Source organism: Pseudarthrobacter sp. 1C304 (assembly GCF_052245515.1).
In the GTDB taxonomy this organism is placed as follows: domain Bacteria; phylum Actinomycetota; class Actinomycetes; order Actinomycetales; family Micrococcaceae; genus Arthrobacter.
In genome coordinates this window covers 221,805-334,444 of the sequence record NZ_JBQQCH010000001.1, presented here as the reverse complement: position 1 = coordinate 334,444, position 112,640 = coordinate 221,805, and the positions used below count along the sequence as shown (strand labels likewise).

The window sequence follows — 112,640 nt, the reverse complement described above, 5'->3', positions numbered from 1 at the left end:
CCTCGTTGTCCAGTGAATTGTTGCTGCAGCAGGGGAAGGGGCATTTGCCGTCCCGCAGCCGGAGCCAGTTCCGCATGGCTTTGGTGACCCTGTAGCTGGTCCGCCCGATTTCCAGTGGTGCCCCGTCCCGCGGGTCAACCAGAACCCGGTGGAACGAATCAGCCCCATTCGCGACCAGATTCCTCGCCATGGACGGTGGGATGGGCCCGAAACCGTCCAGCATGGCGGGTTCGTCGGTGAGGCCCATCAGGGCAAATACCGGCACGGTGACGAGCACCTGCGCCCGCACCGACGAAGACGACCCTGCGTCTGCCCCGTCGCCGGCACTTGCCCCGCCACCGCTACTGGTTCTGCTGGTCAGGATCGCTGAGGCGAAATTGTCGGCCCGGATCTGGGTGAGCGTGCGGGGCTCACCGGGTCCTTGGGCGGCCCGGGAGAGTGCGTTGAGCCGGTTCCAGCCCGCCAGTGCCTGGTCGGCGGGAAGGTAGGCCGAGAGCCAGGCCATGCCGTCCTGGTCCGCCCTGTATTCGACGCGCCTGTCTGCCACGGCCTTGGCGTGGCGTTTCTCGATTGATTCTGCGTGGTGGCGTTCGCGCCAGGTGCGGGCTTTGATTCGAAGCCTGTGCGCGGGCATTTCCCCGATTGCTGCGGCGGTGGCAGGCCTGCGTGTGGCGGGGTCGAGGAAGTGGGCTTCCAGGGCCGCGGCGCCGGCCGGGTCGAGGGTGGCTGCCTCATCCGCCAAGGCCAGGGCATGCTGCCAGGACATCGTTCCGGCCCGCAGGGCGGACAGTGTCAGCGGCAAGATGGTGGTCACCATATGGGATGCGGCCAGGAACGACGCTGCGGCCCGCGGCCCGATGGCCAACACGGCGCCAATCTCGGCGGCGACGCCGGCAGCACGGGAAAGGGTCCGTCACGCCTGAAAACCGGGTGCCGCCTCTTCAGCGACCCCCGGTTTCCGACGCAAGCCCGGACAGCTTATGGACTATCCGCGGAGGCGCTCCATGCCCGGATCGAACAGCGGCTCGGCAGAGACCGTTGCTGCGACGCGCTTCCCGAAGTACTCGATCTCCACCGGGTCGCCCTCGGACACGGACGCCGGCAGCCACGCGTAGGCGATCGGCTTCCGGACGGAGTAGCCGTAAGCGGCGCTCGTGACGTAACCCACCGCGGAGCCGTCCACATACACAGGTTCCTTGCCCAGCACGATGGACGTGCCGTCGTCGACCGTCAGGCACCGCAGCGCCCGGGTGGCCGGCTGCTCCCTGCGCCCAGCCAGGGCCTCGCAACCCACAAAGCCCGTCTTGTCCTTGGCCACCGAGAAGCCCAGGCCGGACTCGTACGGGTGGTGCTCGGAGGTCATATCCGTGCCCCACAGCCGGTAGCCCTTTTCGAGCCGCATGCTGTTGAACGCGCCGCGGCCGGCCGCGATGATGCCGTGCTCCCGACCCGCCTCAAACAGCAGGTCCCACAGCTTCAGCCCGTATTCGGCGGTGGTGTACAGCTCCCAGCCCAGCTCGCCCACGTAGGAGAGCCGCATGGCCGTGACCGGGATGCCCCCAACGGAGATTTCCTTGGTGCGGAAGTACTTCAGGCCGTCGTTGGTCAGGTCGTCGGAGCTGACCTTGCCGATCACCTCGCGCGCCAGCGGGCCCCACAGACCGATGCAGCAGGTGCTGCCGGTGATGTCCGAGACGTGCACCCACTGGGCCGGATCCGCGGCCGACTGCTTCCGGGCTTCCACCCGCAGGTAGTCGAAGTCCACGTTGCTGTTAACTCCCAGCTGAAAGTCTTCCTCCCCCAGCCGTGCCACCGTCACGTCACTGCGGATGCCGCCGTCGTGCTCCAGCAGCAGGCAGTACGTTACGGCGCCAGGCTTCTTGGCAATGTTGCCCGTGCTGAGCCGGTGCAGCAGCGCCTGCGCGCCCGGGCCCACCACGGACAGCCGCTTCAGCGGCGTCATGTCGAAAAGTCCGACGGCGGTGCGCGTCTTCCACGCTTCGGCGGCGGAGATCGGGGAAGAGAACATGGCGGACCATTCGTCCCGTTCCGGCGCCTGCCATTCTGCCGGCAGCTCCTCCAGGAGGCCGCGGTTGGCCTCGAACCAGTGCGGGCGTTCCCAGCCGGCGGACTCCAGGAAGAAGGCCCCGAGTTCCTTCTGCCGGACGTTGAACGGGCTGACGCGCAGGTCCCGCGGGGATTCCCTGGGCTGCAGCGGGTGCATCACGTCGTAGATCTCTACGAAGTTCTGCTGCGACGTCTCGCTGACGTAGGCGTCGGAGGTCTGCACCTTTTCAAAGCGGGTGAGCTCGCAGCCGTGGAGGTCCGTGCGTGACCGGCCTTCCACCAGCAGCTCAGCCATTGCCTTGGCCACACCGGCCGAGTGCGTCACCCACACAGCCTCAGCCACAAAGAGGCCTTGGAGGTCCGGCGCCTCGCCCATGAGCGGTCCGCCGTCCGGGGTAAAGGAGAAGATGCCGTTGAAGCCGTCCTGAATTTCGGAACTGCGCAGCGCCGGCAGCAGGTCCTGGCTGTCCTCCCAAGCGGGCAGGAAGTCTTCCAGGGTGAACTCCAGGCGCGAGGGCATGCGGTGGTCCGACATTTCCTCTGCGGAGACCTTCGGCAGCGCGGACATGTCCACCGGCATGGGGCGGTGGGCGTAGCTGCCGATGCCGATGCGGTCGCCCCATTCGCGGTAGTAGAGGTCCCTGTCCTGGTAGCGCAGAATGGGCTTGCTGGCGCCCTTCGGAAGCTCGTTGTCGCCTTCGAGTTCGGGCAGCGGGGTGCTGATGGCGTACTGGTGGGCCAGCGGCAGCAGCGGGACTTCCAGGCCCACCATCTTGCCGAGTTCACGGCCCCAGAAACCTGCGCAGGACACCACGATGTCCGCCGGGATCAGTCCGTTGTCGGTCTCGACGCCGGTCACCTTGCCGCCCTCCTGGGCGATGCCGGTCACCGCGGTCGAGCCAAGGAAGGTCACGCCACGCTCGCTGGAGCGCTCGATCAGCAGCTGCACCGCACGGGCCGCCAGGGCCAGGCCGTCAGTGGGGATGAGCAGGCCGCCCAGGACTTCGCGGCCGCCGGTGAGCTTGCCGGTGTTCAGGAGAGGGTAGATTTTTTCACACTCGTCGGCGTCGACGATCCTGCTCTCGACGCCCCAGGAGGTCATCACGCCCATCTTGCGCTTGAGGTCGGCGAGGCGCTCGGGGGTGGTTGCCAGCTCCAGGCCGCCCACCTGGTTGAAGCAGGATTCGCCGTCCTTGCTCAGGGCCAGCAGCTTGTTCACCGTGTAGGTGGCGAATTCGGTCATGGTCCGTGACGGGTTGTTCTGGAAGACCAGGCCCGGCGCGTGCGAGGTGGAGCCGCCGGCAAGTTCCAGCGGGCCCTGTTCCACCACCGTGATGTTGGTCCAGCCCCGGGTGGTGAGTTCGTCGGCAAGGTTGGTTCCGACAATGCCGGCGCCGATGATGACAACGCGTGGTGATGCGCTCATGGGTTTGTTTCTCCTGTTGTGCGTGGCGGGCGTTGGCGTTAGCGGAAGACGACGGTGCGGGTGTTGTTGAGCAGGACCCGGTGCTGGCAGTGCCACCTGACTGCGCGGGACAGTGCCTGCGATTCGGCGTCCCTGCCTACAGTGACCAGCGCATTCGGGTCCAGGCTGTGGTCCACCCGGAACACTTCCTGCTCGATGATCGGGCCCTCGTCCAGGTCTGCGGTGACGTAGTGCGCGGTGGCTCCGATGAGCTTCACGCCCCGGTCGTAGGCCTGGTGGTAGGGCTTGGCCCCCTTGAACCCGGGGAGGAAGGAATGGTGGATGTTGATGGCCCGGCCGCGTAGGGTCCTGCTGAGGCTGTCCGAGAGTACCTGCATGTAGCGGGCCAGGACCACCAGGTCTGCCTGGTACTCCTCGACCAGTTCCAGCAGGCGCGCCTCGGCCTGCGGCTTGGTTTCGGCGGTGACCGGGACATGGATGAACGGCAGGCCGGCGGCTTCCGCCATAGGGCGGAGGTCCTCGTGATTGGAGACCACGACGGCGATCTCCGCACCCAGGCTGCCGGCGCGCCAGCGGAAGATGAGGTCATTGAGGCAGTGGCCAAACTTCGAGACCATCACCAGCACGCGCTGGGGGCGGCCGTCGTGGATGGCGAACTCCATGCCGAACTCATCGGCAGTGGCGGCGAACTCTGCGCTGAGGCCTTCCGCGGAGACTTCGTTGTCTCCCGGGGTGAAGGCCGTGCGCAGGTAGAGCTTGCCGCTCATATGGTCATCGAACTGCTGGTGTTCAACAATGTCGAAGCCGCGGTCAGCGAGGAACGCGGTGATCGCCCGGACGATCCCGGGGCGCTCCGGGCACGCAAGCGTGAGGACGTACTGTGCGGTGCCGGTACTGGGGACGCTGGGGACGGCGCCGGCTTCCGCCGTCGCGATGGCGGCGGGGCGGCCTTCGAGGACTGTGGTCATGGTCTACTCCTGATTCTTTGCGGGTGCATGGGTGTCAGCGGGGGATGCCGCGCAGGGGCCGTCATCCGGACAGCGCTGGTCACATTCGTGCTTGGTTACGAGATCGAACTGGACGCCGCCGTGCTGGTCCACGCCGCTGCGAATGGCGCGTTCCACGACGGAGTCCGCCAGCCGGCGCCGGAGTGACAGCGGATCCCGGCGCAGGTCCTTGACCAGGGCGAAGCAGAGCAGCAGCATGACCAGGACGAAGGGCAGGGCCGCCACGATGGTGATGCGCTGCAGGCCGGAAAGCGCCTCGGACGGTTCATCGCCGCCGGCGAGCAGCATGACGGCCGCTACTGCACCTGTGAGGGTGCCCCAGAAGATCACCAGGCCGCGCTTCGGGTCCGAGGATCCGTTGGAGCTCAATGACCCCATGATGATCGACGCCGAGTCGGCTCCCGTAATGAAGAAGATGGCCACCAGGACCATGGCGAGGACGATGACCGCCGCAGTCAGCCAAGCCGGCATGGACATGTTCTTCACCAGGTCGAACAGGGCTCCGTCAAAATCGATGGACGGTGACCCGCTGGCCATGGACACAAGGCCGGCTGTGCCTTCCCTGTCCGCGTCCTCTTGGATCTTGAAGGCCGTTCCGCCGAAGATGCCAAACCAGATGACGCTGACGATGCTGGGTACCAGCAGGACGCCGGTGACGAACTGCCGGATGGTGCGGCCGCGGCTGATCCGGGCGATGAACATGCCCACGAAAGGCGTCCAGGACACCCACCAGGCCCAGTAGAAGATGGTCCAGCCGGACATCCAGGTGCGCAGCGCCTCGTCACCGACGGCCTCGGTGCGGGAAGCCATCTCGGCCAGCCCCCCGGCGTAGTCCCCCACCGCGGCGGGGATGAGGTTGAGGATGAAGAGCGTGGGGCCTGCGATGAAGACGATGAGCGCCAGGACAACGGCCAGGACCATGTTGATATTGGACAGCCACTGAATGCCGCGGCTGATGCCGGACACCGCCGAGGCCACAAAGCAGGCGGTCAGGACGGCGACAATGGCCACGAGCACGGGCGTACCCACCTCACCCATCCAGCCGTTCGAGCTCAGCCCGCTGCCGATCTGCAGGGCGCCGAGGCCCAGGGAAGCCGCCGTGCCGAAAAGCGTAGCGAAAATCGCCAGGATGTTGATGAACTTTCCCAGCGGCCCCTCGACTGTCCTGATGCCGAACAGCGACGTGAACGCTGCCGAGATCAGCTGACGGCGGCCCAGGCGGTATGTGCCGTAGGCCATGGCGATGCCAACGACGGCGTACATCGCCCACGGGTGCAGGGTCCAGTGGAAGATGGAGGTGGCCATGGCCGTCTGGATGGCGGCGGGGGTCCGTCCGTCCACGGTGCCAGGCGGCGGCGAAATGTAGTGGTAGAGCGGTTCGGCAACACCGTAGAACATCAGGCCGATGCCCATCCCGGCCGCGAACATCATGGCAATCCATGAAACGGTGCGGAACTCCGGCTTTTCACCGTCCTTGCCGAGGGGAATATTGCCCCACTTGCCCAGGGCCAGCCAGAGAACGAAAACAACGAACAACGAGGCCAGGACCATAAAGAGCCAGCCGGTGTACTCCATGACCCAGTCCAAAGCGAGTGTTGAGGTAGCGGCCAGGCTGTCCCGGCCCAGGAAGCCCCAGGCCACGAAGGCCAGGGCAAGGACGCCGGTTATGCCGAAGGTGGCCTTGTCGAGGGTGAGCTTGCGGTTCCGCCGTTCAGCCACAGCCTGTTCGGCCTTGGTCTGGCGGAGTTCCTGCATGATCTGTTCGGTGTCCTCCGCGTCCTGTGACTCGTGGGAGAAAGAAGAGTTATCCGATGCAGGAACGGGTGTGGGCTCCTCCAGCTCTAGCGGGGATTGGGCATCCGGGCGAATGTCACTGTTCAAAGCCATGTCAGGTCCTTTGGTAAGAAATTCATGGGCTGGCGCTGCATTCCGGCGTCCCCGGGCCGGTGGAAGATCGGTGCTTCCTGTCTTTCAGTGGTTACAGTCAGCTCTGCTTCGATCGCGGATCAGGGGTCAGGGGTCAGGCATCGATCACCAGATCGGTCTGCGCGATGGAGCAGCAGGGCAGGAACTTGCCCGCCGAGATTTCCCGCGCCCGGATTCCGCCCTGGTGGTTCATCTCGATTTCCCCTGAAAGCTTGACGACCTTGCAGGAGCCGCACATGCCCTCCTTGCAGTTCGCGCCAATCCTGACGCCCGCACGCTGGGCCGCCTCGAGGATTCGCTCGCTGGGGTCGATCCGCACGTTGAGGCCGGTACGCATGAAGGACATGGTGAGGCTGCCTGTTCCCACCGTGTCAAAGGTCGAGGCGTCAGGGGAGCCGGCATCCGGCTCCGTGGCCGGGCCGTCGGCGGAGGGGTCCGGGCCGGGCGCCTCCAGGTCGATGATTTCCAGCGGCAGCCCCGAGGCCTGCAAGGTTCCGTCGGCGTCATAGCCAGGCTCGTAGAGCCCAAACGCGGCAGGCTGGCTTTCATAGTAGTTCTCGGCGGACTCGGCGATCTCCTCGGCAATTTCCTCCGCGACGTCGGCTGCAAGCGCCACCTCCGCCTGGTATTCCAGGAGCGTCTGGCGGTCTCCCGAGAAGAACTCCATATGAATGGAAGTGTCGTCCACCCCGACCTTCTCGAGGAGCTCGGCGGCGGTGTTCAGGTAACCCTCGGGACCGCATGCGTACACCTGGCGGCCGTTGGCGTCGGGGGCCACCTCCTCGAGCATGCCTGCCGTCAGCCTTCCACGGAGCCCGTCCCACCCATCCGGGACGCTGCGGTCACCCAGGGAGTAGTGGACCGTGATGCGCGAGTCCACGGACGCGATATAGGCCAGCTCCCGGTGGAAGGCAAAGCCTCCGGCGTCCGAGCCGTGGTAGAGCATCACAACATCGGCGTGTCCGGGCAGGGAGTGGATTGTCCGGACCATGGACATGATGGGAGTGATGCCTGCGCCGGCTGCAAGCAGGAGGTACCGCGCGCGCCGGTCGGCGTCGGGCAGGTGGAACGCTCCTACCGGCCCCAGCATCTCAAGGACGCTGCCGGGCTTGACGTTCTGGTGCACCCATGGCGAAACCAGTCCCGTGGAGTCGCACTTGACGGTGATGCTGAAGGTCCAGGGCTCGGTGGGCGAGCTGGACAGCGAGTAGCTGCGGTCCACCGGTTCCTGGTCCTCGCCATTCACAGGAAATGCGACGTTCACGTACTGGCCCGCGCGGAACGCCAGGGGCGCACCATCGCAGCGGCGGAACACGAAGGTCATCATGGCGCCGGCCTCGGGAACGGTCTCGACGCATTCGGCCGTGAACTCCTGCGGATGCCATGGGCCCAATGCACGGGCTGCCCGGGCGGGCGTCTCGGCGCTTCCCATCACCCTGTTCCACGGCATCTCAAGTCCGCGAATCCGCTGCGGTTCCTGGATTGCCGTTTCGGTGAGGAGTTCAATCATGCCAAGTGCTCCTGCACGCGCTGCACGTACCAGTTGATGAATGCCTCGACCTGGTATTCGCTCTTCATGTAGGGGCCGGGCTCGTAGGCGGGGCTGCCGGCACCCTGCTGGCACAGCTCCACGAACGCCTTGTCCTGCAGGTTCGTCTGTTTCCAGGTGTAGGTGAGCTTCTCCAAGTCGTAGTCCACGCCCTCCACAGCGTCGTCAGCCACCAGCCACGTGGTGCGGACGAGGCTCTGGTGTTCGTTGATGGGAAAGACACCGAACGTGATGACGTGGTCGCCCAGGAAATGGAACCAGCTGTTGGGCTGCAGGTGCATCGAGCAGCGGCCAAGGCGGAAGTCGCGCAGGTCACCGAGCAGCTTCTTGGAAAGCCTGCGCCCGTCGGCGGAGAATGATTCGCCTTCTCCGTCGAGTGATTCCCGTGAAATGCGGATTCCCGCGATGCGGGTGTCAAGCTCCTCGACAACCTCGTAGGGAAGGCCGTAGCGGCGGCAACGCTCTTCGAGGGAGGACTGGGCCTCCTTGTTGCGGTCCCACACTTCCTCCAGGTGGGGCGGGATCAGGCCCTCGGTCAGGCCCCAGGTGGGGAAGAGGGAGCAGGCGAGCTCAGGGTGTCCGTCGCAGTGGTAGCACTCACGGTTGTTCTCCATGACGAGCTTCCAGTTGCCCTCTTCGATGATGTTCTGCTGGTAGGCGATTTTCGTCTTCGCGAGATCGTGGGGCGCCAGGTACGGCTCAAAGATCTTTGCCGTTTCATCGAAGTCCGTGGGCGGTTCATCCGCAATGCAGACGAAGATGAGTCCGGCAACCTCACGGCCGTGGGCACGCTTGAGGCCGAAGCAGCTCTTGTCGAACTTCGTTTCCCCCGGCGCGGAGGCATGGATCAGGTTGCCCTCCGGGGAATACGTCCAGGAGTGGTAGCCGCAGACCAGGTTCCCGGTTGACCCGGCAGCTTCGGTGAGAACGCGGGCACCGCGGTGGCGGCAGACGTTATGGAGGACGTTCACGCCACCGTCGTCGTTGCGCAGCACGATCAGGGAGTAGGGCCCGTAGTCAACGGTGACGTAGTCGCCGGGCTCCGGCAGTTCAGCGGTGCTGGCGGCATAGATCCAGTGCCGGCCGAAGATGGCCTCCATGTCGATGTTGAAGATGGTGCGATCGGTGTAGAAGGGGGCATCGAGGGAGAAGCCGGTGGGCCGGAACTCAAACAACGCGGAAATTTCTGCCAGCTGCTCGGCAGGCAATGACGCAGCGAGTTTTCCGCGTGAATTAAGGGGCACGTTCACTGAAGCAGTCAAGGGTTTCCTCCCGGGAGGCCTGGGTTGCGGGTTTTGCGGCTGTTGCGGGGTGACCACGGGGCGCGGATGCTAACGGGATGGTCGAAGAGCTTGTAATAGTGAGATTAGGGACACATCCGCTGCAACAAAAGCGCAAAATTCGGGAGATAACCTTGCAGAATTAGTGCATGATCGACGCACGGCTTATCACCCTCCGCGTGTTCGCCCGGTGCGGCACCATCGGCGCAACCGCGGAGCTCACGGGTTTTTCTCCCTCTGCCGTCTCCGCGCAATTGCGGGAACTCCAGCGCCTGCTTGGAATGCAGCTGCTGACAAAGGACGGCCGGGGCGTGCGGCTTACCGCCACGGGCCGCTTCCTCGTGGCGGGATCGGATCCTCTGATCGCCCAGTGGGAGAGCCTCCGCGCCGCAGCCATGAAGGCCGGCGACCAGGTGCAGCCCCGTCTTGGCCTCGGCGGATTTTCCTCTGCAGCCGCCCAGTTGCTCGCGCCGTTGGCCGCCACCCTGCGTTCAACCCGCCCCCAGTTGGAGGTGCAGGTACTTGAGGCTGACCCGGCCCGCTGCTTCGACTTGCTGGTCGCGGAACGAATCGACCTTGCAGTCATCGTCGCCATGCAGTCCGACAGTTATGGCGAGGACGATCCGCGTTTCGAGCAGCGAGTCCTGCTCGACGATCCCCTGGATGTGATCGTTCCCGCTGACCATCCGCTGGCATCACGGGAAACGGCAACGCTCGAAGAGCTGGCATCCGAGCCGTGGATCACCGAGGCCGCCGGTTCCACCTACCATTCCCTCTTCACCGCGGCGTTCACGGCAGTGGGGGTGACGCCGCGGATTGCCCATGAGGCTGTCGAATGGGAAACCCACATCGCGTTCGTGGGTGCGGGGCTGGGCGTTGGCTTCCTGCCCCGGCTGGCGCCTTTGAATGGTGCCGAGAACGTGGTTCGGCTACGCATTACCGGTAAGGCGAAACCCGCGCGCCGCATTGTGGTGGCAGCGCGCAGGGGCAGCCTCGCCTCGCCCCTGATCCAAGAGTCGATCGACATCCTGCAGGCCAACGCCAACCGCATCCTCACCGCCCGGCTTGAAGAGGATTCCTAAACGCCGCCGGGGTGGGGCGCCCTGCCGTTCGGCGTCCCGGGGTTGGGCAAAGTCCCTGGCCCCCACCTTTGCGCGGGGGCCGCCGATTGGCGTGGCTGGCTATTCGAAGGACCGGATGCTCATGCCGGAGAAGTATGCCGGCCCGCCGTCCGAGTAGAAGGAAATCCCAGTGTCTCCGTCCGCGAAATGCACCTGCTGCGAGATCACCGTATGGCCTCCATTGATGAACACTTCGACGCTTTGCGTATCCACGAAGATGCGCAGGTGCACTGAGCGTGCGACGGCGTCGATGGGCGCCGCGGCCCGGGTATATGGGACCAGCGAGTAGCCGGCAAGGTCCGAGGGTGCACGGTCCACGTACAGCTCGCTGCCGTACTTGCCGATGTTTGTGTGCCGGGCACCGTCGGCGGAGCGGCCCACCGAGACCCCGATATTCGCGGCAGCATCCCAGGAGATGTCGAGTTCCAGCTCGTAGGCCCGGCCGCACCAGGGCAGGACAGAGCTGCCGTTCACGGTCCGGTCCGGGAGCGTTGTGGTTGACCTGACGTAGTTCGAGAGCGCTGTGACGGGGCTGCTGAGCAGGCTGTACCAGCCGCCTCCCTGGCGTTCCAGGCGCAGCTCCCGCACGACCGAGTTTTGCCCGTTGTACCCGTCGGAGGGGTCGGTGGGAACGTCCCGGGCTGCGTACTTCCAGTTGTTCATCCAGCCGATCGCGTACCGCCGCGTCGCGGGCGCCTCAGCGGCCGGCCAGGAGACGGCGCCGTACCAGTCCCAGCCCCAGTCCAGCCACTGCGGGTTGGCGACGTCGTCGGCCAGGAACTGCTCCCCGTCCCACGTGCCCATCCAGTAGGCGTAGGTCATGGGCAGCCCAATGCTGTGGGCGTCCATGCTGGCGCCGAGCACCCAGTGGCTGGTGCCGTCGTCGGCCGTCATCTCGAACAGGTCGGGGCACTCGATTCCGCCGAGCGCGGGGTTGGGGAAGTCGAAGTTGCGCTTCAGCTGCCAGTCGCGCAGGTTCGAAGACGTATAGAAGGCCGCGTACCGTGCCCGGCCGATCACGCAGACCCATTCGTTGCGCGCCGCATCCCAGTGGATTTTCGGGTCCCGGAACCATTCGGCGTTGTCGATTTCCGCCTGCGTGACCGCAGCCCTGCCATCGGTGTTCACGATGACCGGCTCGGGCAGCGCGGTGAACGTGTAGCCGCCGTCCGTGGACCAGTAGAGGTACTGCTCCTGGTATTTCCGGATGCCGCCGGTGGGCTGGGTGGCTAGGACAACGACGGCCCCCGCGCCGAAGCCGGCCGTGTTGGCCGTGTCCACCACTGCGGATCCGGACCACACGGGGAAATCGGGCTGCAGCGGCAGCGCATCACCGTGATGGGTGAACGCCACCCCGTCCGCCGTGGTGGCATGGTCCCAGCCGCCCTGGCCGTTGTTTTGCGTGGAATGCAGGTAGTAGAGGTGGTACTTGCCGTCCAGGAACACCGGCCGCTGCGGGTCGCACAGCCACCCCGACGGTGGCGTCATATGGTAGACGGCCCGCTGTGAGGCTTGCGCGGCCCGGGCGGGAGCGGCGGCTGCGCCACCGCCCATGATCAGGGCGAGCGCTCCTGCTCCGGTGCCTTGCAGGACGCGGCGGCGGGAAAAGGCATGTGTCATCGTTGACTTCCTCTCGGGGGCGGCTGCTCCGCCGGGCGCTTGGGGTGATGGAACCTTCGGTGGTTCACACATCCGGATCACCAAGTGCTTAAGCGCTTTAGCAGAAGAAGATACCGAGCGGCAAGGCGGCGGTCAAGCGTTCCAGCGAAACTGACCGCCGACAAAAAGCAGCCAAAGCAACCTTCGAAAACTTATTCTGCTAAAACGCTTGATCACTCACCGTTTTCGCGCTAGCTTCGGGGTGATCAAACGCTTTAGCAGAAACGGACATCACTGACGATGAGCTACCCAGTTTTCTTCCAGCCCGCCGATGCATGGGTCGGAGACCTTATCCCGTTCCAGAAGGACGGGGAGTTCTGGCTCTTCTACCTTCACGAGGTCCGCTCCGACCCGAAGCCCGGCACGGCCTGGAACCTGGTGACCACCAAGGACCTCACCCAGTTCCAGGACCACGGGGTGGCACTCTCCCACGGCACCACAGACGACTTGGACTTCAACTGCTACACGGGCAGCATCATTGTTGACGGCTCAGGCATCCACCACCTGTTCTATACAGGACAGAACCCGAACAACCTGGGAACGGACGGCCTGCCCCTGCAGCTGGTCATGCATGCCACCAGCACGGACGGTATGGGCACCTGGGTCAAGCACCCGGAGCTCACCTTCGGCGCTCCGGACGGGTTCGAGTCCGCGGACTGGCGGGACCCCTTCGTCTTCCGCGACGAGGCGGCCGGACTGTGGCGGATGCTCCTGGCAGCCCGGCACTCCGAGGGCCCCGAACGCCGCCGCGGGGTCATCGCCCAGTGCGTTTCCACGGACTTGATGTCCTGGCAGCACACCGAGCCCTTCTGGGACCCCCGCAGGTACATCACCCATGAATGCCCCGACGTGTTCGAGTGGGGCGGCTGGTGGTACATGGTCTACTCCGAGTTCTCCGAAACGTTCACCACCCGGTACCGGATGGCCAAGAGCCCCAAAGGCCCGTGGACGGTCCCGGACCTGGACAGCGTCGATGGCCGCGCGTTCTACGCCTCCAAGACGGCGGAGCGGGACGGCCGGCGGTTCTTCTTCGGCTGGATTGCCAGCAAGGAAGGCAATCTCGACGACGGTGCCTGGCAGTGGGCGGGCACCATGTCCGTCCTGGAGGCACGGCAGAATGCCGACGGGACGCTGGCGTTCGGCCTCGCGGACGAGCTGGTGGACAGTTTTTGGGACGGGATCCCGCTTGAGCTGGAGCGCCCGCTGCCCCTCCGGCTGGACGCACCGGACTCCTACAGCGCCGCCGTCACAGCGAACGACCTGCCCACGCAGTTCTATGCCAGGGCGGTGCTGGACATCCAGGCCGGCACCACGGAATGCGGGATCCTGCTGCGTTCCAGCCCCGACGGCGACCACTCCTACGTCCTCCGCCTCGAACCGAAGCGGAGCCGCCTGGTGTTCGACCGGTGGCCCCGGAGCATCACCGGCGAGGCCCAATGGCACGTCTCCGGAGACGTGCCCTACGCCATCGAACTGGAACGTCCGTGCGACCTCTCCCCCGGCAGCCACACGCTGGAGGTGGTGGTGGACGGCGACCTCTGCGTCGCCGTCGTGGACCGCCAGGTGGCCCTCAGCACCCGGATCTATGACCTTCCCGCCGGCGGAATAGGCGTGTTCGCCGGCGAGGGCACCGTGACTGTCACGGACTTCGAAGTACGCAAGCGTACCGACAACTGAATACACCCAAACCCCTACCTCCGTTCCAATCAAAGGAGATTGACCCAATGAAGAAAATGTTCCGCGCTGCCGCAGCTGCAGCGGTTACCGCCCTGGCTCTCACCGCTTGCGGGGGCACAAGCTCCACCGATCCGTCCAACGTCAGCCCCACCGGCGAGATCAAGGCCCGCGAGATCTCGTGGCTGCTCTCCCGCCCTGCCGACGGCGCGGTCATCAACATCATGAAGAAGCTGGCCGCGGACTACGCCAAGGAGCACCCGGGCTTTGAGCTCAACCTGATCACCACCCCGGACCGGCCGTCCTATATCCAGAAGCTCGAGACCCTGGCGGCAGCCAACAAGCTGCCCGAACTGTTCGACACGGACGCCACGCCTTTCGCCCAGCAGCTGGCCAAGCAGGGGAAGATGATGGACGCCGAGCAGCTGCTGGAGTCACTGGACATCTACGACAACTACCGTCCTGGCGCCTTGGACTACCAGCGCTTCGACGACGGGTCCCTGTACATGATCCCTTTCCAGTTTGAGCTGGAATTCATCTGGTACAACAAGGCACTCCTGGAGAAAGCAGGCGTGGCGGTACCCACCTCGCTCGATGACATCCCGGCCATGTGCACCGCCCTGCGCAGCGCCGGCATCACCCCCATCGCCATCGACGGCCAGGACCAGTGGCCGCTGGAGCGCTACATCGCCTACCAGCCGTTCCGCGAAGCAGGCCCCGAGTTCGTCCAGAAACTGAAGAAGGGCGAAGCGAAGTTCAGCGATCCGGCTGGCCAGAAGACCGTGAACTGGATGGCGGAACTGGGCAAGGCCAAGTGCTTCCAGGACGGATTCTCCGCCCAGGGCTACTCGGACGCGCAGAACCAGTTCACGTCCGGCCAGGCTGCCATGTACAACATCGGCACCTGGGAGCTGCCCAGCCTGGCCACGGACAAGCTGAATCCCTCAGTCCGCAACGACATCGACTTTTTCACACTTCCCACCACCGCAGGATCCGTGACGGGCGCCAACGAGTTCGTGTCCCCATCCGGCATCGGCATGGCCGTCAACGCCAAGACCTACGATCCCTTGGTGAGCGACTTCCTGAAGTTCGCCCTGGAAAAGTACCCCGCTGAATACGCCGCCACCGGCGCACTGTCCCCCACCACCGACGTCGAAACGGTTGTCCCGGCCAACGCCACGCCGCTGTACCAAAAGGCGCTGGACCAGGCCAACAGCCTCGGTTCCAAGCAGGCCATGCCGTGGGACACGCAACTGGACCCGACCACCAACGGCCGGTTGCAGCAGGAGCTGGTGCTGCTGGTGCAGGGCAACATCACGCCAGAGCAGTTCACCGAAACCATGGACAAGACCATCGCGCAGAACGCCCCGAAGTTCTTCAAGTAGGCACCGCTTCTTCACACCGGCACTGCTTCGTCACGTAACCGACGCGGCGGGGGAACTCAGAGGCAAAAGAGCTTCCCCCGCCCGCAAGGCCCCGAAAGGCCCCGCCATGCAACCCAACCGGATGCTGCCCAACAGGTCACGGACCTCGGTCCTGGTCTTCCTGCTTCCGCCGCTGCTGCTCTACGCCGCAGCAGTCCTCTTTCCCATCCTCCAGTCCCTGTTCCTAAGCTTCTTTTCCTGGAACGGCATCAGCGATATGGAGTTCGTAGGCCTGGACAACTATGTCCGCATGTTTGTTGCCGACGATATCTTCTGGCGGGCGTTCCTGAACGCCCTTATCTACCTGGCCATCTGCCTGGTCCTGCAGCTCGGCGGTGCCTTGGTGGTGGCCAGCCTCCTCACCTCGCTCAGCCGCGGACGCGAGCTGATCAAGACCCTCTACCTGCTGCCGGCCGTCATCTCAACGGTGGCCATCGCCTTCCTTTTCGTGCGGATCTACTCCCTGGAACCCGTGGGACTGCTCAACCAGCTGTTCCACTGGGTTGGCCTGGACAACCTGGAGCGGCCCTGGCTCTCGGACGTCAACACGGTCCTGGCAGCCGTGTCCGCACCGGAGGGCTGGCGTTTCACCGGTCTGTACATGCTCATCATCTACGCGGCCCTGCTCGCGGTGCCCAAGGAGCTTGAGGAAGCCGCAGTTTTGGATGGTGCCTCCCGGTGGACGCTGTTCACCAAGATCCGCTTCCCGTATATCCGTCCGGTTTGGATCACCACCACCATCATGGCCACCACCTACGGGTTGCGCGGCTTCGACATCCCCTACCTGATGACCAATGGCGGTCCGGGACAGTCCTCGGAACTGCTCACCACCTACATGTACAAGACGGCGTTCACCAGCACGGACTTCGGCTACGCCAGCACCATCTCCGTGTTCATCGTGGTTGAGTGCCTCGTCGCCGTCGGCCTCATCCTGTTCGTGCTGAAGCGGAAGGCAGACTCATGATCACCCAGACAGCCCCTCCCACCCCGCCCGCCGCCGTCGTACCTTCACGGCCGCCCGTCAAGCGCCGCCGGCGCAGGCCGGACCTGTTCCGGACGCTGTCCCGGGTGCTGATCATGCTCATCGTGATCGTGCAGGTGTACCCGCTGGCGTGGCTGTTCCTGACCAGCCTCCGTACGGAACAGGACTTTGCCACCGGCGATCCCTTCGCCCTGCCCAGCTCCCTGACATGGGAGAACTATGCACGGGCCTTTGAGACCGGCGACTTGGGACGGAACATCCTCAACAGCTTCATTGTCACCATGGGGGCGAACATCCTGATCGTCCTGCTGGGCATGATGGCCGCCTACGCCATCCAGGTGCTGGGGTTCCGGCTCAGCAAACTGGTCCGTGGGCTGTTCCTGATCGGCATCATCGTCCCGGTGCAGATCGCCCTGGTCCCGCTGTTCATCGACTACTCGGCGGTGAACCTGCTGGACACCTACCTGTCCATGATCATCCCGCTGGCCGGGTTCTCGCTGCCCATGTCCATCTACTTGTTCTGCTCGTTCTACGAGTACATCCCCAAGGAAACGTACGAGGCAGCGTCCCTGGACGGCGCCGGACCGTACCGGATCTTTGGGCTGATCACCATGCCGCTGTCCCTGAACACCGTGGTGACCGTGGTCCTGGTGAACAGCATCTTCATCTGGAACGACTTCATCTTCGCCAACACGTTCGTCCTGTCCGAGGACCTGAAGACCATTCCGCTGGGCCTGCAGAACTACATCGGCGCCATGGGCAAGGTGGACTGGACGGCAACGTTCGCCGCGGTCTGCGTGACCGTCACCCCGCTGCTGCTGGTGTTCCTGGTGCTCAACAAGGCCATGATCCAGGGACTTGAAAGCGGGGCGACGAAGGGATGACGGCAACGGCGGATGGATATACTCCTCAAGGAGGGCAGATGAGTTCAATGGAGAATGGTGCGGAGGCGCCGGTCCCTGGCGCCCGGACGCCGAAAACCCCGGAGCGCACGCACCCCGTCACCCTCCGCGATGTGGCAGAAGCGGCCGGCGTTTCCACGGCAACAGTGTCGCTGGTGGTCAACAAGAAAAAGGCCGCCCGGATTGCCGAGGAAACCCGCCGGCGGGTGCAGGACGCCATCCGTACCCTGGGTTACCGGCCCAACGCGATGGCCAAGACCCTGGTCAGCGGTACGTCCCGGTTCATCGGACTGGTGGCTGACGGCGTTGCCACCACGCCCTTCGCCGGCCAGATCATTCATGGTGCGCAGGACGAGGCGTGGAAGCACGGGTACGCCCTCCTCATCGCCAACACGGAGGGCAACAACGAACTCGAGCAGGACGCCATCCAGATGATGCTCGAATACAAGGTGCGCGGCATCCTCTACTCCACCTGGTTCCACCGCCAGACGGATATTCCGGCGCCGCTGCGCGAAGCCGACTTCGTCCTGGTCAACTGCTTCTCCAGCGAACCCGGGACCCGGGCGGTGGTACCGGACGAGGTCCAGGGTGGCCGCTCAGCCACGGACATACTGCTGGGGCACGGGCACCGAAGGATCGCTTTCATCAACGCCACCATCCCCGCCCCGGCCAAGGACGGGCGGCTCCAGGGGTACCGTGAGGCACTCGAGAACGCAGGCGTTGCCTTCGACCCTTCCCTTGTCCTGGAGGCGTATCCGGACCAGGAAGGCGGTTACCGGGCTACGGAGGAACTCCTCAAGCGTGGTGCGACCGCTGTTTACTGCTACAACGACCGGATGGCCATGGGCCTCTACGACGGCCTGCGCGAGCACGGCCTCTCCATCCCGGACGACATGGCCGTGGTGGGGTTCGACAACCAGGAAGTCATTGCCGCCCATCTGCGGCCCCCGCTGTCCACGGTGTCCCTCCCCCACTACGAGCTGGGTGCGGCGGGTGTGAGGATGCTGCTCGGGCTTGACGTGGCGCCGGAAACCGGCACGGGCGGGGTTGCGAAAATCCACTGCCCTGCGGTGGAAAGGACCTCGGTGAAGACCCAGGCGCGGGCCTGACTTGGAGAACAGCACGACGGCGGGTGGTCATGCTGAAGCGCTGATCACCCGGTTCCGCCCCGCGAGCACACCCGTCACGGCAAGGACCGCCATGATGCCCGCGGTGACCAGCAGCGGAAGCGTCCAGTCTCCGCTCAGATCGCGAAGAGCACCGAACATCACCGGCCCCACAGCAGCCAGGCCATAGCCCACCGACTGCGCCATGCCGGACAATGATGCCGCCTGCGGGTAGTTCACAGTCCGGAGGCTGAACAGCGACAGGGCAATGACAATGAGGCTTCCGCACCCGGCCGCCCCCAGGAGGACCCACAGCAGGATGAGGTCCGGTGCGAGGGCCAGGCCCAGGAACGTCACAACCATCAGCGCGCCGCTGGCGAAGGAAACGAGCCGCTGGTCCGACCCGCGGTGAAGGATGCCCCCTGCTACGAGGCTGGCGAAGACGCTGACCAGCAGGAATACGGACAGGTGGATGCCGGCGGTAGTCGCCGGGACCCCGCGGCTTTGTTCGATTGTAGGCAGCCATGCCATCAGGACGTAGAAGGCGATCGACTGCAGCCCCATGAAAATGGTCACCTGCCAGCCCAAAGCCGAGGTCCAAGGCGATTGGTGGGAGACTTCCGGCCTGCCGGCATTCATGGTGCCGGAGCTGTGCCGGCGCAGCCAGGGCAGGAGCACCGCCATGGCGATGAGGGCAAGTCCCACCCAGATACCGAGGGCAAGCCGCCACCCCGCAGGGGAAGTCTGGGCAACGGGTACGACGACGGCGGCCCCCACAGCGGCGAAGGCGGCCTGGGTGGCGGTGTAGCTTCCGGTGAGCTGGCTGACCCGCGTGGGAAAGTCCCGCTTCACCAGCGACGGGACCAGGACATTGAGGAACGCGATCGCGAGGCCGATCAGTGCTGTGCCCACCCAGATGAATCCGGGAACGGGCAAGGAGCGGAGCGCAATGCCGGAGGCCAGGAACAGCAACGACATCCACAGCGCACGGTCGAGGCCCAGGCGGGTGGCGAAGCCGGGCGCCAGGGGTGAAAAGACTGCGAAAGCAATGAGCGGAAGGCCCGTCAGGAACCCCGCAGCAGCGCTGGACAAACCAAGGTCGGAGCTGATGTTCGCGAGGACCGGTCCCACACTGACAAAGGACACCCGGAGGTTGACTGCAATGAGCAGAACGCCGATGAAGGCGAAGCCGAACCGGACAGTGCGGTCCTGTGCGTTCAGGGTGGCAGCGGGCATCGTTGCGTGTTCCATCCTTTCAAGAGTGAGGGAGCGTCCACACAAAAGCGGCCTAATGTGAGGGAGCGTCCCGGGGGCTACAGCACCTTGCGGATGGTTTCCTCGAAGCTGGTGACGTGGTGCAGGGCCAGCTCGGCGGCCTTGTCGGCGTCGCCCGAGGCCACCGCCTTGAGCAGGTCCACATGCTCGGTGATGTGGCCGCTGACGGACGGCACCTTGTCCAGCACCACGCACCAGATGCGGGTGGCGAGGTTGTCGTAGCGGATGAGGGTGCTCTCCAGGTGCGGGTTCGCTGCCGCCTTGTAGATCAGCCGGTGCACCATGAGGTCATACCGCATGAGTTCGCGCGATTCGGCCTGGCCGGGCCCCAGCTCCGCGATGGCATCGGCCACCTGTAGCAGTTCGCGGCGCATGCCTTCACTGGCCCTCTTCGCCGCCCGGCGGGCGGCCAGCGGCTCCAGCAGTTCGCGGATCTCCGAGACATCGGCCAGCTCAGTGAAGTCCACATTTGTGGCAAAGGTCCCGCGGCGCGGATAAGAAACGGCCAGGTGGTCCACTTCCAGGCGTTTGATGGCCTCCCGCACGGGAGTGCGCCCGAAACCCAGCTCGGCCGCGAGCTGGCCCTCGTTAATGGGCTCGCCCGGACGGATCTCCAGCATGATCAGCTTGTCCCGCAGCTGCCGGTAAGCGGCCTCCGCCTGGGATGGCGCCTCGTCCTCAGTCCGAGGCAGGGCAAGAAGTGCATTCACAGTGCCGCTCCGTTCTCCGTGCTGACTCTTCCATGCAGTGACCACGCCTCCAACCGGAAGTGCTGTGCCACTTTCATGCAGCTATTGACTCTGCTGTGACCCCAATCATACCATTGATCCCACACTGATATATCAGTTATACAGCAAGTGGTATTTCAAAGGAGCATCCGTGGTTGAGCAGTTGAACGACCGACTTTCCGCAGTCGATCCCGAGGTCCACCAGGCCATCGCCGACGAGCTGGGCCGCCAGCAGTCCACCCTGGAGATGATCGCCTCCGAGAACTTCGCCCCGTCCGCCGTTATGGAGGCGCAGGGCTCGGTCCTGACGAACAAGTACGCCGAGGGTTACCCGGGCAAGCGCTACTATGGCGGCTGCGAACACGTCGACGTGATCGAACAGCTCGCCATTGACCGTGTTAAGGCCCTCTTCGGCGCGGAGTTCGCCAACGTCCAGCCGCACTCCGGCGCCCAGGCCAACGCTGCCGCCATGTTCGCCCTGCTGAACCCGGGCGACACCATCATGGGCCTGAGCCTGGCACACGGCGGCCACCTCACGCACGGCATGAAGATCAACTTCTCCGGCAAGCTCTACAACGTGGTCCCTTACAACGTGCGCGAATCCGACCTCCGGATCGACATGGCCGAGGTTGAAGCACTGGCGCTGGAGCACCGGCCCAAGCTGATCGTGGCCGGCTGGTCCGCGTACTCCCGCCAGCTTGATTTCGCCGAATTCCGCCGCATCGCCGATCTGGTGGGCGCCTACCTCATGGTGGACATGGCGCACTTCGCCGGCCTGGTGGCCGCAGGGCTGCACCCCAACCCGGTGCCGTACGCCGACGTCGTCACCACCACCACGCACAAAACCCTCGGCGGACCCCGCGGCGGAGTCATCCTCGCCAAGGAGCAGTACGCCAAGAAGATCAACAGCGCCGTGTTCCCCGGCCAGCAGGGCGGCCCCCTGGAACACGTCATTGCCGCCAAAGCCGTGGCCTTCAAGCTCGCCGGTTCCCCCGAATTCAAAGAACGCCAGGAACGCGTACTGCAGGGCTCCAAGCTCCTGGCCGAACGGCTCCTGCGCGACGACGTTGCTGCCGCAGGCATCTCCGTGGTCAACGGCGGCACCGACGTGCACCTGGTCCTGGTGGACCTCCGCCACTCCGAGCTGGACGGACAGCAGGCCGAAGACGCCCTGCACCGCATCGGCATCACGGTGAACCGCAACGCGGTCCCCTTCGACCCGCGCCCGCCAATGGTGTCCTCCGGACTCCGGATCGGTACGCCTGCCCTCGCCACCCGCGGCTTCGGCGCCGTCGAATTCACGGAGGTTGCGGACATCATCGCGACGGCGTTGATCGCCGCAGCCGCAACCGGAACTGCCGGAAGCGCATCCCTCGAGGAAAGCACCGTCGTCGAGCTCCGCGCCCGCGTCACTGCCCTGGCAGAGCAGTTCCCCCTCTACGCCCATCTCAATGGCGGCACCGAAATTGCCGCATTCGAATCTGACCTGATTGGAGCAGCCCAGTGAGCACCCAACAGCTCCCGGAGCACCCGGATTTCCTTTGGCGCAACCCGGACCCCAAGAAAAGCTACGACGCCGTCATTGTGGGCGGCGGCGGGCACGGCCTGGCGACGGCCTACTTCCTGGCCAAGAACCACGGTATGACCAACATCGCCGTCCTGGAAAAGGGCTGGCTGGCCGGCGGCAACATGGCCCGGAACACCACGATCATCCGCTCCAACTACCTCTGGGACGAGAGCGCAGCCATTTACGAGCATGCCCTCAAGCTCTGGGAGATCCTGCCCGAGGAACTCGAATACGACTTCCTCTTCAGCCAGCGCGGCGTCATGAACCTCGCCCACACCCTGGGCGACGTCCGCGAAAGCATGCGGCGGGTGGGGGCGAACCAGCTCAACGGTGTGGACGCTGAATGGCTGGACCCGAAGCAGGTCAAGGAACTTTGCCCGATCCTGAACATCAGCGACAACATCCGCTACCCCGTCATGGGCGCCACGTACCAGCCGCGCGCCGGCATCGCCAAACACGACCACGTGGCGTGGGCCTTCGCCCGCAAATGCGATGAAATGGGCGTGGACATCATCCAGAACTGCGAAGTCACCGGTTTCGTCAAGGACGGCAACCGGGTCACCGGCGTCAAGACCAACCGCGGCACCATCAACACCGAAAAAGTGGGCCTCGCCGCAGCCGGGCACAGCTCCGTGCTGGCCGAAATGGCGGGCTTCGAGCTTCCCATCCAGTCCCACCCGCTTCAGGCGCTGGTCTCCGAACTGCACGAGCCGGTCCACCCCACGGTGGTCATGTCCAACCACGTGCACGTCTACGTCTCCCAGGCCCACAAGGGCGAACTGGTCATGGGCGCCGGCGTGGACTCCTACAACGGCTACGGCCAGCGCGGTTCCTTCCACGTGATCGAGCACCAGATGGCTGCCGCCGTCGAGCTTTTCCCCATCTTTGCCCGGGCCCACGTGCTCCGGACCTGGGGCGGCATCGTGGACACCACCCTGGACGCCTCCCCCATCGTCGGCAACACCCCGGTGGAGAACATGTTCGTGAACTGCGGCTGGGGCACCGGCGGCTTCAAGGCCACCCCGGCTGCCGGCATGACCTTCGCCCACAACATCGCCACCGGCACGCCGCACAGGCTGAACCAGCCCTTTGCGCTGGAACGCTTCGAAACCGGAGCCCTCATCGACGAACACGGCGCAGCCGCCGTCGCCCACTAGCCGCCGTCCCCCAGAAAGAAGACGCACATGCTGCTTATCTCCTGCCCCAACTGCGGCTCGCGCGACGAGACCGAGTTCCACTACGGCGGCCAGGCCCACGTGCCCTACCCGGAAAACCCGAACGAGCTGAACGACAAGGAATGGGCCCACTTCCTGTTCTACCGGGAAAACACCAAGGGCATCTTCGCCGAGCGCTGGCTTCACAGCACCGGCTGCCGCCAGTGGTTCAACATGCTCCGTGACACCGTCACGTACGACATCAAGGCTGTGTACCCGATGGGCACGCCCCGCCCGGACGCCGCCGGAACGCCAACCGCTGAAACCGGCACTGCGAGCCTTGCCGCTGACAGCACCACCACCGGTACGGCAGCGCCCAGCATCTCGGGCACCAGCATCGCCCCGGCCGATCCAGCCCCCAGCACCACCGCCCCGAAGGGAGCAACCAAGTGACTTCCCAGAACGCCCGCCTCGCCGCCGGCGGACGCATCGACCGGACCATCTCCTGGCGTTTCACCGTGGATGGCGAGGAATTCACAGGCCACCCCGGCGACACCCTCGCCTCGGCCCTGATCGCCAACGGCCGCATCACTGCCGGCAACTCGCTCTATGAAGACCGTGCCCGGGGCATCATGTCCGCCGGCGTGGAGGAATCCAATGCAATGGTCAAAATCGCGCCGCGCTTCCCCGGCGACGTTGCCGAGTCCATGCTCCCCGCCACCACCATCACCCTGGTGGACGGCCTGAAGGCGGAACTGCTCAACGGCCTTGGCAAGCTGGACCCGGAAGAAGACCGGGCGGAATACGACAAGAAGTACGTCCACACCGACGTCCTGGTCATCGGCGGCGGCCCCGCCGGCCTGGCCGCGGCCCGTGAGGCTGTCCGCACCGGCGCCCGCGTCATCCTCATGGACGACCAGCCCGAACTGGGCGGTTCACTCCTGTCCGGCTCCACCGCCCCGGAACTGGCCGAGACCATCGAAGGCAAGCCGGCCCTGGAATGGGTTGCGGATGTGGAAGCCGAGTTGGTTTCCGGCGCCGAGTCCACGGTCCTGAACCGCACCACGGCTTTCGGTGCCTACGACGCCAACTACGTCATCGCAGTCCAGAACCGGACCGACCACCTGTCCAGCCCCGCCGCCCCCGGCATTTCGCGCCAGCGGATTTGGCACGTCCGTGCTAATCAGGTGATCCTGGCCCCCGGTGCGCACGAACGCCCGCTGGTGTTCGAGAACAACGACCGCCCCGGCATCATCCTGGCCTCCGCCGTCCGCAGCTACCTCAACCGCTACGCCGTGGCCGCCGGGCAGCGCGTGGTCATCAGCACCACCAACGACAGCGCCTATGCCCTTGCCGCGGACTTGCGGGCTGCCGGCGTCAAGCTTGCGGCCGTTGTGGATGCCCGCCCCCAGATCTCGAAGGTGGCTGCCGCCGCCGTCGAAGCCGGCACCCGCGTGCTGATCGGCAGCGCCGTGGCAAACACCGCTTCCGGCAGCGCCAACGGCCGGGTTGAGAGCGTCACCGTACGCAGCATCAACGACGACGGCGAACTCACCTCCGGCGTCGAGGAAATCGCCTGCGACCTGCTGGCAGTTTCCGGCGGCTGGAGCCCGCTGGTGCACCTGCACTCCCAGCGCCAGGGCAAGCTGCGTTGGGACGACGAGCTCGCCGCTTTTGTGCCGAGCACCGTGGTCCCGAACCAGCAGACCATCGGTTCCGGCCGCGGCAGCTTCGAACTCGAAGACGTGCTGGCCGAGGGCATCTCCGCCGGAGCAGCCGCTGCCATCGCGGCAGGCTTCGCCTCGGAAACCAAGCCGTCCCCGCTCGGCGAGCCGAAGGCTTCCGCCCCCACCCGCCAGCTCTGGCTGGTCCCGGGCCAGGAAGGCACGCCGGACGACTGGCACCACCACTTCGTGGACTTCCAGCGCGACCAGTCAGTGGCTGACGTGCTGCGGTCCACCGGAGCAGGCATGCGCTCGGTGGAGCACATCAAGCGGTACACCTCCATCAGCACCGCCAATGACCAGGGCAAGACCTCCGGCGTCAACGCGATCGGCGTCATCGCCGCCGCACTCCGCACGGCCGGCGAAGCGTCCAGGGGCATCGGCGACATCGGCACCACCACCTACCGGGCGCCGTTCACGCCGGTGGCGTTCGCAGCACTGGCCGGACGCCAGCGCGGCGAACTGTTCGACCCCGCCCGCAAGACCTCCATCCACCCGTGGCACGAGGCCAAGGGCGCATTGTTCGAAGACGTCGGACAGTGGAAGCGCCCCTGGTACTACCCCCAGGCGGGCGAGGACATGGACGCTGCCGTGCTGCGCGAATGCGCCGCCGTCCGCGCGTCCGTGGGCTTCATGGATGCCACCACCCTCGGCAAGATCGAAATCCGCGGCAAGGACGCCGGTGAGTTCCTCAACCGGATCTACACCAACGCGTTCAAGAAGCTCGCCCCGGGTTCCGCCCGCTACGGCGTGATGTGCATGGCGGACGGCATGATCTTCGACGACGGCGTGACCCTGCGCCTCGATGACGACCGCTACTTCATGACCACCACCACCGGCGGCGCCGCGAAGGTCCTGGACTGGCTGGAGGAATGGCTCCAGACCGAATGGCCGGAACTCGACGTGCACTGCACCTCGGTGACCGAACAGTGGAGCACGATTGCCGTCGTCGGGCCTAAATCCCGCGCGGTGCTTGCCAAGGTGGCACCGGAACTGGCAGCGGACGGCGGGCTGGAAGCAGAAGCCTTCCCCTTCATGACCTTCCGCGAGACCACCCTCGCCTCCGGCGTGCGGGCCCGGATCTGCCGGATCTCGTTCTCCGGCGAGCTGGCGTACGAGATCAACGTGCCGTCCTGGTACGGGCTGAACACCTGGGAAGCCGTGGCCGCAGCCGGGGCAGAATTCAACATCACCCCCTACGGCACCGAAACCATGCACGTGCTCCGCGCCGAGAAGGGCTACCCGATCGTCGGGCAGGACACCGACGGCACCGTCACCCCGCAGGACGCGGGGATGGAATGGATCGTCTCCAAGGCGAAGGAATTCATCGGCAAGCGCTCCTACGCCCGGGCCGACGGGCAGCGCGAGGACCGTAAGCACCTGGTCAGCGTCCTGCCGGTGGACGGCTCCATCCGGCTACCGGAAGGAACCCAGCTTGTGGAGCAGGGCATCAGCACCAGCCCCGCTTACGGCCCCGTCCCCATGCAGGGCTTCGTCACCTCGAGCTACCACAGCGCCGCCCTGGGCCGCTCGTTTGGCCTGGCACTGATCAAAAATGGCCGCAACCGCATCGGCGAGAACCTGGTGGCCGTGGCCGGCGACCAGCTGGTCGATGTTGTTGTCGCAGAAACCGTACTGTTTGACCCCGAAGGGACCCGCAAAGATGGCTAATTCAGCAGCACTCGAAGGCATCAATGGACTCCGGGACATCCGCCGCAGCCCCGCCTCACATTTGGCGTCGGCACTCGAGGCCGGCTCCGTCCAGGGCAAGGTTGTCCTGGCGGAAGGCCCCTTCCAGACCATGGCCGGGGTCCGCGTGGATCCCCGCTCGGAGGGCGCTTCGCGGATCGCCGGCGCTACCGGCGGCCTGCCGGCACGCTGCGGTGAAGTGACCGGAACCGACGGCGTCAGCGTCCTTTGGCTGGGACCCTCGGAATTCCTGGTGGTGGCACCGGAGGAGGCCCACGATTCCCTGGGCGGCAACCTGATCGGTTCCCTCACGGAAGCGCTGGGTGACGCCCCGGGCCAGGTGGTGGACCTGTCCGCCAACCGCACCACGTTCGAGCTGTCCGGCCCCCGCGCCCGCGCCGTCCTGGAAAAGGGCTGCGCCCTGGACCTGCACCCGCGGACGTTGAAGGCCGGCACGGCACTGTCCACGGAAATCGGCAACATCCCGGTGGTGCTCTGGAAGACCGGCGAGGAGTCCTTCCGGCTCTTCCCCCGCGCCTCCTTCGCCGACTTCCTGGGCCGCTGGCTCCTGGACGCGATGCGGGAGTACGCCTCCCCCGAGGTCCCCTGACATGGCCCTCAGCGTCCTGGACCTGTTCTCCGTTGGCATCGGGCCGTCGTCGTCACACACGGTCGGCCCGATGCGGGCAGCAAAGCTGTTCGCGGACGGACTCAAGGGCGACGGACACCTGAGCTCTACCAGGCGCGTGCAGGCCGAGCTGTTCGGCTCACTCGGTGCCACGGGTCGCGGCCACGGCTCGGACAAGGCCGTGGTCCTGGGCCTCAAGGGTCTGGACCCGGAAACCGTGGACACCTTCACAGCCGATGACCAGGTGGCCGCCGCGGCCCTCGACGCCGAGCTGTGGATCGGCGGCGACCACCGTGTGGACTTCAACTGGGACGAGGACGTGCTGCTGCACCGCCGCAAGTCCCTGCCCGCACACCCGAACGGCATGACCTTCCGCGCCCTGGACCACACCGGGGCAGTCCTCAGCGAACGGAGCTTTTATTCCATTGGGGGCGGCTTCGTGGTGGACGGGGACGCCGACGCCGGTGACCGGGTGGTGGCCGACTCCACCGTCCTCCCCTACCCGTTCACCACCGCGGACGAACTCCTGGCGATCTGCAAGCGCGAGGGCATGTCCATCTCCGACGTCATGCTCGCCAATGAACTGACCTGGCGGACAGAAGCGGAACTCCGAGAAGAACTTCTGAAGCTGTGGGCGGTGATGCGCGAATGCGTGGACAACGGCTGCGCCGCGGACGGAATCCTGCCGGGCGGGCTCAACGTCCGCCGCCGCGCGCCGTCGTTGTTCCAGACACTGACGGCGGACACGGGGGTCACCGATCCGCTCCGGGCTATGGAGTGGGTGAACCTCTTTGCCCTCGCGGTCAACGAGGAAAACGCCGCCGGCGGGCGCATCGTCACCGCCCCGACCAACGGCGCGGCCGGCATCGTCCCCGCAGTGCTGCACTACTACGTCAAGTTTGTCCCCGGCGCCGACGACGACGGCGTGGTCCGCTTCCTGCTGGCGGCGGCCGCCGTCGGGATCCTGTTCAAGATCAACGCCTCCATCTCCGGCGCGGAAGTGGGCTGCCAGGGCGAGGTGGGTTCCGCCTGCTCCATGGCCGCCGCCGGGCTGTGCGAGGTCCTCGGCGGCACCCCCGAACAGGTGGAGAACGCCGCCGAGGTGGGGATCGAGCACAACCTCGGGCTGACCTGCGACCCCGTCGGCGGCCTGGTGCAGATCCCCTGCATCGAACGGAACGCGATCGCCAGCGTGAAGGCCATCAACGCCGCGCGGCTGGCGCTGCACGGCGACGGCAGCCACAAGGTGTCGCTGGATAAAGCCATCAAGACCATGCGTGAGACAGGAGCGGACATGAAAACCAAATACAAGGAGACCTCCCGCGGAGGCCTCGCCGTCAATGTGATCGAGTGCTGAGCCGTGACTGCCATCGAAGCTGAATCGCGCCCGCACCGGCCGGCCACCACCGTGGAACATGTCCTGACGCTCGACTGCCGGGAGTCCCCCGGCATCGTCCACGCCGTCTCCGGCTTCCTGCTCGAACACGGCTGCGACATCATCGACAACCAGCAGTTCGGCGAACGCTCCGAGGGGCACTTCTTCATGCGGGTGCATTTTGCGTCCGACGGCGATGCGTCCACCGCAGACACCCTGCGGACCGCTTTCGCCCCGGTGGCTGCGCGCTTCGGGATGAGCTGGCGGCTGGAGCCGCACGGTTCCAAGCGCCGCGTGCTGATCATGGTGTCCAAGTTCGGGCACTGCCTCAACGACCTGCTGTTCCGGGCCAGGATCGGCGAACTTCCCGTCGATGTGGTGGCCGTGGTCTCCAACCACACGGACCACCAGGCGCTGGTGGAATGGCACGGCATCCCCTTTTTCCACGTGCCCGTCACCGCTGACACCAAACCCCAGGCCGAGGGCCGGCTGCTGGAGCTCATCGATGAGTTCGACGTCGAACTGGTGGTCCTGGCCCGCTACATGCAGGTCCTCAGCGACGGGCTCACCCGCAAGCTGGACGGCAAGGCCATCAACATCCACCACTCCTTCCTGCCCAGCTTCAAGGGCGCCAAGCCTTACCACCAGGCCTACGCGCGCGGTGTGAAGACCGTCGGGGCCACCGCCCACTACGTCAACGCGGAACTGGACGAGGGACCCATCATTTCCCAGCAGGTGGTGGAAGTGGACCACACCTACGGCCCGGAAGACCTGGTGGCCGCCGGCCGGGACACCGAATGCAAAGCACTCTCCAACGCCGTCCGCTGGCACTGTGAGGGCCGTGTGATCCTGCAGGGCAACAGGACGGTGGTCCTGAAATAGCGGCTGCGGAGGCGTTCCCTGCGGGGGCGCCTCCGTGGCACACTGGGACGACTATCGAGTGTCTGGGGGGCCAGGTCAGGAGATTGTCATGGGCATTCTGAGGTCCCCCCGCACTTTGTCCCCACGGCTGGCGGTGAGCAACCTGTGATGATCGGCTGGGCCTACCTGCTGGGGGCCATCATGACCATCGACTCGCTGCTGCTGGGCCTGCTGCTGCTGAACGTGAGGTGGCCGCAGCGCTGGAAGCGGTAGAACCGGACGACGGCGCGGAGCCGTCCACTCCCGGGCTCACACCGTGGGCGCCAGGTCGGCTGCGGGAACCACCACGGCGCCGGTGGCGGTCGAATCCGGATTCAGCATCCAGCCCACCCGCTTGGCGGAGTTGAGGACCACAACGCTTTCCACGAGCTCAATTCCGGGGATCCGCTGCTGCAGTGCCTGTTCGGCGTTCATCACGTCCGCCAGGGAATGCAGCCACATGATGATCACGAAATTGGTGCGCCCGGTGGTGGAGGCCGTGAGCCGGATGTTGCGGAAGCTCCGCAGCTCGGCCGCGGCCGCCTCGTGCTGGCCCGGCGGGACGTTGGCGAACCACCGGCAGGTCACCGGGTATCCGGAGTACTTCTGCGCGATTTCGCACCGGAAGGACAGCACCTGGCTGGCCAGCAGCCGGTTCAGCTGGCGCTGGACGGTGGCCGGGGTGCGGCCCAGGGCCCGGGCGATGTCAGCCGCGGCCGCGCGGCCGTCCCGGGCCAGGAACGGGATGAGGTCCAGGTGGCTCTGCGGCAGCGGCGCACCCTGGTTGACCGGCGCCGCCCCCGCCGCCTCCGGTCCGGCCAGCGCCTGGAGCGCTGCCATCTGGGCTTTGTCCAGGACGTTCAGCCGCCAGGCGTAGCCGCCGGAATGCAGCCGGGTGCACAGCGCGGTCTGGTATTTGACGAGGCCGGGGATCTCCTTGAGCTGCCCCAGCAGGGTGTCGCTGAACCGGTCCAGCGTGGGTGTGATGACCGTCAGCATGAGGTCGCGGTTGCTGGCGGCCTCCTCCACCGTGACCACCTCGGGGATGGCCGCCAGCGCTGCGGTGACCTGCGTCCGCGCGGCCATTTCGCAGTCCACGTCCACCAGCGCCAGGCACATCTGTTTCGGGTCCCCCATGAGGTGGGCCGTGCTCCAGGCTCCGCCGGAGTCCTTCAGCCGCTCCCAGCGGGCGGCCAGGGTGGTCGGGTGCACTCCCAGGATCCGGCCGGCGTCCGACCAGCTGATCCGCGGCGCGATCTGCAGCGCGTTGATCAGCTGGAGGTCCTCCTCGCTGAGCTCCACCCGGCGCCTCCTCCGTGAATTATTTCTGCCCCAACACCGCCATGTTTGCATTTTTCCAGCCATTTGGGCGCATGTGACTCCAGTCACTTCACAATGGTTCGTAGAAACCTACCAACCGTTCGGGAAGAGGGAACACATGTCGGTCACCGCCGATGCCAGGGAACTGCACAGCGACATCACCCGGCTGCGCCACCAGCTGCACCAGGAACCCGAAGTGGGCCTCCAGCTCCCGCGCACGCAGGAGAAAGTGCTCAAGGCCTTGGACGGACTGCCGTACGAAATCACCCTCGGCGAGACTACGACGTCGGTCACCGCGGTCCTGCGCGGCGGTGCACCGCACGCCTCGGCCAGCAGGCCTGTTGTGCTGCTGCGCGCGGACATGGACGGCCTTCCCGTCCAGGAGCGCACCGGCGTCGGCTACTCCTCCCGCCTCGATGGCGCCATGCACGCCTGCGGCCACGACCTCCACACGTCAATGCTGGCCGGGGCGGCCACCCTGCTGGCTGAACGCCGCGTGCAGCTGGCCGGCGACGTCGTCCTGATGTTCCAGCCGGGCGAGGAGGGCTACGACGGCGCGGGCCACATGATCCGCGAAGGCGTGCTGGACGCCGCGGGCCGCCGCGCGGACGCCGCCTACGGCATGCACGTGTTCTCCTCGCTGGAGCCGCACGGCCAGTTCGCCACCAAGCCGGGCGTGATGCTCAGCGCCTCGGACGGGCTGTTCGTCACCATCTTGGGCGCTGGCGGCCACGGCTCCGCCCCGCACGCGGCCAAGGACCCTGTGACGGCGGCCGCCGAGATGGTGACCGCACTGCAGGTCATGATCACGCGGCAGTTCAACATGTTCGATCCCGTGGTGCTGACCGTCGGCGTCCTGCAGGCGGGCACCACCCGCAACGTCATCCCCGAGACCGCCCGGATCGAGGCCACCGTCCGGACGTTCTCGCACGCTTCCCGCGAACGGATGATGACCGCCGTCCCCACCCTCCTGCAGGGCATCGCCCACGCCCACGGGCTGGAGGTCGACGTCGAATACCGCCCCGAATACCCGCTGAGCATCACCGACGAAAACGAGACCGCCACCGCGGAACACACCATCCGGAAGCTGTTCGGCGACTCCAGGGTGACCCGCTGGGCCACGCCGCTCAGCGGATCCGAGGACTTCTCCCGCGTGATGGACGAGGTGCCCGGCACCTTTATTGGGCTCAGCGCCGTCGCGCCCGGAGCGGACCACACCGCCGCCCCGTTCAACCACTCCCCCTACGCCACGTTCGACGACGGCGTCCTCGCCGACGGCGCGGCGCTGTACGCGGAGCTCGCCATTGCCCGGATCGCAGCCCTGGCCGCTGCCGCGCCGGCTTCCCCCGCTTCCTAGCCCACTTCCTTCGGAGACACCATGACCACCCTGACTGACCCGCAGCTCGCCCGCCGGGCCGCCACGCGCAAAACCATCCTCGGCACGGGCATCGGCAACGCCGTCGAATGGTACGACTGGGCCATCTACGCCACGTTCACGCCGTTCATCGCCAGCCAGCTGTTCAGCAAAGCGGATCCCGCCTCGGCGGTGCTGGCAACGCTGGCGATCTTCGCCGTCGGGTTCGTGGCCCGGCCGCTCGGCGGGTTCCTGTTCGGCTGGATCGGCGACCGTGTCGGCCGCAAGACGTCGATGACCCTCGCCGTGGGCCTCGCGTCGCTGGGCAGCCTCCTGATCGGCGTCGCCCCGTCCTTCGCCACCATCGGCGCCTGGGCGTCGCTGCTGTTGCTGGTTGCCCGGCTGATCCAGGGCCTGGCCCACGGCGGTGAGCTGCCGTCGTCGCAGACCTACCTCTCCGAGGTGGCACCGAAGGAAAAGCGCGGCCTCTGGGCCACGCTGATCTACACCTCAGGCACAGTGGGCATCCTGGCCGGCACGCTGCTGGGCGCGGTCCTCAACATGACCCTGAGCGCCGAGGCGATGAACGACTGGGGCTGGCGGATTCCCTTCCTGGTGGGCGCCGCCATGGGCCTGTACGCGCTGATCATGCGCTCCAAGCTGCACGAGACCGAGGCCTTCGAAGGAGAGACGGCGTCCGAGAAGCGCGCCCCGATCTGGCCGCAGATCGTGAAGCACCGCAAGCAGGCCCTCCAGGTGATCGGGCTGACGGTGGGCCTCACGGTGATCTACTACATCTGGGGTGTGGTGGCCCCGAGCTACGCGGCCACCACGCTGAAGATCGACCGCGGCCAAGCACTCTGGGCCAGCGTGATCGCCAACATCGTGTTCATCGCCGCCCTGCCCGTCTGGGGCAAGCTGTCCGACCGGATCGGCCGCAAGAAGGTGCTCTGGGCCGGTGCGACCGGAAGCGCCCTGATGCACTTCCCCATGACCTGGCTGCTGAAGGATTCGGCCTGGCAGCTGGCCGTGGGCATGTCCGTCATGCTGATCTTCATCGCCGCCAGCGCAGCGATCGTCCCCGCTGTTTACGCGGAACTCTTCCCCACCAGCATCCGGACCATCGGCGTGGGCGTCCCGTACTCCATCTGCGTGGCCGTGTTCGGCGGCACCGCCCCGTACCTGCAGACCTGGCTCGGGACCATCGGCCTGGCCAACGTCTTCAACGTCTACGCCGTGGGCCTGCTGGTGGTCAGCGCGCTGTTCGTCTTCACCATCCCGGAGACCAAGGGCAAGGACCTGAGGCACTAGGAAGGGCATTTCACAAGCGAGTCCGGGCACATCCGCGGGGTGTGCCCGGACTCTGCATGTGCGGCGTTGGTCCTGCCGTTCTCCCAGATACTGCATGCTGTGTTCCTTCGTGGTGGGTTGTTCAGAAGAGTGGGATGCCGGTCAGTTCGGCGAGTTTGTCGGTGAGGCTGTCCTGGAAGCCTGGGTCGGTGACTTCCGGCGCCGGCGTCCGTTGCCGGCGGTGGTGCCAATAGTTGCCGGAGACCAGGGCTGCGGGGTCATTGCTGACGGCGAGCCAGCTTTGGGTGTCGTGACCCATGGCCAGATCGCCCGGCGCCCCGGGGCCGCCCATCTTGGTGGGCACCCAGCCGGGGTCTACGGAGTTGCTGAGCACCGTGGGCCAGTGGCGGGACACCGCGGCGGAGAGCGCCGAGACGTGGAGCTTGCTCTCGGAGTAGGCGGAGACGGCATCCCAGTCCCGCCTGGTCCAGTCGATGTCCTGCAGGTCTGCGGTGGCGCCGAGGTGCAGGCCGCTACTGACATAGATCAACCGGTCCGGCCTTTCGATCAGGGCGGTGAGGATGTAGGGGGCGAGCACGTTGACGGCCAGGGTCCGGGAATGCCCCTCGAAGGTGGCAATACGTTGCGGTGAAAGGTAGACGCCGGCGTTATGGATAATGGCGTCCATTCGCCCGTGCTCGTTGACCTGCCCGGCCAGGTCCCGTGTTTCAGAGCTGCTGCTGAGGTCCCCGATCACGACGCCGGCCGGGTGCGGGGTGAGGCCATTGAGGGCGGTGGCGCGTTCCTTGGTGCGGGCGTGCAGCAGGACTTCGTGGCCGGCGTCCATGAGTGCGCGGGCGCCGGCGAGGCCCAGCCCGTCGGTTGAACCGGTGATGAAGATACGGGCCATGGTGGCGGTCCTTTCCTTAGGTTCGGGGTGGCGCGGCACCCGGGCGGGACGGTCGAACCGGCGCGCCCGGGCCGTCGGTCAGGCAGGGATCGGGAACCCGTTGTTCTCGAGGGTCAGTGAGTCGGGGTCAGGACCGCCCCGCACACCGGTGTCGAGTGTATCGATGGCAGCGACGTCCTCGGGGCCAAGTGTGAAGTCGAAGACGTCGAAGTTCTCCACGATGCGGTGGGCCTTTGACGGACTTCGGTAGGGCGGAGAAGCCGTCGCGGCCGCCAAACTACGGGCAGCGGTGATTGTGGTTCCGGCTAGTGGGTCGCGCCGAGTTCGATGAGAAGGACGCCGCCGATGATGAGGATGATGCCAAGGCTCATCAGCCACGTGAGGGGATCTTTGAAGAGGAATCTGGAAAGGACGGCGGTAAGGGCGACGCCTGCTGCGGCCCAGATTCCGTAGGCGATGCCGATGGGCATCCCATGAGCGAGGGCGAGGCCGAGCATGCTGAAGGACACGACGTATCCGACCGCAACTGCTGCGTACCAGCGTCTGTTGTCGATGGCCAGACGGAGGCTGATCGTTCCGGAGACTTCAAATAGGATGGCGCCGGTGAGGAGAAGGTAGGACATCAGGCGGTCTCTGTCTTCTTGTGGGCTGCCTGGGCTCCGAGCTCCACACACAGGACGCCGGCGATGATGACGATCATTCCGATGCCCATGAGCGCGGTGATCGGTTCTCCGAAGATCAGGAGGGAGCCAACGGCAGTGAGGGCGACACCGGCGGCTCCCCAGATACCGTAGGCCACCCCGAGGGCCATACCCGTGCGGAGTATCGCGGCGAGCAAGACGAATCCGCTGAGGTAGCCGATGACAACGACGACGTACAGGGCCGGGTACTCGAGTGCGCCCTTGAGGGCCAGCGAGGCCGTCACTTCGACCAGGATGGCGGGAATCAGGAGTAGCCAGGCCTTGGTGGTGTTGCTCATGGGGTTGGTTCCTTGCGTGATGAGCTAGTGGGTGATCTGGAGGACGAGGTGGGCATGCCCACACGTCTGGTCCGGCTGCCCGCCGACGGTGGTCCGCCGGCGGGCTCGGTGCCACACTTATCGACCGGGGTGGGCGGCCGGTCCTGGCTCAAGATGGTCCGGGCATGCTGAGGGCATGATGGCCACCATCGCGGTACTTCTACTGGGTGCTGCGGCCCTGCGCGGCGGAGGTGACGAGGTCGCTCTTGGTCAGTGCCGCGCCCGTATGCAGTGCTTCGGTCCAGGTCGCGGTGTCGGTGACGGCGGCCCAGTTTGAATGCAGCAGCGCCATGAGGGTCTCGTGGACCTGGCGTGCGGGCGCGGTGCCGGCGTCGTTGGCGAGGTCGATTGCTCCCGTCGCGTCTCGGAGGACTTCGACGGTGAATCCAAGGGGCTCGGCGGCCGCGGCGGAGGCGATCACGCAGTTGTTGGTCATGTAGCCAGCGAGGGTGATCGTGTCGATGCCCTGTTCACGCAGCCAGGCTTCGAGGTCGGTGTCCGCGAAGATGCTGGAGAACTGCTTGCCGATGCGCTTGGCTGCCGCGTCCTCGTGGGCAGCTACTTCGGGGTGGTTTTGCCAGGTCGCCGACCCGGAACCGAACACCGGGGCTTCCGCCGGGAGTTCGTGCTGGACGAGCACGACCGGCGTTCCGGTCTGCTCTGCGGTCTTGATTGCGTGCTGGATGCTGGTGATGGATTGGTCCCGGTCCGGGTACTGGATCGGAAGTAGTCCGTCGAAGTATTCCTGTTGGGCGTCGATGACGATGAGGGCTCGGTGGGGGGCGGTCATGGGGTTCTCCTTTAGATGGGGTTGTGAACGTGTGGAATGTTGGTGTGGGTGCTGCCGCTACGCGGCCGAGGGCGGTGCCTCCAGAGGGGGCAGTGCGTAGTGGTCTGCGATCAGGGTGATCCCGCGCTGGTCGAGGGTTGTTGAGTGGCCGCCCACGACGAGCATCACCTCGTCGACGCCGGTGCGCTCGTGCAGGGCTTCGAGACGGCCGGCGACAGTAGCGGCGGTGCCATGGAAAGTGCGGCTGGTGTAGGCGTCGAGGATCTGCCGCTCGTGAATTGTGGCCGGGTACGCCTCGACCTCGTCCGGGGGCAGCAGCAGGTAGCCCTCGCCTTTGAACATGCGCAGCATCCCCATGGCCGACGTTGACGCCTGGCGTTTCGCTTCAGCCGGGTCGTCGCTGATCGCCGCGGGCACGCTGACGAGCGTGTGCGGCTCGGTGAGCACGTCGGAGGGCTGGAAGCTCTCACGGTAGAGATGCATGGCCGTGTCGATGTCCGCGTCGCCGAACTGCAAGGCGAACGCATACGGCCGGCCGAGCTGCCCGGCCAGCTGTGCTGAGTACGGCGAGGAGCCCAGCACCCACACCTCAGGCGCGGTCGAAGGCGCAGACACCCGGTTTTGTCTTGCCTGCCAGGGGCCCGGCACCGCGTGGACGTTCCGGTACGGGTGTCCCGGAGGAAAGTCGTCACCCAGGAATCCGAGCAGCTCGAGCACCTGCTGCGGGAAACCGTCATTGGCGTCCGCTCCCCGACGCAGGGCCGCAGCAGTAGCCCCGTCAGTTCCCGGGGCGCGTCCCAGCCCAAGATCGATCCGGCCCCGGGCAAGAGTGTCCAGCATTCCGAACTGCTCCGCGATCAGCAACGGGGAATGGTTGGGCAGCATCACTCCTCCGGCGCCAAGGCGGATGCTCGTCGTCTCAGCGATGAGGCGGGCGACCATTAACGGCGGTGAAGAGACCGAGGTCGCGCCGAACCCATGATGCTCAGACATCCAGAACCGGTGATAACCGCGCTTGTCCGCCGTCCGTGCCAGCGAGATCGTGCCCGCGAGGCCCTCCTCAGCGGTCATCCCCACTCCGGTGCCGCCCGCGGAAAGCACGGACAACGCGAACGGGGCCGTGCCGGATTGTCGTCCCAACTGCATACAAGCTCCTCATGGTAAAACGTGGCTTTTGGCGTGATTGAAGCGTAGCAGGCGCCTCACGCTTAAATGAAACTGATACCATGAGAAATATGTCGGAAACACTGCCAGCAGCTGCACCGGGCGCGGAAGAGCATCCCAGCCTCGCGCTGGTCAACAGCGCAAGCGAACTGCACGGAGGCAAGCGCTACGACGAGTTGGACGGTCCTGACGACGCCACGACCTGGCTAAGAGCACACGATCTGATCGCCCCGGACACTGTGCTGCACGAGCACTGCCGGGGCAGGCTCGCAGCCCTGCGCTCAGACCTGCGCGATCTGTTCACCGCGCACACCACAGGCGACGTCCCCACGACGGCGGCAGTGCAGGCGCTTAATCGTGCGTTGACTTGTGCACCCGGGGCGCTCCTGCTTCAGTTCGACCCGGAGTCAGGGTTTACCCGCAGCGCCAACCACCCCGTGACACAAGTCGTTGAGCACGTCATGGCCGTCATCGCCGACGATGCTGCCTCGCTGCTCAGCGGCGACCAGGCATCGGTGCTCGCGTCCTGCGAAGCGGACGGGTGCGAACGGTTCTTCCTCCGCACCCACGCTCGACGGCAATGGTGCTCAACCCGCTGCGGCGACCGGGTCCGCGCCGCACGCGCCTACGCACGCAAACGCGCGCTACACACTGCATGACCTCATGTGCCGCCGAAGCCCAACCTTCGGCCCGATGGGACAAGCACGCAGAGCTACAAAGTAATCCGTGAGCGAAGTCCGGCCCACACGCCTTCGTAGGAGGCAGCCACGGCATAGATCCAGATGTCTCGCAAGCCTGATCCCTGAGGGGGGCGGTTCACCTAGGCCAGCCGTCGCGCTCAAGGATGGCGTCGCGGCTGGATCAGCCGCTGCTCATGGTCATGAGGAGGGTGTATCTGGGCGCAGGTGCGTGTCGAAGAACCGAACGATGCGCCGGCGGGCATCCGCGGTGGCGGCCTCGTCGTACCTGGTGCCGGAGATGCGGGCGAGAAAACGCAGGAACAAAGTCTGATCCTCGGGAGCGTGGTCATTCATGAACCCGTGAGCCACCCCCGGGTAGATCTTGACGTCGTGGGGCACCTCGAGCTCGGCGAGCAGCTTGTCCAGTTGCTGACCGGCGTGCGCGCCCAGTGGGGACCTGTCAGCACCTCCGAAGCTCCCCACGACTGGGCAGGCCTGCGTCAACCAGTTCCTGGCATCTGAGGGGCAGCCGCCGTAGTTGACGGCCGAAGCACTGAAACCGTGGCCCTCGGCCAAGGCGATGGCGTACCCGCCTCCCATGCAGAACCCGACCACGCCGATGACATCTGTGCACCCGTCGTGATCTCGGAGCCATTGCCGCGCTGCCTCGATGTCGTCGAAGGACCGACCCCGGCGCGGGCCAAGGTCTCTCATGATCGTGCGCAGGCAGCGCAGTCTGCTGCCCCAGTAGTAGAGGTCAGGTGCGATCACCAGGAACCCTTCCCCAGCCAGCCAGCGGGCGTGGCCCTGAAGGTCCTGGCTCATCCCAGTGAAGTCGTGAATCACGACGACGCCTGGCCAGGGTGGTTCCGTCGTCGGCACCGCCACATAGGCGGTCATCGACCCACGACCGGTTTCGATCTCGAGAAGTGATGTCGTGTCCATAGCTCAGTTTGGGAGACACCGCGGTCTTTGGCCAGATGAGGACCAGATTCGGTGCATCTCGGCCAAGGAAGAATCATCACAGCCCACGGCCCAGTCATCCCGCCGACCCGACGACTCAAAGGTGCAGGGTTGCATCTGCATCGGTCTCAACCCATCGGGTGAAGGTGGTCGTGAGGTTAGCCCGAGTGGGTGAGGCACAAAATGGGCCGACCTCGGCACTTACTGTTTCATCCAGAGGAGCAACGCGGATGAGCCGGAAAGGTTCATCCCCGGCGCGGGCCCTGATGGTGACGGCGTTACCGGCCCTGCTCAGCCGCACTGTGATTTCCCGATTGATCCACTCAGGGACAGGTGCCACCGACCAGTCGGAGACCCCATGTGTTACGACGGCCCCAACCTGTGGGACTCCGTCGGACACCTCCACACCGGCTTTGATCCAGGAAAATTCCGAAACGTGAAGATAGATCCCCGCTTGGTCGAACTGCTCGGTGTAATTCAGAAGGAATGAAACCTCAACTGCCCCCTCAGCGGGCAGCGGTGCCAACAGGGCATGCGCGCTGTCATGGACGAAGCCGTACGAGGTGTGCCTCCACGCGTCACTGTTCTCGGCTGCGGTTACCTGCAGAGTCCGACCATCAGCGACGACACGCACGGGCGGGTTGCGCCACCTTCCCCGGTCCCAGGAATCGTGTGCTCCCTTTATCACTTGTGTCACGTCAGATCCCCTAAGTCGATCGTTCAGTCCGTAAGCTCTATTCAAGCAGTGGCGCATCCAACACGACGGCGATTGTCCTGCCGGCGGGCTGGTTTGTCAGGCGCGTTCTACCGGGAGCCACAATTCGCAGCTCGCTGTGCTGAAGTCGGCGGCGCGATCCAGGACTGCCACAATCGAGGGGCCCGGGCGCAGCCGCCACGGGTTGGACGGGAACCAATCGGTGGCGGTGGCGGCCCACGTGGACTGAAGAACCGCCGGGTACTCACCTTCGGCGTGGAACACAGCCCAGGTGCCTGCCGGGACCTCGATCACGTCGAGCTCCTCGGGCAACGGTGTCGCTTCGGTGACGGCGACGCCATGGAGGTAGGTCAGCTCGCTGCCCTCCCGGTAGTCCGGGTCGACGTCGGCGCTCACCTGGAGCAGGCCCACGGGGTTGGTGTTGCTCAATTCCTTTAGCCGGGCGTGCTCTGCTGCTGGCAGTGAGGCGATGCGCGCCTGGATGTGCGGGTTTGGGCCGTGGTGAATAAGCGGTACACGGGCCGAACGGCCGATGAGTCGGAAGGCCGGCCGATCTGCGATGCGAGTGTCCATCGTTGTGTTCCCTTCTACGGTCAGGCGGAACCTGAGTTGTGGTTGCGTGCGAAGGGGTCCGCCGTCCCGGCGCACGTCGCCGGGACCGACGCCGTGCACTGATCGGAATGCCCGGCTGAAAGCCTCGGTCGAGCCGTAGCCATACCGCACCGCGATTGCCAGCAGCTCGCTCGTTCCGAGAACGTCCGTTGCAGCCACCGTCATTCGGCGCCTCCGGACGTACTCGGAGAGCGGCATACCGGCCAGCGCTGAGAACATTCGGCGGAGGTGGTACTCCGTCATGCCGAGACTGACCGCCAAGTCATCAATGTTGATCTCCTCAGTGAGGTGACCGTCGATGAAATCGACGAGTTGGTTGAGCGCTGCGATCACGGTTCCCCCTTCGACTACAAGCCTGCCCGTGTGGTTCACCCCGCACCCTACTATTGCGGTCCGATTCGATCGCCGCTCATCTTGCAGAGCGCCCGTAAGCCGGTCATCGACCGCGCAGCAAAGCACGGATCCTCCCCTCGGGCCTACGAACCTGCTTCGTCGCGGATAACGGTGATGGCGATCTTGCCGAGCACGGCTCCGGATTCGAGGCGGCGCATGGCATCCTGCACCTCGGCGAGCGGGTACGTCCGGTCGATGCTCGGGGTGACGGCGCCGGACTCGAGGCGGGGCGTGAGCCGCTCGAGGTCGCTGGCGCGTTCCTTGGAGGCGAGCATGGCCAAGCGCTGGCGGACGAACAGGGACACGAGGGGCGCCCGCAAGCTCCGGCCGAAGCCGCCCGTCACTTTTCCGCCCTGCTCGCCGCCGACAATGACGGCCGTCCCGGCGGGCGTAAGGGCGCGGCGCAGCCGGGACAGCTTCGGGTTCCCGCCGATGTCGAGGATCACGTCGTAGCGCTGCGATCCGTCGGCGAAGTCATCCGCCGCGTAATCCAGGACGTGGTCCGCTCCGAGGGAGCGCACCAGAGCGGCCTTCTCGGCGCTGCAGACGCCGGTAACCTCGGCACCCAGGGACTTGGCCAGCTGCACCGCGTAAGTGCCGACCCCGCCGGAGGCGCCCAGAATCAGGACCTTCTGCCCGCGCTCCACCCGCGCGGCGTCGAGGGCCTGGAGCGCGGTGCCCGCGGAGATCGGAACCGCCGCGGCCTGCGCAAACGTCAGCATCGAGGGCTTGTGCGCCAGTTTGTCCTCCCGCGCGGCGGCGTACTCGGCGAACGACCCCCGGGACATCCCGTACACCTTGTCCCCCACACTGAACCGTGACACCCCGGAGCCGACGGCGGCAACGGTGCCGGCCACGTCGATGCCCGGCACAGGATCCTTCGGCCGGCGGAACCCGAATCCGAGGATGCGCATGAGGTAGGGACGGCCCGTCATCATGTGCCACGTTCCGCGGTCCAGGCCCGCTGCGTGCACGCGGACCAGCACCTCATTCCCGGCAATGCGCGGCCGTGCGGTCCGGCCGGGCCGGAGGACGTCAACTGAACCGTACGCGTTCTGCACGACGGCATTCATGGTGCCGTCAGCGGCAGCTTGGTGATCCGCGGCCGTCGGACTGATGTGGTTTGTCATGTCAGGGCCTTTCGAGGAGAAGTTTTCGTACTTAGTACGGTTAATGTAACGTACTAAGTACGAATGGTCTATGGCCGAAAAAAGTGGAGTGTGAAATGCCCGTAGCAGCCCGCCCCGGCCGCACCCGGCTCAGCCGGGAACTGGTGCTGCGCGGCGCCGTCGCGGTTGCCGATGCCGGCGGCATCGGAGCGCTGACGATGCGCTCACTTGCCGACGCGCTTGAGGTCAAGCCCATGTCGCTTTACCACCACGTGGCGAACAAGGATGAAGTGCTCGACGGCATTGTCGACATCGTCTTCAGCGAAATCGATCTGCCGGTGATCGGCGGCGACTGGCACGCGGAGATGCGGCGGCGGGCAGCCTCCGCCCGCGCAGCAATGCGGCGCCATCCCTGGGCGATCGGCCTCGTGGAGACGCGGACCAGCCCCGGCCCGGCCACGCTCAAACACCACGACGCCGTCCTCGGCACCCTGCGCGCGGCGGGCTTCTCGGTGGAGATGACGGCGCACGCCTACGCCGTGATCGATGCCTACGTCTACGGCTTCGCCCTCTCCGAGGCCACCCTGCCCATCAACGGCGCAGAGCCCTTGGCCGAGGTTGCCGGGCGCATGATGAGCCACTATGCATCCGGTGACTACCCCCATCTCGCGGAGTTCACGGTGGAACACGTGATGAAGCCCGACTACGACTATGGTGCGGAGTTCGAGTTTGGGCTGGACCTGGTCCTTGACGGCCTCGCCAGGGCTCAGCAACCCACCGCCGGGGGCAGCAGCAGTTGACCTCCGGCGGAACGGCGGGCAACAGCGGGCAACAGTGGGGCTACCCGACCACCAGGTCCTGGTGTCCGTCGATGAACTCCCGGACGATGTCGAGATGGCCCGCATGGACGGACGTCTCAGCGAGCACGCGAAACAGGACCTCCCGCCCGTCGGACATCGGCGGTGCATCGAACACACTGGCTGGCGGCCACCACCGGGGAGGGGCCGCCAGATCGACCCCCGCGAGGATTTCATCGCTGCGGGCGATCTCGCGCCGGTAGATGTTGATGGCCTCGGCGCCCGTCATCGGCGTGGAAGCCCAACCATTGTGAAGTCCGGAGATTGCCCTGTCATCACCGCCCAGAACAGCAGAAATCCAAAACATCTCGTCGTCGAAGGCCAGGTGATTGAGCAGCTGAGTCGGCGTCCAGCCGGAAGGGACCAGGGCGCGGCCCATCACATCGTCCGGAAGGCCGTCCACCGCCCTCAGGACGTGCGCCCGCGCGCTTGCCAGGTGCGCGAGCAATGACGCATCGACCCCGGCTGCTGCCGTGCGTGGATCCGTCACCGGCCCGCCGTCCGCTCGCCCGTCACGGCGGTGCTGTCCTTAACCCGGTCAAGGGTGGCGCCCCACCCTGCCTGGCATTCCGCCAGCGCCGGCTCCTCAAGCCCGCCGGCCGCAGGGTGCTCGGGAAAGTCGACTGTGAGGACCAGCTCGGTGGCCGTTCCGAGGTGGTTGAGCTGCACAGTCACTACCGGGGCGCCCGGCCCGTTCTCGCCGTCGAGTTCGGGCCACCCGCCGGCTGCTCCCCAGCGGAAGACGAGCCGTTCGTCGGGAACGATCTCCCGGTAGATCCCCCCGGTGGTGTAGCTGAGGCCGTCACTGACAATCATCTGCTGCCGCCAGGCACCCCCGACCCGGAGGTCGACCTCTATGGGCGTGGTGGGGGCGGGCATGCCGGGGTTATGGAACCAGGCGAGGTGCCCGGGCTCTGTCCACGCCTTGAACACGGCAGGCCGCGGTGCAGCCACAATTCGGGTCAGTGTGAAGCTCCGGTCCTGCAGCGGGTGCTCGGTCATCGTCTCTCCTCAGGCTCTGGTGGCGCCGAGCCTACAGGAATGGGTCCGCCGCCGGCGGTACCGGACGGGACCGCATTGCCGGTGCATCCTCCATCGCTTCCGCCGGCGCTTCCCGGGCCCAGTCCGCCAGCATGGAGACCAAGCCCTCGACGGCGTGGTCATCAGCCGTGCGCAGGCCCTCCAGCAGGCGGTCGACTTCAATCCCCCTCGCGCGGGTGCCCACCGTGGGAGAGGCCCCTTCGTAGGCGCTCCACTGCGCGTCCGGTATCAGGCGTGCGATGGTGTTCCCGAAGAAAATCGCCGCCGCGGCACTCAGCGTGCTGTCGCCCCCGATCCGGGCGGCGGAGGTGCGCAGGAACCGGATGAGGCGTTCAGGGTCGGACGCCAGGTCTCCGGCCCGGACCCCGCGGCCCTCGCAGAAGGCCACAAACGGGGCATAACCCCGCACATGCCTGACGGCCGCCGTCGGGTCCGCCGGTTCCCTGTACCGGGCACTGCCGCGCGGCATCGGCGCCGGCAAGCCGCCGGGCTCCCCCTCGAATAAATCCTCCGTCGGCCCCATAGGGCGATCCTAGTCCGAGGGACCGGCGGGGCGTGGCCCTGGTCTTTCAGTACGGAATTTGATCAGCTTGTGGGTCCCGTCGCAGTACGGCTTGATAGCGGAGGCGCCGCACCGGCAGAGGGCGACGGTTTCCCGCTGCCTCGGCACCGGTTCCCCGGACGGCGTGACGACGTCGAAGTCGCCGCGGACCAGGACCGGGCCGTCGGGGCAGATGACCACGCTGACGCGGCCGGATTCCGGGGAAATGTCGTTCATGAAGAACTCCTCTCGGCAAGCTGCGGCAGCAGGGAGGATCGGCCGCTGTCCCAGGCGTCCATAAGGTGGGCGGCGAACCGCGCGTCGATGCAGGACACCGCGGCCGCCCCGAACAAAACATCGTCCAGCAGAGCCGGTTCGGCCTCCACCAGCCCGCCGGCAAGGTCCCTCCCGGCGATCTGTTCGTGGACGGCGTCGGCCTCGACATGCTCGTCGAAATACGCGGTGACGGCGGCGCCGAAACCCAGCCGTCGGAACCCGTTGCCGTAGAGCTGGTTGGGCCGTGAGGACGTCATTTCGTACATCGCCAGATGCCCCGCGATTGCTCCCCTGAGCCGCCGGTTCAACCCGAAGAGGGACATCATGTTGACGGAAGCCAGGGATATGGCCGGAACGACGTCGATATACGCGCCGTAGCTGCCGTCGAGGCCGGTTCCCGTCATGGTCCGGGCGAACATCGCGCTGTGCATCCGGTCCGGGCGGCCGCCACCGTACTCATCCGCCTGGATTTCCACCAGGGCGGCCTTGGCCCGGCCGGACAGTCGCGGAATCGCCCAGGTGTGCGGGTCCGCTTCCTTGAGCTGGTACACCGACTTGTGGATCAGGAACTCGCGCAACTGCTCTTCCGTGGCTTTCCTGGCCACATGACGGGACACGCTGGGCCCGCCGTCCCGGCCTGCCAGCTCGAAAAGGAGGGCCGCAGTGCCGTCACTGCCGGGACGCTCCTGGTCAGGGCGCCGGACGGACGCCGTCACCGGACCTGCCTCCGCGCGCAGCCACTGCTCGAACGGCTCTTCCAGCCGGTGGCGGATCCCGATCAGGCCCGGGTGCCATTCCCAGCGGTCATCGACGCCGTCCAGCCCGCCGTAGTGCAGCTCATAGAGGCAGAACAGGGCGAGCTGGACGTCGTCGTCAATCAAATTCTCGACGCCGGACATCCGCTCCGCGACGAGCGCGTCCAGACCGGACACGGCCAGGGCCCCGGCGCCGGTTCCGGCGCCGGGCGGCCCTCCTGCCACTAGGGCAATCAGGCCTGCACTGATGGGTCCCCGCGCTAGCGGAATCTTCATTTGTCTCCTAGATGGGCCGGCTGCAGCCGGTAAGGGGGATCGTGTGGCGCAGCGCAGAACCGCGGCCAGCGAGCCGGGTCCCGGAAATTGCCGCACCGAAGGGAGGTGACCGGCAACCGCGGGTACTACATCCCGGTCACCGGATCAGCGGGCGTTGCAAGGCTCAGACGAGCCCGGGATAGCTGGAAAGAATGTAGTCCGTGGCCGCGGGGCCCTTGATGCGGAGCTTCGAACGCCCCGGCCGGATTCTTTTCTCTGCCATGGCCGCCCAAAAGCTGCGTTCGGGCTGGGGAGCTGTCTGGGAAAGGAAGCACCAGCTCGTGTAGACGCCGTAAAGGCAATCACGCCCCAGGACGGACCCGGTATCGGCGTAGGCGGTGGCTTCGTTGAGGAACTGGTCATATTGGGTATCTGCCATGATCGGCTCGTTCCGCTAAGTGCGCATGTTACCGCCGAGGGCTACAGCAGCTGAAACCTGGACGCCGCGCACGGGGCGCCAGGCGGAACATCACTAGAGGTCAATCTCTACAATGTAGACGTTACGCGTAGACTGATATCAATAGCAAGCCTGCCTAGCAGGTCCCGCAAGGCGTAGCGCCCTCAAGAGACTCGTCCGGGCCCCATCGGAACGGAAGCCCCATGCCCCCCTCTGCAAAACCGGAACCACGCAGCACTCCTGCACCCAAAGAGCGGCTCAGCCGGGAGCTGGTGCTGACCACGGCCCTGGCTCTCGTCGATGCTGAGGGCCTCGATGCCCTCACCATGCGCCGGCTCGGCCAGCAGCTCGGCCGGGACCCCATGAGCCTCTACCGCTATGCCGACAACCGCGCGGCGCTCTTGGACGGCGTCTCGGAACTTGTCCTCGACGAACTGTCCATCTGCCCGGGTGAAGGCGACTGGCAGAGCGAACTCCGGCGCATTGCACATGACCTGCGGGACCTCGCCCTCCGGCACCCCAACGTTGTGCCGCTGCTGGTGACCCGCCCGCTCTCCACCCCGCTGGGCCTGCGGCCCCTTGGCACGCTGCGGCCGCTGGAACAAATCCTTACCCTGCTGATCAACGCCGGCTTCAGCCCCGTCGACGCCCTCCACGTCTACCGCGCCTACTACGGCTACCTGTACGGCCACATCCTCAACGAACTGCAGGAGTACATCGTGGACCCGGAGGAAAACGAAGTCCTGCTCCGGCTGGGCCTGCACCGCCTGCCGGCGAAGGAGTTCCCCCGGCTCCGGGCGCTCGCCCCGGCCTTGGCCGTTTATGACGGCATGGCCGAGCTCGACGAGGGCATCACCATCCTGCTCACCGGGCTGGCCGGGCGGCTCTCCCCCGACGCCACGCCCGCGCCCTGACCGCCCCGGGGCCGGCGCCTACCCGCCAGCCCCGTCGCGGCCGCCTGCCTCACCCGCCGACGTAGGCCGCGAGGTGCTCCCCGGTGAGGGTGGACCGGGCGGCCACCAGGTCCGCCGGGGTGCCCTCGAAGACCACCCGGCCGCCGTCGTGACCGGCACCCGGACCCAGGTCGATGAGCCAGTCGGCGTGCGCCATGACGGCCTGGTGGTGCTCGATCACGATGACCGACTTGCCGGAGTCCACCAGCCGGTCCAGGAGGCCCAGCAGGTTCTGCACGTCGGCCAGGTGCAGGCCGGTGGTGGGCTCGTCGAGGACGTAGACGTCACCCTTCTCCGCCATCTGGGTGGCCAGTTTGACGCGCTGGCGTTCGCCGCCGGACAGTGTGGTGAGCGGCTGGCCGAGGGTGAGGTAGCCCAGTCCGACGTCCACCAGCCGGTCGAGGACCTTGTGCGCCGCCGGTGTTTTCGCCTCGCCGGAACCGAAGAACTCCTCGGCCTCGGTCATGGACATGGCCAGGACGTCCGCGATGTTGCGGCCGCCCAGCGTGTACTCGAGGACTGACGCCTGGAACCTCCGGCCCTCACAGTCCTCGCAGGTGGACTCGACCGTGGCCATGACGCCCAGTTCGGTGAAGATGACGCCCGCGCCGTTGCAGGTGGGGCAGGCGCCCTCGGAGTTGGAGCTGAAGAGTGCCGGCTTTACGCCGTTGGCCTTAGCGAACGCCTTCCGGATCGGCTCCAGCAGGCCGGTGTAGGTGGCCGGGTTGCTGCGCCGGGAGCCCTTGATGGCGCCCTGGTCGATCACCACCACACCGTCGCGGCCCGCCACCGAGCCGTGGATCAGTGAGCTCTTTCCGGACCCGGCGACCCCCGTGACCACACACAGGACGCCGAGCGGAACGTCGACGTCGACGTTCTTGAGGTTGTGTGTCGAGGCGCCCCGCACCTCCATCGCACCGCTCGGCGTCCGCACAGCGTCCTTGACCTTGGCGCGGTCGTCGAGGTGGCGGCCGGTGATGGTGTCACTGCCACGCAGCCCCTCCACGCTGCCCTCGAAGCAGACCTCGCCGCCCGCGGTGCCGGCACCGGGGCCCAGGTCAACCACGTGGTCGGCGATGGCGATGGTCTCCGGCTTATGTTCGACGACGAGCACGGTGTTGCCCTTGTCCCGCAGCTGCAGCAGCAGCTGGTTCATCCGCTCGATGTCATGCGGGTGGAGGCCGATGGTCGGCTCGTCAAAGACGTACGTGATGTCGGTCAGGGAAGAGCCCAGGTGCCGGATCATCTTGGTGCGCTGCGCCTCGCCCCCGGACAGCGTGCCTGCCGGCCGTGCCAGCGAGAGGTAGCCCAGCCCGATTTCGGCGAAGGAATCGAGCAGGTGCTGCAGGCCCTTGAGCAGCGGCGCGACCGACGGTTCGTCCAGCCCCCGGACCCACGCCGCCAGGTCGCTGATCTGCATGTCGCACAGGTCCGCGATGTTCTTGCCCTGGATCTTCGCGCTCCTGGCCTCCGGGCTAAGTCGCGTGCCGTCGCATTCGGGGCAGGGCTGGAACGTGATGGCCCGCTCCACGAACGCCCGGATGTGGGGCTGCATCGCGTCGACGTCCTTGGAGAGCATCGACTTCTGGATTTTCGGGATTAAGCCCTCGTAGGTGAGGTTGATGCCCTCGACCTTGATCTTGGTGGGCTCTTTGTAGAGCAGGTCGTGCATTTCCTTCTTGGTGAACTTCGCGATCGGCTTGTCCATGTCGAAGCCGGCGCCGCTGAAGATGCGCCCGTACCAGCCGTCCATGCTGTAGCCCGGCACGGTCAGCGCACCCTGGGCGAGTGACTTGGTCTCGTCGTAGAGCGCCGTCAGGTCGAAGTCGGACACCGAGCCCATGCCCTCGCAGCGCGGGCACATGCCGCCCAGGTACACGGCGTTTTGCACCACGCTCTTCTCCACCCTGCCCCCGGCTTTCTCGGTGCTCATCACCCCGCTGGCCTTGCGCGTCGGGACATTGAAGGAGAACGCCGTCGGGGGCCCGACGTGCGGGGTCCCCAGCCGGCTGAAGAGGATCCGGAGCATCGCATTGGCGTCCGTGGCGGTGCCGACGGTGGAGCGCGGGTTGGCGCCCATCCGCTCCTGGTCGACGATGATTGCCGTCGTGAGTCCCTCGAGATGGTCGACGTCGGGGCGCGCCAGGGTGGGCATGAACCCCTGCACGAACGCGCTGTAGGTCTCGTTGATCATCCGCTGCGATTCGGCGGCGATGGTGGCGAACACCAGCGAGCTCTTGCCGGAACCGGACACACCCGTGAACACCGTCAGGCGGCGTTTGGGGATCTCAATGCTGATGTCTTTAAGGTTGTTCTCCCGGGCGCCCTGCACCCGGAGGAGATCGTGGCTGTCAGCAACATGCACCGCAGGCGGCTGGCTGTCGGTCGTCGAGGCCATACGTGTCCACTCTCCATCTGTCGGGCGGGACCGGCGGCCCGCACTGGCCCGGTACCGCCCACTTTAGTTGGTGCTCTTCGTGACGTCCGTCAGCCAGGTCAGGGCGTCGTTCCGGGAGGTGAAAAAGGCGTGCGGGTAGTGGGTGTGCCGGCTCATGGCGGCGGCGACCACCCGGTCCACGGCGCTGGATCCGAGGACGGCGATGGCGAGCACACCGGTGGTCCGGGCGAACTCGTACCGGGCGGCGGCGGTGATCTCGACGTCGGTCATTTCTGAAAGCATCGGCAGCGGGATGCCGCCGCTGATCTGCTCGACGGCGCGCATGGCGTCCTTGGCGTCGTCGACGTCGACATGGGATCCGGGGCGCCAGACGGATTCAATGATCCCCGAGCGCACGCTCAAGGAGTTCTTCCCCTCAGCGGCGACAGCTCGGTCAGGCATCATTGCGTCATTGTAGGCCTGAGCTGGGACGATGACCCGCAGCCGGACACCAAAAAGGCCCTGCCGGTCTAAAACCGGCAGGGCCTTCCGCACCTGGACTACAGCGTGGACGTGTCGATCACGAAGCGGTACCGCACGTCGGAAGCGAGCACACGCTCGTATGCCTCGTTGATCTTCTCGGCCGGAATGACCTCGATCTCAGCGCCGAGGTGGTGCTCCGCGCAGAAGTCGAGCATCTCCTGCGTTTCCCGGATGCCGCCGATCATGGAGCCGGCGAAGGACCGGCGTCCGCCGATCAGGGCGAACGCGTTCACCGGCAGCGGTTCCGCCGGGGCGCCCACGTTCACCAGGGCGCCGTCGAGGGTCAGCAGCTGCAGGTAGGAGCTGATGTCGATCGAGGCGCTGACCGTGTTGATGATCAGGTCAAAGGAGCCCGCGAGGTCCGCGAAGGTGGTCTCGTCGCTGGTGGCGTAGTAGTGGTCCGCGCCCAGGCGCAGGCCGTCTTCCTGCTTCTTCAGCGACTGCGAGAGCACCGTGACCTCGGCGCCCATGGCGTGCGCGAGCTTGACGGCCATGTGGCCCAGTCCGCCAAGCCCGACGACGGCAACCTTCTTGCCGGGTCCGGCGCCCCAGTGGCGCAGCGGTGAGAAGGTGGTGATGCCGGCGCAGAGCAGCGGCGCGGCGACGTCGAGCTCGATGCCCTCCGGGATCCGCACTACGAAGTCCTCGGTCACCACCACGTGGGTGGAGTAGCCGCCCTGGGTGATGGTCCCGTCGCGGTCCACCGCGCCGTACGTGCCAACGTTTCCGGCGAGGCAGTACTGCTCCTCGCCCTTCTGGCAGTTGACGCATTCCCGGCACGAGTTGACCATGCAGCCTACGCCGACGCGGTCGCCGACGGCGTGCTTGGTGACGGCCGAACCGACCTCCGTGACGATGCCGGCGATCTCGTGGCCCGGCGCGAGCGGGTACTGCTGCGGACCCCAGTCGCCGCGGACAGTGTGGATGTCGGAGTGGCAGATACCGGCGAACTTGATGTCGATCAGGACATCGTGCGGGCCAACGTCCCGGCGCTCGATGGTGGTCGGCGCGAGGGGCTCCTCCGCGGAAGGTGCGGCGTAAGCGTTAACGGTAAGCATGGGTCTCCTGCTTGTTGTTGGTTCTGGGGGTCACCCCCGGCGTCCCGCACGGGTTGGGTGCGGCCTGCTGGCCCGGACGTCGTCGGGGGGCATCTTCTATCAAACACCATCCGGCTGCCGGGGTGGGAGTCCCTGCTGATAGGGGTACTGGCAGGGCACCCCTTAGTGCCGCAGCTGCGGGCTACCCGATCAGTGCCAGCACCGCGCCGGCCGTTACGACGCCGCCGGCCTCCGCACGGACGCCGGTCACCGTCCCGTCACGGTGGGCAGAAACCTGGGTCTCCATCTTCATCGCCTCAAGCACGACGACGGGATCCCCCGCCGAGACCGTGGCGCCCGGTTCGACGAGCCATTTGACCACGGTGCCGGCCATGCCCGCGCGCAGCTCCCCCGGATCCGCGGCCGCAGCGCGGCCGCCGTCGGGGGAACCGTCCGCGGTTCCGTCCACGGTTCCGTCCACGGACATGCCGGCGGGCAAGGCTCCACCGGACAGAGTCCGAGTAGACAGTGCCCAACCGTCGAGGAGGTCCGCGGGCAGCCCGACGGCCATCCGGCGGCCGTCCACCTCGACCGTGATGGTGCGGCGTTCGCCGTCGGGCGCTGTGGTGCTGTAGCCCGGGTCGGCCGAAATGGAAACACTGTCCGCGAAGTCGGTTTCGATCCAGCGGGTGTGGATGCCAAGGCCGGTTTCGGACGTGAAATCCGGGGATTCAAGCACGGCGCGGTGGAACGGCAGCACGGTGGAGACGCCGGTGATGCTGATTTCCGCGAGGGCACGGCGGGCGCGGCGCAGCGCCTGCTGCCGGTCCGCTCCGGTGACGATCAGTTTGGCCAGCAAGGAGTCGAACTGCGGCGGGACGAAGGAGCCGGAGCGGACCCCGGTGTCCAGCCGGATGCCGGGGCCGGTGGGGCCGGCGAACTCCGCCACGGTGCCGGGCGAGGGCAGGAAGCCTCGCCCCACGTCCTCGGCGTTGAGCCGGAATTCAAAGGAGTGCCCGCGCGGCGCCGGGTCCTCGGTGATGCGCAGCTGCTCGCCCGCGGCGATGCGGAACTGCTCCTGCACCAGGTCGATCCCGGTGGTTTCCTCCGTGATGGGGTGCTCCACCTGCAGGCGGGTATTGACCTCGAGGAACGCCACGGTGCCGTCCGCGGCGACCAGGAATTCCACGGTGCCGGCGCCGGAGTAGCCGGCAGCGCGGCAGACGGCCTTGGCGGCCGCGTAGATCTGGCGGGTCTGGTCCGCGGTGAGGAACGGCGCGGGCGCCTCTTCCACCAGCTTCTGGTGCCGGCGCTGGAGCGAACAGTCGCGGGTTCCGACCACCACAACGTTGCCGTGCGTGTCCGCGAGGACCTGCGCCTCGACATGCCGGGGCCGGTCAAGGTAGCGCTCCACGAAGCATTCGCCGCGGCCGAATGCCACCACGGCCTCGCGGACGGCGGAGTCAAAGGCCTCCTCCACCTCGTCCAGCGCGCGGACCACCTTCATGCCGCGGCCGCCGCCGCCGAAGGCCGCCTTGATGGCGATCGGGAGGCCGTGCTGTTCGGCGAATTCCCGGGCCTCGGCGGCGGTTTCCACCGGGCCGTCGCTGCCGGCGACCAGCGGGGCGCCGGCCTCGACGGCGGTCTCGCGGGCGGTGATCTTGTTGCCGAGCAGCCGGATGGCGTCCGGCGAGGGACCGATCCAGGTGAGTCCGGCATCGAGGACGGCCTGCGCGAAGCCGGCGTTTTCGGAGAGGAACCCGTAACCGGGGTGCACGGCGTCGGCACCGGATGCGGCCGCCGCGGCGAGCAGTTTGGGGACGTTGAGGTAGGTGTCGGCTGGCGAGTTGCCGCCCAGGGCGTAGGCCTCGTCCGCGGCGGAAACGTGCAGGGCGTCGGCGTCGATGTCCGCGTAGACGGCGACGGAGGCCAGCTGCGCGTCGTCGCAGGCCCGGGCGATCCGGACGGCGATTTCTCCGCGGTTGGCGATCAGGACCTTGCGCATCAGTTACTCGCTTCTTGTTCGGGGGTGGTGTGTTCAGGGGCCGCGGTGGCGGCGGTTATCTCGTCCGGGACCCAGCGGAAACGGATTTTGCCGCCGATGGGGACCTGGGCGGCGCGGTCCAGCTGGGAGTCGACCACCACGGCGATCACCGGGTAGCCGCCGGTGATCGGGTGGTCGGCCAGGAACAGCACGGGCAGTCCTTCCGGCGGGACCTGCACGGCACCCGCGACGGTGCCCTCCGAGGCGAGTTCACCCTGCCGGGTGCGCTGCAGCGGGGTTCCCTGCAGGCGCATGCCCACCCGGTTGGACTGCGGTTTTACGTCCCAGTCCTGGCTGCAGAAAGACGTCAGCGCGTCAGCGTCGAACCAGTCAGCGCGGGGGCCGGGAACGACGTCGAGCACGGTGACCCCGGCGCCCGGGAAGTCCGGCTGCAGTTCGGGGTGCCCCACGACGCCTGATTCGGCATCCCCGCCGGCGGCGAGGTGCTGGCCGGCGGCCAGCGGTGCGGGGCCTATCCCGGACATGGTGTCCGTGGAGCGGCTGCCGAGCACGGGCGGGGTGTCCACGCCGCCGCGGACGGCGAGGTAGCTGCGGAAACCGCTGTGCGGTGCGCCGATGGCCAGGGTTTCGCCGTCGAGCAGGGCAAAGGGGGTTGCCATGGGCACGGTCCGCCACGCCGGACCGGAATCATCCCCGGACGGGTCGGCACAGAAGCGCGTTTCGATGGTCAGCTCCGCGGGTGCCCCGGTGACGGCGAGGACCTGGTCCCCGACGGCCTGGACGGTGAGGCCTCCGGCGACGGTCTCCACGGCGACTGTCTCAATACCGGCTGCGCCGGGTGCGTTCCCCACCAGGCGGTTGGCCCGGCGCAGGGAGGCCCGGTCCAGGGCGCCGGCGGCGGAGACGCCCAGGCCCGAGTGGCCGAAGCGGCCAAGGTCCTGGATCAGGCTCTGCAGGCCCGGTGAGACGATCTTCAGGCCGGAGGTGACCTCCGGGGCGGTGGTGTGGGCCGGCTGTTTCGCTGCCAGGGTCACGGTAGCGCGCACGGCGCGGAACTGCACCTGCTGGCCGGGTGCGGCCAGGGCGGGCTGTTCCCGGTCCAAGTCCCACATCTTGGCGCCGGTGCGGCCGATCAGCTGCCAGCCGCCGGGCGAGCGGCGCGGGTAGACGGCGGAGTAGTTGCCGGCCAGCGCCACCGAGCCGGCGGGCACGGCGGTGCGCGGCGAGCTCCGGCGCGGCACTTCGAGGGCCTGGTTTTCCCCCACCATGTAGCCAAAGCCCGGCGCGAAGCCGGCAAAGGCCACGGTCCAGACCTGCCCCGTGTGGGCGGCAATCACGCCCTCGGTTCCGAGTCCGGTCAGCTCCCCCACCTCGGCGAGGTCCTCGCCGTCGTACACGGTGTCGATGACCACCAGCCCGCCGTCCCGGTCCACGGGGGCGGTGAGGTCGAGCTGGAGCAGCAGGGCGGCGATCCGCCGGGCCGAGACCGGGGAATCCGCGGTGACCAGCACCGTCTGGGCCGCGGCGAGGACGTCCAGCTGGCCCGGCAGCGGCTGCTCCAGGAGCAGCGCCTGGAGGGCCAGTACGTCGCCGGTTCCGGCGAGCTCGGCGAGCACCGCGCGGGTTCCCACCGCCCGCACGGAGCGCACTTTGGAACCTGCCGCCTGCTGTTCTGCCAGGGTTTCCCCCACTGTCTCAATCATCAGTTGCCTTCATGGTTGCCGGTGCCTCGGGTGGGATCCGCGCCGCTCAGGCGCGGGCGAATGCGGCCGTGCTGATGCCGGCGGCGGTCAGGGCCTCGCGGACGGCGCCGGCCATGGTGACGGCGCCCGGGGAGTCGCCGTGCACGCAGATGCTTTCGGCGCGGATCTTGAGGATGGAGCCGTCAATGGTGCGGACGGCCGAGTCGGTGGCCATCCGGAGGACGTGCTCCGTCACCTCCGCGTGGTCGTGCAGTACTGCGCCGGGCAGCGTGCGGGACACCAGCGTGCCGTCCGGGTTGTAGGCCCGGTCCGCGAACGCCTCGGTGACGGCGCGCAGGCCGGCGGCCTCGGCCAGCCGGAGCACCTCGGAGCCCGGCAGGCCCAGGATGGGCAGGTTCGGATCTACGGACTTAACGGCGTCGACGACGGCTTTCGCCTGGGCGGTGTGCGCCACAATCGCGTTGTAGAGGCCGCCGTGCGGCTTGACGTAGGTGACCTTGCCGCCTTCCGCAGCCGCCAACGCCTGCAGCGCGCCGATCTGGTAGACGACGTCGTCCGCGAGTTCGATCGGATCGATGTCCAGGAAGCGGCGGCCGAAGCCGGCGAGGTCGCGGTAGCCGACATGGGCGCCGATCACGACGCCGGCAGCCACCGCCTCGCGGCAGGTCTTCCGGATCACGCTGGGGTCGCCGGCATGGAAGCCGCAGGCCACATTTGCGCTCGAAACCGAGCGGAACATCGCCGTGTCGTCCCCCAGGCTCCAGCGCCCGTAGGACTCGCCGACGTCGCTGTTCAGGTCAATGGTTGCCACTTTGTGATCCTCGTCTCATTGGTGTTCCTTATCTAGGATGCACCAAATTCCCGGATTGTTCAACAATCCTTGGATCCGACGATGGGGCAGGGGTGTACATTCTCAGGTATGAGCAGCGCCCACCCGGAATTTCGTGGCACTACCGACGGAACGCCTCCCGGCGGGACTGGGGCGGGCGGCCTGGCCGGCGGAGCCTTGGGGTCTGCGGCCCGGCTGCGGGTGGCCACCCCCTCGGTGGCGGACCGCGTCGCGGCGGAACTGCGGCTGCAACTGGCCGAAGGGCTGCTGCTGCCGGGTGCACGACTGACCGAATCCACCATCTCCGAGGAGCTCGGCGTTTCCCGCAACACGGTCCGCGAGGCCTTCGCGGAACTCGCGTCCGAGCGGCTGGTGGTGCGGCATCCCAACCGCGGGGTGTTCGTCGCCAGCCTGGGCCCGGGCGATATCCATGACGTCTACACGGTGCGCCGGTTCCTGGAAGTGAGCGCCATCCGCGGCGGCGGGAGCCCCGCCCGGATCGCCGCTGTCCGTGCGGCCGTGGAGGAGGGCAGGGCCGCGGCGGCAGCGGACGACGAGGAAGCACTCGGCACCGCCAACCAGCATTTCCACCGGGCCATCGTGGCCCTGGCGGAGAGCCGGCGCCTCGACACGATCATGGCGCAGGTCCTGGCCGAGATGCGGCTGTTTTTCCACAAGGCCACCGTGGATGCGCACTTCTACCGCGGCTACCTCGCCGACAACGAAGAGATCTCCCGCGCCCTGGAGGCCGGGCAGCTGGACCGCGCGGGCGACCTGCTCCTGGCCTACCTGGACCGGTCGGAAGCAAAGCAGCGCGCCGTCCACGGCGAGTGAACCTCCCGGCGAGTGAATCTCCTCCGGGAGTGCCAGTGCCGGTCATTGTTCAACAATTCCTTGCGTGGATTGTTGAACAACCTGTACAGTGGCAGAAGACAACCGTTGTGACCCACGTCACCCAACTGTTTGGATTCCCATGGAAAACACCACTGTCAAGGCCGCCATCAAGCCGGCCGCCCGGCGCTCGGCCCTCCTGGGCGCCATGTTCCTTATGGCCACCAGCGCCATCGGCCCGGGGTTCATCACCCAGACCACAGCCTTCACAGTCCAGCTCGGTGCCGCCTTCGCCTTCGCGATCCTGGTCTCCATCCTGGTCGACATCGCCGTGCAGGCGAACGTCTGGCGGATCATCGGCGTCTCCGGACTGCGGGCGCAGGAACTCGGCAACAAGGTCCTCCCGGGCGTGGGGTGGTTCCTCGCCGCACTGGTTTTCCTGGGCGGCCTGGTCTTCAACGTGGGCAACATCGCCGGAACCGGCCTCGGCGTCAACGCGATGATGGGCGTGGATCCCAAAATCGGCGGTGCCCTCTCCGCCGTCCTGGCCATCCTGATCTTCCTCAGCAAGCGGGCGGGCGTGGCCCTTGACCGGATCGTAGTGATCCTCGGTGCCCTCATGATCCTGATGACCCTGTACGTGGCCATCGTGTCCGCCCCGCCGGTGGGCGAGGCGCTCAAGAACACCGTGATGCCGGAGGAGATCGACTTCCTGGTCATCACCACCCTGATCGGCGGAACGATCGGCGGCTACATCACCTACGCAGGCGCCCACCGCATGCTGGACACCGGCGTCACCGGCGTCAAGCACGTCAAGCAGATCACCCAGAGCTCCATCGTGGGCATCCTGGTCACCTGCGTCATGCGCGTCCTGCTGTTCCTGGCCATCTTCGGCGTCGTCGCCGGCGGCGTGGCCCTGACCGGCGACAACCTTGCCGCCTCCGCCTTCCAGGCCGCCGCCGGAGACATCGGCATGCGCGTCTTCGGTGTCATCCTGTGGGCCGCCTCCATCACCTCCGTGATCGGCGCCGCCTACACCTCGGTCTCCTTCGTGACGAAGCCCAGCACCAAAGAGCGCACCCGCAACCTGATCACGGTCGGCTTCATCGCCTTCTGCAGCGTGGCCTACCTGCTGATCGGCCAGGCCCCGCAGCAGCTGCTCATCTTCGCGGGCGCTTTCAACGGCCTTATCCTCCCCGTCGGCTTCGGTGTGCTCCTGTGGGTGGCCTCGCGCCGCCGGGACCTGCTGCACGGCTACGTCTACCCCAAGGGGCTGCTCGTCATCGGCATCGTGGCCTGGTTGCTGACCCTGTTCCTCGGCTACAGCTCGCTGGCCAGCCTGGCCAAACTGTGGGCCTAGAACCAATGGATGCCCCGATGCTGAACACGCAGTCCGCCATCCAGTCCCCCGCAGACCCGGCAGCGCTGCTCCCGGCCGAGGCGCGGGCCCTGTTCCGCGCCGGCCTGGTGACGCCCACCTCCGGCTGGAGCAACGGCTACGCGCAGGCCAACCTGATCATCGTGCCCAAAGCGCAGGCCTTCGACGTCCTGCTGTTCGCGCAGCGCAACCCCAAGCCCTGCCCGGTCCTGGGCGTGCTGGACGCCGGGGAAACGTCAGGGACGCTGCTGGCCGGCGGGGACATCCGCACGGATGTGCCCAAGTACGTGGTGTACCAGGACGGCCGGAAGGTCGATGAGCCTACGGACATCACGGAGCACTGGCGCGATGACCTCGTGACGTTCATCGTGGGCTGCAGCTTCACCTTCGAGTCCGCCCTCCAGGCCAACGGGATCCGGGTGGCGCACATCGACCAGGGCGTGAACGTGCCCATGTACCGCACGTCGGTCCGCTGCGAGCCCGCCGGTGAAATGGCGGGCCCCATGGTGGTCTCCATGCGCCCCATTCCGGCGTCCCAGGTGGCCGACGCCGTCCGCATCACGTCCCGCTATCCGGCCGTGCACGGCGCCCCGGTCCATGTGGGCAACCCGGCGGAACTGGGCATCGCGGATCTGTCCCGCCCGGACTTCGGCGACCCGGTCCGGATCCCGGACGGGCATGTGCCGGTCTTCTGGGCGTGCGGCGTGACGCCCCAGGCTGCCGTCATGGAGTCCCGCCCGGCGCTGGCCATCGGCCACGCCCCGGGGCACATGCTCATCACGGACGCACGCGACTCGTCGTACCAGGTCCCTTAGCCGCGGCGCGTCACTCCTGCGGGAGGGCGCCGATGTGCACCAGGAGCTCGTACTCGGCGGCATCCAGGTACCGGCGCAACTCCGCCGCGGCGTCGTCCCTGCGCCCGGCCCGCAACTGGGCCACGAGGGCGGCGTTGCGTTCCACGTAGTGGCTGTGGAAGTCCGAGGTGGTTGCCATGGCGTGGAAGACCAGCCGCATCTGCGCGAGGACCTTGTCCATGAGTTGGACCATCGATGCGCTCCCGGACAGTGCCACCAGCGCTTTGTGCAGGTCCTGGTTGGCGTCGGCCATGTCCGTGACGGCCCCGGCCGCCAGGGCGGCGCGGGCCCGGTCGATGATGCCGTCCAGCACCTCCAGGTCCTCGGTCCGGTAGTCGCCCCACAGCACGGCCGCCGGCTCGATCAGCCGGCGGACCCGGTAGATCTCTCGGACGTCCTCGGCCTGGGGCGCGGACACGAACACGCCGCGGTTGGGAATCCGCTGCACCACGGATTCCCCGGCCAGGACCGTGAAGGCCTCCCGCAGCGTGTTGCGGGAAACACCCAGGACCTCGGAGAGTTTCTGCTCGGAGAGCTTGGTTCCCGGGGCGAGCTGGCCGGCTGAAATACGGGCACGCAACACAGCGGCCACCCACGATCCGGTGTGGGCGTGGGTGGCCTGGACCTCGTCGGAGATCCCTTCAAGCGCGGCGTTCATCGGCATGGATTCCAATCTACAGAAGAAGCGCGCGCTCCCTGCCCACGTTCACCGCCGGCGGCCAGCCCTCCCGCGGTGCGCGCTTCCCTACCCTGCCTGCGGCTCGCTGCTCTCCCGGACAACCAGCCGCGCGGGGTAGATCACCGGCTCCCGGGCTGCCCCGGGGTTTTCGATGTCCTCCAGAAGGAGTCGGGCAGCCCGTTCGGCCATTTCCACGGTTGGCTGGTTGATGGTGGTCAGCGGCAGCTCGCCGGGAACCGTCAAATGGTCATCAAAGCCGACGACGGCGACGTCCCCGGGCACCGACCGGCCTGCGGCCTTCAAGGCAGTGATGGCTCCGCGGGCCATGAGGTCGGAAGCGGCGAACATGCCGTCGAGCCCGCTGTCCTCGGCCAGGAGCCGTTCGGCTGCCTCGGTGCCCCCGGCGGGGGTGAAGTCCCCGTGGGCAACCAGCCCTGCCGGCAGGCCCGCTTCCTTGAGGCCCGCCCGCCAGCCGTCGAGCCGGTCCTCTGCCGCCGTCATGTCGAGCGGGCCGGTGATGGTTCCCAACCGCGTCCGTCCGGCCGCTGCCAGGTGCAGCGCGGCCAACCGGCCGCCCTCGAAACTGTCCACATCGACGTAGTGGATGCCGAGCCCGGTATCCCAGGGCCGTCCGATGAAAACGGTGGGCAGGCCCGAGGCGGCGAGCTCTTCGGTCCAGCCGTCGGCCTTGTGGTGCGACACCACAATAGCGCCGTCCACATGCCCTCCGCGCAGGTAGCGGACCGTCCGGGAGGGATCGCCGCCGGCGCGGGACATGAGCAGGACCAGCTGCATGTCAGTCTCGCGCAATGCCTCCGTCACCCCGGTGATGACGGCGGCGAAGAACGGGTCCATCATGACCCGGGCGTCGGGTTCGTTGATCACCAAAGCTATGGACGAGGTCCGCCGGGTGACGAGGCTCCGCGCGGCCCGGTTCGGGGTGTAGCCGAGGGACAGCACCGCCGCGTCAACCGCCGCCTGGGCCTCCGGGCTGACCCGGGACCCGCCGTTGATGGCCCGCGAGGCGGTGGAGCGGGACACTCCAGCCGCCGTAGCGAGGTCTTCAAGGGTGGGGGTGGGTCTGGCCGGCGCGGCCCGGAGACCCCGGTGGATCTGTTCGTTCATCACTTTGAGAATACGACATCACCGCCTCATGCCACGTGCGCAGCCGCCTGGCTGGACGGCAGGGCGTTCGATGCCGCCACCTTCGCGTACCAGAGGCCGCTCGCCTTGGGGATGCGTTCCAGCGTTTCGTAGTCCACCCGGACCAGTCCGAAGCGCTGGTGGTAGCCGTAGGCCCACTCGAAATTGTCCAGCAGCGACCAGGCGAGGTAGCCGCGGACGTCCGCTCCGGCGTCGATCGCGTCCCGCACCGCGCGCAGGTGCACGTCGAAGAAGGCGAGCCGGTCCTGGTCGTTGACGAACCCGTCGGCGTCGGGCACGTCGGGGTAGGCGGCGCCGTTCTCCGTCATGTAGAGCGGGATGCCGGCCGGGCCCGTGTACTCCCGCTGGAGCCTTGTCAGCAGGCGGAACAGGCCCTCGGGCTGGACCTCCCAGCCCATGCCGGTCACCGGGAGCCCGCGCGGCACCGAGTGCACGCCTTCGGCGGAGACAAACGGGGTGGGCGCCGGCCGCTCGACCGAGTCGGGCGCCGCCTGCGCCGTGGTGGTCACGGTCTCCGGCTGGCCCGCCGTTTCCGCCCGGGCCGCCGTCTTGGTCAGGGCCTCGCCCTGGTAGTAGTTGACGCCGAGCAGGTCCAGGGGCGTCGAGATGATGGCCAGGTCACCGTCGTGGACCACGGTCTCGAAGCCGAGGCCCGCGATGTCCGCCAGCACGTCCGCGGGGTACTCGCCGCGGAAGAGCGGGTCGAGGAAGATGCGGTTGTGCATCCCGTCGATCCGCCGGGCCGCGTCCTGGTCGTCCGCCGAGTTGGGGTCGGCCGGATCGGCAACGGTGAGGTTCAGGGTGATGCCGAGGCTTGCCTGCGGGTCCAGCCGGCGCAGTTCCGCGGCAGCCAGTCCATGGCCCAGGAGGAGGTGGTGGGCGGCCGCGAGGGCGGCCGCCGGTTCCTGCCGGCCGGGGGCGTGGACGCCCGCGGCGTAGCCGAGGAACGCCGAGCACCAGGGTTCATTGAGGGTGGTCCAGATGCGGACCCGGTCGCCCAGGGCCTCGTGCATGACGGCCGCATAGGCCGCGAACAGGGTGGCCGTCTCGCGGTTGGCCCAGCCCCCCTCATCCTCCAGCGCCTGCGGGAGGTCCCAGTGGTACAGCGTCAGCCAGGGGGTGATGCCCGCGGCAAGGAGCTCGTCCACCAGGCGGGAGTAGAAGGCGATCCCCTCGGGGTTGGGCGTCCTGCCGTCGGGCATGCAGCGAGCCCACGACGTCGAGAAGCGGTACGCCTTGAGGTTCAGCGACTTCATCAGCTCGACGTCCTGGCCCGAGCGGTGGTAGTGGTCGCAGGCCACGTCGCCGTTGTGGGCATCGGCGACGGCGCCCGGGACCCGGGCGAAGGTATCCCAGATCGAGTCCTTCCGCCCGCCGGTGTGCGCTGCTCCCTCGATCTGGTAGGCAGCGGTGGCCGCGCCCCACAGAAAACCTTCGGGGAATGTAATCGGGGTGGTGCTCATCCTTTGACTGCTCCTTGCATAATTCCTGAAACGAGTTGGCGCCCTGCCGCAATGAAGAGCAGCAGCAGCGGGATGGTGGCCAGTACGGCACCGGCCAGCACCACCGAGTAGTCCACAAAGTGTGCGGCCTGCAGCAGCTGAAGCGCTACTGGCAGGGTCGGATTTGAAGGGTCCAGCACAATGAAGGGCCAGAAAAAGTTGGTCCAGGTGGCGACAAACGTGAAGAGCGCCAGCATGGCCGCGGCCGGCCGCGCCGCGGGGAATCCCACGTACCAGAAGGCCTGGATCATGGAGGCACCGTCCATCCGGACAGCCTCGATGAGTTCATCCGGGAGGGCGTCGCGGAGGTACTGCGTCATCCAGAACACGCCGAAGGCCGTGACAATCCCGGGGATGATGACGGCCCAGAGGGTGCCGGTCCAGCCCAGCTTGGCCATCACGATGAACAGCGGCACCACGCCGAGCTGCGTGGGAACCGCCATGGTGGCGATCACGAAGACCAGCAGCCCCTTGCTCCCGCGGAAGCGGAGTTTGGCGAACGCGAAGCCGGCGAGGGTGGAGAAGATCACCACGGAGGCGGATGTGACGGTGGAGACCAGGATGCTGTTGCCCATGGCCTTCCAGAAAGGAATGCTGTCAAAGACCTTTGCGGCGTTGGCCAGGAAGTTCCCGCCCGGAAGGAGCGGGATGCCCCGGCTCAGCGCGGTGCTGTCGTGGCTGCCCACCAGGAAGGACCAGTACAGCGGGAACAGGGAGGCCAGCAGGACAGCGCCCAGGGCGCCGTAGGTCAGGGGCCCGGGACGCCGGATGTCCCCGGCGCCGCCGCGGTTGCGGGGCCTCCCCGCCCGCGGGTTGGGGCGCTTGGCGGCTGCCTTTGCGGCCCCTTTCCCGGCGGTCTGTCGGATCATGGGGATGGAGCTCATTTGCGGCCTCCCTGGTTGGCGATGCGCCGGGTGAGAAGGAAATTCACGAGGGCGATCAGCACAATCATCAGGAACAGCAGCCACGCCACCGCGGAGGCCCTGCCAAAGTTGCGCTGGCCCCAGCCAAGCTCCCAGATGTACATGGTCAGTGTCTGCCACTGCCGGTCGGCACCGCCGAGGCCAGACTGGTCAAACACCCGCGGCTCATCGAAGATCTGCAGCCCGCCGATGGTGGACGTGATGGCCACGAAAATCACGGTGGGCCGGAGCATCGGAACCGTCACCGACAGGAACTGGCGGACGCGGCCGGCGCCGTCGATGGTGGCCGCCTCGAAGACGTCGCGCGGGATGGCCTGCATGGCCGCCAGGAAGATCAGTGCGTTGTAGCCGATCCAGCGGAAGTTCACCATCGTCGCGATGGCAAAGTGGCTGGCAAGCTGGTCGGAATGCCAGCGGACCGGGTCGAGGCCCAGAAGGCCAAGGAATTCATTGACGAGGCCGAACTGGTCGGCAAACAGGTTGTTGAAGATCAGTCCAACCGCCACCGGAGCCACAACGAAGGGCACCAGCACCCCCATCCGCCAGAACGTCTTGGCCCGCAGGTTGGCGTCCAGCACCGCTGCGATCAGCAGCGCCAGCACCACCTGCGGCACGGAGGAGAGCAGGAAGATGCTCAGCGTGTTGCCCACCGCGTTCCAGAAGTACGGCTGCCCGAGGACAAAACCGAAGTTCTCGAATCCGATGAACTTGCCCTGGCCGCCGATCAGGTTCCAGTTGTGCAGTGACACCCAGCCTGTGTAGAGCAGCGGAAACAGTCCCGTGAGTGCAAACAGCAGGAAGAACGGCGAGATGTAGAGGTAGGGCGACAGCTTGACGTCCCACTTCGACACCTGCTGCGAAAACGCGAGCCGCCGGACGTCCCTGTTGCCGGGTTTTTCCTCGTCAAGTGATTGGCCTTGGGGCCTGACCCGGTCCGTTACTGACATGGCTTAGAGCGACTTCACAGCCGTGAGGAACTTCGCCCAGGAGGACTCGGCGTCGTCCGACTTGTCCACGTCAACACGGGTAAGAGCCTGCTGCATGGCGTCGTTGATGGCGAAGAATTTCGGTCCCTTGAACGGGGAGTCGCCGACGGCCTTGGCACGCTCTGCGAAGATCTTGCCGGTGGGGGCGTCATTGAAGAACGCGTTGGATTGGCCCAGCAGTTCCTCACTGGTCAGCGCCTCAACCTGGCTCGGGAACGTGCCCTTGGCGGTGAACGCCTTGATCTGCTGCTCCGGGGCGGTCAGCCAGGCTGCGAGCTTCTTGGCCTCAGCCTGGTTCTTGCCCTGCGAGGGGACGGTCAGGTAGGAACCGCCCCAGTTGCCGCCGCCACCGGGGAAGACGTTGGCGACGTCCCAGCCCTCGACGCCGGCGGCGTTGCCTTCAATGACACCGAGCATCCAGCCGGGGCAGAGGGTCGTGGCGAACTTCTGGGACTGGAAACCGGCTACCCAGTCGTTGCTCCACTGGCCCAGGTGCGCCGAGAGGTTGTCTTGCGTCGAAGCGTTCAGGACCTTGGTGTAGACCTCCTTGACCTCCGGGTTGTCGGCGGCGATGACCGTGCCGTCCTCGTTCTCGTAGGCCTTCGACATCTGGTTGCTCATGCCCTGGTAGATGGCCCCGGCGGAATCAAACCATGCCGGGCCAGTTCCTGCGGCAACGAACTTCTTGCCGGCGTCGAAGTAGCTGTCCCAGGTGGTGCCCAGCATTTTGGCGACAGATTCGCGGTCCGACGGCATCCCGGCGGCCTCAAGGAGTGCCCCGTTGTAGCAGACAGCCTCGGGTCCGGAGTCCGTGCCGTATCCGATGAGGTGCCCGTCCTGGGTGGTGGCTGCCTCGGTCTTCCAGTCCAGCCAGCGGCCTTCCACGGCAGGGTCCTTCAGATCCACGAACTGGTCCGGGTACTCCTTGAGTTCGGACAGCCAGTCGACCTCGATGGCCTCGATGTCCGAGAGGCCCGATCCCGCTGCCAGGCGCGTGGTCAGGTTGTCGCGCGCTTCGTTCGTGGTGGCGGCCTTCTTGTGCTGGATCGTCACGTTGGGGTTGAGAGTCTCGTATTCCTTGAGCAGGTCCTCGTAGCCGAACTCGTTGAACGTCGCGAGGCTGAGGGTGACCGGCTCCTTGCCTGTTTCGCCGGTGGGCGCGGCGTTCTTGGGGGCATCCGCGCCGCAGCCACTCAGGGCGAGGGTGAGGCAGGCGGCCGACGCCGACAGGGCGGCAAGTTTGCGGGGGAATTTCACGCGGGGACTCCTTTGTCAGGGTGTGGGGACCGGAAGAACAAGGGGCCGGCCGCCCCGGATCGGTATGTGAGAGCGCTCCCAGATCGATCATGGGAGCGCTCTCACAAGCATGGTGTCCTACATCACGCCGTGTTGTCAACAGCGGCATCGCTGCCCGGTTCGAACCCTTGCCCGGCGCCGGATGCGGTGTTACGCTTCCCGGCGGGAGCGCTCCCACACCTCCGCGGTCGCCGGGAGCAGGGCTCCAGTTCCCCGGCAGCCCCGTGTGCAGCCGAAGGGAAATCCGCCCCAACAGAGAGCAGGACCAGCAATGCCGCTAGCCCACTTCCGCCTCCGACCAGGGGCGCCGCAGCCCCGCCTCCGGAGGCCGCTGCGTCTCCACGGCCGGCTGTTCGCCGGCAGCGTCGCCGTCCTGCTGGGCGTGCTCGCCACCGGCGCCGGTGCCGCAACCGCGGCCGAGAACGCCGCACCGGCAAAGCCGGCCCCGGCCCAGCCGCAGCCCGCGAAAGCCAAGACAGCGCCTGCGCCGGAGTTCGGTCCCAACGTCCGCATCTTCGACCCCAGCATGCCCGTGGCCGAGATCCAGGCCGAGGTGGACGCCATTGCGGCCACCCAGGTCGACGACGAAATGGGTACCAACCGGTACTCCCTGCTGTTCAAGCCCGGCACCTACGGCAGTGCCGAGGAGCCGCTGATCGTCCAGGTCGGCTACTCGACGGAAGTCGCCGGCCTCGGGGCATCGCCCACGGATGTGACCATCAACGGGCACGTCGATGTCTACAACCGGTGCCTGACCGCGGACAACTGCATCGCCCTGAACAACTTCTGGCGCTCGTTGTCCAACCTCACCATCAACGTCACCGGCCTCGACGGCTGCCGGAGTTCGGCCAACTTCTGGGCCGCATCCCAGGCCTCCCCCATGCGGCGGGTCAACATCACCGGCGGCAACCTCTCCCTGATGGACTACTGCACCGCCGGGCCGCAGTTCGCCAGCGGCGGCTTCATTTCCGATTCGAAGACCGGCAACGTCATCAACGGCTCCCAGCAGCAGTACTTCGTGCGCGACAGCAGCATCGGCGACTGGTCCAACGGCGTCTGGAACCAGGTGTTCTCCGGTGTGGACGGAGCCCCGGCCCAGTCATTCCCCAACCCGCCGTACACCAACCTGCCGAGCACCCCGATCAGCCGTGAGAAGCCGTACCTCACCCTCGACGCCGACGGCCAGTACAGCGTTTTCGTTCCGGCGGTCCGCACGGACTCCGCAGGAACCACCTGGGAGAACGGCCCCACGGCCGGCCACAGCATCCCGCTGTCCGACTTCTACGTCGCCAGCCCCGCCGACTCGGTCAAGACCATTAACTCCCAGCTGGCGCGCGGCAAGAACCTGCTGCTGACCCCGGGCATCTATGACATCGACCAGAGCATCGAAGTCAAGCGTGCCAACACCGTGGTCCTTGGGCTCGGCATGGCCACCCTCACCGCCGTCAACGGTGCCGTGCCGCTGACCGTCGCGGACGTTCCCGGCGTCGACATTGCCGCCGTCACCATCGATGCCGGCGAAGTGAACTCCCCGACCCTGATGCGGATCGGCAAGGCCCGGAACTCCGACGCCGGCGGGCCTTCCAACTCACTGAATCACAGTGACCCGGCCAACCCCACCACGCTCCACGACGTCTTCTTCCGCATCGGCGGACCGCACGTCGGGAAGGCCTCGCTCAGCCTGGAGGTCAACAGCGACAACGTGCTCCTGGACCACATCTGGGCCTGGCGCGCGGACCACGGAAAGGGCGTTGGATGGACCACCAACACCGGTGAGAACGGCGTCATCATCAACGGTGACAACGTCACGGCCACCGGCCTGTTCGTGGAGCACTACCAGGAGTACAACCTCATCTGGAACGGCGAGAACGGCAAGACCATCTTCTTCCAGAACGAGCTGCCCTACGACGCCCCGAACCAGGCCGCCTGGCAGCATGACGGGGTCCTGGGCTGGGCCGGCTACAAGATCGCCGATTCGGTCAAGACCCACGAGCTCTGGGGCGGTGGAAGCTACGTCTACAACAACGTCGACCCCACCATCCACGCCACCCGGGGCTTTGAAGTCCCGGTCACTCCCGGAGTGAAGCTCCACGGCCTGCTGACCGTCAACCTCGGCGCCGGCACCCTGGACCACGTCGTCAACGACACCGGCGCCCCGGTCTCGACCGACGCCGTCGGGGTTCCGAGCTACGTCGAGAACTTCGGCTAAACCAGCGCCGGCGGACCAGCGCGGCCCGGAACTGCTCCTCGTGGAGCGGGCCCGGGCCGCGCTGCGTTTCCTGCCCCGCGACGCGGCTTTTGCCCTGCGCGGCGCCAAAATCCTGACGCGGCGGGTATACCGGCGCGTGTGGCATTTACCGCGTCGGGAAAAAGAACCCGCGTCATCAGCGCCCACCATCACGGCGTGGCCGCGCCAGCGCACAGCGGCGGATCCCAGCGTCAGACCGTCACTTTCCGCCCATCCGGCGCAGCAGCCGCCACGTGTGGAGCCGCCTCTGACCGCTTCGCCATCCGGCGGGCAATTCCGGCGCAAAGCACCAGCTGCATGGCGTGGTACATGATCACCGGCAGGATCACGACGCCGGCCAGCGGCCCCGGGAAGAGGATCGCCGAGATCGGCAGGCCGGCGGCGAGGCTCTTCTCGGAGCCGCCGAACATAATCGCGGTGGCATCCGCCCGCTCGAAACGCATCCTGCGCGCCGCGAAGAAGGTGAGCGCCAGCATCAGGACCAGCATCAGCGCGCAGATTCCGGCCGCCACAGCCAGCTGGTGCCGCGGCAACCGGTCCCACATGCCGTTGGCCACCGCCGTTCCAAAAGCGGCGTAAACCACCAGGAGGATGGCTCCCCGGTCCACCAGCTTCAGCGGCGCTGCACGTCGCTGCGCCCAGCGGCCCAGCCTGCGGTTCAGGAGCTGCCCCAGCATGAACGGCACCACGATCTGCAGCACAATCCTGACGGCCGAGGCAGCGTTCATTCCGCTGAAGGAGCCCAGGAACAGGGCCACCAGCAGAGGCGTCACCACAATGCCCAGCAGATTGGAGATCGAGGCGGCGCAGACCGCTGCGGCGGTGTTCCCCCGGGCAATTGCGGTGAAAGTGATGGCCGTCTGGACCGCCGTCGGCAGCATGGTCAGGAACAACAGCCCCGCGACGAGCTCTGGCGTCAGGTACCAGGAGGACGCGGCAGCGACACCCAGCCCGAGCAGCGGGAAAAGAACAAAGGAGAATGCCGCAATCAGCAGGTGGAGCCGCCAGACCCGCAGCCCGCCCACAGCCTCCGCTGTGGAGAGCCGCAGACCGCTGATGAAGAACTGCACCGCAATGGCCACCGCCCCGGCCACGGACAAGACCCCCTGCACGGCACCCTGCGGGGGCAGCAGCGCCGCGGCCAGCAGCGTCAGCAAGAGCAGCAGAACAAACGGATCCAGCCAGGAAAGCCGGATGCGGCACGATGCACCCAGGCGCCGAACAGCATTCATCAGGTCTCCTCCGGACGGTCGGCAATGAACTAAGAATACTGTAGACAGTTTTACAAAAAGACGAAACGTGTAAACCTTGGGTTAATTCCAGCGGGAACCGCCCTCCGGGCAATGTGTAGACAGTAGTCTTTAACGATGATCCAGCAGGAAAGCCTCGTCTCACTCGCCGCAAATGAGATCCGGAGGCTGATCGTCAGCGGAGAGCTGGGCCCTGGCGACAAGTTGAACGAACCTCCCCTCGCCGAGCGTCTGGGCATCTCCCGCCCGCCGCTGCGCGAGGCACTGCGCGTCCTCGAAAGCGAGCGCCTCCTGGAGCAGACCCCGCGCCGCGGCTACCGGGTAGTGTCCATGACCGACGCCGACGTTGAGGAGATCTATTCGCTGCGCCGTGCCCTGGAGATGTTTGCCCTCGACCTGCTGCTTGCCCGGCGGGACCCTGGCGCGTTCGACGCCCTGGACCCGATCATGGCCGCCATGCGCGCGGCCGCAAAACGCGGGGACAGCGCCGGAGTGGTCCGGGCCAACGTTCTTTTCCACACCGGCATTGTGGAGGCGGCCGGGCATGGGCGGCTGACCGACGCGTACCGGACCCTGATGCTGCAGATGCAACTCAGCATGGCGGCCAACGTGCGCAGCGAGGCGCGCACCAAGGGCGATCTGGGCAAAGGTTGCGACCGGCACGCTGCGCTGCTGGAGTGCTTGCGCAGCGGCGACGCCGACAGGATCCGGCGCGAATTCGCCGAACACGGCGAGCGGGACTACCTGGACCGGAACGCCGTAGCAGGCAACAGCGCCGAGGTGACCGGGGCATGACGCGGCCGCTCCTGGCAGCCCTGAACGCTGGCCTTGCCGATGCCACCGCCATCGCCGACGCCGTGCGCGCTGGCACCCGCACGGCCGCCGACGTTATGGCCGAGGCCCGGGCCGCCTCCGCCGGCGCAGCCTCGCTCAACGCCTTCATCACGGAGGACTGGGACGCCGCGGAGCGCGCCGCAGCGGAGCTTGACCGCCGCCGTGGCGCGGGTGAATTGCTCGGTCCCCTGGCCGGCGTCCCCTTCAGCGTCAAGGACGTGATTGCCGTCGCCGGCCTTCCGGTCACGGCCGCCAGTGCGGCGTTTGCCGGAACGATGGCCACCACAACGGCACCCGCGGTGCAGCGGCTGCTCGACGCTGATGCCGTGCTGCTCGGCAAAACGAACTGCCCCGAGTTTGCCTTTGGCATGACATGCGACAGCCCCGTCCTCGGCCGGACGGCCAATCCGCGCTTCTCCGGCGCCACGCCGGGCGGATCCAGCGGCGGTGAAGCGGCCTCCCTGGCCGCCGGCATCTCCGCACTCGGCGTTGGCACGGACTTTGGCGGATCGGTGCGCTGGCCCGCACAATGCGTCGGCATTACGGCCCTGCGCCCCGGGCTGGGGACAGTATCCGGCGATGGTCAGGTGCCGGGCGCGGGCGGAGACCTTGGCGCGAACGGGTCAATACCTGCGTCCGGAACCGGAATGCAGGGCGAGTTCCAGACCATCGGTCCGATGGCACGCTCCGTGCGGGACCTCCGGACGGCTTACCTGGTCATGTCCGGAGGCTCCGACGCCGGCACAGCCGCCGCTTATCCCGGCACCGGCGGGCTCCGCATCGCCTGGACCGACGGCTCCGCTCTCGGGCCGGTGCGCCGGGAGGTAACGGACCTCATGGAACGGCTGGCGGGCCTGCTGGCCGCCGCGGGGCACGCCGTGCACCACAGCCCGGACCTGTTCGCCGACTGCCTACCCACCTACAACACCCTGCGCGCCGTCGACCCGATGGTCGACCACGCCGCTGCAGTGGCGGGCCGTGAAGACCAAGTCACCGCGGCCAACCTGCGGACCATCAGGGCATCCTTTGCGGCGCCGCAGGAGGAGGTGCAGCGGGCCTGGCGCGACGCGAGGGCCGCCCAGGCCGCCGCCGTCGGGAACATCGCGGCCTTCGACGTCGTCCTGCTGCCCGTCGCCGGCGGGCCGGCCTCCGACCCGGACGGGCTGCTGGAGATCGACGGCCGGACCGTGGAGGGCTGGGAAATCATGGGCCACTGCCGGGCCGTCACCCTTACCGGCTGCCCCGCCGTGTCGCTGCCGGTAGCTCTGTCCGCGGAAGGCTGGCCGCTGTCGGTGCAAGTCGTGGCCTCCCCCGGAGGCGAGCTGGCGGCACTGGACTTCGCGGCAGAGCTGGAAACTCTCGGGCTCTGACAGGCCCCGCTGAGCCCGGACCGCGAGCTTTGCGCGCCGTTCAACCCTGGTCACGGTACTCCGGCTCGTAATACTGTCTACAGACTTCATAATTTACACACCGGAAACGAAGCAGGCAGTTTCCGGACACACGGGAGCCATAGCGTCTTACTCGTCAGGCCATCATCACTGGCACCGAGATCACTGAAAGTGGGACGCACCGCATGTTTTCACCCAAGAGCAAGGCCGCCCTGATCGCAGCGTTGGCCGCACTGGCCCTGTCCGCCACAGGCTGCTCCGCAAGCACCAGCGCCGCCGCGGACTCCACGGCCAAGGAAAAGTTCACCATCGCCACCAGCGGTACTTTCCGTCCCATCACGTTTTCCGAAAGCGGCAAGCTGACCGGCTTCGATATCGAGGTAGGGACACTGATCGCGGAGAAGCTGGGCATGGAGGCGGAGTTCGTTGAGGGCCAGCTGTCGGGACTGCTTCCGGGCCTCAACAGCGGCAAGTTCGATGCGGTGATGTCCGGCCTCACCATGACCGAGCCGCGCAAGCAGTCCATCACGTTCTCCACCCCGTACCTCGCAGACGGCGCCGTCGCTGTCGTCGCCAAGAACAACTCCACTGTCCAGGACGTGAGCCAGCTCGACGGACTCAAAGTCGGCGCAATCGGCGGCTCCGGCACCGAGACCGACGTTAAGGGGATCGGCGGCTTCAGCGAGCTGAAGGCCTACCCAGGCGCACCGGAAGGCTTCTCCGACGTTGCCGCCGGACGCATTGATGTCTTCGCCACCGGCCGCATCGCGGCGGAAAACTTCATGAAGAACTCGCCCACGGCCTCCGAGCTGAAGATAGTCGGGGATGTCTACGGAACTAAGCCCGCCGGCGTCGGCCTGCCGAAGAACGACACCGAGATGAAGCCCAAGGTGGACAAAATCATCGCCGAGCTGAAGGCGGACGGAACCCTGGAGAAGCTGAACCAGAAATGGTTCGGCTTCAGCGTCGAAATCCCGGCGGAGTAACCAGCACCATGAATGTCCCTGAGCCCGGCGCTGTTGCCGCCGAATACTTCCCGATCTTCCTGAACGGCGCCCTCACCACCCTCGGAATCGTGGCCGCAGCGATCGTCTGCGCCACGGTCCTCGGTTACGTGATCGCCACCATGCGGCTCTCCCGGATCCGGGGCCTGCGGATCTTCGCCGCAGCCTACGTCTGGTTTTTCCGCGGACTGCCGCTGATGTTGTCGCTGTTCTTCTTCTACTACACCAAGCCGTTCGGACTGACCCTGGACGCGTTCACGGCGGGCCTGATCGCCATGAGCCTGAACTCGGCGTCGTTCTTCTCGGAAATCATCAGGGCCGGGCTCAAGTCGGTCAACACCGGGCACCTCGAGGCCGCGGATTCCGTCGGCATGAACCCGCTCCAGAAATTCCTGCGTGTCACCGGCCCCGAGGGGATCCGACTGATGACGCCGCCGTACATCAACAACTGCATCATCATGCTCAAGGAATCCGCACAGATCTCGGTCATCACGGTGCCGGACCTGATGCTCCAGGGCCAGAAGGCGTACAACTCCACCTACAACGTGATGGAAACGCTGGGCGTCGTCGCCGCGATGTACTTGGTGATGACCAGCCTGCTCATGGCCCTGCAGATCGTCATCGAGAAGAAGACCGGCCGCAAGATGGGCACCACCAAATCACTGCGCGAGGCTGTAGGGAGCATGGCATGATCAGCATCACCGGATTGACCAAGAGCTACGGTTCCAAGGAAGTGCTCAAAAACGTTGACCTGCGCATCTTGCCGGGTGAGGTGGTGGCCATCATCGGCCCCAGCGGCGCCGGCAAAAGCACCCTGCTGCGGTGCATCAACATGCTGGAAGTTCCCGATGCCGGGCGGATCCACGTGGACGGCCGGCAGGTGTTCTACACCCCCAACGCGCGCGGGAAGCTGGGCGTGCTGGACCAGTTCCGGCTGACCTGGCTGCGGCGGGAAATCTCCATGGTGTTCCAGCAGTTCAACCTCTGGCCTCATCGGACGGTGCTGGAGAACCTGCTGGAAGGTCCGGTCATTTCGAAGCGCCAGAAGAGGGCCGACGCCGAGCCCCGCGCCCTGGAGAAGCTCCGCTCCGTGGGGCTGGAAGACAAGGCCGACGCCTACCCGGCCGACCTCTCCGGCGGGCAGCAGCAGCGTGTCGCTATCTGCCGGGCCCTCATGATGGACCCCAAGGCCATCCTCTTCGACGAGCCGACGTCGGCCTTGGACCCGGAGCTGGTAAACGAGGTCCTGGACATCATGGCAACACTGGCCCGCAGCGGCATGACCATGGTGATCGTGACGCACGAAATGAAGTTCGCCCGGGAAGTGGCGGACCGGGTGATCTTCATGGAACACGGCGGGATCGTCGCGGAAGGGCCGCCGGAAGAGGTCTTCCAGCACCCCCGGCTCCGCGTCTACGCCTCCCATTTGAGCCACTGAATGGCCCGCTACCCTCTCTCACTGACGACGACGGCGGCCGGTGCCGCTGCCAGCGGGCAGCCGGGCGGGCCCCCGCGCCGGGACGCCCGGCCGTTCCTGAACTGCGACGCCCTCCCGGGTGTGCAGCTGCCGGGCCAGCTGATCGGCATCGGGGAAAACTTCTGGCCCGGGACCGCCGGAGGCACCGCCCCGGACCGGCGGTCCCGGGACCGGATTCCGCTGGTGTTCGGCAAGTTTCCGGGTAGCCTCGCCGCCGCCGGCCAGGACATTGTGCTGGACCCGGACCTTTCCGGCACCGTGGTGGCGGAGGGCGAACTGGCGGTAGTCATCGGACGGACGCTCAAGGACGCGGCCAACCCGGACGAGGCCCTCTCCGCCGTCGCCGGGGTGACCGTGGCCAATGACGTCTCCGCCCGGGACCTCCAGGCCGCGGACATCCAGTCAACGCGGGGCAAAAGCCTGGATTCCTTCTGCCCGCTGGGACCGGACCTCGTCACCCTCGACGAGCTGCCAGACGTGCAAAACCTGCGGATTATCACGCGGATCAACGACGTGGCGGTCCAGGATGCGCCCACCGCGGACATGGTGTTTTCGGTGGTCGAGCTCGTGGTGTTCTGCTCCCGGTTCATGACGCTGTACCCCGGCGACGTCATCCTCACTGGCACCCCCTTCGCGGCCGACGAATCCGGCCTGGAACTGCGCCCGGGCGACACCGTCTCCGTGGAGATTCCCGGCGTCGGGGTCCTCACGAATCCCGTCACGTCCCGCCCGGCGCGCCGGCCACGTTGACCGGGATCCCGGGGCCGCCGTCCGGCGTCGTCCTGAGCGCCTACAACGCCGCCCCCGCTCTCGACTCCCATCATCCTGCCGCTGAGGCCGCATATCTCGCGGCCGTCTGCGCCCTCCCGGGCGTGGGCGGGCTGGAGGTCCCCTTCTACGGCGGGGGCCTGCACCGCCACGACAGCGCAGGCTTCCTGACCTCGGTGCCGCACCTCCCACGCGGCCTGCAGTTCATCCTCACCACCATCCCGGACGCCATGGACAGCATGGCGCGGAACCCCGCCGTCGGGCTCGCGTCTACCGATCCGGGCGGCAGGAAAACGGCCCTGCGGAACGCCCGCCGGGCCGCCGATGCGGTCCGGCAGCTGAACGACGCCGCCGGGCGGCAGGCCGTGACCGCCGTCCACATCTTCAGTTCGCCCCGCCCGGACGCCCGCGGTCGCGGGGCCGACGCCGGGGCGCTCCGCGCGTCCCTGGCTGAACTGGCGGGCTACCGCTGGGACGGCGCCAGGCCCGTCCTGGAACACTGCGACGCGGCGGGCGGCCGCGGCTCCAGCGTCAAGGGCTTCCTTCGGCTGGAAGAGGAGATTGCCGCAACGCTGGCCGCCGGGGCGGGTACCGGGATCGCCGTGAACTGGGCCCGCTCGGTGATCGAGGAGCGCTGCACCACTGCGCCGGTGCGGCATGCGAGGCTGGCGTTCGACGCCGGCGTGCTGGCCGGCGGAATCCTGTCCGGCTGCGCACCCGCGGCCACGGCCTTCGGGGCAGCCTGGGATGACGTCCACCTGCCGCCGGCGTCGGTGGAACCCTTGTCCCTGCTCACCGCGGAGCGGATCCGCGAGTTCGACGCCGCGCTGCAGCACCCCGGACCCCCGACCTCGGGCGCCCCGCCCTACCGCGGGCTGAAAGTCTCTGCCCCTTCAGGCACGGGCTGGCGGGAACGGGCTGCCGTGGTAGCGGCTTCGCTCGACGCCGCCAGGGCCGCCGGCTGGAGCTAATTCCGCACGGGAGCAGGGTGCCGGCGCCAGCGCACCGCGGCGGCTCCCCAGACGGCCAGCAGACACACCACCAGCAGCAGTCCGGCTTCGCCCAGGTCGATCCCGCCCAGCCATGCGGTGACGGGATCCTCGAGGCCGAAGGCCGCGTTACAGAACCCGCCCAGGGTGATGATGGAAATGAAGAGGGCCGAGACGGCGGAGATGCCCGTGACCGCCGCGTTGAATCCCAGCCGTTTCTGGGGGTTGTGCAGCGCCGAGTGGTACATCCGCATCATGGCAACCCCGTTGGCGGTGTCGCACAGTGTCATGGCGGCAGTGAAGGCCAGCGGCAGCGCCAGGAGCGCCAGCGGGGACACTCCAGCCATGGACGCCGCCGTCGCCATCACCAGTAGCCCGATGGTGGTGGCGGTATCGAAGCCCAGGCCGAACAGGAACCCGATGACATAGATGTTGCGCGGCCGCCGGACCCGGGCCAGGGGCTTCGCCAGCAGGCGGGCCATGAGTCCCTGGGCCTCGAGATCCTCGGCGCGCACGTCGCCGCCGGCCCGCACGCTCCGGAATGCCCTCGCCGCCCGGATGAAGGCGGACCCGTTGAACAGCCCCAGAGCCAGCAGGAAAACCCCCGAAACGCCGCTGCCAATGAGCCCCAGCACCAGGTTGCCGGACGTGCCGTCCTCCATGAACTGGCCCACCACCGCAGCGCCGCCCACCAGGAGGACGCCCGCGAGGATCACCACGGAGCTGTGGCCCAGGCTGAAGGCGAAGCCGACGCTCACGGGGTCCTCCCGCTGGGCCACGAACTTCCGGGTCGAATTGTCGATCGCGGCGAGGTGGTCCCAGTCGTAGCTGTGTTTGATGCCGGCCGCATAAGCGGTCAGCACCAGGCCAAGCGCCAGCGGCTCGCCGCCCGTCACGTGGCCGGTCAGGAGGAGCCCGACGGCGGCGGCGTGCAGCGCTGCCACGGCACCGAAGGTGGCAACAAGCCGCGTCCGCAGCGGGAGCTGCTCCCGGCGCTGGTACAGGGCTGCGACGCCGGTCAACGTGGTCATCAATATTTCCTTAGGTCCAGGGGCGCCGTGCCGTGCCACCGCTGACGCAGCAGGGCATTGCAGGCGCCCAGCAGCCTGTTGAGCTCTTCGGTGCTGTTCGACAGGGCCCGGAGCACCAATCCGCTGATGCCGTCCACTGTGGCAGTCAATGAGACTCCTGTGTAGGCATCGTGCCCTGAGGCAACAGAGTGCAGGTCATCCGCAAGGGCCTGGTCAACGCGCCGGTCCACCGCGATCAGGGATCCCACGTGGCTGAAGCCCTCCATGAACCCCAGGCCGGTGACGTCGTGCTGCGGGGGCCGGATCAGAAGGTTGTCGAGGGCCAGCAGCCCGCTGCGCTCCTCCGACTCGACGTGGATTTCGGTGCGGAGACGCAGCTCCTCGTACCGGAAGGAGGCGCCGTCGGGCGACCAGCCGGGAGTGATCACCTCGGAGATGACCAGGCTCGACGTCGGATGCACCGTGATGTGGGTGTTTTGCCGGTAACTGGCCTCCCGGTAGGCGATCAGCTGGTCCGGTGCCAGCTCCAGCTGCGCGCCCTCCCCCAGCCGCAGCCGCATCCGCTGCTCGGCGAATGAGCCCGGCGTCCGGTAAATCTTGGTGGCCGACTGGGTGGTCAGCAGCAGCTTTGCCCCCGCCGCCACCTCCACATCCACGACATAGAGATCAGCCCCCAGATACGCCCCACCGGGGTTGACCACCACATAACAAACCTGCCCGGAATCATCGAGGTAATGCGGCCGCAGAACCCGCAAGGCACCCTGATGAAACTGGTGCGAAGCCACGGACTTCCCGTCACGCTCAGCGATAACGAGTTCGAGCTCCCCCATTGGTGACTTATCCGCTGAGGCGGCGAGGCCGGATTTTGGGGCCGCGGCGTGGCGGGCACCGCGGGGGGCCCACTGCCGCGAGGGCCCCGACTCGAGCTTGCGAGAGTTGGGAGCGGCTGGGGACGGGCACGGCCCCAAATCCGGCGAAGCCGCCGGACTCAGCCCGAGAGTGCTCACGGCGCCAGGTCGAGCATCAGGACGTCGCGCCGCACCCAGTCGATGACGTGCTCCAGCCCCTCGTCGGTCTTGAGGTTGGTGAAGCAGAACGGCTTCGCGCCGCGGAATTCCTTGGAATCCCGCTCCATGACGGCCAGGTCCGCGCCGACGTGGGGTGCGAGGTCGGTCTTGTTGATGACGAAAAGGTCGGACTTGATCATGCCCTGGCCGGCTTTGCGCGGGATCTTCTCGCCCTGGGCCACGTCGATGATGTAGATGGAGAAATCCACCAGCTCCGGACTGAACGTGGCGGAGAGGTTGTCGCCGCCGGATTCCACGAAGATCACCTGCAGGTCCGGGTGCCGCCGGGTGAGCTCCGCGATGGCGGCGGTGTTCATGGACGTGTCCTCACGGATGGCGGTGTGCGGGCACCCGCCCGTTTCCACGCCGATGATCCGGTCGACCGGGAGGATGCCGTTGGCCGCCAGGATCTTGGCGTCCTCGATGGTGTAGATGTCGTTGGTGATGGCGGCCATGGAGATCTCGCGGCTCATATGCCGGGTGAGGCGCTCCACGAGCTGGGTCTTGCCGGCCCCCACCGGGCCGCCGATGCCGATTTTGACGGGTTCAGACATATTCTTCTCCAGACATATTTCCGTTGCGGGTCGGTTTAGCTCATGAACATGCGGGCACGCTGGCGTTCGTGCCGCATCTGTGAAATCTCCAGTCCGGGGCTGATGGCGCCGAAGTCGGACCAGTCCAGGCCGCCGGCGCGCAGGGTAGCAGCCGCCACGTCGCGGGCCGCCGCGCGGAGCAGCCGTTGGCCGGCGTTTTGCCCGAGGGGGATCGCCCGCACGGCGTTCTGAGTCAGCGACGTGGCCGTGGCGAACAGGTAGGCGGCGAGGGCCTCGGGCAGCGGGACTGCGAGGGAACGCGCGACGACGGCGAACGCCAGGGGCTGGTGCCCTGCGGCGCGGCCCGACCCCACCAGCGACCGGTAGTCAGCCAGGTCGGCGGAGGGAAAGATCTCGGTGCCGATCTCGAGCAGCCGGGCGCCCATTTTGGTGCTGGCCTCACGCAACTGCCGGGGCAGCAGCTGGGCGGTGAGCAGCGCATCGAGCTCGGCCACGGGGGCGCCCTCGTACAGGAGCCGGATGGCCAGGGCGTCCGAGTAGGTGAGCTGCTGCGCGATGAAAGCGGCCAGCCACACCCCGAATGTCTCCTCGTCATGGACCAGCCCCCGGTCGATGTAGCTCTCGAACCCCAGCGAGTGCGCAAACGCCCCGGTGGGCAGCGCAGAGTCGCAGAGCTGCTGGAGGGCGAGCTGCCGGGAGGTGGCGCTAGTGGCTGTGTTCGGCATGGCGGAAGGGGACGGGCATGACGCGTTCCTGGCGTTGGTAGGGCGCCCCGGCGTGTTTCAGGTAGTCCTCCACGGTGTGGTCGTACTGACAGACCATCACCTCGGCCCGGTACTCCGAGGCGGCGTCGAAAAACTGGGCCTGCAGGTGCCGGTTGCCCAGGGAGTGGGCCACCACGCCCATCTCATGGATGGACCGCGGCGCGATCACCAGGACATCCGTGGGCAGCACCGACACCACGATCATGTTGTCCTCCGCTATGTGCAGGATGTCGCCGTCGCGCAGGTCCCCGGCCCCGGACGAGAGCCGGATGCCGAGATCCTTGCCGTGGTCCGTGGTGACGCGCTGGATGCGTTTGACCAGCTGGGAGCTGGGCAGCACCACCTTTTCCCGGTGCAGGCCGGCGTACGGGTCAGGCCCGGACGGAAGCTCGTGGGTGTTGCCGAGCACCTTCTCGATGATCATTCGTGTCTCCTCGGGGCCTAGAAAAGGAAGTAGCGCTGCGCCATGGGCAGCACGTCCGACGGTTCGCACGTGACCTCCTCGCCGTCCACCGTCACCCGGTAGGTTTCGGGGTCGACGTCGATGTCCGGGGTGGCGTCGTTGTGCTTCAGGTCGGACTTGGTGAGGTCCCGGATGCCGGACACCGGCCGGATGACCTTCTCCAGTCCGAGTTCCGCGGGAACCCCGGCGTCGATGGCGGCCTGGGACAGGAAGGTGATGGAGGACTTCTGCAGGGCCTTGCCGTACGCGGCAAACATGGGCCGCATGGTGCGCGGCTGCGGGGTGGGGATGGAGGCGTTGGCGTCCCCCATCAGTGCGTAGGCGATCTGCCCGCCCTTGAGCACCAGGTCCGGCTTCACGCCGAAGAATGCCGGGTCCCAGAGCACCAGGTCCGCGAATTTTCCGGCTTCCACCGACCCGATGGAGTCCGCCATGCCCTGCGCGATGGCCGGGTTGATGGTGTACTTTGCCACGTACCGTTTCAGCCGGAAGTTGTCGCTCTCCGCCCCCAGGCCGGAGGCGGCGCCGTGGACGCCCCCGTTCGGATCCTTGAGCACTCCGCGCTGCTTCTTCATCTTGTCCGCCACCTGCCACGTGCGGATCACCACCTCGCCCACCCGGCCCATGGCCTGCGAGTCCGAGGACGTGATCGCGAAAATGCCCAGGTCCTGCAGCACATCCTCGGCGGCGATGGTCTCGGCGCGGATGCGCGAGTCCGCGAAGGCCACGTCCTCCGGGATGTCCGGGTTGAGGTGGTGGCAGACCATCAGCATGTCCAGGTGCTCTTCAATGGTGTTGCGGGTGTACGGCAGTGTGGGGTTGGTGGAGGCCGGCAGGACGTTGGGCAGCCCGGCGATTTTGATGATGTCGGGTGCGTGCCCGCCGCCGGCACCCTCGGTGTGGAAGGTGTGGATCACGCGCCCGTCGATGGCCCGGATGGTGTCCTCCACGAAGCCGCACTCGTTCAGGGTGTCGGTGTGGATGGCCACCTGGACGTCGAAGCGGTCCGCGACTTTCAGCGACGTGTCGATGGAGGAGGTGGTGGAACCCCAGTCCTCATGGACTTTCAGCCCGATCGCGCCGGCGCGGATCTGCTCGGCGAGGGGCTCGACGGCGGAGGCGTGCCCCTTGCCGAACAGGCCGATGTTGATCGGAAGCCCCTCGGCCGCCTGCAGCATCCGCTGGATGTGCCACGGGCCGGGGGTGACAGTGGTGGCCTTGGTGCCCTCGGCGGGGCCGGTGCCGCCGCCCACCATGGTGGTCACCCCGCTGCACAGGGCGGCGGGAACCTGGTCCGGGGAGATGAAATGGATGTGGGAGTCCACGCCCCCGGCGGTGAGGATCTTCCGCTCGCCGGCGATGATCTCGGTGCTCGCTCCGATCACGATGTCCACACCGTCGGTGATCTGCGGGTTGCCGGCCTTGCCGATCCGGGAGATGTGGCCGTCCCGGAGCGCGACGTCGGCCTTGTAGATCCCGGTGTAGTCGAGCACCACGACGTTGGTGATCACGGTGTCCGGAACGGCCTCCCCGGTGCCGTCACCGTCCCGTGTCACCTGGCCGTTCTGGCCCATGCCGTCGCGGATCACCTTGCCGCCGCCAAACACCACCTCCTCGCCGTAGACGGTGAGGTCCTTTTCGATCTCAAGGAAAAGGTCGGTGTCGGCAAGGCGGATGGCGTCACCCGTCGTCGGGCCGTACAGGTCGGCATACTGCCGGCGCGGCAATTCGAAACTCATCGGCGCACTCCCTCTGTCGGGATAAGCCTTCCGTTGACCGCATTACTCAGCCCGTACACCTCGCGGCGGCCGGCCAGTTCGATCAGCCGGACGGTCTTGCTGTCCCCCGGCTCGAAACGGGCGGCCGTGCCCGCCGGGATATCCAGCCGCCGGCCGTAGGCGGCCCGCCGGTCGAACGCCAGCGCGGCGTTGGCCTCGGCAAAGTGGAAATGTGAGCCCACCTGGACGGGCCGGTCGCCGGTGTTGGTCACCACCACGTCGGCCGCCTCGCGTCCGGCGTTCACCGGGATGGGTTCGGCGGCCAGAATGTATTCTCCGGGAATCATGTGTCTGCCCTATCGGATGGGGTTGTGGACGGTGACGAGTTTGGTGCCGTCCGGGAACGTGGCTTCGATCTGCACGTCATGGATCATCTCCGGGACGCCTTCCATGACGTCTTCGCGGGCCAGGAGTGTGGTGCCGTAGCTCATGAGTTCTGCCACGGATTTTCCGTCCCGGGCCCCCTCGATCAGCTCGTAGCTGATGACGGCGACCGCCTCCGGGAAGTTCAGCTTCAGCCCGCGCGCCTGGCGGCGGCGGGCGAGGTCGGCCGCGACCACAATCATGAGCTTTTCCTGCTCACGGGGCAGCAGATGCATGACGGGATCCCTTCAAACGCCGGCGGTCACGCGCCGTTCGGCGCCGCGGTGTTTGCCAGCGTAGACGGGGAACGTTTCCTGCAGGTTTCCGCCGGGAGTCAGCTGGCGTTCAGGCTCGCTTGCTAGGGTGGCGGCATGAAACTTCGCAATACGCACCTGTACGGTGCCGCCATTTCCGCTGCCGCCCTGCTGGTCGCCCTCACCGGTTGCGGCCAGGTGGAGGAGGCCGCCAACAAGGCCGTCAGCGACGGCGCATCCCAGGTTGCGACGGCGGCCGGCAGTGAAGTCAAGAAGCAGGCCTGCGCCCTCGTCGAGGACGGCCTGGTCAGTGTCCAGGACAAGGAACTGCTGGGCGGCCTGGTGGCTGGGGCGGCAGCCGCGGGGGTTCCCGAGGAAATCACCACGCCGCTGCGGCAGATCGCCGACTCCGGCGACCAGGTCCCGGCCGAGTCCGTCAAGGCCCTGCAGGACGCCTGCGCATCCTAGCCGCCGGGCCGACTGCGCTTTAGCGCTTGCCCTTTTTCCGTGATCCCTTGCCGCGGCCCTTGTCCGGGTTCGGGGCGTAGCGCTGCGCCACCTTGGGCTTCTTGGCGGCAGTTCCGGTTCCGCGCCGGTCCGGTTTGGGGGCGCGCTTTGGTTTCTCCTGCTGCGCCGATGGCTGCCGGGAGCTGGCCGCGGTGCGCCCGCGGACAATACCGATGAACTCCTCGATCACCTCGTCCGTACTATCGCTCGGCCACGCCAGGGCGATCTCCGTCGTTGGTGCGCCCGTGAGCTTCCGCGCCACGGTGTCCTTGACGTTGAAGTGCCGCGCCACGGACATGGGCAGGATCACCAGCCCAGCGCCGGAGGCCACCACCTGCAGGGCCATCGCCGGGCCGCCGAGCTCCGCCACGTCCAGGAACGTCTCCTGGGAGAGGTCCGCCAGGTCCACCTCTTCGAACACCGCGATCTCATGCCCTTTGGGAGCCACCACCACAGGCTGCTCCTCGTACAGCGGAATGACGCTCAGGCCGTCGCGCTCCACGGGCAGCCGGACGAAGCTGAGGTCCGCGGACCCGTCGCGCAGCACGGTGAGCTGGGCGCCGTCGTCGGACATAAAGGAGCGCAGCGGAACGTCCGGCATCCGCTCTTCCCAGCGCCGGATCCACTTGCCGGGAGTCACGCCGGCGACGTAGGCGAACCGCAGCTCCCGCTCGGCCGCTTCGGCCGGGACGGCGGATTCATCAGGGGTCTGGGGTGCTTCTTCTGCTGCGGCCACATGTTCACAGTACCGCCCGGTCCCGCACGGACCGGCTGCCGGGGCCCGAGTCGGCTCCCGTGCGGTGCAGTACCGCCGCCCGGGGCCGGATACCCTTGAAGCATGACCTCTGCGAACTCCCAGTCCATGAAGCCGGCCACCGTTGCCAAGAAGCTCGGCATCTACCTGCCCGCAACACCCCAGGAGTTCCAGGATTCGGTCATCACCCGCGCCGAGTTCGCCGAGCTCCAGGCCAACCCGCCGGAGTGGCTGGCGGAACTGCGGCGCAACGGCCCGCACCCCCGCCCGGTGGTGGCGCAGAAGCTGAACGTCTCCATCAGCGGCCTGGCCCGCGGCGGCGTTGAGGAAGCGCTGACGACGGCGGAAATCACCGCGCTGCTGCAGGCTCCCCCGGCGTGGCTCGTCGCCGAGCGCGCCACCCACGCCGCTGTCCGCGCCGAAGCCCAGCGGGTCAAGGACGAGGCCGCGAAGAAGGACGCCAAGAAGGCACGCTCCGCCTCCGAGTAGCCGGCTCCCCGGCGCCATCCGCTTTCGGGGCGTGCGCGAAGCGCCGCTCAGTCCTGGTGCAGCTGGACGAAGTTCCCGCAGCCGTCGTCAAACACCGCCGTCGTGCCGCCGGGACCGTCGGAGGGCTCGCCCTGGAACATCACACCCTTGGCGGTAAGCCGCTTGAATTCCGCCCTCACGTCGGGCACCCCCATCACGATCGCGGGCAGCCCGGCGTCATGGCATCCGTTCATATAGGCGGCCCCCAGCGGGTTGTCGCTGGGCTCCAGGAGGAGACCCACCGTTCCCCCGCCGGAACCCGCCGGGTCCTTGACGATATACAGGTTGTGCTCCGGCATGGCCAGGAGGCTCTCAAAGCCCAGAATTCCGGTGTAAAACTCGAAAGCGGCGGCGGGGTCCTTGACGTGGATACTGCACATTTTCAGTCGCATGGGCTTCAGGCTACGCCCGGACCGTCCCGGGTGTGAACCGGCCTCCCCGCGTTTCCCGCGCCCTTCTGCCAGCCATTGACTGCCTGCCGCCAATGGACTGCAATGGAATCAGCGGAACCGCGCCCGCCCGGGCAGGATCCCTGGAGGTGTCCACATGCCGTCCCTGTTTGAGTCCGCCCCGATGTTGCTGTGGCAGTTGCCGGCCCTGGCCGCCCTTGTCGTGAGCGCTGCGGCGGCCTCGGTTTACCTCGTCCGGAAACATCTGGCCGCGGACGACGACGGTGTGCCGGATGCTGTGTTCTGGGACATTTTCGGCGGACTCGCCGTGGTGGCTCCGGCCGTGATCCTGCCCGCCCTGGCGGCACCATGGGCCGGCCTGCTGCTCGGCGGCCTGGCGGTGGCCGCCGCGGTGGCCTCCTATTTCTACACCCCGCGGATACTGCACCGGCAGGAGGCCCGGCGCCTCGCCCGGACGATTGCAGCCAGCAACGCTGAGGCTGAGGCCCGCCACCGCACCGCCCTGGCCCGCTGGCAGCGCTACGAACTCGACCCCGCCCACGCCATCGACTTCCCGGCCATGACCGACGCCCGGCAGCCCGAGACGGCCGCCCTGATCCGGGCCATGAAGGACGCCGAGCGGCTCCGCGGCGGAACCGACGCCGGCTACGCCCCGTCTGTTGCCCGGCTGGAAGAGGCCCTTGCCGACGCAGAACGGGCGGCCGGCGCGGATCGCAACGCCGGCGGAGGGCAGGCCCCTCCGGCCCGCAGCACCGGACCCCTGGCGAAGGATCCGGCCCGCGGCTGAGCTCAGCGCCCGGCCCCATGGCCCCGCTGGCAGAAGAACGGCAAGCTACGGAAGGAATCCCATGGCCGACATCACCTTTATCGGCAGCGGCAATATGGCCCGGGCGCTTGGGATGCGGGCCCTGGCGGCCGGCCGCTCGGTCCAGATCCTCAGCCGCTCAGCGGAGCACGCGGCCGCTTTGGCCGCCGAGCTTGGCGGAGGCGCCACCTCGGGAGGGCTGGGCGACGTCCCCGACGGGGACATTGTGGTGCTGGCCCTGTATTTCGATCCGGCCCGGGAAGTCGCCACACACTATGGCGATACCTTGAGTGGAAAGACCGTGGTGGACATCAGCAACCCGGTGGATACAGAAACCTATGACTCCCTGACCGTCCCGCCAGGCTCGTCCGCCGCTGAGGAGATCTCCGCGCTGCTCCCCGGGGCCGACGTGGTCAAAGCGTTCAACACCACGTTCGCCGGGACGCTGGCGGCGGGAGCGGCCGGCGGGATGCAACTGGACGTCTTTATCGCCTCGGACTCCGACGAGGCGGCCAACAAGGTCGCCTCGTTCGCAGCGGCCGCCGGGCTGCGGCCGCTGCGGGTGGGCGGACTGAAGCATGCGCGCGAACTGGAGGGCTTCCAGCTCCTGGTGATGGCGCTGCAGGTCAACCCCGCCTATGACGCCTTCAACTGGGACACCGGGCTGAAAATCACCAACCCACCGGGTTAGTACAGCTAGAGCTCCACGGTTCCGCTTTCGCCGACGCTCATGCGGCTGTGCGTGACCTTGGACTTGACCCACTGCAGCACCGTCGCGGCGGTCCCGCCGGGGCTGGTCCAGTATTCGGCGGAGTCGGAGTCAACGTGCAGGAGCACGGCCACCGGAGTGTCGGGGCCGTCCGGGAACCAGGCTTCCACCGCGGGGTTCCACAGCTCGTGGATCTTCTGCCGGTCGGTGACAACCTCCGCCGTACCCGCCACGGACACCCATTCCGTGCCCTTGCCGAAGGAGACGTTTACGCGGGGGTTTGCCCGGACCTGGGCCACCTGCGAGGTGGTGGCGGACGTGAAAAACCACATGTCGCCGTCGTCCTTGACATCCTGGACGGCCAGCGGCCGGCTGACCAGGGCACCGTCCTCGTTGACGGTGGTGAACATCCCGATGTGCGAACTGTTGATGATGTCCGTTACTTTGCTGACGTTTTCTGCATCCGACATGGTGCGACCTCATTCTGGTTCCGAACGGGGGAAGATCCCCCTCCCGCCAGCATATTGGTAAGTTTACTTACTTTCCAATGACGGGCGGGAGGGGGACCCTCCGGGCAGCGCCGCGGACTCAGTATCCCTTGGGCAGCACCTTTCCCCTGAAGAATTCCGGCCGGATCTTGTACATGACCAGCATGAGCACCACGCCCAGCAGGATCACGCCCATGCCCAGGATGAACACCAGGCCGATCCCGCCGACGGAGGATCCGGAGCCGTACGCCGGGTCCATGGAGTCGTACGCGGTCTTGAAGAACATCACCAGCAGGATCACGCCGCCCAGGAGCGGTGACAGGAACTTGAAGAAGAACGCCCGGGCTCCGCTGAATGCCTCGGCCCGGAAGAACCAGACGCAGGCCAGGGCGGTGATGCCGTAGTAGAAGCAGATCATCATGCCGAGTGCCGTGATGGTGTCCCACAGGGCGTTCTCGGAGGTGGTCCGGGTGATGACGTAGAACGCGGCGGCGGCGATGGCTGCCGCAATGGTGGCGTAGCTCGGGGACTTGTACGTGGGGCTGATCCGGTCGAACTTGGAGGGCAGCGCCTTGTAGTGGCCCATGGCCAGCAGCGTCCGTGCCGGCGAGACGAACGTGGACTGCAGCGACGCGGCCGAGCTGCTGAGGATCGCGAGGGACATCAGGATAGCGAAGGGTCCCATGACCGGTCCGGCGAGGACGGCGAAGATGCTGCCCTGGTTCTCCGGGTTTCCGGCTCCCAGCCCTTCCTGCCCGACGCCGGCGTACGCCAGGGTGGACAGGGCGACGGTCATGTAGATGATCACGATGACGAGCACGGTGACGGTGGCGGCGCGGCCCGGGGTCTTCTCCGGGTTGCGGGTTTCCTCGTTCATGGTCAGCGTGACGTCCCAGCCCCAGTAGATGAAGATGGAGAGCGAGACGCCGGCGGCGAAGGCCGAGAAGGATTCGACCGCAAACGGGTTGAACCACTCCGGGGTGATTGCGGTGGCATCGAATGCCGTGCCGTTGGCGACGTGGCTGAATGCCGCGACGGCGAACCAGCCGAGCACCAGGAGCTGGAACGCCACCAGCACGTACTGCACGCCTTTGGTGGTTTCCATGCCGCGGTAGGAGATCCAGCAGGCCAGTGCGATGAACACCAGCGTGGTGGCGATGTTGAGCGGGAGGTTCAGCGTCAGGTCGGCCAGCTCCGGGTTGCCGAACAGCTGGGCCAGCATGAGGTAGAAGAAGTCCACCGCCACGGCCGCCAGGTTGGAAAGCACAATGATCGTCGCCGCGATCAGCCCCCAGCCGCCCATCCAGCCGATCCAGGGGCCGAACGCCCGCGAGGCCCAGGTGAAGGAGGTGCCGGCGTCGGGCATCGCGTTGTTCAGTTCGCGGTAGCCGAACGCGACCAGCAGCATCGGGATGAAGCCCACCAGGAAGATGGCCGGCAGCTGGACCCCGACCTCGGACACAGTGGGGCCCAGGGCGGCGGTCAGGGTGTAGGCGGGGGCAATGCAGGACACGCCGATCACGACGGCGCCGATCAGGCCCACCGATCCGGCCTTGAGGCCCTTGGCGCTCAGTCCTGCGTGTGTGTCGTGAGAGGTCTTGGCCGCCACGTGTTCAGTGCTCATTGTCGTGCCTCTCGGGAGGTGTCATTCGAGGTTGTATCGTTCTGGTGCTTGAGTTCGTAACCGCTGGGGACCACGAGCATCGGCACGGGCAGGGCGCGCAGGATCCGGTTGGCGGTGCTGCCCAGGAAGGTGGACCGGCCCTGAGCGAGGCGGCTGGAGCCGATCACAAGGACCTCGCCGTCCTCCCACTCGAGGCCGTCCACGGCTTCTTCGATGCTCCGGCCCTGTGCGACCACGACGTCCGTCTTGGCCACCAGTTCGACGCCGGCGTGGTTGACGGGCGCGGCAGCCCCGACGGTTTTCTCCGCGTATTCGCGGGCGGCCTCTGCAGCGTCGGCGGCGCTCTCGCCGTCGAGGGCGAGCAGGGACACCACCCGCAGCGGGACTTTCCGGTTCGCCGCCATGCCGATGGCGAAATCCAGCAACTTCTCGGCGCCCGCCCTGGTTCCGAGACCGCAGCTGATCCGGGTCAGCGCGTCCTTGCGGTGGTAGCCGTGGGGTGCCAGCGCCACGGGAACCGTGGAGGCGTGGAGCAGGGCGCTGGCCACGGAACCGATGGTGAACCGCTTGAACAGGCCGGTGTTGCTTGCCCCGATGACCAGCACGTCCGCCCCGAACTCCTCGGCCGCATCGATCAGGGCCTGCGCGTCGGAGTCGCCGCTGCGGATATGGGCCTCGGCCGGGACGTCGGCGGGAACGAGGGCGAGGGCCTCGTCGAGCCACGCGCGGGCCTGCTCGTTCAGGAGGTTCTCGAAACCGGCCTTGGGCGCGTGGGCGGCGCCGAACTGCTGGACTTCGGGGACCACCAGCACGAGGTCCAGGCTGGCGCCGCGGCCTCGTGCCATGGCTACGGCCAGATTGACGGCATCATGGCCTCTGGCATTGGCTGAGTACCCCACTACGTAACGCATCTGGCCGATCCTTTCTGAGCTGCTGGGCGGGTTGGTGGGTGGCTAGTTGGACGCCACGGAGGTGCGGTCTGCCGCCGCGACGATCTGGGCCGCCGTGTGGCGCCCCATCCGGACCGCGCCGTCAACGTGCTGGTAGCCTTCCGCTGCCAGGTCGGAGGAGGACCAGTAGATGGGGCCCACCGGGGCCAGCTGGTCTTTCCCGTAGCGGTGCAGGCCGCCGAGGTCATAGCTGGCGGCGTAGGCGCCGCGGGTCCACTCTTCGGAGCCCCAGTCCGACTCGTAGTAGACCTCCGGCTCAAGGGCTTTGTCCCCCAGGAATTCGGCGATCGATTCGAGGATGGCGCGGCGGCGTTCCTCGGCACTGAGTTCGAACATGGCATCGGCCTTCTCATCCGAGACGAAGCCGACCAGGGTGCCGCGGGGATCCTCGTGGTTGGTGTTGTCGTAGACCTCCTGGACCAGGGCCCCGGCGCCGAAGCAGGTTCCGGAGAGTCCGTCCTCGCGCCAGAACGGGGTGCTGTAGACCGCGTGGACCTTGATGACCAGGCCAAGGGACTGGTGCTGGTGCATCTGGTGCTGCCGGCGCGGCAGCGGCGGGTTGAAGGAGACCCGGGAGTACAGGTTCGGCGGCACAGCCATGATGGCGTAGCGGGCCGTCACTGTGGCGCGCTCCGAGACGGCGGTGACCCCTCCGCCGTCGGACGCCTCACCCCAGTGGATGGTGCGCACCGGGCTGCCCAGCACGACGTCGTCGCCCAGGTCCGCGGCGAGCAGCAGGGAGACCTGCTGCATACCGCCGATGACGCGCTTGTCGAGGATGAAGTCCTCATCGGTCAGGTGCGAGAAGGATCCGGCCGAAGCGGCCATCAGCACCGCCTGCAGGGCGGAGAAGGCGTGGGCGGGTTTGGTCAGCATGCCGCCGGCAATAAAGAGGCCGATGTTGTTGCATGCCTCCTCATCCGAGGAGTTCTGGCGCAGCCAGTGGTGGAACGAGATGGTGTCCAGCTCGCGGGCCTTGGGGTGGGCCCACGGCTCGGTGGGGCCGATCTCCGCGGCGAGGGCGTCCAGCAGGGCGGTGAGCTTGTCCATTTCCGCCTTGGTGGTTTCGCTGACCGGGAAGGTGTCGCCCGTGTAGCGGGTGCGCTTGCCGTCGGCTCCGATGTAGACGGATTCGCCGTCGCGGTAGCGGGAGTAGGTGGTGAGGCCAAGTTCATCGAGGAGCGCCAGGAGTTCGGTCTGGTCCGGGGAAACCCACTGGCCGCCGATCTCCAGCATGGCCCCGTCCACGGTGTCGGTCCAGGTCCGGCCGCCGACGCGATCGCGTGCCTCCAGGACGGCGACGCTCAGGCCCGCCTTCTTCAGTTCGCGGGCGGCGGTCAGCCCGGCAGGGCCTGCTCCGACGATGACGACGTCGCGGTCAAGTTCCAGCATGATGTCCTCTCCGTGACCGCCCAAGGTGATGCTGGCCACTAAATGAATGCCGTTCATTTAGGATTGACTATAGACCTTTCCGGGCCATCAGGGAAGACCCCCGGAGCAACAAATTTCCCCGGCAAAAGTGGCCGTAAAGTGGGGGCACAATGGGAGCACCCAGGACAGCGACAGCAGAAAGGCCCTGCAATGCCGGCATTACCCAGCGCCCCTGCAGAACCCCACCGCCAGGACGCCAGGCCGCGCCGCCGGGTGGGCCGGCCGGCGGCAGCCGTCCTTGACCAGGACGGCATCACGGCGGCGGCGCTGCAGCTCATCGGCAAGAGCGGCTACGAGGGGTTCACCATGGCCGCACTGGCCCGGACGCTGAACGTGGCGCCGTCGGCACTGTACAACCACGTCGCGTCCAAACGGGACGTGTTGGTCCTGGTCCAGGACCATCTGACGTCCTTCGTTGATGTCTCTGCTTTCGACGCCGAGCCATGGGACCGGGCCGTGCGCAGCTGGGCGTGGAGCTACCGCGACGTGTTCTCCAAGCACACCCCGCTGATCACCGTGATCGCTGTGCTTCCCGTGGCGGACGCGCCCAAAACACTGGCCATGTATGAGGCCGTCAGCGCCGGGTTCAGCCGGGCGGGTTTCCCGCAGGGGCGGATCGTCTCCGCGATCGTGGCGCTGGAGTCCTTTATCTTCGGATCCGCCTACGACGTCACGGCACCGGCGGACATTTTCGACTCCGGCAGCATGGCGGAGTCGACGCCCAATTTCACCGCGGCGGTCTCGCATCAGGACCTGGAGGGCTACGCCAAGCCCGCCGACGTCGCCTTCAACCTCGGCCTGGAGGCCATGATTGCTGCCTTCGGGGCGCTCCGCGGTTAAACGTCCCAAGTGCAACGCGGGGTCACTCCGCGCCCATAATTCCCCCTGGGATGGGCGCGGAGTGACCCCGCGTTGGGGCCGGTTAAACGAAAGAACCCCGATCCGAAGACCGGGGTTCTTTCATTTGCGTGCGCGAGGGGGGATTTGAACCCCCACGCCCTTTCGGACACTGGCACCTGAAGCCAGCGCGTCTGCCGTTCCGCCACTCGCGCGCAACTTCTTCCACGTTTCCCCGTCCGGAATCCGGCCGTGAACCTCGTAAAAGCAGCGAGATCAAGCATAACGGACGATTGCGGGAAAACACTAATCGGCCCTCCGGACGGTTCCGGACTGCGCCCCACCAGGCAGGCAGGAACCCCCCTCCGCCAGCCGGAGCGGCCCGACGTCACTGCACGTCAGAGCCGCCCCGGCGCACATTTCCGGCACGGAGGAACGACGCGCATTAAGGCCATTCCCAGACTCGCCCAGTAGTATCTGATGTAGGAGTGCCCGCTACCGGCGGGCTCCCGCAGATGTGGGAAACCGAGTTCCGGAACGAATGCTGCCTGCGCAGCCGTCACGAAAGGAGAAGGACCATGGGATTGCTGGACAAAGTCGAGCGCGGCATCGAAAAGGCCGTCCGCGGAGTCTTCTCCACCGGTTCTCGTGCCCAGGTTGAGCCGGTTGAGATTGCAAGCCACCTCCGCCGCGAGGTGGACAATAAGGCCCTCACCATCGCTGCCGGCAGGACCCTCGCACCCAACGTCTTCGACGTCCTCCTCAGTGATGACGACTTCCAGCGGGCGCAGGAATGGGGCACTCCCCTCGCCGAAGAATTGTGTGACGTGGTGATCAACCACGTGCGCAGCCAGGGCTACACGCTCCAGGGCCCCGTCCGGATCAGTTTCCGCCGGGACGAGGAGCGCCGCGCCGGGGACTTCGACATCAAGTCCCGGACCGAAAAGTCCCCCTCCTCCGGCCCCGCGCAGCCCGCACCCGGCATGCCTGCCGCGCCGACGCGCCAACCCTCCCGGATGCAACCGGTTCTCGACATCGACGGCCAGCGGTACTCCCTGAACGCGCCGTCGATCGTCCTTGGGCGCTCGTCCGAAGCAGACATCCTCATTGATGACACCGGCGTTTCCCGCCGCCACCTGGAAATCCGCACCGGCCCGGGTCCAGCCCAGGCCGTCGATCTCGGTTCCACGAACGGCAGCTACGTCAACGGCCACAAGGTCGAGGGCGCCTCGGAACTCACCGACGGCTCCACGATCACTATGGGACGGACCAAGATCATTTACCGCCTTTTGCCCGCCAGCCCAGGCGGCCGCCAGTGAGCGAACTGACCATTACCGCCCTGCGCTTCGGCTTCCTGCTGCTCCTCTGGGTGCTCATCTTCAGCATCGTGGCGGCCATGCGCCGCGACCTGATGATCGGCCGCAAGGCCGCAGCCGGCGCCCCCACGGCCCGGCAGGTGCGGAAGAACCCGTCCCTCGCCGAATCCCCGGCCCCCGTCAAGCAGCAACCGCGCCAGCTGGTGGTCATCGAGGGCCCGCTCAAGGGCACCACCATTCCGCTGGCAGCCAGCCCCATCCTCCTTGGCCGCGCCCAGGAAGCCACCCTGGTGCTGGAGGACGACTATGCCTCGGGACGCCACGCCCGCCTCTTCCCGCAGGGCAGCCGCTGGTTCATCGAGGATCTGGGCTCGACCAACGGCACCTATCTGGCCGATCAGCAGCTCACCAGGGCCCTGCCTGTTGAACTCGGCGTCCCCGTGAGGATCGGCAAGACGGTCATCGAATTGAGGCCGTAGCCGTGACCGCCCCGGATCGCCCCGCAGACAGGGCCGAAGGCACCACGGCTGCCCCGCTGCGGCCGCTCATCATGCGCTTCGCCGCGCGCTCCGACGTCGGGCGTGTGCGCGCGAAGAACGACGACTCGGCGTACGTCGGCCGCCACCTCGCCGTCGTCGCCGACGGCATGGGCGGGCATGCGGGAGGCGACGTCGCCTCGGCCGCCACGGTGCTCGACATGATCCATCTGGACAAGGACGACTACGACGGCGACGCGGGCACCGTTCTGGCGGACGAAATCCAGACCGCCAATTCGCTCCTCTCCGAACTGGTGCACACGAACCCCAAGCTGGCGGGCATGGGAACCACGGTCACGGCGCTCCTCCTCGCGGAGGGAAAACTGCACTTTGCCCACATCGGCGACTCCCGCGCGTACCGCCTGCGGAACGGTGAATTCGAGCAGGTCAGCGTCGATCACACGTTCGTCCAGCGCCTCATCGATGAAGGCCGCCTCCGGCCGGAAGAAGCGGAGACCCATCCGCACAAGAATGTCCTGATGCGCGTCCTCGGCGACGTCGATGCCAGCCCTGAACTGGACCTCCAGACCCTGGACGTGGAACCCGGCGAGCGGTGGCTGCTGTGCTCCGACGGCCTGAACTACGTGGCCGGCCATGTGGTGGAGCGCACGGTCCGGGAAACAAAGAGCCTGCGCGAGTGCGTCGAACTGCTGGTCGACCTCACCCTCGAGGCCGGTGCTCCCGACAACGTCACCATCGTGATGCTTGAGATCGCCGAACCGACCACGGACGATGTCCGCACCGCCGCCGTCGAGATTGTCCCGCCCACGACGGCGTCCCCGGCCGCTGCAGCCGTGTCCGCGAACGCCGCCCGGCCGGCCGGAAGCACGTTCGGAGCTGCAAAGCCTGCCGGGGCGCCCCGGCAGGGCCCGCTCGACGGGGAAAAACCAGGCACCGCCGCCAGCGCAGGCTCCGCCGCCAAGGGCACCGCGGCCGAGCCGGCTGCGGATACCGCGGCCGCGGCGACTGACGGTAACTCCGCCGGCGCAGGAGAGCCTGCCACCTCCACGGATCCGCACCTCGGTGAGCACCTTTCCGCCGAGGTCCTCCGCGAGGAACTCGCCGGACGCCCCCATGAGCTGGTCGGCGCCGCCGCCACTGCCGCGGAAACCGGGTCCATCCCCACCATCGCTGGACGCACCATGGCCCGCCGGGCAGCCACCGTACTGACCCATAAATCGGAACAGGCCAAGGACGAGACCGAGGAGTACAAACCCGCCGGCCGGCCGCGCCGCTGGGTGACGATCTCCATCGCCGCGGCCATCGTGGGTTTTCTCACCCTCGGACTGTGGCTCGGCTACGCCTGGACCCAGACGCGCTACTACATCGGGGAGCACAACCAGCACGTGGCTATTTTCAACGGGGTCTCCCAGCGCCTGGGTCCCCTCCAGCTTTCCACCCTTGAAGCGGAGACCGATATCCGGATGTCGGACCTGCCCGAGTTCTCGCAGCAGCGCGTGCGCCAGACGGTACCGGCAACGGACCTCTACGACGCCCAGCGGATCGTCAAGAACCTCGAACGCACCGGCACCACCGCTCCCGCAGACGAGTGCATCACGCCGTCTGCGACCCCGACGCCGACCCCGGATGCGTCCGCCCCGGCGGCTCCGGCGGCAACCGCCACTCCGGATGCCTCGGCCAGCCCCGGTGCCGCCGGCACGGCCACGCCGTCACCCACGGCCCCGATATGCGAGGTGGGCCAGTGACCCCCATAGATCCCACGCCAAGGCCGCGGCGGAACGTCGAACTGGTCCTGCTGGTGCTGGCCCTCGCGGTCGGTATCGGCGCCAACGCCCTGGTGGGCGTCGACAAGCAGAAAGCGTTCGATACCGACTTCTGGTTCCAGTCGAGCCTGCTTGCCGTCGCCGCCCTGGCGTTCCACCTGGTGCTGCGCCTCCGCGCCAAATATGCCGATCCGGTAATACTTCCGCTGGTGGTGGCCCTCAACGGCCTCGGTCTCGCGATGATCCACCGGCTGGACCGGGTCGGAGAGGACACCGGCAACAACCAGCTGCGCTGGACGCTGGTAGCCATGGCGGTCTCGATTGCCGTCATCTGGTTCCTCAAAGACCACCGGATCCTGCGGCGCTTTACCTACATTTCCCTGGCCGTCAGCGCAGGCCTGCTGATCCTCCCGCTGGTTCCCGGCATCTCAGCCGGTGAGATCCTCGGCGCCCGCGTGTGGATCAGGTTCGGATCCATGACCTTCCAGCCCGGCGAAATCGCCAAGATCACGCTCGCCATATTCTTTGCCGGGTATCTTTCCTCGAACCGGGATCTCATCCTGCTCGCGGGCCGGAAGGTCGGCCCCATCCAGTTCCCCCGGTTCAAGGACATGGGCCCCATGCTCGCCGCATGGCTGGTCAGCATCGGTGTGCTGATCTTCCAGCGCGACCTGGGCTCCTCGATCCTGTTCTTCGGCCTGTTCCTGGTCATGATCTACGTCGCCACCAGCCGCATCAGCTGGGTCATCATCGGCGTCGGGCTCATCGCCGCCGGCGGTTTCGTGGCCTCCCGCGTGTTCTCCCACGTCGCCCTGCGGATTGACGGCTGGATCAACGCATTCACCGACGAGGTCTACGGCCGCGAGTTCGGCGGCAGCCTGCAGATCGTCGAGGGCCTGTTCGGCATGGCCAACGGCGGGCTTGTGGGCACCGGGCTCGGGCAGGGCCGGCCCAACCTGGTCCCCTTCGCCAACAGCGACATGATCATCGCGTCCTTCGGCGAGGAACTCGGCCTGATCGGGCTCTTCGCCATCGTCCTGATGTACCTGCTCCTCTTCACCCGGGGCTTCCGCGCCGCGCTCGGCACCCGGGACGCCTTCGGCAAGCTGCTCGCCACCGGGCTCTCCTTCGCCGTTGCGCTGCAGTGCTTCGTCGTGATCGGCGGCGTCACCCGGCTCATTCCCCTCACCGGCCTCACCACTCCGTTCCTGGCTGCGGGCGGCTCGTCGCTGCTGGCCAACTGGATAATCGTCGGACTGCTGCTGATGATCTCGCACACGGCACGTGGCCCGGTGGATACCACCCCGCTGGCACCCGGCGAAGAACCCGACGCACAGAAAGTCAGTCCTGCCATGCCTTCCAAACCGGCTGCCAAGCCCGGCAGCGGACGGAACAGTCCGGACGCTCCCACCGAGGCGGTAAAGCTGTGAACCAAGCCATCCGGAATGCCTGGATTGCCGCGATCGCCATGTTCGTGCTCATCTTCGGCGCCCTCAGCTACGTTCAGGTGGTGGGTGCGGACGATCTGCAAGCCAACGCGTGGAACAAGCGCACGCTCCTGCAGAACTACTGCAACGACCGAGGCGCGATCATCGTCGGCGGCACCCCGGTGGCTGAGTCAGTCCCTGCCGACGAGAGCTGCAAGTTCCAGCGCACCTACGCGCAGCCTGAACCGTATGCGGGCATCACCGGCTACTTCTCCCGAAGCTTCGGCGTGACGGGACTGGAGAAGTCGATGAACAAGGAGCTGGAGGGCAGCTCCGACCAGCAGTTCCTGGACCGCGTGGGTCAGCTCTTCCTGGGCAACCAGCCCAAGGGTGCCTCCGTGGAGCTCACCCTGGACCCGGAGATCCAGCAGCTCGCGTATGACCTCATCCCGGACGGCCAGCGCGGCTCCATCGTCGTGACCAACCCGAAGACCGGCGCGGTCATTGCCATGGTTTCCAAGCCCTCGTACGACCCCAACCTGATCGCCACGCAGGACCCGGCGGCCGAGGCCGCCAACTTCGCGGAACTGAACAAGGTCCCCGGGATCAACCTGAACCAGAACGTCAGCGGACCCACCGGGGAGCTGCTGGCCCCAGGGTCGGTGTTCAAACTCATTGACACCTCCGCGGCGCTGAAGTCGGGGAAGTACAACAAGGACAGCGTCCTGCCCAACCCGGCGGAAATGACCTTCCCGGGCATCCAGTACACACTCCCCAACTACGCCGGCGGCAACTGCTACACCCGCGACACGGCGTCGTTCGCTTTCGCCCTGCAGCAGTCCTGCAATACGCCGTTCGCCAGCATCGCCCTGGATCTGGGCCAGCAGGCCATTGCGGATGAGGCGGAGAAGTTCGGCTTCGGGCAGGAATTTGGCGACCAGCTGAAGCTGGACTCCGCACCGAGTTTCTTCCCGGGCGAAGACACCGAGGAACTGGATGACGCCAGCCTCGCCCAGTCGTCAATCGGCCAGCGCGACGTCCGGGCGACGCCGCTGCAGATCAACCAGATGACGGCCGCCATCGCCAACGGCGGGGTGCAGATGCAGCCCAACCTGATCAAGGCCGTGCGCTCCCCGGATCTCCGTCCCATCAGCGAACCGAAGCCCCAGGCCCTGCGGACCTCCACCACGCCGGAGATTGCCCGGCAGATCAACGAGTGGATGGTCAGCGTCGTCGATGACGGGATCGCCAGCAAGGCGGCAGTCCGGGGCGTCAAAGTGGCCGGCAAGACCGGCACGGCTGAACTCGGAAACGGTCTGAACAATTCATGGTTTACCGGGTTTGCCCCGGCGAATGACCCGCAGGTGGCTGTCACGATCGTCATGGAAGGCGTGGACATCACCACCGGCGCAAAGCTAACCAGTCCGAACGCGAAGAAGATTTTTGAGGCGGTGTTGAACAAGTGAGGCCTTCATCAGGAATCACCCTCGGCGGCAGGTTCCAGCTGACCACGCGAATTGCGATCGGCGGCATGGGAGAAGTCTGGAAAGCCAAAGACCTGATCCTTGGCCGCATCGTCGCCATCAAGGTGCTCAAGGAGGAGTACACCGGCGATCCCGGCTTCCTCCAGCGGTTCCGCGCCGAGGCACGCCACACCGCGCTCCTCAACCACGTGGGCATTGCCAACGTCTTCGACTACGGCGAGGAGGAAGGCTCCGCCTACCTGGTCATGGAGCTGGTGCCGGGCCAGCCGCTGAGCAGCATCATCGAGCACGAGCAGGTGCTCTCGCCGGACCGCACCCTGTCCATGATCGCCCAGACAGCGCGCGCGCTCTCCGTGGCCCATGCCCAGGGCCTGGTGCACCGCGACATCAAACCGGGCAACCTGCTGATCACCCCGGACGGCCGCGTCAAGGTCACCGATTTTGGCATCGCCCGGCTGGCGGACCAGGTTCCGCTGACCCAGACCGGGCAGGTGATGGGCACCGCCCAGTACCTGGCCCCGGAGCAGGCCACGGGCCAGGTCGCCACCGGCGCGTCAGACATCTACGCCCTCGGGGTGATCGGTTACGAATGCCTCACCGGCCACCGCCCGTTCTCCGGCGAATCGCAGATCGCGATCGCGCTGGCCCAGGTCAACGATGCCCCGCCGCCGCTGCCCGAAACCCTGCCCAAGCCGGTGCGTGCGCTGCTGATGTCCATGCTCGCCAAGGACCCCAAGAACCGCCCGGCCGACGCGCTCAAGCTGTCCGAAGCCGCCGAAGCCATCCGGAACGGTGACATCGCCAAGGCGCACGCCGCCGTTCCGGGCATGCTCCTCTTCGAGGCGGCCACCGGCCCCATCACGGCGCCGGTAGACCTCCCGACGGCGGCGACCGGCGTCATCGGCACCGCAGACCGGACGACGTCGGCCACCTCGGCACTGCCGGTGGTGGGCGCTGCCGGCGCAGGGGCCGCGGCAGGAGTCGCTGCCGGCGCAGCCGCCGCCAGTGCGTACGGTGCCCGCAACACCCTCTCGCGCGCCGATGCCCTCGCCGCGGAACGGAACTGGGTCCCAGAAGATGATGATGACGACTATGACGAGCCCGTCGAGGAGCCGAAACGCCGCGGCCGCAGCCCGTGGACCTGGCCGCTCATTGCCCTGATCCTGCTGGTGCTGTTCTCGCTGGTGGGCGTCATGCTGACCCAGGCGGGAATCCTCTTCCCGGAGACGCCGGCCAGCAGCAGCGCCGCTGCCACCACCACCAGCGCCACACCGACCACCACCAGCGCCTCGCCCACTTCGTCGAGTCCCAGCCCCACCACCAGCTCCGCAGCGCCCACCCAGTCCACGCCTGCCGCGATCAACGTGATTCCGGAGAGCTACCTGGGGCGGCAGTACAACGAGGTCCGCAGCGAACTGGGCGCACTGGGACTGACTGTGGACGGTGCCGAGGTCTTCGACGATTCCGCTCCCGGTACCGTCGTCGACATTAATCCGTCCGGGCGGGTCCAGCCCGGTACCACCATTACGGTGAGCTATTCCAAGGGCCCGGAAACCGTTACGGTCCCGACGCTCCAGTCCGGGGCGAGCGAGGCCGCGGTCCAGCAGGCCATCCAGAACGCCGGCCTGCGCTGGGCGAAGGGGGCCGACGTCAACCCGACCAGCAAGGACGAAAAAGCGGGCACCTTCGTAAGCTCCGAGCCGGCGTCCGGCAGCAAGGTACCGGCCGGTTCCGTCGTGACCTACCACTTGGCGAAGGCCCCGGCCGCAACGTCCACCCCGAGTCCCACGGGAACGTAGCCCATGTCCATTCCACCCCGCACTCCATCACACCGGGAGGATCGCGGCCCCGTGAACACGCAGCGCATCCTCAGCGGGCGTTATGAGCTGGGTGAGCTGATCGGCCGCGGCGGCATGGCCGATGTCTTCCGGGGCATCGACACCCGCCTGGGACGCACTGTGGCCATTAAACTGTTGCGGCCGGATCTGGCCAGGGACCCCCAGTTCCAGGCCAGGTTCAAGCGCGAGGCCCAGGCTGTCGCCGCCCTGAACCACCCCTCGATCGTGGCCATCTACGACACCGGCGACCACGCCGTCCCCGGCGACCACGAGGACACCGTCCGGGTTCCGTACATCGTGATGGAGTTCGTCTCCGGCAAGACCATCCGGGACCTCATCCGGGCCAAAGAGGTCACCATCGACCAGGCCATCGACTTCACGCTGGGCGTCCTCGCCGCGCTGGACTACAGCCACAAGGCCGGGATCGTCCACCGCGACATCAAACCGGCCAATGTGATGTTTTGCCCTGATTCCAACAGCGTCAAGGTCATGGACTTCGGCATTGCCCGCGCCATGGCCGACTCGGCGGCAACCATGACCCAGACCCAGGCCGTGGTGGGGACAGCCCAGTACCTGTCTCCGGAGCAGGCCCGCGGCGAGACCGTGGACGCCCGCAGCGATCTCTATTCCGCCGGCTGCCTGCTGTACGAGATGCTGGCGGGCCGGCCGCCGTTCATCGGCGACAGCCCCGTTTCCGTGGCCTACCAGCATGTACGCGAAATCCCTGAACTGGCCAGCAGCCTGAATCCGGACGTCTCGGAGGCACTCGACAGCGTCCTGATGAAGGCGCTGCAGAAGAACCGTGCGGACCGCTTCCAGGACGCCGCAGCGTTCCGCCGCGCCCTCCGGGCGGCGCGAAGCGGCGTTGGGGTCACCCCGCCGGCCGCAAGCGAAGCGGCGACCGACCCCCAGAACACTGTGCCGACGTCGGACGGCATTCCGACCGCCGCATTCTCCGTCACGGGCGCCAAGTTCCTTGACGAGACCCCTACCGGCAGGCTCCGCCCGCTCGAGGCAGCGGCTGACGAGGACGCGGCGATGGCGCCGGGCGGATACGATGAGGCCGACACCGGGAGTCTGCCGCTGGTCCTGCCCCCCGAGCGCGAACACACACCGCGCCAGAAGTCCCGCCGCCGCACCTGGATCGCGACACTGATGATCCTCACCCTGCTGGTGCTGGCGGGAGGCGGTCTCTGGCTCTACAACATGATGAACCAGCCGCCGCCTCCGGTGGCGAAGGTCCTGGTCCCCTCGGTGACGTCGTTGACCGAGACCGAGGCTCTCCAGAAGCTGTACAACGCCGGATTGAAGCCGCAGCTGAGCCGGATGCAGCACGAGACCATTGCCAAGGGCATCGCGATCGGCACTGTGCCGGCCACGGGAAGCTCACTGGACCCGGATTCGGACATCACTCTTAATATTTCTGAAGGTCCCAGCGTCATCACCATCCCGGCGGATCTGCCCGGGCGGACCGAGGCGGCCGCCCGGGACGTGCTGCGCCAGAAGGGCCTCGTCGGGGCGCCGGGGACCACCATGGCCAACAGTGCCACGGTTCCGGCCGGGATCGTGATCACCACCAATCCTGCGCCGGGGCAGAACGTCCCGGTGGGCAGCACGGTCGAAATCATCGTGTCCACCGGAAAAGTGGCGGTGCCGCAGCTGGTCGGCCTCCCCATCGCAGAGGCTGAAACCGCACTGAAGGCCCTTGGCCTCGGCATGAGCGCCACGGAAGTCGAAAACTCCCAGGTGGAACCGGGGAAGGTCACCGGTCAGGCGGATGCCGCGGAATCCCTCGTGGAACAGGGCAAGACGGTCGCCGTCACCGTGGCCAAGGCGCCGCCGCCCCCGCCGTCGCCGAGCCCCACCCCCACTCCGACCCCCACCTCCACCAAAAGCAGCAAGGACGACTGATTCCGCCCCTGCAGGGCTGGCCCGCTAGTGCTGGATGAGCGGGCTCAGTGCCGCGGCGCGCTGGGCGGCGCCGGCCATGCCCAGCGACTCCAGCCAGTTGCCGAGCATCTGGTACCCGCCTTCAGTGAGCACGGACTCCGGGTGGAACTGCACGCCGCACAGGGGGGCGGTGCGGTGCTGGAGCCCCATGACAACCCCGGTCGCGGTCTCCGCAGTGATCTCGAGGACCTCGGGGATGCTCGCCCGGACGGCGGCCAGGGAGTGGTAGCGGGTCGCGGTGAAGGGAGAGGGCAGCCCGGTAAAGACACTGGCGCCGTGGTGCTCCACGAGGGAGGTCTTGCCGTGCATAAGCTCCGGGGCGTGAGTCACCGTGCCTCCGTAGGCCTCAGCCAGCGCCTGGTGCCCCAGGCAGACTCCCAGCATGGGCTTGTTGTGGCCGCCGCACCATTTGATCAGCTCGATGCAGACTCCCGCGCCGGCGGGATTGCCCGGGCCCGGGGAGATGAGGACACCGTCGCGCGCCTCCGCCAGATCGATCGCTTCGGCGAGGGTGACGTCGTCGTTGCGGACCACAGTCGTCTCGGCACCGAGTTCCTGAAGGTAGCCCACCAGGGTGTAGACAAAACTGTCGTAGTTGTCGACGACGAGGATCTTGGTTGTACTCATGGGTGCCTTGCTGAACCAATCGTTGAGCCAGTGAACAGGGCGGCCTGTGCCGCCCGGGGAAAAAGGGACTGAACCATCCATATCAGCACGCGGACAGCCAAAACCACTGTGGCCTGAACTACAGCTAGAATTGGCTCCGAATATGAACTTCAACAAGACCAAGAGCGTGCTGACCGCCCGGTGTATTCCTCCTTGCAGGATATCAAGCCGGGGTCTCGCTCCTGTTCCAGCCGCCTAGGAGGACCCGTGCCCGAGTCAAAGCGCCGTAAAAGGACGAACCCCGAGACGCCGCAGACCTCCGCCGCCCAGGCCTACAAGCCCAACCCCGTCTGGTTCAAGCCAGTGATGTTCGGGCTGATGATCATCGGGCTCCTGTGGATCATCACGTTCTACATCAGCGAAGGCGCCTATCCTGTGGCGGCTTGGGGGTCTGCGAACATCATCGCCGGCTTTGGGATTGCCATCATCGGCTTCCTCATGACCACCCGCTGGCGTTCCTGACGCCTCCCCTGCGACGGAAAGACCGGTACACCCTGCGTGCCGGTCTTTCTTTCGTTGGCGCGGCGGCCGCCGGTGGACTGATAATGCTGGGACAACGGACGCCCCTAGCGAAGGAACACCCATGGCCCCGGCAGTAACCGGTTCGGTAATCGGCGACGACGGACTGGCCCGGCCCCCGTGGGCAGCCGTCGATCCGATGCTGCGCGAGTACTACGACACCGAGTGGGGACTTCCGGTCCGCGACGAACAGGGCCTCTATGAGCGGATCAGCCTGGAGGCTTTCCAGGCCGGGCTCTCATGGGCCACCATCCTCAGGAAGCGTCCGGCTTTCAGGGCCGCGTTCCACGATTTCCACCCCGAGACGGTGGCCGCTTTTACTGAAACAGACGTGGAGCGTCTTCTCCTCGACGCCGGAATCGTCCGCAACCGCCGCAAGATCCGGGCCGCCATCACTAACGCACAGGCCACCATCGCGTTGCGGGACGACGGCGGCCTGGTGGACTTCGTATGGGGTTTCCAGCCCGACGCTACTCCGGAGCCGACGCGCCACGAGGACATACCCACCACGTCGGCAGAGTCGGTCGCGTTGTCCAAGGCGCTGCGCAAACGCGGTTTTGCTTTCGTGGGTCCCACAACGATGTACGCGCTGATGGAAGCGATCGGCATGATCGACACCCACCTGCTGGACAGCCACCGTCGCGGATCGTCAGGAGTTTGGCCCCGCTGACTGTGCACAACTCCCGTTAAGTTATCCACAGTGTTGATAACTGGGCGGTGACTTCAGCTGCTTCAGCCCCGCCACCCGTGCACTGTGGCCCTCAGATCGGGCCTCCGCGCGGTGAACTCAACGGAAGTACATGCACGTGAGTTATTAACAGTGTGGATCGACTGTGGATAAGTGGCATTTGGGCCAAGGACCGACACCCGGCCCCGACGTGGGACAGGGTGAGACCCGCGATGCAGGGATGGCACACCACCGTTCTCCGGAGCGGCGGGTTATCCACTTGCTAACACGCCAGTACCCACAACTTATCCACAGGTGGGGATAAGTGCGGCATCCGGCCCCAGCTGGGGGCATCCTGACGCCGTGTGCCGCGAAGTTTGCCGCAGTAAACACCCTGCGCGGCGTTATTAACACTGTGAATAACGCTGTTGAAATCTGATGTAAACGCTCCGTGCATACCGTTGTGGGGCGCTCGACGGAGCCGGAGTCGACGATTTTGCGGGTTTTCAAGGGTCAACTGCCCGCTATACCGCCCGGTTGTCCACTTAACCACAGGACTTCCCACAGAAGTTATCCACAACTGTGGAGACTGTGAAGCCGGCCGGCACAAAATCGCCAGTTGTGGCTCTCAGATCCGGCACCACGCTCTGAACTACAGCCTTGTAAGTTACTAACAGTGTGGATAACCCCTGTGGACAAGTAAACGGGCGCGTGGGAACACCGTTCCTTCGAACCGGGCTGTGGGAAGAGAATGCAGCCGTCATTGCAGAGCGCACGTGGGTGTGGACCCGCGCGTGGCTGTGGATAACGGGCGAATGCTGTGGGTAAAGCTCACCGCAGGGGGCATTTCTGGGGCCCGGGCCTCAATGAACGGCCTGCCGGGCGCCGGGAAGTGCGGAGGCGCGACGCTCCTGCCCGGTTACTTCCCCGCCGACGCCGGCGCAACCCCGGAAAACCAGGGGTTTATGGACACCGAGGTCCCTCTAGGCACGCGGTAACTGGGCCGGAGCGTCGCCCGTCCGCGGGGACTCAGCAGGCGGGAAGTGCGGAGGTGCAGGGCAGGTCAGCGGGGGAAGGGGCGCGCACCTGACAAGGGTGAGCAAGCGGAGCGGGGACGCGCAGCAGGCGGCGGATGCGCGGCTAGGTGGCCACCCCGATGGCCGAGATTGCAATCAACAGGGCCAGTACCAGCAGGAGCCCGCCGGCCTGCAGCAGACCCTGCCGCGGGCCGCGGGGCGTGTACGCCAGGACGGCGGCGCAGAGGGCGCCGGTGACCGCCCCGCCAAGGTGGGCCTGCCAGGCGATCGAGGGGACCACGAAGCCGATAGCACCATTGATAAGGATCAGCACCCAGAGTTGCCTCGTGTCGCCACCGCGGCGGCGTTGGACCACCAGCATGGCGCCGAAGAGTCCAAAGATGGCGCCCGAGGCGCCGACGACGCCGCTGAGGGGCTGGCCCGGGACGTATCCGGGAGTCAGCAGGAGATACCCGACGGAACCGCCGAGGGCAGACAGCAAGTACACCGCCAGGAAACGGATCCGTCCCAGAAGCGGCTCGAGTGCCTGTCCAAACACCCACAGCATGTACATGTTGAGCGCGATGTGAAGGATGAAGCCCTGGGAATGGAGGAAGGCGGAGGTCAGCATCCGCCACGGTTCGAAGACCCCGTATTCCGGGCTGGCATAGACCGTAGCGAACGCCAGGTTCCGGTAAATCGCGTCGTTGGGGACGATCCACTGCAGCACGTACATCACGGCGCAGAGGGCAATGAGGGAAAGCGTAACCACTGGCCTGCCGGTGGTCACGGCGCCGCCGTAGACGGTCTTGACGTCCGGCGTCGAACGTTTTGCTTCGTTGACACAGTCAACGCACTGGAATCCGACGGCGGCCGCCCGCTGGCAGTCGGGGCACGCAGGGCGCCCGCACCGCTGGCAGCGCACGTAGGCGGGGCGGTCCGGGTGCCGGGGGCACACCGGGACCTGGGCGGACGGCTCTGCCGCCGGAATTCCGTAGCTCATGCGCTGGCTTTAGAGCTTTTCTACGTCAATGCTGTTGATGGTGACGTCCTCGACCGGGCGGTCACCCATGCCGGTACGGACACCCTCGATGGAGTCAACAACCTTCTTGGAGTCCTCGTCCGCCACTTCGCCGAAGATGCTGTGCTTGCCCTGCAGCCAGCCGGTGGGGATGGTGGTGATGAAGAACTGCGAGCCGTTGGTGCCGCGGCCCATCTGGATGCCGGCGTTCGCCATGGCCAGCTTGTAGGGCTCGTTGAACGTCAGTTCCGGGTGGATCTCGTCATCGAACTTGTAGCCCGGTCCGCCGACGCCGCGGCCCAGCGGATCGCCGGCCTGGATCATGAAGTCCTTGATGATGCGGTGGAAGATGGTGCCGTTGTAGAGCGGCGTACCGGTCTTGTCCTCGCCGGTCTCCGGGTGGGTCCAGGCCTTCTCGCCCGTGGCCAGTCCGACAAAGTTATCGACCGTCTTGGGGGCGTGGTTGCCGAAGAGGTTGACGACGATGTCGCCCATGCTCGTGTGGATGGTTGCTTTTGCGGTTGCGATGGCAGTCATAGCCCCTATTCTTCCATGACAGGCAATTGCGCAAAGGGCCGGTCCGCCAGTTCCGCGCTGGGTGAAATCCGCCCAAAATCGGCCTGAAGAATAGCCGGTGAGGTCCGGGACACGTAGGCTAACAGCAGAACCGTCACATTAATCGGGAGGTAGTTGTGAAGAAAACGGATCGTATTGCCCGTGAGCTGGAGCAGTCAGTCAGCACCGGGGTAGAAACCGCCAAGGACTGGGCCGCACCTCGAGTGGAGGCAGCAGTAGGCTGGGCCGTTCCGCGTCTGCAGCAGGGTCTGGACACCGCTTCTCCCAAGATCCAGGAGGGTCTCAAGTCCGCAGCATACAATCTTGCCGGCGGCGTTGCGACGGTGACCCCGCGTCTCCAGGACGGACTGGCCCAGCTCGCACCAAAAATCAATGACGCGGTTGAGGATGCCACTCCTCGCCTCCACGAGGTCGTGGACAGGGCCACTCCGGTGATGGCAAACGCCCGCGACCGGGTGGTCGTCGAGTACCTGCCGAGGCTTTCCGACCAGATCGGCCACGCCTCCGACGCCGTGCACCGCACGCTTGAAGGCGCCCCGGCCCATGTGGACGCGGTTGCCCAGAAGCTCAGCGAGGCAGGGATCATCCACGCGGTTCAGGAACAGGCCAAGACCGCAAAAGGCCACGCCAAGGTCGTTGCCAAAAAGGCCGGCAAGGCCGTCAACATCGAGGTAGCGAAGCCGCAGAAGTCCAAGCACCGCGGATGGCTGATCTTCGGCATCATCGCTGCGGCTGCCGCCGCCGCTGCTGCCGCATGGAAGGCTTCCAAGCCGGTCGAGGACCCGTGGAAGACCCCGGCGCCGGTAACGCCGGCACCAGCCCCGGCCACCACGGTCAGTGATGTCAAGGACGCTGCCCGGGATGCAGCCGGCCAGGCCGGTGCTGCCACGGTTGCAGCTGCGGACGCCGTCGCGGATGCTTCGGCCGACGCTGCCAAGTCCACCGACGACGCCGCCGACACCGCCAAGCACGCAGCCAAGGACGCCGCTGAGGACATCACGGACGCTTCCGCGAAGGTTGCCACCGATGCGAAGACGGCAGTCAAGAACATTGCTGCGAGCCGGAACAACGGTTCGGACAAGAACACCGGCGCCTAAACCGCGCCCGGCTGCCGTAAGCAGCCATTGAGGGAGGGATTCCGCCGGAGGCGGGATCCCTCCCTTTTTTAAGCTCCGATGGTTACCAGTTCGTAGCCGTGGAGCTGCCCGCCGCCGGGCAGGAAAATTCGCGGTGGTGCTAAATTTGTGGGGATGTCACCCGAAAACTCCTCTGAGGACGCCTCACACGATGCCGTGCAGTCGCCGGCGGTGTCCATTGTCATCCCTGCGTTCAATGAGGAGAGCGTCATCCGGCAGTGCCTCATCGCCGCCGTGTACCAGTCCGTCCCGGCCCACGAGATCATCGTGGTCGACAACATGTCGACGGACCGCACCGCCGAGATCGTCCGGCAGATGCAGCTGGAATACCTCGAGAGCCCCATCATCCTGCTCAGCCAGGACAAGGACCAGGGACTGATCCCTACCCGCAACTTCGGCCTCGACCACGCCACCGGCGACATCCTTGGGCGGATCGACGCCGACTCCGTGCTGGAACCCGACTGGGTGGAGCAGGTGCAGAAAGCCTTCCGGGACAAGTCCGTTCACGCCGCGACCGGCCCGGTGGTCTACTACGACATGCCCATGCGGCGCTTTGGCTTGAAGGCCGATGACAAAATGCGCCAGCTGATGCTCAGGCTCGCCAAGCACCAGTACCACTTCCTTTTCGGGTCCAACATGGCCCTCCGCCGGTCCGCATGGGAGGTCATCCGGAGCGAGGCGTGCCGGGATGAAAAGGACGAGATGCACGAGGACATCGATTTGTCCCTGCACCTGGCCGACCATGACCTCCGGATCCAGTACTGGCCGCAGATGGTCTCGGGGATGTCCGCGCGCCGGCTGGAAGACTCGCCCCGCGACTACCGGTATTACGTGACGCGCTTTGATCGCACCTATAAAGCGCACAACGTCAAGAAGATGGCCCTCAAGGCCCCCATGGTGGTCTTTTTCTCGGTGTACTTCCCGGCCAAGCTGCTGCGTGCCATCCACACGGTAAATACCGCCCAACCTGCCCGCCGCGGCGGCCAGTAATCCGCCGGGCTCCCGGACCAGGCTGCATTCCGACCGCCACCCGGACGGCGACGAATCAGTCCGTTCCCAGCTCCGCCAGCGGGGCCGTGCCGCGGCGCACCTGGCGGGACCCCCGCTGACCCACAACTACGACGGCGAGCCCCACCAGGATCATCGCCAGCCCGGCGTAGGTCCCGGCCGGAAGCGTCTCGGAGAGGAATGCGGCGGCCAGCAGCGCTGCCCCGGGAATCTCCAGCAGGATGATCATCGACACCAGCAGCGGGCTCATAGTGGCGAGCAGGTGGTTGAAGGCAGTGTGCCCGATCAGCTGGGCACACACCGTGATGGCCAGGATGCCGAACCAGCCGGCGGCTTCAAAGCCGGCCAACGGCTGCTGCGCAAAGAGCGCCAGGACGGCCACAACGGCAGCACACATCCCGTAGCAGAGGGTCGTGTACACGCCCGTGCCCATGGTCTGCCGCGCCTTCCCTCCGGCCAGGGTGTAAATGCCCGCCAGCGCGCCTCCCGCCAGCGCCAACAGGTCACCCAGCAGCGCCTCTGTGGAGGTTCCCATGTCGAAGCCGGTAATGGCGATGACACCGCCAAAGGAGATCCCCAGTCCGGCCAGCACCGACCAGCGGTGCTTCACCCCCCGGAAGAGCTGGAAAACGGCAATCCAGCCGGACTGCAGGCAGACCAGCGCGGTGGCCGCCGCGACGGAGGTCAACTGCAGCGACGTGATGAAGCAGGCGAAGTGCAGCGCCAGGGCCACGGCGGCGGCAAGCGACCAGCGGAACTCACTGCCGGTGACCCGGCCGAACTGGCGGGGGTCCCGGACCAGCACCGGTCCGGCCATCACGGCGGAGCCGATCGCGTTGCGCCAAAAGGCGATGGCCAGGGCGCTGACCGAGGTTGCCCCCAGGGTAGCGGCGATGAGCGGCCCGGAGGAGGCCACACCAAGCACCCCGATCGCGGCCAGGAAGAAGTTCACGGTCCAACAGTAGCGGGGCGGTGGAGCCGTCCGCGGGCCCGCGGGTCCTTGACGGCGAAATTTGGCGGTGCCAGTCTTAAATCCGGTCTCACCATCACCTATTCAAGGAGACCATCATGGCTTCAACCATTCGCAAAAGCCTGGACAACCCCGAAGAAACCCGCCCCGTCAAGGACGGAATGGGCCAGGTAGAGCTCGTAAATCTCGACGGCGGCGCCGTGGCACGCGCGACGTTCCTGCCGGGCTGGAAGTGGTCGCAGCACGTCAAGCCGATTGCCCAGACGGACAGCTGCATGGTGGCGCACAAAGGCTACACAATTTCGGGACGCCTCAAGGTCGTGATGGACGACGGCGAGGAAACGGAGTACGGCCCGGGCGACTACGGCGTCATCCCGCCGGGGCACGATGCCTGGGTTGTCGGTGACGAGCCCTACGTCTTCATCGACTGGCAGGGGATGGATGACTACGCCAAGCCCAAGGAATGAGGGCCGCTGCCCGGCAGTCCAGGCAGGAAATGCAAAAGGCCCCGGACCGCATTTCTGCGGTCCGGAGCCTTTCCTATGGTGGAGGCACGGGGACTCGAACCCCGAACCCCCTGCTTGCAAAGCAGGTGCGCTACCAATTGCGCCATGCCCCCATAAGAAGCAACCCGTCAATCATACCCTAGTTCGGTGAGTTGATTTCCAACTCCCGGGCCGGGGAATCCGGGCTAATCAACCGTATCGGTTGATTCGCTCCAGACCGTTTTCCGGGCTTCGGATTCCTGCACTTTTTTGTAGAGCAGGACGCCTGCGATCGTAGCTGCAACAACCAGCAACTTCTTCACATGCACCCCGTTCCGGTTCGGCGATAAATAAATATCAACCGGACCTCCACTTGAATCAGTACAGATTCCGTGGGCGTACCAGGACTTGAACCTGGGACCTCTTCGTTATCAGCGAAGCGCTCTAACCGCCTGAGCTATACGCCCCGATGCCTCATCGGGCCGAGATATGACTGTACAGCACATCCCGGCCCGATCTCAAATCGAGGCATTTTCCCGCGAAAATCCGGGAAAATCTGGGATCTAGTCGTCCGTGAGGGTGACGCCGATGCCGCCCACAAGGGTGGCCGAGATGTTGTATAGCACCGCCGAGAGCATCGAGAGGGCCGTCAGCAGAACCACGTTGATGACAGCGATGATGGTGGCAAACGACGCCACCTGCCCCAGCGAGGCCACCTTCTTCAGCTCGAAGCCGCCGCCTTCGGACCCTGCAAGAGTCCCCAGCAGGCCGTCCACCTGGTCGAAAATGCCGGTCAGGTCCAGGACCGTCCACAGCACAATGGCCGCCACGACGGTCACGATGCCCAGAGCCACGGACAGCAGGAAGGCCATCTTGAGGACGGACCACGGGTCCACTTTGCTGACCAGCAGGCGGGCGCGGCGGACCTTGGCCTTGGGCGCGGGCTTGATCAGCCCGCTGGTGCCCTGCCCCGGACGGGCCTGTCCCGGACGCTGGCCCGGCGCGGCAGGACCCTGCGCGGGACGCTGTCCCGGCACGCCAGAACCCTGCGGCCGCTGCACCGGGGCGCCGGCAACGCCGGCCGCTGCCGGGCGCTGCTCGGGCCGGGACGGTGCGCTCACCCGCGGGGCTGAGGCGGGCTGCCGCACTCCGCCGGGAACGCCGCTGTTCGGCTTGGGATATGAGTCGGAATTACTCACTCGTTACCTCCGGTGTTGTCTTCGTCCAGCTCGGCATCGCCTGATGACTCATCTGACTCCGGGGCCGGTGCTGATTCTTCCGCTGCGGACCCCTCGCGGGATCCGGTATCTTCAGCCAACGTTACGTCATCCGCCGCCGATGACTGGCTTTCGCCGGGGTCGACGGCATTTTCGCCCGCACCCTCTGCGTCGGAACCGTCCTCGGTTTCGAGGCCGCGTTCGCTGTTGCGCGCCACCGCGATGATGCGATCGTTCTTGTCCGGCTTGGCGAAGATAACACCCATGGTGTCGCGGCCCTTGGCCGGGACCCCGGCGACGGAGGACCGGACCACCTTTCCGCCCTCCATGACCACCAGGACTTCATCTTCTTCCTGGACGATCAGCGCACCCACCAGGTGTCCGCGTTCCTCCTGGTACTTGCCGACCTTGATGCCAAGGCCGCCGCGGCCCTGGAGGCGGTATTCCTCGACGGCGGTGCGCTTCGCGTAGCCGCCCTCGGTAACGATAAAGACGAAGGATCCGTCAGTGACGACGTCGGCAGCCAGCAGTTCGTCGTCCTCGCGGAACTTCATGCCCGTAACGCCGGAGGTGGCCCTGCCCATCGGGCGCAGCGCCTCATCGGTCGCGGTGAAACGGATGGACTGGCCCATGCGGGAGACGAGCATCAGGTCATCCGTTTCGGAGACCAGCTGGGCCGAGACCAGTTCGTCGCCGTCGCGCAGGTTGATCGCGATGACGCCCGCGGAGCGGTTGGTGTCGTAATCCTCCAAGCGGGTCTTCTTGACCAGGCCGCGCTTGGTGGCCAGCACGAGGTACGGCGACTGCTGGTAATCCCGCAGGTCCAGCACCTGGGCAATGTGCTCGTCCGGCTGGAAGGCAAGGAGGTTCGCCACATGCTGTCCCTTGGCGTCGCGCCCGGCTTCCACCAGTTCGTATGCCTTGGCCCGGTACACCCGGCCAAGGTTGGTGAAGAACAGGAGCCAGTGGTGGGTGGTGGTGACGAAGAAGTGCTCGACGACGTCGTCCCCGCGCAGCTGGGCGCCCTTGATGCCCTTGCCGCCGCGCTGCTGCGAGCGGTAGTTGTCGCTGCGGGTCCGCTTGACGTAGCCGCCCCGGGTAATGGTGACCACCATTTCCTCTTCGGGGATCAGGTCCTCCATCGACATGTCGCCGTCGAAGCCCAGCAGCACCTTGGTGCGGCGGTCGTCGCCGTGCTTGGCCACGATTTCGGCCAGCTCGACGCTGATGATCTCGCGCTGGCGCTCCTCGGAGGCGAGAATCGCGTTGTATTCCGCGATCAGGGCTTCGAGTTCGGCGTGGCGGTCCTGGATCTTCTGGCGTTCCAGGGCGGCGAGCCGGCGCAGCTGCATGTCGAGAATGGCGCGGGCCTGGAGTTCGTCAATGTCCAGCAGTTCCATCAGGCCGTCACGCGCGGCCTCAGTGGTGCTCGAGGCCCGGATCAGTGCAATGACTTCATCCAGGGCATCAAGGGCCTTGAGGAGGGCCCGCAGGATGTGCGCCTCCTCCTCGGCCTTGCGGAGACGGTAACGGGTGCGCCGGGCAATGACGTCCATCTGGTGCGTGACCCAGTGCCGGATGAACGCATCGAGGCTCAGGGTGCGGGGCACGCCGTCGACGATCGCCAGCATGTTTGCGGCGAAATTGTCCTGCAGCTGGGTGTGCTTGTAGAGGTTGTTCAGCACCACCTTGGCGACGGCGTCGCGCCTGAGCACGATCACCAGTCGCTGGCCGGTGCGTCCCGAGGTTTCATCGCGCAGGTCGGCGATGCCCGAGATCTTGCCGTCCTTGACCAGCTCGGCGATCTTGATGGCCAGGTTGTCCGGGTTGGCCTGGTACGGCAGTTCGGTGACGACGAGGCAGGTGCGGCCCTGGAGTTCCTCGACGTTGACCACGGCGCGCATGGTGATGGAGCCGCGGCCCGTGCGGTACGCATCCTCGATCCCCTTGTGGCCCAGGATTGTGGCACCGGTCGGGAAGTCGGGGCCTTTGATCCGCTGGATCAGCTCCTCGAGCAGTTCCTCGCGCGTTGCTGTCGGGTTGGCCAGGTACCACTGGACGCCGTCTGCCACCTCGCGGAGGTTGTGCGGCGGAATGTTGGTGGCCATGCCGACGGCGATGCCTGAGGATCCGTTGACCAGGAGGTTCGGGAAACGGGCCGGCAGGATGGTGGGTTCCTGGTTCTTGCCGTCGTAGTTGTCCTGGAAATCGACGGTTTCCTCGTCGATGTCGCGGACCATTTCCATGGCCAGCGGGGCCATTTTCGTTTCCGTGTACCGCGGGGCGGCGGCGCCGTCGTTTCCGGGAGATCCGAAGTTGCCCTGGCCCAGTGCCAGCGGGTACCGCATGGTCCAGTCCTGGATCAGGCGGACCAGCGCATCGTAGATGGCGGTGTCGCCGTGCGGGTGGTACTGGCCCATGACTTCGCCCACCACGCGGGCGCACTTGTTGAAGGAGCGCTCCGGGCGGTAGCCGCCGTCGAACATCGCGTAGAGCACCCGGCGGTGGACGGGCTTGAGCCCGTCGCGGACATCCGGCAGGGCGCGGCCCACGATCACGGCCATCGCGTAGTCGAGGTAGGAGCGCTGCATTTCCGTCTGCAGATCCACCTGTTCAACCCGGTCAATCAGCACATCGGTGCCGAGGACGGTGCCCTCGACTACGGTCTCGCCGTCGGCCGGTCCGGCCGGAACTTCGGGTGTTTCGTCACTCATCGTCTATATTTTCCGTTTCAGGTATATATCAGTCCGGGAATACTCAGGGCCTTGCGGCCGCTAGATATCGAGGAACCGAACGTCCTTGGCGTTCTGCTGAATGAAGTTCCGGCGGGATTCAACGTCCTCGCCCATCAGGGTGGAGAAGGTCTGGTCCGCCGCCAGGGCGTCGTCCATGGTGACTTGAAGCAGCGTGCGGTGGTCGGGATCCATGGTGGTGTCCCACAACTCGGTGTAGTCCATTTCGCCGAGGCCCTTGTAGCGCTGGATCCCGTTATCCTTGGGGATGCGCCGCCCCGCAGCCTGGCCCGCCAGCAGCCGCGCATCGCGTTCGCGGTCGCTGTAGACGTAGTCGTGGGGGGCGTTGGACCA

General features: G+C 66.8%; 106 protein-coding genes, 3 tRNA genes and 1 pseudogene (2 of these 110 cut by a window edge). 46 read left to right on the top strand and 64 right to left on the bottom strand.

Translation table 11 applies throughout. The annotated features are described in order from the left end of the window. From ACTWQD_RS01580 to ACTWQD_RS01555, 6 genes and pseudogenes are all read right to left on the bottom strand, one after another. Window positions 1–889: pseudogene (locus ACTWQD_RS01580) on the bottom strand (DUF222 domain-containing protein); its annotated part reaches 329 nt to the left of the window's first position; the annotation flags it as partial. A gap of 96 nt (window positions 890–985) precedes the next feature. Beyond that, on the bottom strand, window positions 986–3,493 hold the full coding sequence (locus ACTWQD_RS01575; RefSeq protein ID WP_443194449.1) for a GcvT family protein: 2,508 nt from the start codon (window positions 3,491–3,493) through the stop codon (window positions 986–988). 38 nt (window positions 3,494–3,531) lie between these two features. Then, entirely contained in the window at window positions 3,532–4,461 is a 930-nt protein-coding gene (gene purU, locus ACTWQD_RS01570) for a formyltetrahydrofolate deformylase (RefSeq protein WP_443194448.1), read from the bottom strand. 3 nt (window positions 4,462–4,464) lie between these two features. Then, complete coding sequence (locus ACTWQD_RS01565; protein WP_443194447.1) at window positions 4,465–6,387, bottom strand: BCCT family transporter; 1,923 nt, start codon at window positions 6,385–6,387, stop codon at window positions 4,465–4,467. A gap of 133 nt (window positions 6,388–6,520) precedes the next feature. Further along, window positions 6,521–7,936: a ferredoxin reductase gene (locus tag ACTWQD_RS01560; protein WP_443194446.1), complete on the bottom strand. Its 1,416-nt coding sequence runs from the start codon at window positions 7,934–7,936 to the stop codon at window positions 6,521–6,523. Next, a complete protein-coding gene (locus ACTWQD_RS01555; RefSeq protein ID WP_443194445.1) occupies window positions 7,933–9,237 on the bottom strand; it encodes an aromatic ring-hydroxylating oxygenase subunit alpha in 1,305 nt (434 codons plus the stop codon). The genes ACTWQD_RS01560 and ACTWQD_RS01555 overlap by 4 nt, the downstream gene beginning before the upstream one ends. Before the next feature lie 167 nt (window positions 9,238–9,404). Here ACTWQD_RS01555 and ACTWQD_RS01550 point away from each other — a divergent pair, with 167 nt between their 5' ends. Next, complete coding sequence (locus tag ACTWQD_RS01550) at window positions 9,405–10,337, top strand: LysR family transcriptional regulator (protein WP_443194444.1); 933 nt, start codon at window positions 9,405–9,407, stop codon at window positions 10,335–10,337. A 99-nt stretch (window positions 10,338–10,436) separates the two neighbouring features. Here ACTWQD_RS01550 and ACTWQD_RS01545 read toward each other — a convergent pair whose 3' ends face one another. Next, window positions 10,437–11,996 carry a glycoside hydrolase family 32 protein gene (locus ACTWQD_RS01545; protein WP_443194443.1) on the bottom strand — a complete coding sequence of 520 codons (1,560 nt, stop codon included), beginning with the start codon at window positions 11,994–11,996 and terminating at the stop codon, window positions 10,437–10,439. A 279-nt stretch (window positions 11,997–12,275) separates the two neighbouring features. On the opposite strand from ACTWQD_RS01545, the gene ACTWQD_RS01540 reads away from it, so the two are divergent. The 5 genes from ACTWQD_RS01540 (at window position 12,276) to ACTWQD_RS01520 (ending at window position 18,126) form a co-directional block, all read left to right on the top strand. After that, window positions 12,276–13,712, top strand: coding sequence for a family 43 glycosylhydrolase (locus ACTWQD_RS01540; RefSeq protein ID WP_443194442.1), 1,437 nt, complete (start codon window positions 12,276–12,278; stop codon window positions 13,710–13,712). 47 nt (window positions 13,713–13,759) lie between these two features. Beyond that, window positions 13,760–15,094 carry an ABC transporter substrate-binding protein gene (locus ACTWQD_RS01535; RefSeq protein WP_443194441.1) on the top strand — a complete coding sequence of 445 codons (1,335 nt, stop codon included), beginning with the start codon at window positions 13,760–13,762 and terminating at the stop codon, window positions 15,092–15,094. A 121-nt stretch (window positions 15,095–15,215) separates the two neighbouring features. Continuing rightward, window positions 15,216–16,097 carry a carbohydrate ABC transporter permease gene (locus ACTWQD_RS01530; protein ID WP_443194897.1) on the top strand — a complete coding sequence of 294 codons (882 nt, stop codon included), beginning with the start codon at window positions 15,216–15,218 and terminating at the stop codon, window positions 16,095–16,097. Further along, window positions 16,094–16,999, top strand: coding sequence for a carbohydrate ABC transporter permease (locus ACTWQD_RS01525; protein WP_443194440.1), 906 nt, complete (start codon window positions 16,094–16,096; stop codon window positions 16,997–16,999). Before ACTWQD_RS01530 ends, ACTWQD_RS01525 begins: the two co-directional genes overlap by 4 nt. 38 nt (window positions 17,000–17,037) lie before the next feature. After that, complete coding sequence (locus tag ACTWQD_RS01520; RefSeq protein WP_443194439.1) at window positions 17,038–18,126, top strand: LacI family DNA-binding transcriptional regulator; 1,089 nt, start codon at window positions 17,038–17,040, stop codon at window positions 18,124–18,126. Between the two features lie 27 nt (window positions 18,127–18,153). On the opposite strand, the gene ACTWQD_RS01515 is transcribed toward ACTWQD_RS01520, so the two are convergent. Together ACTWQD_RS01515 and ACTWQD_RS01510 are read right to left on the bottom strand one after the other, a co-directional pair. Next, a complete protein-coding gene (locus ACTWQD_RS01515) occupies window positions 18,154–19,374 on the bottom strand; it encodes an MFS transporter (protein WP_443194438.1) in 1,221 nt (406 codons plus the stop codon). 62 nt (window positions 19,375–19,436) lie between these two features. Next, complete coding sequence (locus ACTWQD_RS01510) at window positions 19,437–20,108, bottom strand: GntR family transcriptional regulator (RefSeq protein WP_443194437.1); 672 nt, start codon at window positions 20,106–20,108, stop codon at window positions 19,437–19,439. Between the two features lie 169 nt (window positions 20,109–20,277). Here ACTWQD_RS01510 and glyA point away from each other — a divergent pair, with 169 nt between their 5' ends. The 7 genes from glyA to purU (ACTWQD_RS01475) are packed head-to-tail and all read left to right on the top strand — an operon-like array spanning window position 20,278 to window position 29,145. Then, window positions 20,278–21,633 carry a serine hydroxymethyltransferase gene (gene glyA, locus ACTWQD_RS01505; RefSeq protein WP_443194436.1) on the top strand — a complete coding sequence of 452 codons (1,356 nt, stop codon included), beginning with the start codon at window positions 20,278–20,280 and terminating at the stop codon, window positions 21,631–21,633. After that, on the top strand, window positions 21,630–22,850 hold the full coding sequence (locus ACTWQD_RS01500; RefSeq protein WP_066432299.1) for a sarcosine oxidase subunit beta family protein: 1,221 nt from the start codon (window positions 21,630–21,632) through the stop codon (window positions 22,848–22,850). Before glyA ends, ACTWQD_RS01500 begins: the two co-directional genes overlap by 4 nt. Before the next feature lie 27 nt (window positions 22,851–22,877). After that, window positions 22,878–23,300, top strand: coding sequence for a sarcosine oxidase subunit delta (locus ACTWQD_RS01495; protein ID WP_443194435.1), 423 nt, complete (start codon window positions 22,878–22,880; stop codon window positions 23,298–23,300). Continuing rightward, complete coding sequence (locus ACTWQD_RS01490) at window positions 23,297–26,242, top strand: sarcosine oxidase subunit alpha family protein (RefSeq protein ID WP_443194434.1); 2,946 nt, start codon at window positions 23,297–23,299, stop codon at window positions 26,240–26,242. The genes ACTWQD_RS01495 and ACTWQD_RS01490 overlap by 4 nt, the downstream gene beginning before the upstream one ends. Beyond that, window positions 26,235–26,870, top strand: coding sequence for a sarcosine oxidase subunit gamma (locus ACTWQD_RS01485; RefSeq protein ID WP_443194433.1), 636 nt, complete (start codon window positions 26,235–26,237; stop codon window positions 26,868–26,870). Before ACTWQD_RS01490 ends, ACTWQD_RS01485 begins: the two co-directional genes overlap by 8 nt. Window position 26,871: 1 nt before the next feature. Next, window positions 26,872–28,245, top strand: a complete 1,374-nt coding sequence (locus ACTWQD_RS01480; RefSeq protein WP_443194432.1) for an L-serine ammonia-lyase — start codon at window positions 26,872–26,874, stop codon at window positions 28,243–28,245. A 3-nt stretch (window positions 28,246–28,248) separates the two neighbouring features. Continuing rightward, entirely contained in the window at window positions 28,249–29,145 is an 897-nt protein-coding gene (purU, locus tag ACTWQD_RS01475) for a formyltetrahydrofolate deformylase (RefSeq protein ID WP_443194431.1), read from the top strand. A 288-nt stretch (window positions 29,146–29,433) separates the two neighbouring features. Here purU (ACTWQD_RS01475) and ACTWQD_RS01470 read toward each other — a convergent pair whose 3' ends face one another. Then, on the bottom strand, window positions 29,434–30,516 hold the full coding sequence (locus ACTWQD_RS01470; RefSeq protein ID WP_443194430.1) for an Lrp/AsnC family transcriptional regulator: 1,083 nt from the start codon (window positions 30,514–30,516) through the stop codon (window positions 29,434–29,436). A gap of 85 nt (window positions 30,517–30,601) precedes the next feature. Between ACTWQD_RS01470 and ACTWQD_RS01465 the strand changes: the two genes are divergently transcribed. Both ACTWQD_RS01465 and ACTWQD_RS01460 read left to right on the top strand, forming a co-directional pair. Beyond that, window positions 30,602–31,840: a M20 metallopeptidase family protein gene (locus ACTWQD_RS01465; RefSeq protein WP_443194429.1), complete on the top strand. Its 1,239-nt coding sequence runs from the start codon at window positions 30,602–30,604 to the stop codon at window positions 31,838–31,840. A 21-nt stretch (window positions 31,841–31,861) separates the two neighbouring features. Next, window positions 31,862–33,148 carry an MFS transporter gene (locus tag ACTWQD_RS01460; protein ID WP_443194428.1) on the top strand — a complete coding sequence of 429 codons (1,287 nt, stop codon included), beginning with the start codon at window positions 31,862–31,864 and terminating at the stop codon, window positions 33,146–33,148. Window positions 33,149–33,269: 121 nt separating this feature from the next. Here ACTWQD_RS01460 and ACTWQD_RS01455 read toward each other — a convergent pair whose 3' ends face one another. The 6 genes from ACTWQD_RS01455 to ACTWQD_RS01430 all read right to left on the bottom strand — a co-directional run bounded on the left by ACTWQD_RS01455 (window position 33,270) and on the right by ACTWQD_RS01430 (window position 36,991). Next, window positions 33,270–34,037 (bottom strand): SDR family NAD(P)-dependent oxidoreductase, encoded by a 768-nt coding sequence (locus ACTWQD_RS01455; RefSeq protein ID WP_443194427.1) that lies wholly within the window; start codon window positions 34,035–34,037, stop codon window positions 33,270–33,272. 78 nt (window positions 34,038–34,115) lie between these two features. Next, complete coding sequence (locus ACTWQD_RS01450) at window positions 34,116–34,256, bottom strand: hypothetical protein (RefSeq protein ID WP_443194426.1); 141 nt, start codon at window positions 34,254–34,256, stop codon at window positions 34,116–34,118. A gap of 86 nt (window positions 34,257–34,342) precedes the next feature. After that, entirely contained in the window at window positions 34,343–34,660 is a 318-nt protein-coding gene (locus tag ACTWQD_RS01445) for a DMT family transporter (protein ID WP_443194425.1), read from the bottom strand. Further along, complete coding sequence (locus tag ACTWQD_RS01440; RefSeq protein WP_443194424.1) at window positions 34,660–35,016, bottom strand: DMT family transporter; 357 nt, start codon at window positions 35,014–35,016, stop codon at window positions 34,660–34,662. Before ACTWQD_RS01440 ends, ACTWQD_RS01445 begins: the two co-directional genes overlap by 1 nt. Before the next feature lie 199 nt (window positions 35,017–35,215). Next, window positions 35,216–35,845, bottom strand: a complete 630-nt coding sequence (locus ACTWQD_RS01435) for a cysteine hydrolase family protein (RefSeq protein ID WP_443194423.1) — start codon at window positions 35,843–35,845, stop codon at window positions 35,216–35,218. Between the two features lie 57 nt (window positions 35,846–35,902). After that, window positions 35,903–36,991, bottom strand: a complete 1,089-nt coding sequence (locus tag ACTWQD_RS01430; protein ID WP_443194422.1) for an LLM class flavin-dependent oxidoreductase — start codon at window positions 36,989–36,991, stop codon at window positions 35,903–35,905. An 89-nt stretch (window positions 36,992–37,080) separates the two neighbouring features. On the opposite strand from ACTWQD_RS01430, the gene ACTWQD_RS01425 reads away from it, so the two are divergent. After that, entirely contained in the window at window positions 37,081–37,668 is a 588-nt protein-coding gene (locus ACTWQD_RS01425; RefSeq protein ID WP_443194421.1) for a CGNR zinc finger domain-containing protein, read from the top strand. A gap of 219 nt (window positions 37,669–37,887) precedes the next feature. Here the strand turns inward: ACTWQD_RS01425 and ACTWQD_RS01420 are convergent, their stop codons facing one another. From ACTWQD_RS01420 to ACTWQD_RS01405, 4 genes are all read right to left on the bottom strand, one after another. Beyond that, window positions 37,888–38,634 carry a dienelactone hydrolase family protein gene (locus tag ACTWQD_RS01420; protein ID WP_443194420.1) on the bottom strand — a complete coding sequence of 249 codons (747 nt, stop codon included), beginning with the start codon at window positions 38,632–38,634 and terminating at the stop codon, window positions 37,888–37,890. A 115-nt stretch (window positions 38,635–38,749) separates the two neighbouring features. Then, window positions 38,750–39,406, bottom strand: a complete 657-nt coding sequence (locus ACTWQD_RS01415) for a DUF1349 domain-containing protein (protein WP_443194419.1) — start codon at window positions 39,404–39,406, stop codon at window positions 38,750–38,752. Window positions 39,407–39,445: 39 nt separating this feature from the next. Further along, window positions 39,446–40,312 (bottom strand): AraC family transcriptional regulator, encoded by an 867-nt coding sequence (locus ACTWQD_RS01410; protein WP_443194418.1) that lies wholly within the window; start codon window positions 40,310–40,312, stop codon window positions 39,446–39,448. Between the two features lie 143 nt (window positions 40,313–40,455). After that, entirely contained in the window at window positions 40,456–41,502 is a 1,047-nt protein-coding gene (locus tag ACTWQD_RS01405; protein ID WP_443194417.1) for an NAD(P)-dependent alcohol dehydrogenase, read from the bottom strand. Between the two features lie 95 nt (window positions 41,503–41,597). On the opposite strand from ACTWQD_RS01405, the gene ACTWQD_RS01400 reads away from it, so the two are divergent. Continuing rightward, complete coding sequence (locus ACTWQD_RS01400; RefSeq protein ID WP_443194416.1) at window positions 41,598–42,281, top strand: TetR/AcrR family transcriptional regulator; 684 nt, start codon at window positions 41,598–41,600, stop codon at window positions 42,279–42,281. 40 nt (window positions 42,282–42,321) lie between these two features. Here the strand turns inward: ACTWQD_RS01400 and ACTWQD_RS01395 are convergent, their stop codons facing one another. From ACTWQD_RS01395 to ACTWQD_RS01370, 6 genes are all read right to left on the bottom strand, one after another. Then, entirely contained in the window at window positions 42,322–42,828 is a 507-nt protein-coding gene (locus ACTWQD_RS01395) for a mycothiol transferase (protein ID WP_443194415.1), read from the bottom strand. Continuing rightward, entirely contained in the window at window positions 42,825–43,340 is a 516-nt protein-coding gene (locus ACTWQD_RS01390) for an SRPBCC family protein (protein WP_443194414.1), read from the bottom strand. Before ACTWQD_RS01390 ends, ACTWQD_RS01395 begins: the two co-directional genes overlap by 4 nt. A gap of 31 nt (window positions 43,341–43,371) precedes the next feature. Beyond that, window positions 43,372–43,902: a hypothetical protein gene (locus ACTWQD_RS01385; RefSeq protein ID WP_443194413.1), complete on the bottom strand. Its 531-nt coding sequence runs from the start codon at window positions 43,900–43,902 to the stop codon at window positions 43,372–43,374. Window positions 43,903–43,911: 9 nt separating this feature from the next. Next, window positions 43,912–44,157, bottom strand: coding sequence for a CDGSH iron-sulfur domain-containing protein (locus ACTWQD_RS01380; protein ID WP_443194412.1), 246 nt, complete (start codon window positions 44,155–44,157; stop codon window positions 43,912–43,914). Beyond that, entirely contained in the window at window positions 44,154–45,227 is a 1,074-nt protein-coding gene (locus tag ACTWQD_RS01375) for an iron-containing redox enzyme family protein (RefSeq protein ID WP_443194411.1), read from the bottom strand. Before ACTWQD_RS01375 ends, ACTWQD_RS01380 begins: the two co-directional genes overlap by 4 nt. A 163-nt stretch (window positions 45,228–45,390) precedes the next feature. Beyond that, window positions 45,391–45,645, bottom strand: a complete 255-nt coding sequence (locus tag ACTWQD_RS01370) for a hypothetical protein (RefSeq protein WP_443194410.1) — start codon at window positions 45,643–45,645, stop codon at window positions 45,391–45,393. A 221-nt stretch (window positions 45,646–45,866) separates the two neighbouring features. On the opposite strand from ACTWQD_RS01370, the gene ACTWQD_RS01365 reads away from it, so the two are divergent. Further along, entirely contained in the window at window positions 45,867–46,577 is a 711-nt protein-coding gene (locus ACTWQD_RS01365) for a TetR/AcrR family transcriptional regulator C-terminal domain-containing protein (RefSeq protein ID WP_443194409.1), read from the top strand. A gap of 49 nt (window positions 46,578–46,626) precedes the next feature. Here ACTWQD_RS01365 and ACTWQD_RS01360 read toward each other — a convergent pair whose 3' ends face one another. The 6 genes from ACTWQD_RS01360 to ACTWQD_RS01335 form a co-directional block, all read right to left on the bottom strand. Continuing rightward, on the bottom strand, window positions 46,627–49,014 hold the full coding sequence (locus ACTWQD_RS01360) for an ATP-binding cassette domain-containing protein (protein WP_443194408.1): 2,388 nt from the start codon (window positions 49,012–49,014) through the stop codon (window positions 46,627–46,629). A 63-nt stretch (window positions 49,015–49,077) separates the two neighbouring features. Further along, window positions 49,078–49,458, bottom strand: coding sequence for a DUF7793 family protein (locus ACTWQD_RS01355; protein ID WP_443194407.1), 381 nt, complete (start codon window positions 49,456–49,458; stop codon window positions 49,078–49,080). A 95-nt stretch (window positions 49,459–49,553) separates the two neighbouring features. Next, the gene (locus ACTWQD_RS01350; protein WP_443194406.1) at window positions 49,554–50,594 is read right to left on the bottom strand and encodes an NAD(P)-dependent alcohol dehydrogenase; all 1,041 of its coding nucleotides are present in this window, start codon (window positions 50,592–50,594) and stop codon (window positions 49,554–49,556) included. A gap of 181 nt (window positions 50,595–50,775) precedes the next feature. Continuing rightward, entirely contained in the window at window positions 50,776–52,578 is a 1,803-nt protein-coding gene (locus tag ACTWQD_RS01345) for an ATP-binding protein (RefSeq protein WP_443194405.1), read from the bottom strand. Further along, entirely contained in the window at window positions 52,578–54,281 is a 1,704-nt protein-coding gene (locus ACTWQD_RS01340) for a 5-oxoprolinase/urea amidolyase family protein (protein ID WP_443194404.1), read from the bottom strand. The genes ACTWQD_RS01345 and ACTWQD_RS01340 overlap by 1 nt, the downstream gene beginning before the upstream one ends. A gap of 46 nt (window positions 54,282–54,327) precedes the next feature. Further along, window positions 54,328–55,092 carry a LamB/YcsF family protein gene (locus ACTWQD_RS01335; RefSeq protein WP_443194403.1) on the bottom strand — a complete coding sequence of 255 codons (765 nt, stop codon included), beginning with the start codon at window positions 55,090–55,092 and terminating at the stop codon, window positions 54,328–54,330. A gap of 108 nt (window positions 55,093–55,200) precedes the next feature. On the opposite strand from ACTWQD_RS01335, the gene ACTWQD_RS01330 reads away from it, so the two are divergent. From ACTWQD_RS01330 to ACTWQD_RS01320, 3 genes are all read left to right on the top strand, one after another. Then, on the top strand, window positions 55,201–55,944 hold the full coding sequence (locus ACTWQD_RS01330) for a GntR family transcriptional regulator (RefSeq protein WP_443194402.1): 744 nt from the start codon (window positions 55,201–55,203) through the stop codon (window positions 55,942–55,944). Between the two features lie 139 nt (window positions 55,945–56,083). Then, the gene (locus ACTWQD_RS01325; protein WP_443194401.1) at window positions 56,084–57,301 is read left to right on the top strand and encodes an NRAMP family divalent metal transporter; all 1,218 of its coding nucleotides are present in this window, start codon (window positions 56,084–56,086) and stop codon (window positions 57,299–57,301) included. Window positions 57,302–57,318: 17 nt separating this feature from the next. After that, a complete protein-coding gene (locus ACTWQD_RS01320; protein WP_443194400.1) occupies window positions 57,319–58,134 on the top strand; it encodes a putative hydro-lyase in 816 nt (271 codons plus the stop codon). Between the two features lie 10 nt (window positions 58,135–58,144). Here ACTWQD_RS01320 and ACTWQD_RS01315 read toward each other — a convergent pair whose 3' ends face one another. The 6 genes from ACTWQD_RS01315 to ACTWQD_RS01290 all read right to left on the bottom strand — a co-directional run bounded on the left by ACTWQD_RS01315 (window position 58,145) and on the right by ACTWQD_RS01290 (window position 64,684). Continuing rightward, window positions 58,145–58,837 carry a GntR family transcriptional regulator gene (locus ACTWQD_RS01315; RefSeq protein ID WP_443194399.1) on the bottom strand — a complete coding sequence of 231 codons (693 nt, stop codon included), beginning with the start codon at window positions 58,835–58,837 and terminating at the stop codon, window positions 58,145–58,147. An 81-nt stretch (window positions 58,838–58,918) separates the two neighbouring features. After that, complete coding sequence (locus ACTWQD_RS01310) at window positions 58,919–59,977, bottom strand: LacI family DNA-binding transcriptional regulator (RefSeq protein ID WP_443194398.1); 1,059 nt, start codon at window positions 59,975–59,977, stop codon at window positions 58,919–58,921. A gap of 26 nt (window positions 59,978–60,003) precedes the next feature. Then, entirely contained in the window at window positions 60,004–61,479 is a 1,476-nt protein-coding gene (locus ACTWQD_RS01305) for a glycoside hydrolase family 1 protein (protein WP_443194397.1), read from the bottom strand. After that, a complete protein-coding gene (locus tag ACTWQD_RS01300; RefSeq protein WP_436063897.1) occupies window positions 61,476–62,402 on the bottom strand; it encodes a carbohydrate ABC transporter permease in 927 nt (308 codons plus the stop codon). The genes ACTWQD_RS01305 and ACTWQD_RS01300 overlap by 4 nt, the downstream gene beginning before the upstream one ends. Then, entirely contained in the window at window positions 62,399–63,388 is a 990-nt protein-coding gene (locus ACTWQD_RS01295) for a carbohydrate ABC transporter permease (RefSeq protein WP_443194396.1), read from the bottom strand. Before ACTWQD_RS01295 ends, ACTWQD_RS01300 begins: the two co-directional genes overlap by 4 nt. Window positions 63,389–63,391: 3 nt before the next feature. Next, a complete protein-coding gene (locus ACTWQD_RS01290) occupies window positions 63,392–64,684 on the bottom strand; it encodes an ABC transporter substrate-binding protein (RefSeq protein ID WP_443194395.1) in 1,293 nt (430 codons plus the stop codon). Between the two features lie 310 nt (window positions 64,685–64,994). On the opposite strand from ACTWQD_RS01290, the gene ACTWQD_RS01285 reads away from it, so the two are divergent. Continuing rightward, on the top strand, window positions 64,995–66,932 hold the full coding sequence (locus ACTWQD_RS01285; protein ID WP_443194394.1) for an adenylyl cyclase: 1,938 nt from the start codon (window positions 64,995–64,997) through the stop codon (window positions 66,930–66,932). Between the two features lie 230 nt (window positions 66,933–67,162). On the opposite strand, the gene ACTWQD_RS01280 is transcribed toward ACTWQD_RS01285, so the two are convergent. Beyond that, window positions 67,163–68,203, bottom strand: coding sequence for a bile acid:sodium symporter family protein (locus tag ACTWQD_RS01280; protein WP_443194393.1), 1,041 nt, complete (start codon window positions 68,201–68,203; stop codon window positions 67,163–67,165). 135 nt (window positions 68,204–68,338) lie between these two features. On the opposite strand from ACTWQD_RS01280, the gene ACTWQD_RS01275 reads away from it, so the two are divergent. The 7 genes from ACTWQD_RS01275 (at window position 68,339) to ACTWQD_RS01245 (ending at window position 74,663) form a co-directional block, all read left to right on the top strand. After that, a complete protein-coding gene (locus ACTWQD_RS01275; protein WP_443194392.1) occupies window positions 68,339–69,016 on the top strand; it encodes a GntR family transcriptional regulator in 678 nt (225 codons plus the stop codon). After that, complete coding sequence (locus tag ACTWQD_RS01270) at window positions 69,013–70,425, top strand: amidase (protein WP_443194391.1); 1,413 nt, start codon at window positions 69,013–69,015, stop codon at window positions 70,423–70,425. The genes ACTWQD_RS01275 and ACTWQD_RS01270 overlap by 4 nt, the downstream gene beginning before the upstream one ends. Window positions 70,426–70,628: 203 nt before the next feature. Next, the gene (locus ACTWQD_RS01265) at window positions 70,629–71,429 is read left to right on the top strand and encodes a transporter substrate-binding domain-containing protein (RefSeq protein ID WP_443194390.1); all 801 of its coding nucleotides are present in this window, start codon (window positions 70,629–70,631) and stop codon (window positions 71,427–71,429) included. Window positions 71,430–71,437: 8 nt separating this feature from the next. Beyond that, window positions 71,438–72,139: an amino acid ABC transporter permease gene (locus ACTWQD_RS01260; RefSeq protein WP_443194389.1), complete on the top strand. Its 702-nt coding sequence runs from the start codon at window positions 71,438–71,440 to the stop codon at window positions 72,137–72,139. Then, entirely contained in the window at window positions 72,136–72,885 is a 750-nt protein-coding gene (locus ACTWQD_RS01255; protein ID WP_443194388.1) for an amino acid ABC transporter ATP-binding protein, read from the top strand. Before ACTWQD_RS01260 ends, ACTWQD_RS01255 begins: the two co-directional genes overlap by 4 nt. Continuing rightward, the gene (locus ACTWQD_RS01250; RefSeq protein WP_443194387.1) at window positions 72,886–73,674 is read left to right on the top strand and encodes a fumarylacetoacetate hydrolase family protein; all 789 of its coding nucleotides are present in this window, start codon (window positions 72,886–72,888) and stop codon (window positions 73,672–73,674) included. It begins immediately after the preceding gene. Further along, on the top strand, window positions 73,671–74,663 hold the full coding sequence (locus tag ACTWQD_RS01245; RefSeq protein ID WP_443194386.1) for a DUF4862 family protein: 993 nt from the start codon (window positions 73,671–73,673) through the stop codon (window positions 74,661–74,663). Before ACTWQD_RS01250 ends, ACTWQD_RS01245 begins: the two co-directional genes overlap by 4 nt. Here the strand turns inward: ACTWQD_RS01245 and ACTWQD_RS01240 are convergent. The 8 genes from ACTWQD_RS01240 to ACTWQD_RS01205 form a co-directional block, all read right to left on the bottom strand. Beyond that, window positions 74,660–75,712 (bottom strand): HoxN/HupN/NixA family nickel/cobalt transporter, encoded by a 1,053-nt coding sequence (locus ACTWQD_RS01240; RefSeq protein WP_443194385.1) that lies wholly within the window; start codon window positions 75,710–75,712, stop codon window positions 74,660–74,662. The two genes, ACTWQD_RS01245 and ACTWQD_RS01240, sit on opposite strands and share 4 nt — an antisense overlap. Then, window positions 75,712–76,542 (bottom strand): urease accessory protein UreD, encoded by an 831-nt coding sequence (locus ACTWQD_RS01235; protein WP_443194384.1) that lies wholly within the window; start codon window positions 76,540–76,542, stop codon window positions 75,712–75,714. The genes ACTWQD_RS01240 and ACTWQD_RS01235 overlap by 1 nt, the downstream gene beginning before the upstream one ends. Before the next feature lie 173 nt (window positions 76,543–76,715). Beyond that, window positions 76,716–77,333, bottom strand: coding sequence for an urease accessory protein UreG (gene ureG, locus ACTWQD_RS01230; RefSeq protein WP_443194383.1), 618 nt, complete (start codon window positions 77,331–77,333; stop codon window positions 76,716–76,718). Window positions 77,334–77,368: 35 nt separating this feature from the next. Beyond that, window positions 77,369–78,058, bottom strand: coding sequence for an urease accessory protein UreF (locus ACTWQD_RS01225; protein ID WP_443194382.1), 690 nt, complete (start codon window positions 78,056–78,058; stop codon window positions 77,369–77,371). After that, on the bottom strand, window positions 78,039–78,521 hold the full coding sequence (ureE, locus tag ACTWQD_RS01220; protein WP_443194381.1) for an urease accessory protein UreE: 483 nt from the start codon (window positions 78,519–78,521) through the stop codon (window positions 78,039–78,041). The genes ACTWQD_RS01225 and ureE overlap by 20 nt, the downstream gene beginning before the upstream one ends. Before the next feature lie 17 nt (window positions 78,522–78,538). After that, window positions 78,539–80,299, bottom strand: a complete 1,761-nt coding sequence (gene ureC, locus ACTWQD_RS01215) for an urease subunit alpha (protein ID WP_443194380.1) — start codon at window positions 80,297–80,299, stop codon at window positions 78,539–78,541. Beyond that, window positions 80,296–80,625, bottom strand: coding sequence for an urease subunit beta (locus ACTWQD_RS01210; RefSeq protein ID WP_443194379.1), 330 nt, complete (start codon window positions 80,623–80,625; stop codon window positions 80,296–80,298). The genes ureC and ACTWQD_RS01210 overlap by 4 nt, the downstream gene beginning before the upstream one ends. A gap of 9 nt (window positions 80,626–80,634) precedes the next feature. Continuing rightward, entirely contained in the window at window positions 80,635–80,937 is a 303-nt protein-coding gene (locus ACTWQD_RS01205; RefSeq protein WP_443194378.1) for an urease subunit gamma, read from the bottom strand. A gap of 135 nt (window positions 80,938–81,072) precedes the next feature. On the opposite strand from ACTWQD_RS01205, the gene ACTWQD_RS01200 reads away from it, so the two are divergent. Then, complete coding sequence (locus ACTWQD_RS01200; RefSeq protein ID WP_443194377.1) at window positions 81,073–81,423, top strand: hypothetical protein; 351 nt, start codon at window positions 81,073–81,075, stop codon at window positions 81,421–81,423. A 19-nt stretch (window positions 81,424–81,442) separates the two neighbouring features. Here the strand turns inward: ACTWQD_RS01200 and ACTWQD_RS01195 are convergent, their stop codons facing one another. Continuing rightward, on the bottom strand, window positions 81,443–82,198 hold the full coding sequence (locus ACTWQD_RS01195; protein WP_443194376.1) for a LysR family substrate-binding domain-containing protein: 756 nt from the start codon (window positions 82,196–82,198) through the stop codon (window positions 81,443–81,445). A gap of 102 nt (window positions 82,199–82,300) precedes the next feature. On the opposite strand from ACTWQD_RS01195, the gene ACTWQD_RS01190 reads away from it, so the two are divergent. Next, window positions 82,301–82,705: a DUF5997 family protein gene (locus ACTWQD_RS01190; RefSeq protein ID WP_443194375.1), complete on the top strand. Its 405-nt coding sequence runs from the start codon at window positions 82,301–82,303 to the stop codon at window positions 82,703–82,705. A gap of 47 nt (window positions 82,706–82,752) precedes the next feature. Here the strand turns inward: ACTWQD_RS01190 and ACTWQD_RS01185 are convergent, their stop codons facing one another. Next, window positions 82,753–83,136, bottom strand: coding sequence for a VOC family protein (locus tag ACTWQD_RS01185; protein WP_443194374.1), 384 nt, complete (start codon window positions 83,134–83,136; stop codon window positions 82,753–82,755). Window positions 83,137–83,290: 154 nt separating this feature from the next. On the opposite strand from ACTWQD_RS01185, the gene ACTWQD_RS01180 reads away from it, so the two are divergent. Both ACTWQD_RS01180 and ACTWQD_RS01175 read left to right on the top strand, forming a co-directional pair. After that, the gene (locus tag ACTWQD_RS01180; RefSeq protein WP_443194373.1) at window positions 83,291–83,941 is read left to right on the top strand and encodes a hypothetical protein; all 651 of its coding nucleotides are present in this window, start codon (window positions 83,291–83,293) and stop codon (window positions 83,939–83,941) included. Window positions 83,942–84,002: 61 nt separating this feature from the next. Beyond that, window positions 84,003–84,650: an NADPH-dependent F420 reductase gene (locus tag ACTWQD_RS01175; protein ID WP_443194372.1), complete on the top strand. Its 648-nt coding sequence runs from the start codon at window positions 84,003–84,005 to the stop codon at window positions 84,648–84,650. A 5-nt stretch (window positions 84,651–84,655) separates the two neighbouring features. Here ACTWQD_RS01175 and ACTWQD_RS01170 read toward each other — a convergent pair whose 3' ends face one another. The 4 genes from ACTWQD_RS01170 to ACTWQD_RS01155 form a co-directional block, all read right to left on the bottom strand. Further along, window positions 84,656–85,138 carry a pyridoxamine 5'-phosphate oxidase family protein gene (locus ACTWQD_RS01170; protein WP_443194371.1) on the bottom strand — a complete coding sequence of 161 codons (483 nt, stop codon included), beginning with the start codon at window positions 85,136–85,138 and terminating at the stop codon, window positions 84,656–84,658. Window positions 85,139–85,256: 118 nt separating this feature from the next. Then, window positions 85,257–86,780, bottom strand: a complete 1,524-nt coding sequence (locus ACTWQD_RS01165; protein WP_443194370.1) for an APC family permease — start codon at window positions 86,778–86,780, stop codon at window positions 85,257–85,259. Beyond that, a complete protein-coding gene (locus ACTWQD_RS01160; protein ID WP_443194369.1) occupies window positions 86,777–87,691 on the bottom strand; it encodes a universal stress protein in 915 nt (304 codons plus the stop codon). Before ACTWQD_RS01160 ends, ACTWQD_RS01165 begins: the two co-directional genes overlap by 4 nt. 42 nt (window positions 87,692–87,733) lie before the next feature. Further along, entirely contained in the window at window positions 87,734–89,122 is a 1,389-nt protein-coding gene (locus ACTWQD_RS01155; RefSeq protein WP_443194896.1) for a flavin monoamine oxidase family protein, read from the bottom strand. 189 nt (window positions 89,123–89,311) lie between these two features. Here ACTWQD_RS01155 and ACTWQD_RS01150 point away from each other — a divergent pair, with 189 nt between their 5' ends. Then, window positions 89,312–90,001, top strand: coding sequence for a TetR/AcrR family transcriptional regulator (locus tag ACTWQD_RS01150; RefSeq protein ID WP_443194368.1), 690 nt, complete (start codon window positions 89,312–89,314; stop codon window positions 89,999–90,001). Window positions 90,002–90,130: 129 nt separating this feature from the next. On the opposite strand, the gene ACTWQD_RS01145 is transcribed toward ACTWQD_RS01150, so the two are convergent. Continuing rightward, a tRNA-Leu gene (locus ACTWQD_RS01145) sits at window positions 90,131–90,213 on the bottom strand. 363 nt (window positions 90,214–90,576) lie between these two features. On the opposite strand from ACTWQD_RS01145, the gene ACTWQD_RS01140 reads away from it, so the two are divergent. From ACTWQD_RS01140 to pknB, 7 genes are read left to right on the top strand one after another with little or no spacing between them, the layout of a single operon-like run. Continuing rightward, entirely contained in the window at window positions 90,577–91,317 is a 741-nt protein-coding gene (locus tag ACTWQD_RS01140; RefSeq protein WP_443194367.1) for an FhaA domain-containing protein, read from the top strand. After that, window positions 91,314–91,793 carry an FHA domain-containing protein FhaB/FipA gene (locus tag ACTWQD_RS01135; RefSeq protein WP_066432206.1) on the top strand — a complete coding sequence of 160 codons (480 nt, stop codon included), beginning with the start codon at window positions 91,314–91,316 and terminating at the stop codon, window positions 91,791–91,793. The genes ACTWQD_RS01140 and ACTWQD_RS01135 overlap by 4 nt, the downstream gene beginning before the upstream one ends. Before the next feature lie 2 nt (window positions 91,794–91,795). Then, window positions 91,796–93,556: a PP2C family protein-serine/threonine phosphatase gene (locus ACTWQD_RS01130; protein ID WP_443194366.1), complete on the top strand. Its 1,761-nt coding sequence runs from the start codon at window positions 91,796–91,798 to the stop codon at window positions 93,554–93,556. Then, on the top strand, window positions 93,553–95,004 hold the full coding sequence (locus ACTWQD_RS01125; protein ID WP_443194365.1) for an FtsW/RodA/SpoVE family cell cycle protein: 1,452 nt from the start codon (window positions 93,553–93,555) through the stop codon (window positions 95,002–95,004). Before ACTWQD_RS01130 ends, ACTWQD_RS01125 begins: the two co-directional genes overlap by 4 nt. Further along, window positions 95,001–96,467, top strand: coding sequence for a peptidoglycan D,D-transpeptidase FtsI family protein (locus tag ACTWQD_RS01120; protein WP_443194364.1), 1,467 nt, complete (start codon window positions 95,001–95,003; stop codon window positions 96,465–96,467). Before ACTWQD_RS01125 ends, ACTWQD_RS01120 begins: the two co-directional genes overlap by 4 nt. Next, window positions 96,464–98,284, top strand: a complete 1,821-nt coding sequence (locus ACTWQD_RS01115) for a protein kinase domain-containing protein (protein ID WP_443194363.1) — start codon at window positions 96,464–96,466, stop codon at window positions 98,282–98,284. The genes ACTWQD_RS01120 and ACTWQD_RS01115 overlap by 4 nt, the downstream gene beginning before the upstream one ends. Window positions 98,285–98,287: 3 nt before the next feature. After that, window positions 98,288–100,234 carry a Stk1 family PASTA domain-containing Ser/Thr kinase gene (gene pknB / locus ACTWQD_RS01110; RefSeq protein WP_443194362.1) on the top strand — a complete coding sequence of 649 codons (1,947 nt, stop codon included), beginning with the start codon at window positions 98,288–98,290 and terminating at the stop codon, window positions 100,232–100,234. A 24-nt stretch (window positions 100,235–100,258) separates the two neighbouring features. Here the strand turns inward: pknB and ACTWQD_RS01105 are convergent, their stop codons facing one another. Next, entirely contained in the window at window positions 100,259–100,900 is a 642-nt protein-coding gene (locus ACTWQD_RS01105; RefSeq protein ID WP_443194361.1) for an anthranilate synthase component II, read from the bottom strand. A gap of 246 nt (window positions 100,901–101,146) precedes the next feature. Here ACTWQD_RS01105 and ACTWQD_RS01100 point away from each other — a divergent pair, with 246 nt between their 5' ends. Next, entirely contained in the window at window positions 101,147–101,401 is a 255-nt protein-coding gene (locus ACTWQD_RS01100; RefSeq protein WP_443194360.1) for a cell division protein CrgA, read from the top strand. Window positions 101,402–101,522: 121 nt separating this feature from the next. Next, window positions 101,523–102,128, top strand: coding sequence for a DNA-3-methyladenine glycosylase I (locus ACTWQD_RS01095; protein WP_443194359.1), 606 nt, complete (start codon window positions 101,523–101,525; stop codon window positions 102,126–102,128). Window positions 102,129–103,265: 1,137 nt separating this feature from the next. Here ACTWQD_RS01095 and ACTWQD_RS01090 read toward each other — a convergent pair. Together ACTWQD_RS01090 and ACTWQD_RS01085 are read right to left on the bottom strand one after the other, a co-directional pair. Continuing rightward, window positions 103,266–104,144 carry a rhomboid family intramembrane serine protease gene (locus ACTWQD_RS01090; RefSeq protein WP_443194358.1) on the bottom strand — a complete coding sequence of 293 codons (879 nt, stop codon included), beginning with the start codon at window positions 104,142–104,144 and terminating at the stop codon, window positions 103,266–103,268. 9 nt (window positions 104,145–104,153) lie between these two features. After that, window positions 104,154–104,699 (bottom strand): peptidylprolyl isomerase, encoded by a 546-nt coding sequence (locus tag ACTWQD_RS01085; protein ID WP_066432183.1) that lies wholly within the window; start codon window positions 104,697–104,699, stop codon window positions 104,154–104,156. Between the two features lie 155 nt (window positions 104,700–104,854). Here ACTWQD_RS01085 and ACTWQD_RS01080 point away from each other — a divergent pair, with 155 nt between their 5' ends. Continuing rightward, complete coding sequence (locus tag ACTWQD_RS01080) at window positions 104,855–105,835, top strand: hypothetical protein (protein WP_443194357.1); 981 nt, start codon at window positions 104,855–104,857, stop codon at window positions 105,833–105,835. A gap of 153 nt (window positions 105,836–105,988) precedes the next feature. Beyond that, window positions 105,989–106,864 carry a glycosyltransferase gene (locus ACTWQD_RS01075; RefSeq protein WP_443194356.1) on the top strand — a complete coding sequence of 292 codons (876 nt, stop codon included), beginning with the start codon at window positions 105,989–105,991 and terminating at the stop codon, window positions 106,862–106,864. 55 nt (window positions 106,865–106,919) lie between these two features. On the opposite strand, the gene ACTWQD_RS01070 is transcribed toward ACTWQD_RS01075, so the two are convergent. Continuing rightward, the gene (locus ACTWQD_RS01070) at window positions 106,920–107,834 is read right to left on the bottom strand and encodes a DMT family transporter (protein WP_443194355.1); all 915 of its coding nucleotides are present in this window, start codon (window positions 107,832–107,834) and stop codon (window positions 106,920–106,922) included. 116 nt (window positions 107,835–107,950) lie between these two features. Here ACTWQD_RS01070 and ACTWQD_RS01065 point away from each other — a divergent pair, with 116 nt between their 5' ends. Further along, window positions 107,951–108,319 carry a cupin domain-containing protein gene (locus ACTWQD_RS01065; RefSeq protein ID WP_443194354.1) on the top strand — a complete coding sequence of 123 codons (369 nt, stop codon included), beginning with the start codon at window positions 107,951–107,953 and terminating at the stop codon, window positions 108,317–108,319. 76 nt (window positions 108,320–108,395) lie between these two features. Here the strand turns inward: ACTWQD_RS01065 and ACTWQD_RS01060 are convergent. The 6 genes from ACTWQD_RS01060 to gyrB all read right to left on the bottom strand — a co-directional run. After that, window positions 108,396–108,471 (bottom strand) — tRNA-Ala (locus ACTWQD_RS01060). Window positions 108,472–108,543: 72 nt separating this feature from the next. Then, window positions 108,544–108,660 carry a DLW-39 family protein gene (locus tag ACTWQD_RS01055; RefSeq protein ID WP_224048067.1) on the bottom strand — a complete coding sequence of 39 codons (117 nt, stop codon included), beginning with the start codon at window positions 108,658–108,660 and terminating at the stop codon, window positions 108,544–108,546. A gap of 70 nt (window positions 108,661–108,730) precedes the next feature. Continuing rightward, window positions 108,731–108,804, bottom strand: a tRNA-Ile gene (locus ACTWQD_RS01050). A gap of 96 nt (window positions 108,805–108,900) precedes the next feature. Then, window positions 108,901–109,536: a DUF3566 domain-containing protein gene (locus ACTWQD_RS01045; protein WP_443194353.1), complete on the bottom strand. Its 636-nt coding sequence runs from the start codon at window positions 109,534–109,536 to the stop codon at window positions 108,901–108,903. Further along, entirely contained in the window at window positions 109,533–112,268 is a 2,736-nt protein-coding gene (gene gyrA, locus ACTWQD_RS01040) for a DNA gyrase subunit A (RefSeq protein ID WP_443194352.1), read from the bottom strand. Before gyrA ends, ACTWQD_RS01045 begins: the two co-directional genes overlap by 4 nt. Window positions 112,269–112,328: 60 nt before the next feature. After that, window positions 112,329–112,640, bottom strand: the 3' portion of a protein-coding gene (gene gyrB, locus ACTWQD_RS01035; protein ID WP_443194351.1) for a DNA topoisomerase (ATP-hydrolyzing) subunit B. The gene runs 1,785 nt beyond the window's last position; 312 of the gene's 2,097 nt are visible here — the last part of the coding sequence; its start codon lies off the right edge, out of view; it ends in the stop codon at window positions 112,329–112,331.

Coding starts and splice junctions, on each gene's coding strand:
- ACTWQD_RS01495 (WP_443194435.1), top strand. CDS start 22,878: ATGCTGCTTATCTCCTGCCCCAACTGCGGCTCGCGCGACGAGACCGAG.
- pknB (WP_443194362.1), top strand. CDS start 98,288: ATGTCCATTCCACCCCGCACTCCATCACACCGGGAGGATCGCGGCCCC.
- ACTWQD_RS01165 (WP_443194370.1), bottom strand. CDS start 86,780: ATGAGCACTGAACACGTGGCGGCCAAGACCTCTCACGACACACACGCA.
- ACTWQD_RS01405 (WP_443194417.1), bottom strand. CDS start 41,502: ATGACAAACCACATCAGTCCGACGGCCGCGGATCACCAAGCTGCCGCT.
- ACTWQD_RS01160 (WP_443194369.1), bottom strand. CDS start 87,691: ATGCGTTACGTAGTGGGGTACTCAGCCAATGCCAGAGGCCATGATGCC.
- ACTWQD_RS01180 (WP_443194373.1), top strand. CDS start 83,291: ATGCCGTCCCTGTTTGAGTCCGCCCCGATGTTGCTGTGGCAGTTGCCG.
- ACTWQD_RS01430 (WP_443194422.1), bottom strand. CDS start 36,991: ATGCAGTTGGGACGACAATCCGGCACGGCCCCGTTCGCGTTGTCCGTG.
- ACTWQD_RS01210 (WP_443194379.1), bottom strand. CDS start 80,625: ATGATTCCCGGAGAATACATTCTGGCCGCCGAACCCATCCCGGTGAAC.
- ACTWQD_RS01330 (WP_443194402.1), top strand. CDS start 55,201: ATGAGCAGCGCCCACCCGGAATTTCGTGGCACTACCGACGGAACGCCT.
- ACTWQD_RS01375 (WP_443194411.1), bottom strand. CDS start 45,227: ATGAAGATTCCGCTAGCGCGGGGACCCATCAGTGCAGGCCTGATTGCC.
- ACTWQD_RS01565 (WP_443194447.1), bottom strand. CDS start 6,387: ATGGCTTTGAACAGTGACATTCGCCCGGATGCCCAATCCCCGCTAGAG.
- ACTWQD_RS01360 (WP_443194408.1), bottom strand. CDS start 49,014: ATGGCCTCGACGACCGACAGCCAGCCGCCTGCGGTGCATGTTGCTGAC.
- ACTWQD_RS01525 (WP_443194440.1), top strand. CDS start 16,094: ATGATCACCCAGACAGCCCCTCCCACCCCGCCCGCCGCCGTCGTACCT.
- ACTWQD_RS01400 (WP_443194416.1), top strand. CDS start 41,598: ATGCCCGTAGCAGCCCGCCCCGGCCGCACCCGGCTCAGCCGGGAACTG.
- ACTWQD_RS01095 (WP_443194359.1), top strand. CDS start 101,523: ATGGCCCCGGCAGTAACCGGTTCGGTAATCGGCGACGACGGACTGGCC.
- ACTWQD_RS01240 (WP_443194385.1), bottom strand. CDS start 75,712: ATGACCACGTTGACCGGCGTCGCAGCCCTGTACCAGCGCCGGGAGCAG.
- ACTWQD_RS01390 (WP_443194414.1), bottom strand. CDS start 43,340: ATGACCGAGCACCCGCTGCAGGACCGGAGCTTCACACTGACCCGAATT.
- ACTWQD_RS01315 (WP_443194399.1), bottom strand. CDS start 58,837: ATGCCGATGAACGCCGCGCTTGAAGGGATCTCCGACGAGGTCCAGGCC.
- ACTWQD_RS01540 (WP_443194442.1), top strand. CDS start 12,276: ATGAGCTACCCAGTTTTCTTCCAGCCCGCCGATGCATGGGTCGGAGAC.
- ACTWQD_RS01435 (WP_443194423.1), bottom strand. CDS start 35,845: ATGACCGCCCCCCACCGAGCCCTCATCGTCATCGACGCCCAACAGGAA.
- purU (WP_443194448.1), bottom strand. CDS start 4,461: ATGACCACAGTCCTCGAAGGCCGCCCCGCCGCCATCGCGACGGCGGAA.
- ACTWQD_RS01470 (WP_443194430.1), bottom strand. CDS start 30,516: ATGCAAACATGGCGGTGTTGGGGCAGAAATAATTCACGGAGGAGGCGC.
- ACTWQD_RS01480 (WP_443194432.1), top strand. CDS start 26,872: ATGGCCCTCAGCGTCCTGGACCTGTTCTCCGTTGGCATCGGGCCGTCG.
- ACTWQD_RS01285 (WP_443194394.1), top strand. CDS start 64,995: ATGCCGCTAGCCCACTTCCGCCTCCGACCAGGGGCGCCGCAGCCCCGC.
- ACTWQD_RS01105 (WP_443194361.1), bottom strand. CDS start 100,900: ATGAGTACAACCAAGATCCTCGTCGTCGACAACTACGACAGTTTTGTC.
- ACTWQD_RS01530 (WP_443194897.1), top strand. CDS start 15,216: ATGCTGCCCAACAGGTCACGGACCTCGGTCCTGGTCTTCCTGCTTCCG.
- ACTWQD_RS01545 (WP_443194443.1), bottom strand. CDS start 11,996: ATGACACATGCCTTTTCCCGCCGCCGCGTCCTGCAAGGCACCGGAGCA.
- ACTWQD_RS01190 (WP_443194375.1), top strand. CDS start 82,301: ATGACCTCTGCGAACTCCCAGTCCATGAAGCCGGCCACCGTTGCCAAG.
- ACTWQD_RS01175 (WP_443194372.1), top strand. CDS start 84,003: ATGGCCGACATCACCTTTATCGGCAGCGGCAATATGGCCCGGGCGCTT.
- ACTWQD_RS01235 (WP_443194384.1), bottom strand. CDS start 76,542: ATGGGGGAGCTCGAACTCGTTATCGCTGAGCGTGACGGGAAGTCCGTG.
- ACTWQD_RS01325 (WP_443194401.1), top strand. CDS start 56,084: ATGGAAAACACCACTGTCAAGGCCGCCATCAAGCCGGCCGCCCGGCGC.
- ureC (WP_443194380.1), bottom strand. CDS start 80,299: ATGAGTTTCGAATTGCCGCGCCGGCAGTATGCCGACCTGTACGGCCCG.
- gyrA (WP_443194352.1), bottom strand. CDS start 112,268: ATGAGTGACGAAACACCCGAAGTTCCGGCCGGACCGGCCGACGGCGAG.
- ACTWQD_RS01340 (WP_443194404.1), bottom strand. CDS start 54,281: ATGATTGAGACAGTGGGGGAAACCCTGGCAGAACAGCAGGCGGCAGGT.
- ACTWQD_RS01260 (WP_443194389.1), top strand. CDS start 71,438: ATGAATGTCCCTGAGCCCGGCGCTGTTGCCGCCGAATACTTCCCGATC.
- ACTWQD_RS01150 (WP_443194368.1), top strand. CDS start 89,312: ATGCCGGCATTACCCAGCGCCCCTGCAGAACCCCACCGCCAGGACGCC.
- ACTWQD_RS01295 (WP_443194396.1), bottom strand. CDS start 63,388: ATGTCAGTAACGGACCGGGTCAGGCCCCAAGGCCAATCACTTGACGAG.
- ACTWQD_RS01420 (WP_443194420.1), bottom strand. CDS start 38,634: ATGGACACGACATCACTTCTCGAGATCGAAACCGGTCGTGGGTCGATG.
- ACTWQD_RS01065 (WP_443194354.1), top strand. CDS start 107,951: ATGGCTTCAACCATTCGCAAAAGCCTGGACAACCCCGAAGAAACCCGC.
- ACTWQD_RS01300 (WP_436063897.1), bottom strand. CDS start 62,402: ATGAGCTCCATCCCCATGATCCGACAGACCGCCGGGAAAGGGGCCGCA.
- ACTWQD_RS01075 (WP_443194356.1), top strand. CDS start 105,989: ATGTCACCCGAAAACTCCTCTGAGGACGCCTCACACGATGCCGTGCAG.
- ureG (WP_443194383.1), bottom strand. CDS start 77,333: ATGTCTGAACCCGTCAAAATCGGCATCGGCGGCCCGGTGGGGGCCGGC.
- ACTWQD_RS01380 (WP_443194412.1), bottom strand. CDS start 44,157: ATGAACGACATTTCCCCGGAATCCGGCCGCGTCAGCGTGGTCATCTGC.
- ACTWQD_RS01485 (WP_443194433.1), top strand. CDS start 26,235: ATGGCTAATTCAGCAGCACTCGAAGGCATCAATGGACTCCGGGACATC.
- ACTWQD_RS01280 (WP_443194393.1), bottom strand. CDS start 68,203: ATGAATGCTGTTCGGCGCCTGGGTGCATCGTGCCGCATCCGGCTTTCC.
- ACTWQD_RS01170 (WP_443194371.1), bottom strand. CDS start 85,138: ATGTCGGATGCAGAAAACGTCAGCAAAGTAACGGACATCATCAACAGT.
- ACTWQD_RS01385 (WP_443194413.1), bottom strand. CDS start 43,902: ATGGGGCCGACGGAGGATTTATTCGAGGGGGAGCCCGGCGGCTTGCCG.
- ACTWQD_RS01155 (WP_443194896.1), bottom strand. CDS start 89,122: ATGCTGGAACTTGACCGCGACGTCGTCATCGTCGGAGCAGGCCCTGCC.
- ACTWQD_RS01355 (WP_443194407.1), bottom strand. CDS start 49,458: ATGATGCCTGACCGAGCTGTCGCCGCTGAGGGGAAGAACTCCTTGAGC.
- ACTWQD_RS01250 (WP_443194387.1), top strand. CDS start 72,886: ATGGCCCGCTACCCTCTCTCACTGACGACGACGGCGGCCGGTGCCGCT.
- ACTWQD_RS01255 (WP_443194388.1), top strand. CDS start 72,136: ATGATCAGCATCACCGGATTGACCAAGAGCTACGGTTCCAAGGAAGTG.
- ACTWQD_RS01200 (WP_443194377.1), top strand. CDS start 81,073: ATGAAACTTCGCAATACGCACCTGTACGGTGCCGCCATTTCCGCTGCC.
- ACTWQD_RS01270 (WP_443194391.1), top strand. CDS start 69,013: ATGACGCGGCCGCTCCTGGCAGCCCTGAACGCTGGCCTTGCCGATGCC.
- ACTWQD_RS01205 (WP_443194378.1), bottom strand. CDS start 80,937: ATGCATCTGCTGCCCCGTGAGCAGGAAAAGCTCATGATTGTGGTCGCG.
- ACTWQD_RS01415 (WP_443194419.1), bottom strand. CDS start 39,406: ATGCGCCACTGCTTGAATAGAGCTTACGGACTGAACGATCGACTTAGG.
- ACTWQD_RS01515 (WP_443194438.1), bottom strand. CDS start 19,374: ATGGAACACGCAACGATGCCCGCTGCCACCCTGAACGCACAGGACCGC.
- ACTWQD_RS01265 (WP_443194390.1), top strand. CDS start 70,629: ATGTTTTCACCCAAGAGCAAGGCCGCCCTGATCGCAGCGTTGGCCGCA.
- ACTWQD_RS01425 (WP_443194421.1), top strand. CDS start 37,081: ATGTCGGAAACACTGCCAGCAGCTGCACCGGGCGCGGAAGAGCATCCC.
- ACTWQD_RS01445 (WP_443194425.1), bottom strand. CDS start 34,660: ATGTCCTACCTTCTCCTCACCGGCGCCATCCTATTTGAAGTCTCCGGA.
- ACTWQD_RS01575 (WP_443194449.1), bottom strand. CDS start 3,493: ATGAGCGCATCACCACGCGTTGTCATCATCGGCGCCGGCATTGTCGGA.
- ACTWQD_RS01535 (WP_443194441.1), top strand. CDS start 13,760: ATGAAGAAAATGTTCCGCGCTGCCGCAGCTGCAGCGGTTACCGCCCTG.
- ACTWQD_RS01370 (WP_443194410.1), bottom strand. CDS start 45,645: ATGGCAGATACCCAATATGACCAGTTCCTCAACGAAGCCACCGCCTAC.
- ACTWQD_RS01140 (WP_443194367.1), top strand. CDS start 90,577: ATGGGATTGCTGGACAAAGTCGAGCGCGGCATCGAAAAGGCCGTCCGC.
- ACTWQD_RS01455 (WP_443194427.1), bottom strand. CDS start 34,037: ATGGCCCGTATCTTCATCACCGGTTCAACCGACGGGCTGGGCCTCGCC.
- ACTWQD_RS01365 (WP_443194409.1), top strand. CDS start 45,867: ATGCCCCCCTCTGCAAAACCGGAACCACGCAGCACTCCTGCACCCAAA.
- ACTWQD_RS01520 (WP_443194439.1), top strand. CDS start 17,038: ATGAGTTCAATGGAGAATGGTGCGGAGGCGCCGGTCCCTGGCGCCCGG.
- ACTWQD_RS01560 (WP_443194446.1), bottom strand. CDS start 7,936: ATGATTGAACTCCTCACCGAAACGGCAATCCAGGAACCGCAGCGGATT.
- ACTWQD_RS01185 (WP_443194374.1), bottom strand. CDS start 83,136: ATGCGACTGAAAATGTGCAGTATCCACGTCAAGGACCCCGCCGCCGCT.
- ACTWQD_RS01460 (WP_443194428.1), top strand. CDS start 31,862: ATGACCACCCTGACTGACCCGCAGCTCGCCCGCCGGGCCGCCACGCGC.
- ACTWQD_RS01275 (WP_443194392.1), top strand. CDS start 68,339: ATGATCCAGCAGGAAAGCCTCGTCTCACTCGCCGCAAATGAGATCCGG.
- ACTWQD_RS01310 (WP_443194398.1), bottom strand. CDS start 59,977: ATGAACGAACAGATCCACCGGGGTCTCCGGGCCGCGCCGGCCAGACCC.
- ACTWQD_RS01320 (WP_443194400.1), top strand. CDS start 57,319: ATGCTGAACACGCAGTCCGCCATCCAGTCCCCCGCAGACCCGGCAGCG.
- ACTWQD_RS01440 (WP_443194424.1), bottom strand. CDS start 35,016: ATGAGCAACACCACCAAGGCCTGGCTACTCCTGATTCCCGCCATCCTG.
- ACTWQD_RS01305 (WP_443194397.1), bottom strand. CDS start 61,479: ATGAGCACCACCCCGATTACATTCCCCGAAGGTTTTCTGTGGGGCGCG.
- ACTWQD_RS01090 (WP_443194358.1), bottom strand. CDS start 104,144: ATGAGCTACGGAATTCCGGCGGCAGAGCCGTCCGCCCAGGTCCCGGTG.
- ACTWQD_RS01465 (WP_443194429.1), top strand. CDS start 30,602: ATGTCGGTCACCGCCGATGCCAGGGAACTGCACAGCGACATCACCCGG.
- ACTWQD_RS01550 (WP_443194444.1), top strand. CDS start 9,405: ATGATCGACGCACGGCTTATCACCCTCCGCGTGTTCGCCCGGTGCGGC.
- ureE (WP_443194381.1), bottom strand. CDS start 78,521: ATGATCATCGAGAAGGTGCTCGGCAACACCCACGAGCTTCCGTCCGGG.
- ACTWQD_RS01345 (WP_443194405.1), bottom strand. CDS start 52,578: ATGCGCAAGGTCCTGATCGCCAACCGCGGAGAAATCGCCGTCCGGATC.
- ACTWQD_RS01225 (WP_443194382.1), bottom strand. CDS start 78,058: ATGCCGAACACAGCCACTAGCGCCACCTCCCGGCAGCTCGCCCTCCAG.
- ACTWQD_RS01350 (WP_443194406.1), bottom strand. CDS start 50,594: ATGCTTACCGTTAACGCTTACGCCGCACCTTCCGCGGAGGAGCCCCTC.
- ACTWQD_RS01085 (WP_066432183.1), bottom strand. CDS start 104,699: ATGACTGCCATCGCAACCGCAAAAGCAACCATCCACACGAGCATGGGC.